92 protein-coding genes, 3 tRNA genes and 1 pseudogene (2 of these 96 cut by a window edge) are annotated in these 115,343 nt (G+C 65.8%); 44 read left to right on the top strand and 52 right to left on the bottom strand.

Features of this window, described 5'->3' with window-relative positions:
- Positions 1–7,064, bottom strand: partial view of a retention module-containing protein gene (locus N0B71_RS16875; protein WP_259759596.1) — the 5' portion only. The gene continues 2,035 nt to the left of window position 1, outside the view; 7,064 of the gene's 9,099 nt are visible here — the first part of the coding sequence; it begins with the start codon at positions 7,062–7,064; its stop codon lies beyond the left edge, outside the window.
- Positions 7,065–7,624: 560 nt separating this feature from the next.
- On the opposite strand from N0B71_RS16875, the gene N0B71_RS16870 reads away from it, so the two are divergent.
- From N0B71_RS16870 to N0B71_RS16860, 3 genes are all read left to right on the top strand, one after another.
- A complete protein-coding gene (locus N0B71_RS16870) occupies positions 7,625–8,914 on the top strand; it encodes a TolC family outer membrane protein (protein ID WP_416790353.1) in 1,290 nt (429 codons plus the stop codon).
- Positions 8,915–9,089: 175 nt separating this feature from the next.
- Positions 9,090–11,252 (top strand): type I secretion system permease/ATPase, encoded by a 2,163-nt coding sequence (locus N0B71_RS16865; RefSeq protein WP_259759594.1) that lies wholly within the window; start codon positions 9,090–9,092, stop codon positions 11,250–11,252.
- A 5-nt stretch (positions 11,253–11,257) separates the two neighbouring features.
- The gene (locus N0B71_RS16860) at positions 11,258–12,610 is read left to right on the top strand and encodes an HlyD family type I secretion periplasmic adaptor subunit (protein WP_259753788.1); all 1,353 of its coding nucleotides are present in this window, start codon (positions 11,258–11,260) and stop codon (positions 12,608–12,610) included.
- A 215-nt stretch (positions 12,611–12,825) separates the two neighbouring features.
- Here N0B71_RS16860 and soxR read toward each other — a convergent pair whose 3' ends face one another.
- Entirely contained in the window at positions 12,826–13,290 is a 465-nt protein-coding gene (gene soxR, locus N0B71_RS16855; protein WP_259753787.1) for a redox-sensitive transcriptional activator SoxR, read from the bottom strand.
- A gap of 74 nt (positions 13,291–13,364) precedes the next feature.
- Between soxR and N0B71_RS16850 the strand changes: the two genes are divergently transcribed.
- Positions 13,365–13,712: an antibiotic biosynthesis monooxygenase gene (locus tag N0B71_RS16850; protein ID WP_259753786.1), complete on the top strand. Its 348-nt coding sequence runs from the start codon at positions 13,365–13,367 to the stop codon at positions 13,710–13,712.
- A gap of 266 nt (positions 13,713–13,978) precedes the next feature.
- Here N0B71_RS16850 and N0B71_RS16845 read toward each other — a convergent pair whose 3' ends face one another.
- On the bottom strand, positions 13,979–14,422 hold the full coding sequence (locus tag N0B71_RS16845) for an acetyltransferase (protein WP_259753784.1): 444 nt from the start codon (positions 14,420–14,422) through the stop codon (positions 13,979–13,981).
- Positions 14,423–14,599: 177 nt separating this feature from the next.
- The gene (locus N0B71_RS16840; protein WP_259753783.1) at positions 14,600–16,210 is read right to left on the bottom strand and encodes an ABC-F family ATP-binding cassette domain-containing protein; all 1,611 of its coding nucleotides are present in this window, start codon (positions 16,208–16,210) and stop codon (positions 14,600–14,602) included.
- Between the two features lie 265 nt (positions 16,211–16,475).
- Here N0B71_RS16840 and N0B71_RS16835 point away from each other — a divergent pair, with 265 nt between their 5' ends.
- Positions 16,476–16,799 (top strand): hypothetical protein, encoded by a 324-nt coding sequence (locus tag N0B71_RS16835; protein WP_259753782.1) that lies wholly within the window; start codon positions 16,476–16,478, stop codon positions 16,797–16,799.
- 536 nt (positions 16,800–17,335) lie between these two features.
- Here N0B71_RS16835 and N0B71_RS16830 read toward each other — a convergent pair.
- Positions 17,336–17,935: a tRNA-uridine aminocarboxypropyltransferase gene (locus N0B71_RS16830; RefSeq protein WP_259753780.1), complete on the bottom strand. Its 600-nt coding sequence runs from the start codon at positions 17,933–17,935 to the stop codon at positions 17,336–17,338.
- Positions 17,932–18,828 (bottom strand): LysR family transcriptional regulator, encoded by an 897-nt coding sequence (locus tag N0B71_RS16825; RefSeq protein WP_259753778.1) that lies wholly within the window; start codon positions 18,826–18,828, stop codon positions 17,932–17,934. The genes N0B71_RS16830 and N0B71_RS16825 overlap by 4 nt, the downstream gene beginning before the upstream one ends.
- Positions 18,829–19,115: 287 nt before the next feature.
- Between N0B71_RS16825 and speB the strand changes: the two genes are divergently transcribed.
- The 6 genes from speB (at position 19,116) to N0B71_RS16795 (ending at position 26,418) form a co-directional block, all read left to right on the top strand.
- Positions 19,116–20,075 (top strand): agmatinase, encoded by a 960-nt coding sequence (gene speB / locus N0B71_RS16820; protein WP_259753777.1) that lies wholly within the window; start codon positions 19,116–19,118, stop codon positions 20,073–20,075.
- Between the two features lie 16 nt (positions 20,076–20,091).
- A complete protein-coding gene (locus N0B71_RS16815) occupies positions 20,092–20,502 on the top strand; it encodes a YybH family protein (RefSeq protein ID WP_259753776.1) in 411 nt (136 codons plus the stop codon).
- A gap of 25 nt (positions 20,503–20,527) precedes the next feature.
- Positions 20,528–22,042, top strand: coding sequence for a purine-cytosine permease family protein (locus N0B71_RS16810; protein ID WP_259753775.1), 1,515 nt, complete (start codon positions 20,528–20,530; stop codon positions 22,040–22,042).
- Positions 22,043–22,174: 132 nt separating this feature from the next.
- Positions 22,175–23,554: a sodium:solute symporter gene (locus N0B71_RS16805; RefSeq protein WP_259753774.1), complete on the top strand. Its 1,380-nt coding sequence runs from the start codon at positions 22,175–22,177 to the stop codon at positions 23,552–23,554.
- A 96-nt stretch (positions 23,555–23,650) separates the two neighbouring features.
- Complete coding sequence (locus N0B71_RS16800; protein ID WP_259753773.1) at positions 23,651–25,252, top strand: 5-guanidino-2-oxopentanoate decarboxylase; 1,602 nt, start codon at positions 23,651–23,653, stop codon at positions 25,250–25,252.
- Positions 25,253–25,692: 440 nt separating this feature from the next.
- Positions 25,693–26,418 (top strand): MBL fold metallo-hydrolase, encoded by a 726-nt coding sequence (locus tag N0B71_RS16795; RefSeq protein ID WP_259753772.1) that lies wholly within the window; start codon positions 25,693–25,695, stop codon positions 26,416–26,418.
- Positions 26,419–26,476: 58 nt separating this feature from the next.
- Here the strand turns inward: N0B71_RS16795 and N0B71_RS16790 are convergent, their stop codons facing one another.
- From N0B71_RS16790 to N0B71_RS16775, 4 genes are all read right to left on the bottom strand, one after another.
- A complete protein-coding gene (locus tag N0B71_RS16790; protein ID WP_259753771.1) occupies positions 26,477–26,611 on the bottom strand; it encodes a PA1414 family protein in 135 nt (44 codons plus the stop codon).
- A gap of 175 nt (positions 26,612–26,786) precedes the next feature.
- Positions 26,787–27,725, bottom strand: coding sequence for a DMT family transporter (locus N0B71_RS16785; protein WP_259753770.1), 939 nt, complete (start codon positions 27,723–27,725; stop codon positions 26,787–26,789).
- Positions 27,726–27,866: 141 nt separating this feature from the next.
- A complete protein-coding gene (locus N0B71_RS16780) occupies positions 27,867–28,964 on the bottom strand; it encodes an extracellular solute-binding protein (protein WP_259753768.1) in 1,098 nt (365 codons plus the stop codon).
- A gap of 87 nt (positions 28,965–29,051) precedes the next feature.
- Positions 29,052–30,092 (bottom strand): histone deacetylase family protein, encoded by a 1,041-nt coding sequence (locus N0B71_RS16775; RefSeq protein ID WP_259753766.1) that lies wholly within the window; start codon positions 30,090–30,092, stop codon positions 29,052–29,054.
- A gap of 251 nt (positions 30,093–30,343) precedes the next feature.
- Between N0B71_RS16775 and N0B71_RS16770 the strand changes: the two genes are divergently transcribed.
- The 3 genes from N0B71_RS16770 (at position 30,344) to N0B71_RS16760 (ending at position 34,739) form a co-directional block, all read left to right on the top strand.
- Positions 30,344–32,794 carry a DUF3772 domain-containing protein gene (locus N0B71_RS16770; RefSeq protein WP_259753764.1) on the top strand — a complete coding sequence of 817 codons (2,451 nt, stop codon included), beginning with the start codon at positions 30,344–30,346 and terminating at the stop codon, positions 32,792–32,794.
- A gap of 195 nt (positions 32,795–32,989) precedes the next feature.
- Entirely contained in the window at positions 32,990–34,036 is a 1,047-nt protein-coding gene (locus N0B71_RS16765) for a class I SAM-dependent methyltransferase (protein WP_259753762.1), read from the top strand.
- A 133-nt stretch (positions 34,037–34,169) separates the two neighbouring features.
- Positions 34,170–34,739, top strand: a complete 570-nt coding sequence (locus N0B71_RS16760) for a hypothetical protein (RefSeq protein WP_259753761.1) — start codon at positions 34,170–34,172, stop codon at positions 34,737–34,739.
- A 76-nt stretch (positions 34,740–34,815) separates the two neighbouring features.
- Here N0B71_RS16760 and N0B71_RS16755 read toward each other — a convergent pair whose 3' ends face one another.
- The 5 genes from N0B71_RS16755 to N0B71_RS16735 form a co-directional block, all read right to left on the bottom strand.
- Positions 34,816–35,031: a DUF3079 domain-containing protein gene (locus N0B71_RS16755; protein ID WP_259753759.1), complete on the bottom strand. Its 216-nt coding sequence runs from the start codon at positions 35,029–35,031 to the stop codon at positions 34,816–34,818.
- A gap of 134 nt (positions 35,032–35,165) precedes the next feature.
- Entirely contained in the window at positions 35,166–36,185 is a 1,020-nt protein-coding gene (locus N0B71_RS16750; protein ID WP_259753758.1) for an AraC family transcriptional regulator, read from the bottom strand.
- A gap of 218 nt (positions 36,186–36,403) precedes the next feature.
- Positions 36,404–37,585 (bottom strand): vWA domain-containing protein, encoded by a 1,182-nt coding sequence (locus N0B71_RS16745; protein ID WP_017518512.1) that lies wholly within the window; start codon positions 37,583–37,585, stop codon positions 36,404–36,406.
- A gap of 10 nt (positions 37,586–37,595) precedes the next feature.
- The gene (locus tag N0B71_RS16740; protein WP_259753757.1) at positions 37,596–38,036 is read right to left on the bottom strand and encodes a hypothetical protein; all 441 of its coding nucleotides are present in this window, start codon (positions 38,034–38,036) and stop codon (positions 37,596–37,598) included.
- Between the two features lie 13 nt (positions 38,037–38,049).
- On the bottom strand, positions 38,050–38,895 hold the full coding sequence (locus N0B71_RS16735) for an AAA family ATPase (protein WP_015476360.1): 846 nt from the start codon (positions 38,893–38,895) through the stop codon (positions 38,050–38,052).
- 297 nt (positions 38,896–39,192) lie between these two features.
- On the opposite strand from N0B71_RS16735, the gene cysK reads away from it, so the two are divergent.
- The 3 genes from cysK (at position 39,193) to N0B71_RS16720 (ending at position 42,938) form a co-directional block, all read left to right on the top strand.
- The gene (gene cysK / locus N0B71_RS16730; RefSeq protein WP_259753754.1) at positions 39,193–40,167 is read left to right on the top strand and encodes a cysteine synthase A; all 975 of its coding nucleotides are present in this window, start codon (positions 39,193–39,195) and stop codon (positions 40,165–40,167) included.
- 259 nt (positions 40,168–40,426) lie between these two features.
- On the top strand, positions 40,427–41,473 hold the full coding sequence (locus tag N0B71_RS16725) for a polyamine ABC transporter substrate-binding protein (RefSeq protein WP_259759593.1): 1,047 nt from the start codon (positions 40,427–40,429) through the stop codon (positions 41,471–41,473).
- A gap of 562 nt (positions 41,474–42,035) precedes the next feature.
- Positions 42,036–42,938: a DMT family transporter gene (locus N0B71_RS16720; RefSeq protein WP_259753753.1), complete on the top strand. Its 903-nt coding sequence runs from the start codon at positions 42,036–42,038 to the stop codon at positions 42,936–42,938.
- Between the two features lie 211 nt (positions 42,939–43,149).
- On the opposite strand, the gene N0B71_RS16715 is transcribed toward N0B71_RS16720, so the two are convergent.
- Together N0B71_RS16715 and N0B71_RS16710 are read right to left on the bottom strand one after the other, a co-directional pair.
- Positions 43,150–44,055 carry a DMT family transporter gene (locus tag N0B71_RS16715; protein ID WP_259753751.1) on the bottom strand — a complete coding sequence of 302 codons (906 nt, stop codon included), beginning with the start codon at positions 44,053–44,055 and terminating at the stop codon, positions 43,150–43,152.
- An 85-nt stretch (positions 44,056–44,140) separates the two neighbouring features.
- Positions 44,141–44,638 carry a GNAT family N-acetyltransferase gene (locus N0B71_RS16710; RefSeq protein ID WP_259753750.1) on the bottom strand — a complete coding sequence of 166 codons (498 nt, stop codon included), beginning with the start codon at positions 44,636–44,638 and terminating at the stop codon, positions 44,141–44,143.
- Positions 44,639–44,797: 159 nt separating this feature from the next.
- Between N0B71_RS16710 and aceK the strand changes: the two genes are divergently transcribed.
- Positions 44,798–46,534, top strand: coding sequence for a bifunctional isocitrate dehydrogenase kinase/phosphatase (aceK, locus tag N0B71_RS16705; protein ID WP_259753748.1), 1,737 nt, complete (start codon positions 44,798–44,800; stop codon positions 46,532–46,534).
- A gap of 391 nt (positions 46,535–46,925) precedes the next feature.
- Here the strand turns inward: aceK and N0B71_RS16700 are convergent, their stop codons facing one another.
- The 4 genes from N0B71_RS16700 to N0B71_RS16685 form a co-directional block, all read right to left on the bottom strand.
- On the bottom strand, positions 46,926–47,450 hold the full coding sequence (locus N0B71_RS16700) for a DUF2937 family protein (protein WP_259753746.1): 525 nt from the start codon (positions 47,448–47,450) through the stop codon (positions 46,926–46,928).
- Positions 47,451–47,540: 90 nt separating this feature from the next.
- Positions 47,541–48,314 (bottom strand): class II glutamine amidotransferase, encoded by a 774-nt coding sequence (locus N0B71_RS16695; RefSeq protein WP_259753744.1) that lies wholly within the window; start codon positions 48,312–48,314, stop codon positions 47,541–47,543.
- A 3-nt stretch (positions 48,315–48,317) separates the two neighbouring features.
- Entirely contained in the window at positions 48,318–48,764 is a 447-nt protein-coding gene (locus N0B71_RS16690) for an HIT family protein (RefSeq protein ID WP_259753742.1), read from the bottom strand.
- 65 nt (positions 48,765–48,829) lie between these two features.
- Positions 48,830–49,300, bottom strand: coding sequence for an MFS transporter (locus tag N0B71_RS16685; RefSeq protein ID WP_259753741.1), 471 nt, complete (start codon positions 49,298–49,300; stop codon positions 48,830–48,832).
- 102 nt (positions 49,301–49,402) lie between these two features.
- On the opposite strand from N0B71_RS16685, the gene N0B71_RS16680 reads away from it, so the two are divergent.
- Together N0B71_RS16680 and N0B71_RS16675 are read left to right on the top strand one after the other, a co-directional pair.
- Positions 49,403–51,463 carry a S9 family peptidase gene (locus N0B71_RS16680; RefSeq protein WP_259753739.1) on the top strand — a complete coding sequence of 687 codons (2,061 nt, stop codon included), beginning with the start codon at positions 49,403–49,405 and terminating at the stop codon, positions 51,461–51,463.
- Positions 51,463–51,798, top strand: a complete 336-nt coding sequence (locus N0B71_RS16675; RefSeq protein WP_259753737.1) for a CPCC family cysteine-rich protein — start codon at positions 51,463–51,465, stop codon at positions 51,796–51,798. The genes N0B71_RS16680 and N0B71_RS16675 overlap by 1 nt, the downstream gene beginning before the upstream one ends.
- A gap of 18 nt (positions 51,799–51,816) precedes the next feature.
- On the opposite strand, the gene N0B71_RS16670 is transcribed toward N0B71_RS16675, so the two are convergent.
- Positions 51,817–52,266: a YcgN family cysteine cluster protein gene (locus N0B71_RS16670; protein ID WP_259753735.1), complete on the bottom strand. Its 450-nt coding sequence runs from the start codon at positions 52,264–52,266 to the stop codon at positions 51,817–51,819.
- A 246-nt stretch (positions 52,267–52,512) separates the two neighbouring features.
- On the opposite strand from N0B71_RS16670, the gene N0B71_RS16665 reads away from it, so the two are divergent.
- Positions 52,513–53,106 carry a nitroreductase family protein gene (locus tag N0B71_RS16665; protein WP_259753733.1) on the top strand — a complete coding sequence of 198 codons (594 nt, stop codon included), beginning with the start codon at positions 52,513–52,515 and terminating at the stop codon, positions 53,104–53,106.
- Between the two features lie 211 nt (positions 53,107–53,317).
- Here N0B71_RS16665 and N0B71_RS16660 read toward each other — a convergent pair whose 3' ends face one another.
- The 3 genes from N0B71_RS16660 to rnd form a co-directional block, all read right to left on the bottom strand.
- The gene (locus N0B71_RS16660; RefSeq protein ID WP_259753730.1) at positions 53,318–54,250 is read right to left on the bottom strand and encodes a D-2-hydroxyacid dehydrogenase; all 933 of its coding nucleotides are present in this window, start codon (positions 54,248–54,250) and stop codon (positions 53,318–53,320) included.
- Positions 54,251–54,498: 248 nt separating this feature from the next.
- Positions 54,499–54,792 (bottom strand): YcgL domain-containing protein, encoded by a 294-nt coding sequence (locus N0B71_RS16655; RefSeq protein ID WP_259753728.1) that lies wholly within the window; start codon positions 54,790–54,792, stop codon positions 54,499–54,501.
- 16 nt (positions 54,793–54,808) lie between these two features.
- A complete protein-coding gene (rnd, locus tag N0B71_RS16650) occupies positions 54,809–55,948 on the bottom strand; it encodes a ribonuclease D (RefSeq protein ID WP_259753726.1) in 1,140 nt (379 codons plus the stop codon).
- Positions 55,949–56,082: 134 nt separating this feature from the next.
- Between rnd and N0B71_RS16645 the strand changes: the two genes are divergently transcribed.
- The gene (locus N0B71_RS16645; RefSeq protein WP_259753724.1) at positions 56,083–57,144 is read left to right on the top strand and encodes an SMP-30/gluconolactonase/LRE family protein; all 1,062 of its coding nucleotides are present in this window, start codon (positions 56,083–56,085) and stop codon (positions 57,142–57,144) included.
- A gap of 21 nt (positions 57,145–57,165) precedes the next feature.
- On the opposite strand, the gene N0B71_RS16640 is transcribed toward N0B71_RS16645, so the two are convergent.
- Positions 57,166–57,960, bottom strand: coding sequence for a lysophospholipid acyltransferase family protein (locus N0B71_RS16640; protein ID WP_259753722.1), 795 nt, complete (start codon positions 57,958–57,960; stop codon positions 57,166–57,168).
- A gap of 80 nt (positions 57,961–58,040) precedes the next feature.
- Here N0B71_RS16640 and N0B71_RS16635 point away from each other — a divergent pair, with 80 nt between their 5' ends.
- The 4 genes from N0B71_RS16635 (at position 58,041) to N0B71_RS16620 (ending at position 61,793) form a co-directional block, all read left to right on the top strand.
- Positions 58,041–58,895 (top strand): sulfurtransferase, encoded by an 855-nt coding sequence (locus N0B71_RS16635; RefSeq protein WP_259753720.1) that lies wholly within the window; start codon positions 58,041–58,043, stop codon positions 58,893–58,895.
- Between the two features lie 113 nt (positions 58,896–59,008).
- On the top strand, positions 59,009–59,662 hold the full coding sequence (locus N0B71_RS16630) for a tetratricopeptide repeat protein (RefSeq protein WP_259753718.1): 654 nt from the start codon (positions 59,009–59,011) through the stop codon (positions 59,660–59,662).
- A gap of 183 nt (positions 59,663–59,845) precedes the next feature.
- Complete coding sequence (locus N0B71_RS16625; RefSeq protein WP_259753716.1) at positions 59,846–60,325, top strand: hypothetical protein; 480 nt, start codon at positions 59,846–59,848, stop codon at positions 60,323–60,325.
- 178 nt (positions 60,326–60,503) lie between these two features.
- Positions 60,504–61,793 (top strand): outer membrane protein transport protein, encoded by a 1,290-nt coding sequence (locus tag N0B71_RS16620; protein WP_259753714.1) that lies wholly within the window; start codon positions 60,504–60,506, stop codon positions 61,791–61,793.
- 155 nt (positions 61,794–61,948) lie between these two features.
- Here the strand turns inward: N0B71_RS16620 and N0B71_RS16615 are convergent, their stop codons facing one another.
- Positions 61,949–62,524 carry a MarR family winged helix-turn-helix transcriptional regulator gene (locus N0B71_RS16615; protein WP_259753712.1) on the bottom strand — a complete coding sequence of 192 codons (576 nt, stop codon included), beginning with the start codon at positions 62,522–62,524 and terminating at the stop codon, positions 61,949–61,951.
- Positions 62,525–62,638: 114 nt separating this feature from the next.
- Here N0B71_RS16615 and N0B71_RS16610 point away from each other — a divergent pair, with 114 nt between their 5' ends.
- Together N0B71_RS16610 and N0B71_RS16605 are read left to right on the top strand one after the other, a co-directional pair.
- Positions 62,639–62,863 carry a glutaredoxin family protein gene (locus tag N0B71_RS16610; RefSeq protein WP_259753710.1) on the top strand — a complete coding sequence of 75 codons (225 nt, stop codon included), beginning with the start codon at positions 62,639–62,641 and terminating at the stop codon, positions 62,861–62,863.
- Between the two features lie 8 nt (positions 62,864–62,871).
- Positions 62,872–63,153, top strand: a complete 282-nt coding sequence (locus N0B71_RS16605) for a Rho-binding antiterminator (RefSeq protein ID WP_259753709.1) — start codon at positions 62,872–62,874, stop codon at positions 63,151–63,153.
- A 15-nt stretch (positions 63,154–63,168) separates the two neighbouring features.
- Here the strand turns inward: N0B71_RS16605 and N0B71_RS16600 are convergent, their stop codons facing one another.
- The gene (locus N0B71_RS16600; protein WP_259753707.1) at positions 63,169–63,708 is read right to left on the bottom strand and encodes a DUF2058 domain-containing protein; all 540 of its coding nucleotides are present in this window, start codon (positions 63,706–63,708) and stop codon (positions 63,169–63,171) included.
- A 162-nt stretch (positions 63,709–63,870) separates the two neighbouring features.
- On the opposite strand from N0B71_RS16600, the gene N0B71_RS16595 reads away from it, so the two are divergent.
- A complete protein-coding gene (locus tag N0B71_RS16595; protein WP_259753705.1) occupies positions 63,871–64,803 on the top strand; it encodes an aspartyl/asparaginyl beta-hydroxylase domain-containing protein in 933 nt (310 codons plus the stop codon).
- Between the two features lie 158 nt (positions 64,804–64,961).
- Here the strand turns inward: N0B71_RS16595 and mazG are convergent, their stop codons facing one another.
- The 6 genes from mazG to N0B71_RS16565 all read right to left on the bottom strand — a co-directional run bounded on the left by mazG (position 64,962) and on the right by N0B71_RS16565 (position 72,578).
- The gene (gene mazG, locus N0B71_RS16590) at positions 64,962–65,795 is read right to left on the bottom strand and encodes a nucleoside triphosphate pyrophosphohydrolase (RefSeq protein ID WP_259753703.1); all 834 of its coding nucleotides are present in this window, start codon (positions 65,793–65,795) and stop codon (positions 64,962–64,964) included.
- Entirely contained in the window at positions 65,788–68,046 is a 2,259-nt protein-coding gene (gene relA / locus N0B71_RS16585; protein WP_259753702.1) for a GTP diphosphokinase, read from the bottom strand. The genes mazG and relA overlap by 8 nt, the downstream gene beginning before the upstream one ends.
- An 89-nt stretch (positions 68,047–68,135) precedes the next feature.
- Positions 68,136–69,506 (bottom strand): 23S rRNA (uracil(1939)-C(5))-methyltransferase RlmD, encoded by a 1,371-nt coding sequence (rlmD, locus tag N0B71_RS16580; RefSeq protein ID WP_259753700.1) that lies wholly within the window; start codon positions 69,504–69,506, stop codon positions 68,136–68,138.
- Between the two features lies 1 nt (position 69,507).
- Positions 69,508–70,407 carry a cysteine synthase CysM gene (cysM, locus tag N0B71_RS16575; protein WP_259753699.1) on the bottom strand — a complete coding sequence of 300 codons (900 nt, stop codon included), beginning with the start codon at positions 70,405–70,407 and terminating at the stop codon, positions 69,508–69,510.
- A 112-nt stretch (positions 70,408–70,519) separates the two neighbouring features.
- A complete protein-coding gene (locus tag N0B71_RS16570; RefSeq protein ID WP_259753697.1) occupies positions 70,520–71,866 on the bottom strand; it encodes a HAMP domain-containing sensor histidine kinase in 1,347 nt (448 codons plus the stop codon).
- Position 71,867: 1 nt separating this feature from the next.
- Positions 71,868–72,578: a response regulator transcription factor gene (locus tag N0B71_RS16565; RefSeq protein WP_259753696.1), complete on the bottom strand. Its 711-nt coding sequence runs from the start codon at positions 72,576–72,578 to the stop codon at positions 71,868–71,870.
- A gap of 127 nt (positions 72,579–72,705) precedes the next feature.
- Between N0B71_RS16565 and N0B71_RS16560 the strand changes: the two genes are divergently transcribed.
- The 4 genes from N0B71_RS16560 to N0B71_RS16545 all read left to right on the top strand — a co-directional run bounded on the left by N0B71_RS16560 (position 72,706) and on the right by N0B71_RS16545 (position 77,381).
- Entirely contained in the window at positions 72,706–75,477 is a 2,772-nt protein-coding gene (locus N0B71_RS16560; protein WP_259753694.1) for an ATP-binding protein, read from the top strand.
- Positions 75,478–75,493: 16 nt separating this feature from the next.
- Complete coding sequence (locus N0B71_RS16555) at positions 75,494–76,483, top strand: 2-hydroxyacid dehydrogenase (protein ID WP_259753693.1); 990 nt, start codon at positions 75,494–75,496, stop codon at positions 76,481–76,483.
- A gap of 62 nt (positions 76,484–76,545) precedes the next feature.
- On the top strand, positions 76,546–76,986 hold the full coding sequence (locus N0B71_RS16550; protein ID WP_259753692.1) for a hypothetical protein: 441 nt from the start codon (positions 76,546–76,548) through the stop codon (positions 76,984–76,986).
- On the top strand, positions 76,983–77,381 hold the full coding sequence (locus N0B71_RS16545; RefSeq protein ID WP_259753691.1) for an META domain-containing protein: 399 nt from the start codon (positions 76,983–76,985) through the stop codon (positions 77,379–77,381). Before N0B71_RS16550 ends, N0B71_RS16545 begins: the two co-directional genes overlap by 4 nt.
- 15 nt (positions 77,382–77,396) lie before the next feature.
- On the opposite strand, the gene dinB is transcribed toward N0B71_RS16545, so the two are convergent.
- A complete protein-coding gene (dinB, locus tag N0B71_RS16540; RefSeq protein WP_259759592.1) occupies positions 77,397–78,395 on the bottom strand; it encodes a DNA polymerase IV in 999 nt (332 codons plus the stop codon).
- 278 nt (positions 78,396–78,673) lie between these two features.
- Here dinB and N0B71_RS16535 point away from each other — a divergent pair.
- The 6 genes from N0B71_RS16535 to N0B71_RS16510 all read left to right on the top strand — a co-directional run bounded on the left by N0B71_RS16535 (position 78,674) and on the right by N0B71_RS16510 (position 83,914).
- Positions 78,674–78,750, top strand: a tRNA-Met gene (locus N0B71_RS16535).
- Between the two features lie 115 nt (positions 78,751–78,865).
- Positions 78,866–78,942: transfer RNA gene (locus N0B71_RS16530), tRNA-Met, on the top strand.
- 117 nt (positions 78,943–79,059) lie between these two features.
- Positions 79,060–79,136: transfer RNA gene (locus N0B71_RS16525), tRNA-Met, on the top strand.
- 162 nt (positions 79,137–79,298) lie between these two features.
- A complete protein-coding gene (gene mprF / locus N0B71_RS16520) occupies positions 79,299–81,932 on the top strand; it encodes a bifunctional lysylphosphatidylglycerol flippase/synthetase MprF (RefSeq protein ID WP_259753689.1) in 2,634 nt (877 codons plus the stop codon).
- A 1-nt stretch (position 81,933) separates the two neighbouring features.
- A complete protein-coding gene (locus N0B71_RS16515) occupies positions 81,934–83,208 on the top strand; it encodes a virulence factor family protein (RefSeq protein WP_259753688.1) in 1,275 nt (424 codons plus the stop codon).
- A gap of 142 nt (positions 83,209–83,350) precedes the next feature.
- Complete coding sequence (locus N0B71_RS16510) at positions 83,351–83,914, top strand: cytochrome b (protein WP_259753686.1); 564 nt, start codon at positions 83,351–83,353, stop codon at positions 83,912–83,914.
- A gap of 112 nt (positions 83,915–84,026) precedes the next feature.
- Here N0B71_RS16510 and N0B71_RS16505 read toward each other — a convergent pair whose 3' ends face one another.
- On the bottom strand, positions 84,027–85,151 hold the full coding sequence (locus N0B71_RS16505) for a GNAT family N-acetyltransferase (RefSeq protein WP_259753684.1): 1,125 nt from the start codon (positions 85,149–85,151) through the stop codon (positions 84,027–84,029).
- 211 nt (positions 85,152–85,362) lie between these two features.
- On the opposite strand from N0B71_RS16505, the gene N0B71_RS16500 reads away from it, so the two are divergent.
- Entirely contained in the window at positions 85,363–85,611 is a 249-nt protein-coding gene (locus tag N0B71_RS16500) for a hypothetical protein (RefSeq protein ID WP_259753682.1), read from the top strand.
- Here N0B71_RS16500 and N0B71_RS16495 read toward each other — a convergent pair whose 3' ends face one another.
- Positions 85,612–86,643: a glycosyltransferase family 4 protein gene (locus tag N0B71_RS16495; RefSeq protein ID WP_259753680.1), complete on the bottom strand. Its 1,032-nt coding sequence runs from the start codon at positions 86,641–86,643 to the stop codon at positions 85,612–85,614. It lies immediately after the preceding gene.
- Positions 86,640–87,449, bottom strand: coding sequence for a UDP-2,3-diacylglucosamine diphosphatase (locus tag N0B71_RS16490; protein WP_259753678.1), 810 nt, complete (start codon positions 87,447–87,449; stop codon positions 86,640–86,642). The genes N0B71_RS16495 and N0B71_RS16490 overlap by 4 nt, the downstream gene beginning before the upstream one ends.
- Before the next feature lie 135 nt (positions 87,450–87,584).
- On the opposite strand from N0B71_RS16490, the gene N0B71_RS16485 reads away from it, so the two are divergent.
- From N0B71_RS16485 to N0B71_RS16475, 3 genes are all read left to right on the top strand, one after another.
- Positions 87,585–88,349: a helix-turn-helix transcriptional regulator gene (locus N0B71_RS16485; protein ID WP_259753677.1), complete on the top strand. Its 765-nt coding sequence runs from the start codon at positions 87,585–87,587 to the stop codon at positions 88,347–88,349.
- Positions 88,350–88,423: 74 nt separating this feature from the next.
- The gene (locus N0B71_RS16480) at positions 88,424–88,765 is read left to right on the top strand and encodes a tRNA-binding protein (protein WP_259753675.1); all 342 of its coding nucleotides are present in this window, start codon (positions 88,424–88,426) and stop codon (positions 88,763–88,765) included.
- Between the two features lie 87 nt (positions 88,766–88,852).
- Positions 88,853–89,716, top strand: coding sequence for a DMT family transporter (locus N0B71_RS16475; RefSeq protein ID WP_259753673.1), 864 nt, complete (start codon positions 88,853–88,855; stop codon positions 89,714–89,716).
- A 515-nt stretch (positions 89,717–90,231) separates the two neighbouring features.
- On the opposite strand, the gene rfaD is transcribed toward N0B71_RS16475, so the two are convergent.
- Together rfaD and N0B71_RS16465 are read right to left on the bottom strand one after the other, a co-directional pair.
- Positions 90,232–91,224, bottom strand: a complete 993-nt coding sequence (gene rfaD, locus N0B71_RS16470) for an ADP-glyceromanno-heptose 6-epimerase (protein WP_259753672.1) — start codon at positions 91,222–91,224, stop codon at positions 90,232–90,234.
- Between the two features lie 124 nt (positions 91,225–91,348).
- Entirely contained in the window at positions 91,349–91,633 is a 285-nt protein-coding gene (locus tag N0B71_RS16465) for a SelT/SelW/SelH family protein (protein WP_236171477.1), read from the bottom strand.
- Positions 91,634–91,703: 70 nt separating this feature from the next.
- Here N0B71_RS16465 and N0B71_RS16460 point away from each other — a divergent pair, with 70 nt between their 5' ends.
- Positions 91,704–93,908 (top strand): patatin-like phospholipase family protein, encoded by a 2,205-nt coding sequence (locus N0B71_RS16460; RefSeq protein WP_259753669.1) that lies wholly within the window; start codon positions 91,704–91,706, stop codon positions 93,906–93,908.
- 478 nt (positions 93,909–94,386) lie between these two features.
- Here the strand turns inward: N0B71_RS16460 and N0B71_RS16455 are convergent, their stop codons facing one another.
- The 12 genes and pseudogenes from N0B71_RS16455 to recQ all read right to left on the bottom strand — a co-directional run.
- Entirely contained in the window at positions 94,387–95,004 is a 618-nt protein-coding gene (locus N0B71_RS16455; RefSeq protein ID WP_259759591.1) for an SGNH/GDSL hydrolase family protein, read from the bottom strand.
- 77 nt (positions 95,005–95,081) lie between these two features.
- Positions 95,082–96,272, bottom strand: a complete 1,191-nt coding sequence (locus N0B71_RS16450; RefSeq protein WP_259753667.1) for a hypothetical protein — start codon at positions 96,270–96,272, stop codon at positions 95,082–95,084.
- Positions 96,269–96,919 carry an outer membrane lipoprotein-sorting protein gene (locus N0B71_RS16445; RefSeq protein ID WP_259753665.1) on the bottom strand — a complete coding sequence of 217 codons (651 nt, stop codon included), beginning with the start codon at positions 96,917–96,919 and terminating at the stop codon, positions 96,269–96,271. The genes N0B71_RS16450 and N0B71_RS16445 overlap by 4 nt, the downstream gene beginning before the upstream one ends.
- A 16-nt stretch (positions 96,920–96,935) precedes the next feature.
- Positions 96,936–97,934, bottom strand: a complete 999-nt coding sequence (locus N0B71_RS16440) for a TauD/TfdA family dioxygenase (protein WP_259753664.1) — start codon at positions 97,932–97,934, stop codon at positions 96,936–96,938.
- Positions 97,935–97,960: 26 nt separating this feature from the next.
- Complete coding sequence (locus N0B71_RS16435) at positions 97,961–98,476, bottom strand: lysine methyltransferase (RefSeq protein ID WP_259753663.1); 516 nt, start codon at positions 98,474–98,476, stop codon at positions 97,961–97,963.
- 54 nt (positions 98,477–98,530) lie between these two features.
- Complete coding sequence (locus tag N0B71_RS16430) at positions 98,531–106,237, bottom strand: type I polyketide synthase (RefSeq protein WP_259753662.1); 7,707 nt, start codon at positions 106,235–106,237, stop codon at positions 98,531–98,533.
- A 536-nt stretch (positions 106,238–106,773) separates the two neighbouring features.
- Positions 106,774–106,938: pseudogene (locus tag N0B71_RS16425) on the bottom strand (IS5/IS1182 family transposase); the annotation flags it as partial.
- A gap of 366 nt (positions 106,939–107,304) precedes the next feature.
- Complete coding sequence (locus N0B71_RS16420) at positions 107,305–109,470, bottom strand: FimV/HubP family polar landmark protein (protein WP_442964615.1); 2,166 nt, start codon at positions 109,468–109,470, stop codon at positions 107,305–107,307.
- Between the two features lie 384 nt (positions 109,471–109,854).
- A complete protein-coding gene (slyA, locus tag N0B71_RS16415) occupies positions 109,855–110,289 on the bottom strand; it encodes a transcriptional regulator SlyA (RefSeq protein WP_259753658.1) in 435 nt (144 codons plus the stop codon).
- 107 nt (positions 110,290–110,396) lie between these two features.
- Positions 110,397–111,413: a DUF2804 domain-containing protein gene (locus tag N0B71_RS16410; RefSeq protein WP_259753657.1), complete on the bottom strand. Its 1,017-nt coding sequence runs from the start codon at positions 111,411–111,413 to the stop codon at positions 110,397–110,399.
- A 486-nt stretch (positions 111,414–111,899) separates the two neighbouring features.
- Positions 111,900–113,096, bottom strand: coding sequence for a GGDEF domain-containing protein (locus N0B71_RS16405; RefSeq protein ID WP_259753656.1), 1,197 nt, complete (start codon positions 113,094–113,096; stop codon positions 111,900–111,902).
- 104 nt (positions 113,097–113,200) lie between these two features.
- Positions 113,201–115,343: the 3' portion of a DNA helicase RecQ gene (gene recQ, locus N0B71_RS16400; protein ID WP_259753655.1), read on the bottom strand. The gene runs 2 nt beyond the window's last position; the window shows 2,143 of its 2,145 coding nt (coding positions 3–2,145); the start codon is cut by the window's right edge — 1 of its three bases falls inside, at position 115,343; the stop codon is at positions 113,201–113,203.

The following is a 115,343-nucleotide window of genomic DNA, read 5'->3' as shown; positions in this document are numbered from 1 at the left end:
CTGCCCGGGCTGGTGAAGGTGGCGGTAAGGCCATCGGCATTGAGGACAATGGAGGTCTGCGGGCCGCCGGCGGAGACCTTGGTCAGGTCGTAGTCCACCGAGGTGGTCGGCCGCGAGTTCACCACCTCGAAGCTGTAGCTGCCATCGGCATTGACCTTGAGGACGAAGAACGGCTGGTTGTTGCCGTCATAGGCGGTGAGCTGCGAACCGCCACCGGTCAGTTGGGTGACTACGTAGGTCAGGCCATCCGGCGCGGTGTTGCCGCTGAGGTCGAAGGCGCCCAGGCCATCGCCGCCGAAGCTGACATCCAGGTTGCCGGTGAGGATGAAGCCCTGGGAGTCGGAGACGTCCTGGCACGGCGGTTCGCTGTGCACCACCGGCAGGTCGTCCTGCACATGGATCACCAGCGAGCCTGCGCCCAGGCTGACCGGGTCGCCGTCGCCATCGGTGGCCTTGATCACGCCGCCGAGGTTGAGCGTCAGCTGCTCGCCGTCATCGCCATTGTGCAGCGGGTGATCCAGCGGGCCGAGCAGCTTGAACTCGTAGTGCCCCGCCGCATCCACCGACAAGGTGAAGATGGTCTTGGCACCGGCCATGGCGGTCAGCAGGTTGCCCACCACGCTGTAGCTGAGCGCCACGCCGCCGGAGGTCAGGTTCTGTGCGCTGAGCGAGGCGGTGTTGCCGGTCAGCGAGAAGGCACCGGGGCCGTCCGCGCCGAAGTTCACCAGGCTGCTGAGCGAACCCGTGGCCGTGGTGGTGTCGCCGGCGCCATCGGGGTTGCCCCCCGGCAGCGCATCTTCCATGACCTGGCCCGTGACGCTGCCGCCGGCGATGAGCACGGGGCCATCGTCCTTGAACACCAGCTTGCCGCCCAGGTCGAGGCTGGCGACACTCTGGTCGCCGTCGCCATCGGTGATGGTCGCCACCAGGGCGATCTTGCTACCCAGCAGGCTGACCGAGTCGTCGGGGTTGGTGGCGTCGGCGTGCTTGAGCGCCAGTTTCTGATCGAGCGTCAGGTCACCAGTGGTGCTGTTGAGGGTCAGGCTGAACGCGACCGCGCCGCCGATATTGCCCACGCGGCCCTCGACCACCGTATCGCTGACCTTGACCAGCACGATGCTTTGCCCGCTGGTGGTCTGCAGCCCGCTAGCAGTGCCGTCGGTCGCCGACAGGCCGTAGCTGACGGTGCCGCCGTCAGCACCGCCGTTGGCGGTGAAAGCGCCGCTGAAGTTGCCGGTGGCATCGGTGGCCAGCACGGTTTCATCCACCGTGAGGACCGGCGCCTGGCCGGCGTTGGCGCTGATGCTCGGGCCGTCGTCCTTGAAGACCAGCCGGCCGCCCAGGTCGAGGTTGGCGGAAAGCGAATCGCCGTCGGCATCGGTGATGGTGGCGGCCAGGATGATCTTGTTGTTCAGCAGGCTGACCGAGTCATCGGGGTTGCTGGCGTTGGGGTGCTGCAGCGCCATCTGCTGGTCGAGGGTGACCACGCCACCGGAGATAGTGACCTTGAAGGCGATGGCGCCCTGGTCCCCACCGACGCGGCCGACGACGCTGCCGCCTTCGTTGAACAGCAGGATGGTCTGGCCGCTGGTGGTCTTCAGGCCGCTGTCCAGGCCATTGGAAACGGCACTGAGCTGGTAGGTCACGGTGCCGGCGCCGTCGGCGCCGAAGCTGCTGCTGAATTGCCCGGAGAAGTCCCCGCTGGCGTTGCCGGCCAGGTTGGTTTCGTCCACCGTCAGCACCGGAGCGCCCTGGCTGCTGGCGCTGATGCTCGGGCCGTCGTCCTTGAAGGTCAGGCGGCTGCCCAGGTCCAGTTCGGCATGGCTGGAATCGCCGTCGCCATCGGTGATGGTGGCGACCAGGTTGATCTTGCCGCCGGCGATGCTCAGCGCGTCATCGGGGTTGCTGCCGTCCGGATGCTTGAGTGCCATTTGCTGGTCGAGCGTCACTACCCCATCGGCGACCGTGACCTTGAAGGCAATCGCCCCGGCCGGGCCGCCCACGCGGCCGACCACGCTGGTGCCTTCGTTGAACAGCAGGATGGTCTGGCCCTGGCTGGTCTGCAGGCCGCTGTCGCTGCCATTGGCGACGGCTTCGACCTTGTAGCTCAGCGAGCCCTGGCCGTCCGCGCCGTAGTTGCCGTTGAACTGGCCGGAGAAGTCCGCACTGGCATTGATGGCCAGGTTGGTCTCGTCCACCACCAGGCCGGGAGCACCCTGGGCGCTCGCGCTGATGGTCGGGGCATCGTCGTAGAACACCATCTTGGTGCCGAGGTCGACATGGGCCGACGCCGTGTCGCCGTCGCCATCGGTGATGGTGGCGGTCAGGGTGATCTTGCCGTCGGGCAGGCGCAGCGGCTCATCCGGGTTGGTCGGATCCGGGTGCTTGAGCGCCAGGCGCTGGTCGAGCATCAGCGCGCCCTGGTCCTCGCTGACCACGAAGGCGATCGCCCCGCTGCCGGCAACCTTGCCGACCACGGTGCCGTTGACGTTGTACAGCAGGATGCTCTCGCCCTGGGTGGTTTTCACGCCACTGTCGGTGCCATCGACGGTGGTCACCTTGTAGGTGATGGTCCCCGGGCCGTCAGCGCCGAAGCTCGGCGTGAACAGCTGGGACACCAGGCTGACTTCGACGCGGGCGTCGTTCGACAGGTTGGACTCGTCCACCTCCAGGCTGATGTCGGCGTCCAGGCAGGGAACGATGCTCGGGCCGTCATCGAGGAAGGTCAGCTTGCTGCCCAGGTCGATCTGGGCGCTGGCGCTGTCGCCGTCCTTGTCGGTGATGGTGGCGGTCAGGGTGATCTGGCCGGGCAGGTTGAGGGCGTCGTCAGGGTTGCTGGCGTCCGGATGCGCGAGGGCGCGCAGCTGCTCCAGCGTGACCTTGCCGTCGCCGTCCACATACACGCGGAAGGCCACGGTGTCGGTGCCCTGCAGGCGGCCTTCGATGCCGTCGGCGGTGTTGTAGAGGTAGACCTTCTGGCCGGTCGCGGTGTCCTTGAGCCCGCTGTCGCTGTTGTCGGCCCCGGCCAGTGTGTAGGTGATGGTTCCGGCGCCGTCCGCGCCGAAGTGGGCGGTGAACAGGTCGGCAACCGACGCGCTGCTGGTGTCCGGCACGCCGAGGTGGGTTTCGTCGACGCTCAGCGCGATGTCGGCGCTGGTGCTGGCCGTGATGCGCGGGCCGTCATCGAGGAAGGTCAGCTTGTCGCCCAGGTCGATGGAGGCGGTGGCGCTGTCGCCATCCTTGTCGGTGATGGTGGCGGTCAACGCCAGGGTATTCGGGTTGAGGCTGACGCCCTCGTTATCGCTGCCCGGATTCGGGTGCACGATAGCGCGCACCTGGTCCAGGGTGATGGTGCCGTCCTGCCCGAGGGTCACGCGGAAGGCCACGTCGCCATTGACGCCGCCCACGCGGCCTTCCACGCCGCTGGCGGTGTTGAACAGGAAGATCTGGCTGCCCGTGGCGGTGTCTTTCAGGCCACTGTCGGTGTTGTCCTGGGTCTCGATCCGGTAGGTGATCGAACCGGCACCATCGGCGCCGAACTGCGCATTGAACAGGTCAGCCACCGAACCGGTGCTGCTGGCGTCCAGGTTCAGGTTGGTCTCGTCCACCGTCAGGTGCAGGCCCTCGGTGTTGCCGGCGGAAATGCTCGGGCCATCGTCGAGGAAGGTCAGCTTGCTGCCCAGGTCGATGGAGGTGGTGGCGCTATCGCCGTCCTTGTCGGTGATGGTGGCGCTCAGTGCCAGGGTGTTCGGGTCGAGGCTGACGCCTTCATTGGCATCGGCAGTGGGATGCACGACGGCGCGCAGCTGGTCGAGGGCGACCTTGCCGTCCTGGCCCAGGGTCACGCGGAAGGCCACGTCGCCGTTCACGCCGCCCACGCGGCCTTCCACGCCGCTGGCGGTGTTGAACAGGAAGATCTGGCTGCCCGTGGCGGTGTCTTTCAGGCCGCTGTCGGTGTTGTCCTGGGTCTCGATCCGGTAGGTGATCTGCCCCGCCCCGTCGGCGCCGAAGTTCCCGCTGAACAGGTCGGCGACGCTGGCCGTGCTGGTGGCATCCACGGCCAGGTTGCTCTCGTCCACCGTCAGCTGGATATCGTGCTCGGTGCTCGGCGCGATGCTCGGGCCATCGTCGAGGAAGCTGAGCTTGCCGCCCAGGTCGATGGAGGTGGTGGCGCTGTCGCCGTCCTTGTCGGTGATGGTCGCGCTGAGGGCGATCTTGCCGGCCAGGCTCAGCGAGTCGTTGGGGTCACTGGTATCGGAGTGCACCAGCGCGCGCAGCTGTTCCAGGGTGACCTTGCCGTCCTGCCCGATGGTCACGCGGAAGGCGGTTTCGCCGCTGGTCTCCAGGCGCCCTTCCACACCGTTGGCGGTGTTGAAGAGGAACACCCGCTGGCCGCTGGCGGTGTCGGTCAGGCCGCTGTCGGAGTTGTTGGCGGCTTCGAGCTTGTAGGTGATGGAGCCGGCACCGTCGGCGCCGAACTGGCCGCTGAACAGGTCGGCCACCGAGCCGCTGCTGGTTGCCGATTGGCCGAGGGTGGTTTCGTCCACGCTCAGCTGCAGCTCGCTGCCGTCGATAGGCGCGATGCGCGGGCCGTCATCGAGGAAGGTGAGCTTGCTGCCCAGGTCGAGGCTGGCACTCTGATGGTCGCCATCGGCGTCAGTCACGGTGGCACTCAGGCTGATCTTGCCTTCGCCCAGGCTCAGCGGATCGTTGGCATCGGCGCTGTCCGGGTGGACCAACGCACGCACCTGGTCGAGGGTGATCTTGCCGTCCTCGCCCAGCGTCACGCGGAAGGCGACGGCGCCATCGGCGCCGCCGACTCGGCCTTCGACGCCGGTGGCGGTGTTGAACAGGAAGATCTTGTCGCCGGTGGCGGTGTCTTTCAGGCCGCTGTCGGTGTTGTCGGTGGTGCTGATCTGGTAGGTGATCGAGCCGGCGCCGTCGGCGCCGAACTGGGCGTTGAACAGGTCCGCCACCGAGCCGCTGCTGCTGGCGTCCTGGCTCAGGTCAGACTCGTCCACCGTCAGGTGCAGGCCTTCGGTATTGCCCACGGAGATGCTCGGGCCGTCATCGAGGAAGGTGAGCTTGCTGCCCAGGTCGAGGCTGGCGCCCTGGTGGTCGCCATCGGCGTCGGTCACGGTGGCGCTCAGGCTGATCTTGCCTTCGCCCAGGCTCAGCGGGTCGTTGGCATCGGCGCTGTCGGGGTGGACCAGTGCACGTACCTGGTCGAGGGTGATCTTGCCGTCCTCGCCCAGCGTCACGCGGAAGGCGACGGCGCCATCGGCGCCGCCGACTCGGCCTTCGACGCCATTGGCAGTGTTGAACAGGAAGATCTTGTCGCCCGTGGCGGTGTCTTTCAGGCCGCTGTCGGTGTTGTCGGTGGTGCTGACCTGGTAGGTGATCGAGCCGGCACCATCGGCGCCGAACTGGGCATTGAACAGGCTGCTGACTGCCACGCTGCTGGTGGCGTCGGTGCCCAGGGCGGACTCATCCACGGTCAGTTGCAGGCCTTCGGTGTTGCCCACGGCAATGCTCGGGCCGTCGTCGGTGAAGCTCACCCGGCCGCCCAGGTCCAGCGAGCTGCTGGAGGTGACGCTGTCGCCATCACGGTCGGTGACCGTCAGGTTGCCCTGCAGTTGCACCAGGCCGGAATCGAGCGCAACGGCCTGGCTGGCGTAGCTGCCCTCGCTGCCCGGCAGGGCGTGGTCGATGGCGCTGAACTGGGTCAGGGTGACCACGCCGGTGCTGCCGTTCACCGACAGGCTGAAGACGGTGTTCTCACCCGTGATGCCGGCCGCGCTGGCGGCGGTGGACGCGACGATGACGCCCCCCACACTGTACAGGAAGATAGCCGCGCCGCCGCTGGTCAGCCCCGAGTCGGCACCGTTGCCGGCCACCAGGTTCAGGCTGTAGCTCAGTTGCGTGCTGCCGGCGCCGTCGCCGCCGTAGTTGGCGGTCACCTGGAAGGCCGAGCTGAAGTCGGTGGTGGCGGTGTCGAAGGCCGCACCGGCGGTGTTGGCGTCGTGGGTCTGCAGCAGCACGTCCACGCCATTGTTGGCGGACAGGCTGCCCTGTGGCGCATCGTCGACGATGCCCACGGTCACGCTGCCGTTGGCCGGCGTGCCGTTGCCATCGGTAATGACGTAGGGAAGGTTGAAGGTCAGGGTGTCTTCGGAGCCCTGTACCGGGTGGTCCACCGGCTGCAGGAGCGTCACTTCGAATGTGCCGGTGTTGATATCGGTGAGGGTGACGGTGAACACCGGCGTGCCATTGGCGCTGCCGGTGAGCACGAGGCCGTCAGGGCTGACGCTGTAGGTGATGGCCGCGCCGCCGGAGGTCAGGCTGGGCAGCCCCGCTGTGCCCCAGGCGAAGCTGCCGACGCCATCGGGGCCGAAGCTGTAGCCCAGGTTGCCGGTGAAGGTCGCCCCCTCACCCGCGCCATTGGGCAGGCCGCCGGGCAGCCCGGCTTCGAACACATTGGCAGCGCCGCCAGAGCCGGCGCTCGGCACGCCATCCGGCGGCACGACGGCTTCGACCTGAGGCTGCGGGTTACCAACGAACTCGCGCAGGGGCAAGGGACCGGAGCCGATGGGCCCGGTGGGGAAGCCGATGGTGGGGTCGATATGCCCGCCGATTTCGGTCAGCAACACGAAGGAGTGCCCGCCACCGGGCTTGCCATTGGCGGCAGCGCCCGCGGCGCTCGGGCCGGCGGCGGTGGCCTCGGCGGCCTGGGTCGGGTCGACGCCCGCGGCGATGGCGGCCTGCAGGGCCTTGACGTCGGTGACGTCCTGCTTGGTCGGTGTCGCCGGCTGTTGCTGGGCAACCGCCTGGTCACCCTGGTCCGACTGGTGCGCAGCGGCCAGCATCTGCGAGGTCAGCGGCAGCGAGCTGTCGCGCCCCAGGGTGATCTCGCCGCCCCCGGCGACTTTCAGCGCGACCGCGCCATTGGCGCCGGTGACCAGCTGTTCACCGACAAACACCTTGTCTCCCTGTGACAAAGGACGACGCGATCCATCGGCGGCTACCGCAAACACTTCGCCGATTACCTTGCTGACGACACCCATCAAAGTAGCCATGAGTCCTTCCTCCGCTGCACATCCCGCGGCCGGCTCCACCGGCGCACGATTGACCGAAACAGGCCATGGCACGCTTGTATCCGGATGCTGCGAAGAAAGTTGCGAAGGGAGCAAAGAGGACTGCTAGCGCTTTTGCATCAAAAAGCCAGCGACAATTTTTTGTCATGCTGGCCACGCGTTTTTTGTCCTTCTGCGGTGGTCCCCGCCCTTACTGCTACAAACCGTACCTGGCTTCGTTTGCAAGCGCCTCCTCCGGCCCATACCCAGGAAACACGAGGGCTTGCACGCTCAAACAATGTGCTGGTTTTCACAGGGCTCATAAGATTTTTTCCGAATAACCCTTGTGAAAAATTCTTCTGAGCTTTTCGAAAAGTTGTTCTTAGCTCTGATGTTACAGGCGTGAAACGCTTGATAAGACAAAAAAGCCAATAAATTGGCGATCAAAGAGCATCGAAGTACAGAACACCAGGAGCAAAGCCATGCGCAGTCGTAACGCGGCACTATGGAGCGGTGTATTTTTGGCGGTGTCAGGGGCTCATGGGCAGGCCATGACACTGACCGAAGCTATACAAAGCACGCTGCAATACCACCCGGAAATCAGCCAGAGCGTGAACAGTCGCCTCACTGCAGATGAGGAACTGAAGTTCGCCAGGGGCGGCTACCTGCCTACCGTCGATCTCGTGGCCGGTTACGGCCGGGAGAACACCGACAGCCCCACGACTCGCGCGCAGGGCAACCACAACGATGAAACCCTGACCCGCGGCGATGCGGAAATCCGTCTGCGGCAGATGCTGTTCGACGGCTTCGGCACGCCCAACGAGGTCAGGCGCAACGAGTCCAACGTCAACGCCAAGGCCTTCCGTATCCTCGGAACCTCGGAAACCGCCGCCCTGCGCACCGTCGAGGTCTACCTCGAAGTGCTCAAGCGCCGCGAGATGGTGGCGCTGGCGAAGAACAACCTGCAGGCCCACGAACGCATCGGCGACCAGATCCGCCTGCGCAGCGAGCGCGGCGTCGGCAGCACCGCCGACAACGACCAGGCAATCGCCCGTCTGGCCCTGGCGCAGAACAACCTCTATACGGAGGAAGTGAACCTGGCCGATGCCGAGGCGAATTTCTACAGCGCCACCGGCCGCATGCCCGACCAGCTGGAAACGCCGGCCACGGTCAAGGCGGAAGTCCCGCCGGACCTGCTGAGCGCCCGCCAGGGCATGCTCAACGACAACCCGCTGCTGAAGTCGGCACAAGCCGACGTCAACGCCGCCGAATCGCAGTACGAAGCGGCCAAGGCGCCCTTCTACCCGCGCTTCGACGCCGAGCTGGCCAAGGCCGCCAACAACAACGTCGACGGCGATGAAGGCCACTACAACAGCTGGGAAGCCCAGGTGGTGATGCGCTACAACCTGTTCAACGGGATGCGCGACAAGGCCCACCTGAACGCCACCTCGCACCAGATCGGCGAGGCCCAGGACATCCGCAACAACGCCCTGCGGCTGCTCAACGAAAACCTCTCGCTGGCCTGGGACGCGATGGAAAACTCGCGCAAGCAGACCCAGCCCGCCCGCGAATACGCCGACTACACCCGCAAGGTGCGCGAGGCGTACCAGCAGCAGTTCACCCTCGGCCAGCGCACCCTGCTCGACCTGCTGGACAGCGAGAACGAACTCTTCACCGCCAACCGCCGCTACGTCGACGTGCGCTACACCGAGGAGTACTCGATGTACCGCGTGCTCGGCAGCATGGGCAGCCTGCTGCGCTCCCAGCACGTGGTCGCCCCGCACGAGGCCGTGGCGCTGTCGGATGTGAAGAACGAGGCGCGCCTGCCTGACCTGAAATAAGAAAGTCGCACGCGCCCGTCACCGCCCCGCGCCGCCCGGTGTCGGGGCGACGGCCGTGAGGCGATACGACAGGGCACGGAAGAACCCGCGACCGGCGGGCCCGGCGAGCAGCTGCAACTGCTCGGCGTGGCCTGCCCGCGCGGGTCGGCGCGGCCCGGGAGGAAGTAGCGTGACCATGATCATCCAGGAGCGCGGCACACCTGCGCCGGGCGATCCGCGCCTGAGCCATGACGATCCCCTGCTCGACGGACTGCTGATCCTGTGCCGCCTGCACGGCTGCGCCGTGAGCCGCAACAGCCTGTCCGCCGGCCTGCCGCTACGCGACCAGCGGCTCTCCGCCGCCCTGCTGCCGCGCGCGGCAGCCCGCGCCGGCCTGCAGGGCCGGCTGCTGCGCCGCGAGCTGAAGAGCATCTCCAACCTCAACCTGCCGGTGCTGCTGCTGCTCAACGATGGCCGCAGCGCCGTGCTGCGCCAATGGCGCGACGACGGCCAGGCGCTGATCCTGCCCTGCGAGACCGACGGCGGCGAACAGGCCGTAGGCGCCGACGAGCTGGCCGCCCAGTACAGCGGCCAGGCGCTCTTCGCCCGCCCACGCCACGAACTCGAAGCCGCGCGCAAGCCGCTGGTGCCGCGCGTCGACGCCTGGTTCCGCGACACCCTGCGGCTGTCGCGCTGGCTCTACACCGACGCCCTGGTCGCCAGCCTGCTGATCAACCTGCTAGGCATGCTGGTACCGCTGTTCGTCATGCAGACGTATGACCGCGTGGTGCCCAACCAGGCGCTGTCGACCCTCTGGGTGCTCGCCGCCGGCCTGCTGATCGGCACGCTGTTCGAACTGCTGCTGCGGGTGCTGCGCTCCAACCTGCTGGACATGGCCGGCAAGAAGACCGACGTGGTGCTCTCCGCCACCCTGTTCGAACGCATCACCGGCATGTCGCTGGTGGCCAAGCCGGAGACCGTCGGCGGCTTTGCCCAGAGCATCCACGACTTCCAGGGCCTGCGCGAATTCCTCACCGCGCTGACCCTGACCAGCCTGATCGACCTGCCCTTCTCGCTGCTGATGATCCTGGTCATCGGCCTGCTCGGCGGCTGGCTGGTGGCCGTGCCGCTGCTGGCCTTCCCCATCACCATCGTGTTCGCCCTGATCATCCAGAGCCGCCTGCGCGACACCGTGCAGAAGAGCCTGACCCTGGGCGCCGAACGCCAGGCCCTGCTGATCGAAACCCTCGGCGGGCTGGAAACCCTCAAGGCCTGCGGCGCCGAGAGCGAGCGCCAGTACCGCTGGGAATCCACCCACGGCGCCCTGGCGCGGCTGGACAACCATGCGCGCTTCCTCAGCGCCCTGGCCACCAACGGCACGCTGTTCCTCCAGCAGTTCGCCGGCCTGGCAATGATCTGCGCCGGGGTCTACAGCATCCTCGACGGCAACCTCAGCGTCGGCGCACTGGTCGCCAGCTACATGCTCAACAGCCGCGTGCTGGCCCCGCTGGGGCAGATCGCCGGGCTGATCACCCGCTACCAGCAGGCACGCCTGACCATGAAGAGCACCGACGCGCTGATGGAGCTGCCGCAGGAGCGCCAGGCCCGCCAGCGCCCGCTGGAACGTACCCAGCTGCACGGCGCGCTGGAAGTGCGCCAGCTCAGCTTCAGCTACCCCGAGCAGACCACCCCGGCGCTGCACCACGTCAGCCTGCGCCTGGCCCCCGGCGAGAAGATCGGCATCATCGGCAAGAGCGGCTCGGGCAAGAGCACCTTCGGCCGCCTGCTCATGGGCTTCTACCACCCCGACGAAGGACAGATCCTGCTGGACGGCCTGGACCTGCGCCAGCTCGACGTCTCCGACCTGCGCCAGCAGATCGGCTACGTGGCCCATGACCTGCCGCTGCTGGCCGGCAGCCTGCGCGACAACCTGACTCTCGGCGCGCGCTACGTCAGCGATGCGCGGATGCTCGAAGTGGCCGAGCTGACCGGCGTCAGCGAGCTGGCCCGGCAGCACCCGGCCGGCTTCGACCGCCCGGTGGGCGAGCGTGGCCAGCTGCTGTCCGGCGGCCAGCGCCAGACCGTGCTGATGGCCCGCGCGCTGCTGCTCGACCCGCCGATCCTGCTGCTGGACGAGCCCACCAGCGCCATGGACAACAGCAGCGAGGAGATCCTGCGCAAGCGCCTGCACGAAGCCTGCCGCGACAAGACCCTGCTGCTGGTCACCCACCGCACCTCGATGCTCAGCCTGGTCGACCGCCTGCTGGTGCTCGACAGCGGCCGCATCGTCGCCGACGGCCCGAAAGACGCGGTCATCGAAGCATTGCGCAAGGGCCACGTCGGCCCGGCAGCGGGGTAATGGCCATGCACTTCTCGCAATCGATCCGTGGCTACCTGGGCGGCAACGGCGCCCGCGACACCGAATTCATGCCCGAGGTCCAGGGCACCCTGCTGGAGGACTCGCCCAACGCCACGCGCATCACCCTGTGGGCGGCGCTCGGCCTGCTGGTGGCGGCCATCACCTGGGCCTACTTCGCCGATATCGAGGAAGTGACCAAGGGCGAAGGCAAGGCCATTCCCTCCTCCAAGGTGCAGACCATCCAGAACCTGGAGGGCGGCATCGTCTCGGAAATCTTCGTCCGCGAGGGCCAGGTGGTGAACAAGGGCCAGCCGCTGCTGCGCCTGGACGACACGCGCTTCTCCTCCAACAAGGGCGAGACCGAGGCCGACCGCAACTCCCTGGAAGCCCGCGTGGAGCGTCTGAGCGCGGAAGCCGAAGGGCGCGAACCGGTGTTCACCGACGAGCTGAAAAAGGCTGCGCCGCAGGTGGTGGAAGACCAGCTGGCGCTCTACCAGACCCGCATGCAACGGCAGAACAGCGAGCTGAATATCCTCCAGGAACAGCTGCGGCAGAAGGGCCAGGAGCTGCAGGAGTTCCGCGCCAAGACCCAGCAGTACCGCTCGAGCCTCGGGCTGGTGCAGCAGGAGATCAACATGTCCGAGCCGCTGGTGAAGGCCGGCGCCGTCTCCCCGGTGGAGCTGCTGCGCCTGCGTCGCAGCGCGGTGGAAATCAGTGGCGACCTCAACGCCACCAACCTCGCCATCCCCCGCGCCGAGGCCGCGGTGAGCGAAATCCAGCGCAAGGTGGAGGAATCGAAACTGGGCTTTCGCAGCGACGCGCTGAAGGAGCTCAACGACGTGCGCACCGACCTCAACAAGCTCACCGCCACCAGTCGCGCCATCGACGACAAGGTCAACCGCACCCTGGTGGTCGCGCCCATGCGCGGCATCGTCAAGCAGCTCAAGGTCAACACCATCGGCGGCGTGGTGCAGCCGGGCAACGACATGGTGGAAATCGTCCCGCTGGAGGACAACCTCCTGGTGGAAGCGCGGGTGCGCCCCCAGGACATCGCCTTCCTCCACCCCGGCCAGACCGCCACGGTGAAGTTCACCGCCTACGACTACACCATCTACGGCGGGCTGAAGGCCAAGCTGGAAGTGATCAGCGCCGACACCATCACCGACGACAAGGGCAACAGCTTCTACCTGATCCAGGTGCGCACCGACAAGAACCACCTGGGCACCGACGCCAAGCCCCTGCTGATCATTCCCGGCATGGTGGCGACGGTGGACATCATCACCGGCGAGAAGAGCGTGCTGGACTACATCCTCAAGCCGGTGCTGAAGGCACGGTGGGAGGCGTTGCGGGAGCGGTGAGTTTCCCGGCGGGCTTCGCAGCGGGGGTTGGCACCCTCTCCCCAGCCCTCTCCCTGAAGGGAGCGGGAGCTCCGGCTGGAAGAATGACGCTGCCTGCATCCAATACGCCCGGCGAACTCAGTTGATGCACGTCACTCGGACCAGTCCCCTCTCCCTTCGGAGCGGGGCGCGCAGCCAGGGTTAGGGAGCGGGCACTCCCGCAGACTCCGAACGCCTCACTTTCCCTCCCCCCGCCAATGCGCCCCCGGCCCCTCCTCCGCCAGGCAATCCCCCGGATTGCGCAGAGGGCAGGCCTCCATCGACAGGCACCCACAGCCAATACAGCCATCGAGCTGATCGCGCAGCAGCAGCAACTTCTCGATCCGCTCGTTCAGGTCGTCCCGCCAGCGCGCCGACAGCCGCGCCCAGTCCGCTGCCGTCGGGTTGTGCCCGGTGGGCAACGAGCCCAGCGCCTCGGCGATCTCGCCCAGGGGAATGCCAACCCGTTGCGCCACCTTGATCACCGCCACCCGGCGTAGCGTGTCGCGGGCGTAACGGCGCTGGTTGCCGGCATTGCGCGAGCTGGAAATCAGCCCCTTGGCCTCGTAGAAGTGCAGCGCGGACACGGCCACGCCGGCGCGCCTGGCCAGCTCGCCGACGCTCAGCTCGCGGTGCATCGAACAGGAAGAAGATTCTTTCATGGGCTATTGACCTCAACTTAAGTTGAGGTTTTACCCTCGCCAGGCATTCGTTTCAAGCCAGGGAGCCCAGGAAGATGACGCAAGCCGCCCCGATCACCGCCCATGCCTGCGTGGACAATCCACACTTCATCCTGCAGATCGAGATCGACGTAACGCCCCAGCAACGTCCGCACATTGCCGCACGCCTGGGCGATTACCTGTCGCACCTGCAGGCACTGCTCTACCGGCGCCCCGGCTACCTCGCCAGCGAACTCCATGTGGAAGCCCCCTCGCAACGCCTGGTCGGCCGCCTGCACTGGCGGCACCGGGAAGACTGGGAAGCCGCCTGGGACTGCCGCCAGACCGCCAGCGACCTGTTCGCCGACAGCCTGCTCAAGCTCGGCGCGCGGAGCATCCGCTTCGGCAGTGGCGAGACGGCGTAGGGCATGCACGGTTATTCCACCGGTGGGGGCCGCTGTCTTTCCCTGCGTGATTCCGTTTTTGCGCTTTGCCCTCACCCCAGCCCTCTCCCTCAGGAGAGGGGGCGGATGGTGCCGGCTGACACGGTGGCTTCATCCTGCATCGAACGCTCCCCTCTCCCTCCGGGAGAGGGTTAGGGTGAGGGCGTGGCCGAGCGCTGAACTATCACGCAGGAGCGGGCCATGCCCGCAATCGCGACCGTGGCTCGCTCCTACCAGTAGGCCATGCCTTATTCAGGGGTCGGAAGGCTCATGTGCAGCAGCGGGAAGGGTCGCCCCTCGCCATCGGTGGGCGAGCGCCCGGTCTGGACGAAGCCGTAGTGCCGATAGAACCCCACCGCCTGCGGGTTCTGCTCGTTGACGTCGACACTCAGCGTGCCGCGCAACTCACGCGCGAAATCCAGCAGCGCACGGCCCAGGCCACGCCCCCGGCACTCCGGATCGATGAAGAGCATCTCCACATGGCACTCGTTCAGGCCGATGAAGCCCAGCGGGCGGTCTTCGGCATCCACCGCCACCCAGACCGCGACGGCCGGCAGGTAGAGGTCGCGGACCTGAGGCAACAGGTCGTCGATGTCCGACGCCTGGAGGAAGTGGTGGGTCGCGCGCACGGCGCCCAGCCAGATATCGAGCAGCCGCGGATTGTCCGCAGCGATGCGTTGGCGAATAAGCATGAAATCATCCTGATTCAGCGATTACGAAAGGGATAGCGCGCCACACACGGTGACGGCCGATGGAGCGTCGGCAGCATGAATGCCCGCTTCGCGATTCAACGCCTGGGCGGAGCACGGCAGAGGCAGCCGGAAAGAGAGGAAAGCCGATCCTACCCAGCCCTTCGCCGCGGGTAAAGCTCACCCGGCCGACCAGCGCCAGCCGTCAGCCGTGCATTCCAGTCGTGCCTCCAGCGCCAGCCGGTCGAGAAACGCCGCGTCATGGGACACCACCAGCAGCGCGCCGCGGTACTGTCGCAGCAGGTTTTCCAGCGCCTCGCGCGACGGCAGGTCGAGGTGGTTGTCCGGCTCGTCGAGCAGCAGCAGTTGCGCCGGGTGCTCGGCATACAGCTCGCAGGCCAGCGCCGCCTTCACACGCTCACCGCCGCTTAGCAGCGCGCTGGGCAGTTCGACCCGCGCCGCCGGCAACCCCATCTGCGCCAGGCGGGTGCGAAGGATCGACAGGTCAGCCACGGGATTGCGCTCGCGCAGCAGCTCCAGCACCGAGCGTTCGGGCAGCAACGCGGCGAGGTGCTGGTCCAGATAGGCGCTGCGCACCATCGCATCGCACGTGCCAGCCGCCGGGCCGAGCACGCCGGCGATCACCTTGAGCAGGGTCGACTTGCCGCTGCCATTGCCCCCCGTGATCGCCACGCGGCGCGGGCCGCTCAGTTGCCAGTCCAGCGCCGCGGTATTGCCGAGCGGCAGGCGCAGGCCTTCCAGCCGCAACACCCCGCGGGACTCGGGTAACGCGCAGTCGGGCGCGTTGAGCACCACCGGCGCATCGTCGGGCAATTGGCTGTAAGCCTCACGCACCTCCCGCGCCAGGCGCTCGCGACGCTCCTCATGCTGCGTGGCCAGACGGGCGATGCTGGTCTGGCTGCGCTCCTTCTGCCGGTCGATAAGGATCTTCGCCTGGTTGGCCTCCTTCGCGTCCTTGCGTCCCTTGGCCTGCCGATGCGCCTGGCGCTCGCGCTGCTCCTGCATGGCGTGCTGCTGGCGATCACGCTCCAGCTTGCGCCGCTGCAACTCGCGCTCGGCGGTGGCCTGCTCCTGCTGGCGCATCTCGCGGTAGACGGCGTAGCCGCCGGAATAACTGCGCAGGCCCGCAGAGGACAGCTCGACGATGCGCTGCATGTCGTCCAGCAGCAGGCGGTCATGGCTGATCAGGATCAGGCCGCCGCGCCAGCGCTGCACCTGCTCGCGCAGGGCCTCACGGCCGGCGCGGTCGAGGTGGTTGCTGGGCTCGTCGAGGATCAGCCAGTCCGCGTCGCTGAGCCAGGCGCCGAGCAGTGCCACCCGCGTGCATTCGCCGCCGCTCAGGCGTGAGGCGGGCGTGTCGGGCGTGAGATGGGCGAGCCCGGCGGCAGCCAGTTCGGCGTCCAGGCGGGCGCGGATATCCCAATGACCGTCGAGGCGCTCGAAGTCCGCGGGATCGACGCCGCCATTCTCGACCCGTGACAGCGCGTCCAGCAGCGGCTGCACGCCGGCCAGCTCAGCCACACTGCGGAATGCCTGCGGTTCGACGCGCTGCGGCAGGTAATGCACCGGCCCGGATGCCAGGCAACGGCCGGCACTGGGTGCCAGCTCGCCGGCCATGATCCGCGCCAGCACGGACTTGCCCACGCCATTGCGCCCGACCAACGCGGTGCGCCGCTCGTCGAAGGTTTCGTGGAGGTCGCTCAGCAGCGGCTCGCCGCTGGGCAATGGATAGGAGACGCCTTGCAGCGCCAGGGTGAACGGGCTCGTCATGCGCACTACCAGATTGATGCCGGAATTCCCCCGGAACGGGCCAGGGAAGGAAACGGGCCGTGAAACCACGGCGGCATCAATTGCGCATCGGACGAACACCTCGCGAAGGGGAATCAGGGGCGCAGTATAACGGCAGCCGCCGCGCCGGTGTGGCCGCCGGGCAGAAATCGGCGCGCGGGCAACCTTTCCAGATGCCCCGCCAGCGGCGACACTGCCCTCCCCGCGCATGCGCGGCAGCCCGAACACCTTACAAGGAAGTCCGTCCATGTCAGGCCCCACCTGCGTCGCCGAACTGTTCCGCGAAGAGCCTCTGTATTGGGGGCTGCGGGGCGATCCCTACCTGTGGCGGGAGATGGCCGAGCATCTCGCCGACACGCCGTGGCCCGCCAGCGAGGCCGCACTGGCGCAACTGCTCGCGCGGCTCTTCCAGGAGCTTGCCGGCATCGGCCTGGACCATCCCACCCACGTCCACCTGGCGCGCCATGCCCACGGCGGTATGTCCAGCGGGATGATCAGCACCCAGTTCTGGCGCGAACGGGCCATCCCGCTGCTGCTGGAGCGCTATCGTGCGACCTCCGCATCAACCTGAGCGCAATGCATGGAGTCAGCACAGGAGACTTAAAATCTCCTGGCCCACAATCGGAACAGACAGGATCGCCGGGGCGTGTAGGAGCGAGCTTGCTCGCGAACGGGTTCCGGCAACTTCGGAGCTGGGCGGTTCGCGAGCAAGCTCGCTCCTACGAAAAGCACCGCGTGGCGGATCATGCCCAAGGGGCATCCGGCCTAATGACTGATTCGGTTCAAATCGCGGGGCGCATGACGTGCCCCACGGTCCGGCCACGCGCCGGCCCCGCCGGCGGATCGCGGGCATGGCCCGCTCCTACACGGGCAGCGCAGCGCCGGACTGTAGGAGCGTGCCACGCACGCGACGGCGGACAAAGTCCGCCGCCATCAGGATCGTCGAGTGCATAACGCGCCAGCGTTATCCGCCGCGGGGCTATCGACACCTTGGCACACGCCGGCCCCGCCGGCGGATCGCGGGCATGGCCCGCTCCTACACAGGCAGCACGGCGCAGGACTGTAGGAGCGTGCCATGCACGCGACGGCGGACAAGGTCCGCCGCCATCAGCTGGAAGAACGCGGCCCGTGATTGCGCCGGAAGGTCTCCTCCCCCATCGCCGCAATCTGCCCCTCGATCAGCGCATCGAACGGGCGCAACAGGTCGGCGTGGGAGCGCGGCGCATCCAGCGCGTCCAGCGCATGCGCCACCGCCTCGATGGTCGACAGCGCGCCTTCGGCCGGCGCCTTGCGCAGGCGGTAGCGCGAGGTCAGCCCTGCCGGCAGTACCACCCGCGGCAGCGCCGCCAGCCGCGGGTTGAGGTGCAGCAGCTTGCGCGCCTTGCGCCAGGTGCCGTCGGGCACCACCAGCAGGCGCGGTTTATCCACAGGCCGCGCCGCCAAGTCGGCCAGCGCCACGGCGGACTCGCCGGGGAATAACAGCCAGGCATCCCACGCCGACAGGTCGAGATCGCTGAAGTCCTCGCCAACCCTCAGCTCCGCATTGCCCAGGCCAAGCACCGCCAGCCGCGCGGTGTTCAGCGCATGGCCCACCTCGCTGGGGTGCTGCAGCAAAAGCACACGGGTGCGGTTGTCCAGGCGCGGGATCAGCGCGCACAGGCAATGGTCCAGCGGCCGCTCGCAGCGGGGGCAACGGGCGCGGCTCATGTCTGGCTCGGCTGGGTGCGCAGCAGGTCGCGGAAGTTCTGGATCAGGGGCTCGCGGGAACGACCACGGCGCAGGATCAGCGAGAACGGCGCCTGGTAGCCGAAGGTCGCCGGCAACAGGGCGCGCAGGCGGCCCTGCTCCACCCAGGGGTGCGCGTAGTGCTCGGGCAGGTAGCCGATGTAGCCGCCGGAGAGGATCAAAATCAGCTGCGCCTCCATACTCTCGACGGTGCCGGCGCTGTGCTTGAAGCCGTGCCGCGCCAGTTCCGCCTGGCTCCAGTAGCCCCGCCCGACCATGCGCTGCTGGGTGATCAGCTCGGCGGGGATGCGCCGGCCGTCGAACAGCGGGTGGCGGTCGCTGCAGTAGAGCCAGTGCTGCTCTCTATAGAGAGGCTGGTAGACCAGGCCGTTCATGCGGCTGAAGAACGAGCCGATGGCCAGGTCCAGGCGGTTGTCCAGCACCGCCAGCTGCAGCTCGTAGGGGCTCTGCACCTGCAGGTGCAGGTGCACCGCCGGGTGCAGGCCGCTGAAGGAGCCGATGACGTCGGCCAGCGGCAGAGCCGGGTCGCTCACGGTGGAATCCAGCACGCCCAGGTTCAGGGTGCCGCGCAATTCGCCCTTCAAGGTCGCCGCATAGCGCTCGAAGCCTTCCAGTTCGCCGAGGATGCGCAGGGTTTCCTGGTGGAACAGCTCACCCTTGCTGGTCAGCCCGAAACCGCCCCGGCCGCGGTGGCAGAGCACGATGCCCAGTTGGTTCTCCAACTGGCTCATGTAGGTGCTGATCGCCGAGGTCGACAGGTTGAGTTCCTGCTGCGCGGCGGCGAACCCCTGGCTGCGCACCACGCAGGCGAAAATCCGCAGCAGTTTGACGTCGGGCAGTGCGCTCGCGCTCATGATGACTCCGCAAAACCGCGGCTGGGCCGCTCTAGTTCAGTAGTTTCTGCACCTGAAAACGGAGGATAGAAAGCCAGCTATCTATCCAGGAACCGCAGGCCACAAGCCCGGCGAGCCGTCCGCTGCGGCAAGGTGGCGCAGTCTAGCCGCCCTGATTAGTTTAGAAAACTCTGAAGTGATTATTTGTAGCCAGCGATTTTTTCTACTACCCCGCCTGATGAGAATCCGGTCTCAGTATTCAACAAGCCTGTTTCCACGAAGACAGCGATCAGCCTGAGGCCCTTCCCATGGACAAGAAACTTCACCAGCCCCTGGGCGGCAACGAAATGCCGCGTTTCGGCGGCATCGCCACCATGATGCGCCTGCCGCATATCCAGTCCCCCGAAGAGCTCAACGAGCTGGACGCCGCCTTCGTCGGCGTGCCCCTGGACATCGGCACCTCCCTGCGCTCCGGCACCCGCTTCGGCCCGCGCGAGATCCGCGCCGAGTCGGTGATGATCCGTCCGTACAACATGGCCACCGGCGCCGCGCCGTTCGACTCGCTGAACATTGCCGACATCGGTGACGTGGCGATCAACACCTTCAACCTGATGGAAGCGGTGCGCATCATCGAGGAGGCCTACGACAAGATCCTCGACCACGGCATCCTCCCGCTGACCCTGGGCGGCGACCACACCATCACCCTGCCGATCCTGCGTGCCATCCACAAGAAGCACGGCAAGGTCGGCCTGGTGCACATCGACGCCCACGCCGATGTGAACGACCACATGTTCGGCGAGAAGATCGCCCACGGCACCACCTTCCGCCGCGCGGTGGAAGAAGGCCTGCTGGACTGCGACCGCGTGGTGCAGATCGGCCTGCGGGCGCAGGGCTACACCGCCGAAGACTTCAACTGGAGCCGCAAGCAGGGCTTCCGCGTGGTGCAGGCCGAAGAGTGCTGGCACAAGTCGCTGGAACCGCTGATGGCCGAAGTCCGCGAGAAAGTCGGCGGCGGCCCGGTGTACCTGTCCTTCGACATCGACGGTATCGACCCGGCCTGGGCGCCCGGCACCGGCACCCCGGAAATCGGCGGCCTGACCACCATCCAGGCGATGGAAATCGTCCGCGGCTGCCAAGGCCTGGACATCATCGGCTGCGACCTGGTCGAGGTCTCCCCGCCCTACGACACCACCGGCAACACCTCGCTGCTCGGCGCCAACCTGCTGTACGAAATGCTCTGCATCCTCCCGGGCGTGGAGCGCCGCTGAGCGCACGAGCACACCGATGAATAACGACGCCTGCGTAGCACAGGTGCTGGAGGCTGCCCGCGATCTCGTGGCAGCCTTCGCGCGCACCGACACCGAAGCCTACTTCGCCGCCTTCAGCGAAGACGCCAGCTTCATCTTCCACACCTGGCCACAGCCGCTGCTCTCGCGCGCGGCGTACCGCGAGGTGTGGGAAGGCTGGCTGCGTGAGGATGGTTTCGAGGTCCTTGACTGCCTTTCGAGCAACACCTTTGTGAGCCTGCAGGGGGAGGACGTGGCGGTGTTCTGCCACGACGTCGCCACGCGGCTGCGCATCCAGGGAGAGGAAAGCCTGAACCACGAGCGGGAGACCATCGTCTTCCGCCGTGATCCGAAACTGGGCCGCTGGCTGGCCACACACGAGCACCTGTCACCGTCGCCGACGCCATAAAGACAGGGCTCCCCGGGAGGAAGTCATGGATAACAAGAACAACGCACACGCAATCACCACCATCGAGACATTCGGGGTCGAACAGATCCCGGACAACGAACGCAACGCCACGCCCACCGACCTGTTCCGCATGATCTTCGGCGGCGCCAACACCTTCGCCACCGCCGTGCTGGGCAGCTTCCCGGTGCTGTTCGGGCTGTCGTTCCAGGCCGGCGTCTGGGCCATCGTGCTCGGCGTGCTGGTGGGCTCGATCATCCTTGCGCCCATGGGCCTGTTCGGCCCGCTCAACGGCACCAACAACGCGGTCTCCTCGGGCGCCCACTTCGGCGTGCACGGGCGGATCGTCGGCTCGTTCCTGTCGCTGCTCACCGCCGTCGCCTTCTTCTCCCTCTCCGTGTGGAGTTCGGGCGATGCCCTGATCGGCGGCGCCAAGCGCCTGTTCGACCTGCCGGAAACCGACCTGACCCTGGGCCTGGCCTACGGCCTGTTCGCCGTGCTGGTGCTGATCGTCTGCATCTACGGCTTCCGCTTCATGCTGATGGTCAACAAGATCGCCGTCTGGGCCGCCAGCCTGCTGTTCCTGCTCGGCCTGTTCGCCTTCGCCGGCCCCTTCGACGCCGGCTACGCCGGCACCGTGCAGATGGGCAGCGAAGGCTTCTGGGCCGCCTTCATCGGCGCCGCCCTGCTGGCCATGAGCAACCCGGTGTCGTTCGGCGCCTTCCTCGGTGACTGGGCGCGCTACATCCCGCGCGAGACCTCGCAGAAGCGCATCATGCTGGCGGTGATCCTCGCCCAGCTGGCAACCCTGATCCCGTTCCTGTTCGGCCTGGCCACCGCCACCATCGTCGCGGTCAACGCGCCGGACTACATCGCGCAGAACAACTACGTCGGCGGCCTGCTGGCGGTATCGCCGAGCTGGTTCTTCCTGCCGGTGTGCCTGATCGCGGTGATCGGCGGCATGTCCACCGGCACCACCTCGCTGTACGGCACGGGCCTGGACATGTCCAGCGTGTTCCCGCGCCTGCTCAACCGCGTGCAGGCCACCCTGCTGATCGGCCTGCTGTCCATCGCCTTCATCTTCATCGGTCGCTTCGCCGCGAACCTGGTGCAGAGCGTGTCCACCTTCGCCGTGATGATCATCACCTGCACCAGCCCGTGGATGGTGATCATGATCCTCGGCCTGATCATCCGCCGTGGCTTCTACCACGCCGACGACCTGCAGGTATTCACCCGTGGCCAGGAAGGCGGCGCCTACTGGTTCCACAACGGCTGGAACTGGCGCGGCATGGGGGCGTGGATCCCGAGCGCGGCGCTGGGCCTGTGCTTCGTCAACCTGCCGGGCCAGTTCGTCGGCCCGCTGGGCAACCTGGCCGGCGGCATCGACATCAGCCTGCCGGTCACCCTCGGCATGGCCGCCCTGCTCTACCTGGCCCTGCTGCGCTCCTTCCCGGAACCGGCCGGCGTCTACGGCCCCAAGGGCCCGCGCTGGGTGGCCAGCCATGACCGCCCGGTGCGCAGCATCAGCGAACCGACGGCCTGATCCAGGCTTCGCTGCCTGGCGAAGCGCATGACCCGAAAGACCCCATCGGACCGGTTGCCGCCGGTCCGGTGCCCTACCGCACGCCACGAGCGAGCGGCAACAATGACAATGCAAGTGTGAGGAAAGCGACCCATGGCGTTAGATCTGATCGTCGTACTGATATATGCCGCCGGCATGTTGTGGCTGGGCTGGTACGGCATGCGCCGCGCCAAGACCCATGAAGACTACCTCGTCGCCGGCCGCAATCTCGGCCCGTCGTTCTACATGGGCACCATGGCTGCGACCGTCCTGGGCGGCGCTTCCACCGTGGGCACCGTGCGCCTGGGCTACGTCCATGGCATCTCCGGCTTCTGGCTGTGCGCCGCGCTGGGCGCCGGCATCATCGCGCTGAACCTGTTCCTCGCCAAACCGCTGCTCAAGCTGCGCATCTTCACCGTGACGCAAGTCCTGGAGCGCCGCTACAACCCCATGGCCCGCCAGGCCTCGGCGGTGATCATGTTCGCCTACGCGCTGATGATCGGCGTGGTCTCCACCCTGGCCATCGGCACCGTCATGCAGGTCCTGTTCGGCCTGCCGTTCTGGGTGTCCGTGCTGCTGGGCGGCGGCGTCGTGGTGGTCTACTCCACCATCGGCGGCATGTGGTCGCTGACCCTGACCGACATCGTGCAGTTCATCATCAAGACCGTCGGCCTGATGTTCATCCTGCTGCCGATCTGCCTGTACCGCGTGGGCGGCTGGGACGAACTGGTGGCCAAGCTGCCGGCGACCGCCTTCAGCTTCCACACCATCGGCTACGACACCATCATCACCTACTTCCTGATCTACTTCTTCGGCATCCTGATCGGCCAGGACATCTGGCAGCGCGTGTTCACCGCCCGCGACGAGAAGGTCACCAAGTACGCCGGCACCGCCGCGGGCGTGTACTGCGTGATCTACGGCCTGGTCGGCGCGCTGATCGGCATGTGCGCCAAGGTCCTGCTGCCTGACCTGGACAACGTCAACAACGCCTTCGCCGCCATCGTCAGCGCCGCCCTGCCGGACGGCATCCGTGGCCTGGTGATCGCCGCCGCGCTGGCCGCGATGATGTCCACCGCCAGCGCCGGCCTGCTCGCCGCGTCCACCACCATCACCGAAGACCTGCTGCCGATCGTCACCGGCCAGCGCTCCACCCGCCTGAGCCTGAACCGCATCTGCACCCTGGTCACCGGTGTCGTGGTCCTGGCCATCGCCCTGGTGGTGAACGACGTGCTCAGCGCCCTGACCCTGGCCTACAACCTGCTGGTGGGCGGCATGCTGATCCCGCTGATCGGCGCCATCTACTGGAAGCGCGCCACCACCGCCGGCGCGATCACCAGCATGGCCCTGGGCTTCGTCACCGCGCTGGTGTTCATGCTCAAGGACGGCTTCGATGCCAACACCCCGATCTACTACAGCCTGGCCATCGGCCTGGTCAGCTTCATCGTCGTCAGCCTGCTGTCGCCCCGCCCCGCGGCGGTAGCCGAAGCGGCCTGATAAGAAACCACGCTGGGCAAAAGGGCGCGGCGAGCTGATCTCCGCGCCCTTTTGCATGATGATCACGACTTACCTGCGAATCTTTAAGGAACTGCCATGACCACCTGCGGCGAATTCCTCGTCAAGCAACTCGAAGCCTGGGGCGTCGATACCGTCTTCGGCATCCCCGGCGTACACACCGTCGAGCTGTACCGCGGCCTGCCCCACAGCGGCATCCGCCACATCACCCCGCGCCACGAACAGGGCGCCGGCTTCATGGCCGACGGCTACGCGCGTGTCACCGGCAAGCCGGGCACCTGCTTCATCATCACCGGCCCGGGCATGACCAACATCCTCACCGCCATGGGCCAGGCCTACGCCGACTCCATCCCCATGCTGGTGATCTCCAGCGTCAACGAGCGCTCGCGCCTGGCCCACGGCAACGGCTACCTGCACGAGCTGCCCAACCAGCGCGCCATGGTCGCCGGCGTCAGCGCCTTCAGCCACACCCTGATGAGCGTCGAGGAACTGCCGGCCGTGCTGGCCCGCGCCTTCGCCGTGTTCGACAGCGAGCGCCCGCGCCCCGTGCACATCGAGCTGCCGCTGGACATCATCACCGCCCCGGCCGACCACCTGCAGGTGCTGCCGCGCGTACAGCTGGCCCGCCCTGCCCCGGCCCGCTCGCCGCTGCACGAAGCCGCCGCCAAGCTGGCCAAGGCACAGAAGCCGCTGCTGCTGCTCGGTGGCGGCTGCGTCGCCGCCCAGGCCGAAGCCCGCGCGCTGGCCATTGCCCTGGACGCGCCGACCGCGCAGACCATCAACGCCAAGGGCCTCCTGCAACCGGACCATCCGCTGCTGGTCGGCAGCAACCAGTCGCTGGTTCCGGTCCGTGAACTGGCGCTGGAAGCCGACGTGGTACTGGCCATCGGCACCGAGCTGGGCGAAACCGACTACGACGTGGTGTTCGACGGCAACTTCAAGATCGGCGGCGAGCTGATCCGCATCGACATCGACCCGCAGCAGCTGATGCGCAATTTCGCCCCGAGCATCGCCATCCAGGCCGACGCCCGCACCGCCATGCGCGCCCTGCTGGAACTGCTGCCGGCCCGCGAGGCCGACGCCGCCAGCCCCGGCGCCCAGCGCGCGGCCAAGGTGCGTGCGCAGCTGGCCGAGGACTTCAGCGGCTGGGCGCACTACCGCACCCTGTTCGACACCATCCTCGACGTGCTGCCCGATGCCCGCTTCGTCGGCGACTCGACCCAGACCGTCTACAGCGGCAACCACCTGGTAGAGCTGGACGGCGGCCGCCGCTGGTTCAACGCCTCCACCGGCTACGGCACCCTGGGCTACGGCCTGCCGGCGGCCATCGGCGCCAAGCTCGGCGAGCCGGGCCGCCCGGTGATCAGCCTGATGGGCGATGGCGGCCTGCAGTTCACCATGACCGAACTGGCCAGCGCCGTGGAAGCCAAGGTCGGCATCATCGTCCTGCTGTGGAACAACTACGGCTACGGCGAGATCAAGCGCTACATGGAACGCCGCGACATCACCCCGCTGGGCGTGGATATCTACACCCCGGACTTCCTCGCCATCGCCCGCGGCTTCGGCTGCGCCGCCGAACGCGCCCGCGATCACGCTCACCTGCAGGAACTGCTGCGCACCGCGCCGAGCGACCGCCCGCTGATCGTGGAAGTGATGGAAGCGGCGCCGTTCGCGCCGTAACACCCTCCCTGTAGGAGCGAGCTTGCTCGCGAACGGCCCAGTTCGGGCTTATTCAGTCGGAGATAACGGAGCAAGTGCTCGGCACCCTCTCCCCCGCCCTCTCCCTGAAGAGAGAGGGAGCTTGCCCGTGCCATTCGGAAGAACGGTGCTCACCGGCTGGCTCCGGATTATCCGAGCGCTCCGGTCGATCCCCTCTCCCTTCAGGGAGAGGGTTAGGGAGAGGGAGCAAAGCCCCCGCAGCACAGCCATAAACCCGTCAGCCTGTAGGAGCGAGCTTGCTCGCGAACCGCCCAGCTCGGGATTGTTCGCGAGCAAGCTCGCTCCTACGAAGAGCTCCGATACTCCGGGCTTGGCCCTGGCGCCAATGAATGGCAGGTTGTACCGGGGTACAACCGCTACCCGTTGCACACCCTACGCTCAGCACGACAAGGCGCGAATAAATGAAGATCGTCACCCGCGACCGCTGGTTCGAAGTCCGACACTGCTACGACGGCGTCAGCCTGATCCACGAGCCCTACGTCCGCCCCTTCTACCGCTGCAACATGTGGCACATCCAGGGCCGCGAGCGCGACGTGCTGGTGGACAGCGGCTCGGGGCTGGTCAGCCTGCGCGAACAGTTGCCCTGGCTCACCGACCGCCCGCTGCTGGCGGTGGCCAGCCACACCCACTTCGACCACATCGCCGGCCACCACGAGTTCGACGAGCGCCTGGTGCACCCGGCCGAAGCCGACATCCTCGCCCGCCCCGACGGCGAGCGCACCCTGGCCACGGCCTTCGTCGGCGACGAGATGTTCGACGCCCATCCGGACTGCCCGCTGTGCTACGCCGAATACCGCGTCAAGGCCGCGCCGGCGACCCGCACCATCGAGGAAGGCGACGTGCTCGACCTGGGCGACCGCACCCTGCAGGTGCTGCACACCCCCGGCCATTCGCCGGGCGGCATCAGCCTGTGGGAAGAGAAGACGCAGACGCTGTTCTCCGGCGACATCATCTACGACGGCCCGCTGATCGAGGATGCCTACCACTCCAATCTCGACGACTACGCCACCAGCCTGGCGCGCCTGCGCGCGCTGCCGGTGCGTACCGTGCACGGCGGGCATTTCCCGAGCTTTTCCGGGGAGCGGCTGAAAACCATGATCGACGACTGGTTCAAGGCCCACGAATGACAGGCAAGAAAAAACCCGCCAGCTGGCGGGTTTTCCTTTTGCGGTAACGCGGGCGTCATCAGTAGCGCCGGCGTTGCTCCATCAGGCGACGCTGTTCGTCGCTGCGGATGGGGATGGGTTGCAGACGTGGAGGCTCGATCAGGCCGAGCGCGACACCGAGTTTCCACGCAACGCTTTGCAGCCAGACTTTCATGGAATGCCTCCTCGTTCGAATTCAGGTCGGGCGGCCCGTTACCACCATGGGCCGCCCTAGGAAGAATAGCCCGGCGTCCCACTCTCCGCCCGTGCCACTCACTCCTTGAAACAAAGACTATCGCCTTCCCTCGCCGCAGCGCCTGACCTGAATCAAGAGCGCGGCACATCCGCACTCAGCGGCGAAGCATCCGCCGGATCCACTGTTCGCTGCTCACCAGGGTGATGCCCGCCAGCACCAGCACGGCGCCGGCGACGAAGTTCAGGGTCAGCGGCTCGCCGAGAATCAGCACGCCGAAGGCGATGCCGAACATCGGCGTCATGAAGGAAAACACCGCGAGGTTCGATGCCAGGTAGCGGCGCAGCAGCCAGAACCAGGTGAAGTAGCTGAAGAACGACACCACCAGCCCCTGGAACAGCACGCTGCCCACGCCGATGGCGGTGAAGCTCACGTCGCCTGTCTTGCCCAGCGCCAGGGCGGCGAAGGGCAACAGCAGCGCGGCGATCAGCAGCTGGTAGAACAGCGTCAGGATCGGTTTCGCCTCGGACAGCCGGGTGGTGCGCACCGCGACCGTAGTCATGCCCCAGGAGAACCCGGCCAGCACGCCGAAGGCATCGCCCAGCAGCATGCGGCTGTCCATGCTGGCGAGGTCGAAGCCACCGCCGAAGCACAGGGCGATCCCCGCGAAGCACACGCCGATGCCAAGCCACTGCAGCGGCCGCAGGCGCTCGCTGGGCAGCAGGAAGTGCAACGCCAGCGCGGAGAAGATCGGCGCCGTGTAGATGAACACGGCCATGTGCGAGGCCGAGGTGTAGACCAGCCCCTGGGCGATGAAGAAGAACTCGGCGGCGAACAGCACGCCCGCCAGCAGCCCGCCCTTGAGCGTGCCCTGGCGCAGGAAGCCTTCCCAGCCGCCGCGCCAGCACATCAGCAGCCCCACCACCACGGCGGCCACCAGGTTGCGACCGAAGGCCTGCATGATCGGCGCGATGTCCGGCGCGGCCAGCTTCACCACCACTTGCTGGATGCCCCAGATGACGCACAGGCCGGTCATGACCTGGATGGCGAAGGCGTCGGCGCCCTTGCGCTCGACGATGTTGCTGTGGGAGTTCATGGCAAAGCTCGGCAGTTGAAAAAAAAGCGGGAAGTCGAAAGGACAATCGGCGGACTTCCTCGAAGAAAGTCCGCCGATCATGCCAGTTCACGCCAGCCGGCCGCCAACGGAAATCCGCTGCTCAGCCAGTTGCCAGCGACATCACTTCCCGGATTTCACCTGGGTCCAGGTGCGGGTGCGGATGCGCTCCAGCTTCGGCGGCAGCATCTCCACCGAGTACAGCTTGGCCTGCACGTCCGCCGGCGGGTAGACGTTGGGGTTGTCGTGCAGGTCCTTGGAGATCAGCACGTCCGCCGCCTGGTTGGGGTTGGCGTAGGCAACGTAGTCGGAGATCGGCGCGACCACTTCCGGGCGCAGCAGGTAGTTGAGGAAGGCGTGGGCCTGCTCGACGTTCTTCGAGTCCTTCGGAATCGCCAGCACGTCGAACCAGGCGGCGGCGCCTTCCTTGGGAATGCGGTATTCGATGTGGATGCCGTTGCCCGCTTCCTTGGCGCGGTTGGCCGCCTGCATGGCGCCGCCGGACCAGGCCAGGGCCACGCAGACGTCGCCATTGGCCAGGTCGGTGACGAACTTCGAGGAGCTGAAGTAGGTGATGTTCGGGCGCAGCCTGGCCAGCAGTTCCTCGGCCTTCTTGTAGTCGTCCGGGTTGCGGCTGTTGGGCGACAGGCCCAGGTAATGCAGGACCTGCGGGATCACCTCGGTGGGCGAGTCGAGGAAGGCCACGCCACAGGATTTGAGCTTGGCGAGGTTCTCCGGCTTGAACACCAGGTCCCAGGAGTCCACCGGCGCGTTGTCGCCGAGCACCGCCTTGACCTTGTCGACGTTGTAGGCGATGCCGTTGGTGCCCCACATGTAGGGCATCACGTACTGGTTGCCCGGGTCCTTGCTCTCCAGCACCTTGAGCAGCGCCGGGTTGAGGTTCTTCCAGTTCGGCAGCTTGCTCTTGTCCAGGGGCTGGAACACGCCGGCCTTGAGGTAGTTGGGGAGGAAGCTGTCGCTGGGCACGACCACGTCATAGCCCGAATGGCCGGACAGCAGCTTGGCTTCCAGCACTTCGTTGCTGTCGTAGACGTCGTATTGCGGCTTGATGCCGGTCTCGCCCTGGAAGCCCTTGAGGGTGTCCGGGCCGATGTAGTCGAACCAGTTGTAGATGCGCACTTGCGGCTCGGCGCTGGCAACGCTGGCCGTGACGAGAGTGGCGGCGGCGAGCAGGCCGCGCAGCGCGGTTTTCTTGTTCATGTCCTTCCCCAGCTGGATGCGCTCGCGCAAAAGGTTGCGAGCAATGAAAAGCAAACGGGCGGATTCTCATCCGCCCGATTCGTCTTATCAGCGTGCAGCGCCTTCGTAGCCCTGCAGCACGTTCACCGCGTTGACACCGATGGCCTCCACCGCGTAACCGCCCTCCATGATGAACAGGGTCGGAATGCCCATGGCGGCGATGCGCGCGCCCATCTTCAGGTAGTCCGGGCTGTCCAGCTTGAACTGCGAAATCGGGTCGTCCTTATACGTATCCACACCCAGGGAGACAACCACCGCGTCCGGCGCGTAGGCGGAAATCTTCCGGCAGGCATCTTCCAGCGCGGCGGACCAGCCATCCCAGCCGGTGCCGTGGGCCAGCGGGTAGTTGTGGTTGTAGCCTTCGCCGGCGCCTTCGCCATGTTCGTCGGCGTGGCCGAGGAAGTACGGGTACTCCACCAGCGGGTCGCCGTGGATCGAGGCGAACAGCACGTCGTTGCGGCGGTAGAAGATATCCTGGGTGCCGTTGCCGTGGTGGTAGTCCACGTCGAGGATGGCCACGCGCTTGGCGCCCTGGTCGAGGAAGGCCTGGCTGACGATGGCGGCGTTGTTCAGGAAGCAGTAGCCGCCCATGAAGTCGCTGCCGGCGTGGTGGCCCGGCGGACGGCACAGGCCGAAGGCCATGTTGGCGCCCTGGCGCATGTGGTCCTGGGCAGTCAGCGCGACCTGGGCCGAGCTGTACACGGCCTGCCAGGTGCCGGCGGTGATCGGCGCCTCGGTGTCGAAGCTGTAATGGCCCAGCTCACCCATCAGGGCGGTCGGGATGGGGCCGTCACGGCGCAGGCGGCGACCCGGGAACGTGGTGGAAACCAGGTCGCCGGTGTGGCCTTCGGCCGCCCAGCGGGCCCAGGCGCCCTTGAGGAATTCGACGTAGCGGGTGTTGTGCGTGCGCAGGATCGGATCGAGGCCGAAGTCCTTCGGGGCGATGATCTCGCCCAGGTTCTGCGACTTCACGCGGGCCAGCACGGTGTCCGCGCGGCTGGGCATTTCGAAGCAGGGCTGGAGTTTGCCATCGACCAGTTCGGACTGGCCGAAATGCAGGCGGTGATCATCGCTGTACACGGTAAGCATGGGAGTACCCTCTGAAGGATTCTTGTTGTCCGGTGATGGAATTCTGCCCAGCGAACACGCGCGGCAAAACAGCGGAAGCGGCCAAAAGGGGATCGATATGGCCAGAATTTGTGACCCTTAACCATCTGCATGCTGTGATTGGCCGCACGGCGTCACCAGGGCCGAACGACGCGGCGCTATGCTCCAGGGAATTGTCCCGGCCAACGGCCGGTCGAACACCGACACGCGTTTTGACCACAGGATGGGGGAACATGCGGGAAACCTTCGTACGCGCCTGCAGCCGCGTGCTGCTGATGCTGACCTTGTCGCTGGCCGGCGCCGGCGCCGTGCTGGCGGACGAGCCGACCGACGTCCAGGCCGGCGATACCATCCAGTTGCCGGAGCTGCCCGAGGACGCCGGCGTCGACCAACTCAGCGCCCGCCTGGAGCTGATCCGCCAGCGCGTCTCCGCCGACAGCGACGATGGCCTGCTCTCCAACCTGCGGCAGTCGGCGCTGGCCGTGCAGGCCCGCGCGGAGCAGAACGCCACCGACATCGGCGCGGCGCTGTCGCGCACCGAAGACCAGCTCAAGGTGCTCGGCCCGGCGACGCCCAACGAGGCACAGAGCCTGAGCAAGCAGCGCAACGACCTGACGGATGCGCAAAAGGACCTGCAGAAACAGTTGGCGCGCGCCAACCAGCTGGACAAGGACGCCCAGGACCTCGCCGCACAGATCGTCAACCTGCGCCGCAGCCAGTTCAACTCGCAGATCGCCACGCGCTACCCGCCGCCGCTGAGCCCGCGCTTCTGGTCGACCCTGATCCGCCCCACCGACGATGACCTGACGCGCCTGCAGTCCATGCGCGCGCAGATCGGCAGCGCCTTCGCCACCACCTGGCAACCGGAGCACCGCTGGCCCTTCGTTGCCAGCCTGCTGGTCGCGGTGATGCTGTGGATTCCCGGCCGGCGCCTGCTCGAACAACTGCTGACCAAGGCGATGATCCGCTGGATTCCGGTCGGCCGCCTGCGCCGCAGCGCCCTGGCGGTGGCGGTCAGCCTGGCCACCATCCTCACCCTCGGCGGCGGCGCCACGGTGATCCACGAGGGCATGAACTGGCACGAGCAGCTCAGCGGCAACATGGCCAACCTGGGCGACCAGATGCTCTCGCTGGTGATCTTCTGCACCTTCACCGCCGGCCTTGGCCGCGCACTGCTCGCCGTGCAGCGCCCGTCCTGGCGCCTGCCCGACCTGCCCGACCCGGTGGCCACCGCCCTGTCCCCCTTCCCCTGGCTGATGGCCTGGCTGCTGCTGGTGCTGGGCACCCTCGACCGCATCAACAGCGCCAGCGGCGCCAGCCTCGCGCTGACCGTGGCGGTCAACGGCATCACCGCCCTGGCGACCGCCGTGCTGTACGGCATCGCGCTGTATCGCTACCGCCGCGCCCGCCGTGAAGCCGAAGGGCATGAGACGTCCGCGCTGGCGGGCATCCTCGTGCTGGCGATGCTGGTGACCGTGCTGCTGATCGTCCTGGCGCTGGTCACCGGCTACCTGTCGCTGGCCTACTTCTTCGCCGGCAAGCTGCTCTGGGCCAGCGTGGTGTGCGCCACCGGCTACCTGCTGACGACGCTGTTCGTCGACCTCTGCGAAGTGCTGCTGTCGCCGCGCCAACCCATCGGCGAACGGCTGGCGCAGAACCTCGGCGTCGACCCGCGCCACCAGGCACAGTTCGCCACCCTGCTGACCGGCGCCGGGCGCACGCTGCTGGTGTTGTCGACCCTGCTGATCGCCTTCTCCACCTCCGGCACCAGCCCCGGCGAGTTGCTCCAGGGGCTGGTGCAACTGGTGGAGAGCGGCCAATCCCTGGGCCGCCTGAACATCGTCCCGCAGGACATCCTGCTGGCCCTGGGCACCCTCGCCGCCGGGCTGTTCGGCCTGCGCCTGCTCAAGCGCTGGCTGGCCGACGAGCTGCTGCCGGAAACCAACATGGACGCCGGCATGCGCGCCTCGCTGGTGACCCTGGTGGGTTACATCGGCATGGTCATCCTGGTGTTGCTGGTGCTCTCGGCGCTGCGCATCAACCTCACCAGCCTGACCTGGGTGGTCAGCGCCCTGTCGGTGGGCATCGGTTTCGGCCTGCAGGCCATCGTGCAGAACTTCATCTCCGGCCTGATCCTGCTCACCGAACGCCCGGTGAAGGTCGGCGACTGGGTCAGCCTGACCGGCGGCGTGGAGGGCGACATCCGGCGGATCAACGTGCGCGCCACGGAAATCCAGATGTCCGACCAGTCCACGGTGATCGTGCCCAACTCGCAGTTCATCTCGCAGAACGTGCGCAACGTGACCATGGGCAGCGCTCTGGGCGTGGTCGGCATCAACCTCACGCTGCCGCTGGACACCGACGTGCAGAGGGTCCGCGAGCTGATGCTCAAGGCCTATACCGAACACGAGAACATCGTCGAGACGCCCGCCCCGTCGGTGACCTTCAAGGACCTGAGCGCCACCGGGCTGACCCTGGCGGCTTCGGGCAACGTCAGCAGCCCGCGCGCGGTGTATTCGACCAAGAGCGACCTGCTGTTCACCATCTTCAGCGGCCTGCGCGAGGCCGGCATCAGCCTGAGCACGCCGCAGAACCTCATCCTGCAGCGGCCGCAGGTGGCGCGCACCGAGGACACGGCAGCACCGCAAGTCGGCGATGACGCCGGGGCGAATCCAGCGCCGTAGAATGGAAAGGTTACGCCGGCAGCCCCACCTGCCGGCCTTCGCGCAACAGTCCCGCATGGGAGCCGCCGTTGCGCCTGCAGCGTCCTGTGCCCGCCGTTGGCCGGCGCCCGTCGCGGCAGCCGGCACTGCCGCCTGCCGCCTTCCTTCCTCGATTGCCGCGGGGCTCGCCTGCGGCTGCGTACGGGAGCTCGCGCGATGGACGAAGCCAGACTCAACGAGTTCATGGGCAAGCTGGTCACCGACATGGGTGGCGCGGCAATGCTCGCCAACATCATCCTGGGCGAGGAACTGGGCCTCTACAAAGCCATGGCCGATGGCCACTGGCTCAGCCCGGCGCAACTGGCCGAGCGCAGCGGCTGCAACGCCCGCCTGCTGCGCGAATGGCTCAGCGCCCACGCCGCCTCCGGCTACATGGAGCACCAGGACGGCACCTTCCGCCTGCCCGAAGAACAGGCCATGGCGCTGGCCATCGAGGACTCGCCGGTCTACGTCGCCGGCGGCGCCTCGGTCGTCGCCGCGCTCTACCACGACAAGGACAAGCTGGTCGCCGCCATGCGTGGTGACGGCGGCCTGGCCTGGGGCGACCACCACCCCTGCATGTTCTCCGGCACCGAGAAATTCTTCCGCCCCGGCTACCGTGCCCACCTGGTGGCCGAGTGGCTGCCGGCGCTGGACGAGGTGGTCGGCAAGCTCGAACGCGGCGCCCAGGTGGCGGACGTCGGGTGCGGCCACGGCGCCTCCACCATCGTCATGGCGCAGTCCTTCCCGGCCTCGAATTTCGTCGGCTTCGACTACCACCAACCGTCCATCGATGTGGCTAACCAGCGCGCCGACCAGGCCGAGGTCGCCACGCGCGCCCGCTTCCAGCGCGCCAGCGCCAAGGACTACCCCGGCAACGCGTACGATCTGATCTGCTTCTTCGACTGCCTGCACGACATGGGCGACCCGGTAGGCGCCGCGCAGCACGCGCGCCAGGCGCTGAAACCGGACGGCACGGTGCTGCTGGTGGAACCCTTCGCCAACGACCACCTGGAGGACAACCAGAACCCGGTCGGCCGGCTGTTCTACGCCGCCTCCACCTTCATCTGCACGCCCAACTCGCTGTCCCAGGAAGTGGGCCTGGGGCTCGGCGCGCAGGCCGGCGAGGCCCGTCTGCGCCAGGTGTTCGAGGAGGCCGGTTTCAGCCGCTTCCGCCGCGCGGCGCAAACGCCGTTCAACCTGATCCTCGAAGCCCGCCCCTGAATCCTCCGAGGATCGTCCGCAGCGCCCGCGTTCCGGGCGCTGCGGCGGCGAAACAATTCGTCATTTGCCCGTCATCAATCCGTTATCTGGCCCGGTGAAACTCGCAGGCTTTCAACCCTGGGAAGCCCCCGCGATGTTCAATAAAAAGACTGCCCACAAAGCTGCATCCCTCGCCCTGCTCGTCGCCGCCCTCACCGGCTGCGCCCTCCAGGCTCCGGTCGCCAGCAAGGAAGCCACGCCCAACAATGACGATTGGTACCTGGTGCGTACCGACGACACCCTCTACCTGTTCGACGACGCCACCGTCTACCGGGACTACCTGGTGACCGGCAAGACCACCTACACCAAGGAAGTCGGCGAGAAGGACAAGTTCGGCCAGAACGTCGTGCTGGTCGTGCGCGCCGAGGATCAGGGCAAGGACGCGAAGAAGATCGCCGCCTACCAGTTCTACAAGCAGAGCCTGCCGCCGGCCGCCGGCTTCTACGGCGAAATTCGCCAGGGCGGCGTGATCTACGTGGCCCAGCGCTACGGCGACATGGTCGACATGAACGGCCTGGGCGAGCCAATCTTCCGCCACACCGAAATCGCCAGCGGCCCCAACGGCGAGCGCGTGGTGTACCTGATGCAGAAGGAAGAGAAGAAGCCGGACGCCCTGATCGCCCGCTTCCAGAAGATCTACGGCATCACACCGGCCAAGGGCTGATGACGAAAAAAGCGCGCACTCCGGGGAGGGAGTGCGCGCTTTTTCATGCCCGGCGCCGCAACGGCGCGGGTGTGCCTCAGCTGGACGGCTCCAGCTGCGCGGCAGCAATCGTACTGGGCGGCTCGATGCCCCAGTCACCAAACTGGTACCAGTCATCCCCGAGCATTTCGGCCGGGTGCATGGTGCGGTCCGCGCCGTTGCCACACGCCAGGTTGGTCGCCGGACAGTAGCGGTCGCAGCCCCAGCAGATGCGCTCGGGGTGCGGCGGATTGAGGGGGAATTTCTTGGCCATGGTGAGGCCCTCGAGCGTCCTTGTGGGATCGCTCAAGGCTAGGCCCAGCAGCGTCGGGGGTATCTTGATCCACGACAAGCCCGACAGAAATTTCAGGCGAAGATCTTCATGTACGGAGCCCTATTTACGGGTCTTTACGCACGGAAGTGGCTCGGCGGCTGGCCGCTCCAGCGCTGGAAGGCGTGGCGCAGGCTGGCGGTTTCGCTGAAGCCCAGTTCCTCGGCGATGCGGTAGATGGGCATGTCGCCGTCCTGCAGCAATTCCTTGGCGCGGGCGAAGCGCAGTTCGTCGAGCAGTTGCTGGTAGCTGGTCTGCTGTTGCTGCAGGTGGCGGCGCAGGCTGCGCGAGGAGCAGTTCAGGCGCCGTGCCAGCTCCTCCAGGCCCGGTGGTTCCTGCAGGCGTTCGCCGAGGATGGCGCGGACCTTGTCGAGCCAGGCACGGCGCGCGGCCAGGTCGATGTTCTGGCGGCGGCACTGTTCGAGCATCTCGCGGTGGGTCACGGCGTCGGCCAGTGGCAGGCGCATGTCCAGCCAACTGGCGGGGAAGCCGATGGCGCTGCGCGGACAATCGAAGCTCAGCTGGCAGCCGAACAGCGTGGCGTAGGCGGCGCGGCGTTCCGCCGGGCCTTCGTAGTCGAATTCGGCACGCACCAGCGGCAGCGGCTGGCCGAGCAGGTCGGCGCAGGCCACCTTCAGCGAGCCCAGGCACAACTCGGTGTTGAACGGGCGCATGGCCTCTTCCTCGCCATAGCCAGTGGCGACCAGCCAGGCCATGTCGCCATCCACTTCCAGCGAGAGGTGGAAGTAGGTGCCCAGCAGCACCGGGTAACTCAGGCCGATGCGCAGCGCCTCGCCCAGCGTCGGCGCGGAGATCAGCGCGTAGCCCAGCAGCCCGTAGGCGGTGATCCGTGTGCGCACGCCCAGGCGCAGGCCGAGGGCGGGTTCCCCGGCGAGGTTCTGCACGTTGGCGAAGACCTGCTGCTCCTGCCAGGGGCTGACCAGCCGGCGCAGGTCGAGCAGGTCGTCGCCGGTGATGCCGCTGCCTTCGAGGATGGCCTCGCGGCTGTGCCCTTCCGATTCCATCAGCGCGACGGTCAGGGAGGTCATGTGCAGGGAGTTGAGCCAGGTGGAGCGGGAGAAGGTCAGTGGATTCATGTCGTGCCCATCGTAGACGCTACGGCGCGCCGGCGGGTGTTACCGGCTCAAGCGCAGCTCAGGGGCAGGCAAGTTGCGTGCCGGCCACCCAGCGTGGCCGGATCGATCCCCATGGGACGGGGCCTGGGACGCGCCGCGGGCCTTCATCGGCCCGCGCGCGGGGTTACCTTTGGGGACACCGGACGGTGCAGATGCACCGTCCTGGGGCCCGCAAGCGGTCAACCGCGAGAGAGGAAGCGCATGCCTTCTTCCAGGCCGCTCAAGGTCAGCGGGTACATCTGCTCCTTCACCAGCTCGCGCACGAGGCCCGTGGAGGCGGTGTAGTTCCAGGTGTCCTTCGGGTACGGGTTGATCCAGATGAGCTTCTTGTACTTCTCCATGAAGCGCTGCATCCACACGTAGCCGGCTTCCTCGTTCCAGTGCTCGACGCTGCCGCCGGCCTGGGTGATCTCGTAGGGCGCCATGGCGGCGTCGCCAACGAACACCACCTTGTAGTCCGGCCCATACTTGTGCAGCAGGTCGAAGGTGGCGGTGCGCTCGCTGGAGCGGCGCAGGTTGTTCTTCCACACCGACTCGTAGATGAAGTTGTGGAAGTAGAAGTACTCCAGGTGCTTGAACTCGGTCTTGCAGGCCGAGAACAGTTCCTCGCAGACCTTCACGTGGGCGTCCATGGAGCCGCCGATATCCAGCAGCAGCAGGAGCTTCACGGTGTTGCGGCGTTCGGGGCGCATCTGGATGTTGAGCAGGCCGGCATCCTTGGCGGTGTGGTCGATGGTGCCGTCGATGTCCAGCTCTTCCGCCGCGCCTTCGCGGGCGAACTTGCGCAGGCGGCGCAGGGCGATCTTGATGTTGCGCGTGCCCAGCTCGACCTGGTCGTCGAGGTTCTTGTACTCGCGCTGGTCCCACACCTTGGCGGCCTTGCCCTGGCGCTTGCCGGCATCGCCGACGCGGATGCCCTCGGGGTTGAAGCCGCCGGAACCGAACGGGCTGGTGCCGCCGGTGCCGATCCACTTGTTGCCGCCGGCGTGGCGTTCCTTCTGCTCTTCCAGGCGTTTCTTGAACTCCTCGATGAGCTTGTCCAGGCCGCCCAGGGACTGAATCTGCGCGCGCTCCTCGTCGGTCAGCAGGCGCTCGAATTCCTTGCGCAGCCACTCTTCGGGGATCAGCGCCTTGAGGTGGTCGTCGAGCTTTTCCAGGCCCTTGAAGTAGGCGCCGAAGGCCCGGTCGAACTTATCGAAATGGCGCTCGTCCTTCACCATGATGGTGCGGGCGAGGTAGTAGAACTCGTCCATGTCGGCGAACACGACGCGGTGCTTGAGCGCATCGATCAGGTCGAGCAGCTCGCGCACCGACACCGGCACCTTGGCCGCGCGCATTTCGTTGAACAGGTTGAGCAGCATGATCAGATTCTCACTCTTCGCTGACAGGCAGCAGGCCCTGAGGCCGATTCAGATCGGCTTGCACCGCAAGCGCCAAGGCTCCATAGCCCACGCCAATACCGCGATTGTGTTGGGAGCAATTCTGCTCTGCCGAAACGTCCTTCCAGACGTACAGCTCCACCAGGGAGCTCAAATCATCCGTCGCATCCAGCTCAAACTCGATAAAGCGTCCGGACTGATCAAGCAACAGCCCCATCAGAGACGAACAGCCCGGCTCACAAACACCGAGGTTCAGAAGGATAGCCTTGGACCAGTCGACATTTCTCTCACGCGCCACGTCGATCAGCACCGGCGGAATATGTCCGGGCGCCTCGCGGAAATACGCGGCGCACTTGCGAATGGATTCCCGCAGAAGAGCGTTTTGATCCTGAACGCTCTTCTGGCGCTTACGCGCAATCCTGAATAGGTCCATCCGTAGCTGCGAATCAGCGGCTGGCGCGGCGGCTCATGAACGCCAGGCGTTCGAGCAGTTGCACGTCCTGCTCGTTCTTAACCAGCGCACCGGCCAGCGGCGGGATGGCCTTGGTGGGGTCGCGCTCGCGCAGCACGGCTTCGCCGATGTTGTCGGCCATCAGCAGCTTCAGCCAGTCCACCAGCTCGGAGGTGGAAGGCTTCTTCTTCAGACCCGGCACCTTGCGCACGTCGAAGAAGATGTCCAGCGCCTCGCTGACCAGCGTGCCGCTGATCTTGGGGTAGTGCACGTCGACGATCTTCTGCAGGGTCTCGCGGTCGGGGAAGGCGATGTAGTGGAAGAAGCAGCGGCGCAGGAAGGCGTCCGGCAGCTCCTTCTCGTTGTTGGAGGTGATGATGATGATCGGGCGCTGCTTGGCCTTGATGGTCTCGTTGGTCTCGTAAACGAAGAACTCCATCTTGTCGAGTTCCTGCAACAGGTCGTTGGGGAACTCGATGTCGGCCTTGTCGATCTCGTCGATCAGCAGGATCACGCGCTCCTCGGCCTCGAAGGCCTCCCAGAGCTTGCCCTTCTTGATGTAGTTGCGCACGTCGTGGACCTTGTCCACGCCCAACTGCGAGTCCCGCAGGCGGCTGACCGCGTCGTACTCGTAGAGGCCCTGGTGGGCCTTGGTGGTGGACTTGATGTGCCAGGTGATCAGCTTGGCGCCGAAGGACTCCGCCAGCTGCTCGGCCAGCATGGTCTTGCCGGTGCCCGGCTCGCCTTTCACCAGCAACGGCCGCTGCAGGGTGATGGCGGCGTTGACCGCCAGCTTGAGGTCGTCGGTGGCGACGTAGGACTGGGTGCCTTCGAACTTCATCGGTGAATCCTCGAACGGTAGCGGCCGGGGGGTAGGCCCGGGCGGAAATGTGCGTGTGGGAGACTGCGACTATAACGCGCATGGCGCTCGACTGTGAACGCAGGACGGGCATTCAGTCACTGAATGCCCGGTCACGCCCGGCCCAGCCACGCGCGATATCCGGCGGCGCTTTGCAGTTTCCAGTGAAGCCCGGCGCCTGCGAGGCCGCGCCCATCTTTGCGCCGGTTCTGCGTCTGGACTGGAGGACGGGCTGGGCATAGGCTTTCGGATCACCTTCGAGCGACAAGGACTCTCATCATGAGCCGCATTTACGCAGACAACGCGCAGTCCATCGGCAACACGCCGCTGGTACAGATCAACCGCATCGCCCCGCGCGGCGTCACCATCCTGGCCAAGATCGAAGGGCGCAACCCGGGCTACTCGGTGAAGTGCCGGATCGGCGCCAACATGATCTGGGATGCCGAGTCCAACGGCCGCCTGAAACCGGGCATGACCCTGGTCGAGCCGACCTCGGGCAATACAGGCATCGGCCTGGCTTTCGTCGCCGCCGCCCGCGGCTACAAGCTGATCCTCACCATGCCCTCCTCCATGAGCCTGGAGCGGCGCAAGGTGCTCAAGGCCCTGGGCGCCGAACTGGTGCTCACCGAGCCGGCCAAGGGCATGAAGGGCGCCATCGCCAAGGCCGAGGAAATCCTCGCCAGCGACCCGGCGAAGTACTTCATGCCGGCGCAGTTCGACAACCCGGCCAACCCGGCGATCCACGAGAAGACCACCGGCCCGGAAATCTGGAACGACACCGATGGCGCGGTGGACGTGCTGGTGGCGGGCGTTGGCACCGGCGGCACCATCACCGGGGTGTCGCGCTTCATCAAGAACACCAAGGGCAAGCCGATCCTGTCGGTGGCCGTGGAGCCGGTCGGCTCGCCGGTGATCAGCCAGACCCTGGCCGGCGAAGAGGTCAAGCCCAGCCCGCACAAGATCCAGGGCATCGGCGCCGGCTTCGTGCCGAAGAACCTCGACCTGTCGCTGGTCGACCGCGTCGCCACCATCGCCGACGAGGACGCCAAGAACATGGCCCTGCGCCTGATGCAGGAGGAAGGCATCCTCTGCGGCATCTCCAGCGGCGCCGCCATGGCCGCCGCGGTGAAGCTCGCCGAAGAGCCGACCATGCAGGGCAAGACCATCGTCGTGGTGCTGCCGGATTCGGGCGAGCGCTACCTCTCCACCATGCTCTTCGACGGCCTGTTCGAGGATCAGGAACTGGTCCAGTAAGCTCTATTCCGCCCCTTTGCGGGGCGGATTCCCACCTGCCGTTCCGAATCGGTGCGATTGCGGTCACGTGCGCTGTCTGCGGACCCGCAGGCAGCCATGGCCCCTCGCCATGTTCCGACAAAATGGTTAATTCTTGCCCAGCCCGCGACGCAGCGTCGCTCATCTTTCGCAGATGGCCTGGGCATTCCGCACCGTTGTCAGGAACACAAGAATGAAAATTTCCGCCCCGTTGCTCTCCACCCTTGCACTCTCGCTCACGATGGCCGCCGGCGCCGCCCAGGCCGACAGCGTGAAGATCTACAACTGGTCCGACTACATCGCCCCGGACACCGTGCCGACCTTCACCAAGGAAACCGGCATCCAGGCGACCTACGACGTCTATGACAGCAACGAGACCCTCGATGGCAAGCTGATGACCGGCAAATCCGGTTACGACATCGTGGTGCCGTCGAACCACTTCATGGCCAAGCAGATCCAGGCCGGCGCGCTGAAGAAGCTGGACAAGAGCCAGCTGCCGAACTGGAAGAACCTCAACCCGGTGCTGATGAAGGCGCTGGAAGTGAACGATCCGGGCAACGAGCACGGCTTCCCCTACCTGTGGGGCACCACCGGCATCGGCTACAACCCGGCGAAGGTCAAGGAAGTGCTGGGCGACAACGCGCCGATCGACTCCTGGGACCTCTTCTTCAAGCCCGAGAACATGGAGAAGCTGGCCAAGTGCGGCGTGGCGGTGCTGGACAACGGCCCGGAGCTGCTGCCGATCACCTTGAACTACCTGGGCCTGCCGCATCACAGCCAGAAGCTGGATGACTACAAGAAGGCCGAGGAAGCGCTGCTCAAGGTGCGTCCGTACATCCGCTACTTCCACTCCTCCAAGTACGTCAGCGATCTGGCCAACGGCGAGATCTGCGTAGCCGTCGGCTTCTCCGGCGACATCCTGCAGGCCGCCACCCGCGCCAAGGAAGCCAAGAACGGTGTGGAAATCCAGTACTCCACCCCGAAGGAAGGCTCGCCTCTGTGGTTCGACATGGTCGCCATGCCCAACGACGCACCGGACGAGAAGGCCGCCTACGCCTTCATGAACTACCTGCTGCGCCCGGACGTGATGGCCGGCGTGAGCAACTACGTGCACTACGCCAACGGCAACCTGGCCGCCGACCCGCTGGTGGACAAGGCGATCAAGGCTGACCCGGCGATCTACCCGCCGCAGGACAAGATGGCCAAGCTGTTCGCCCTCGAATCCATGCCGATGAAGATCGACCGCGTGCGCACCCGCACCTGGAACACCATCAAGACCGGCAAGTAAGCGTCACCCTTGCCTGACAACGCGCGGCCCTGGCCGCGCGTTGTCGTTTCTGTCGATGGCACCGGGCCGGATTTCGCGGGACCGCCCTGCAGGAGCGAGCTGGCTCGCGAACGAAGCCCGCGACGAAAATCGGTTCGCGAGCAAGCTCGCTCCTACGAAAAGCGTCAGCGCTGGAGCATTCTGCCTGCGCGATCGTTTCTGTCGCAGAAGTCGCGAATTGCCGCGCGACTCGCACACCGCTCGCGGCGGGCCCGCCGCACCGTTATAGTCAGCCTACGCAGCACGCTGGCTGCGCCACTGCACAGGTCTGCCCGCCATGTCCCGATACCCATTGCCCGATCCGGCAAACACCGCTGCAGCCTCCCCGGCCCGCGGCGCGGGTATGGGCAGCACCTGCCCTCCTCCTGTCGTCGCTGTTGCGCCGCCTCCGCCACCCGGCGTGAGTCGCTGACGCCCCACGCGTTTTCCACCGCCCGGTCCTGCGCGCCAACGGACGCGGCTCCCGGCCTGTGGCCGGCCATCGACGGCCGGTCGTGATCTGCCTGACGACAGGTGCAATGCCATGATTTCGCTCAACCGCTCGTCCCTGGCCGGCCTGGCCAGCACCTCCCTGTTCGTGCTGCTGTGGAGCAGCGCCGCCATCATCAGCAAATGGGGCCTGGCCCAGGCCTCGCCGATGGCCTTCCTCATCGCCCGCTTCGGCGCTGCCCTGGTGGCGTTGCTGATCCTCTCGCCGCTGCTCGGCCTGCGCTGGCCGCGCGGACGCAAGCCGGTGCGCCAGGCCGTGCTCACCGGCCTGGTCATGCTGGGCATCTACCCGATCTTCTACCTGATGGCGCTGGACCTGCACGTTACGCCCGGCGTCATCGCCACGGTGCTGGGCGTGCAGCCGATGCTGACCAGCTTCCTGCTCGAACGCCGGCATTCGCCAGCGCGGCTGGGCGGTCTCGCGCTGGGGCTGATCGGGCTGGTGATGGTGGTCTACCAGAGCATCGGACTGGCCGGGCTGAGCTTCGCCGGGTTGGCGTGCAGCCTGCTCGCCCTGCTGTCGATCACCGGCGGCTCGATCCTGCAGAAGAACATCCGTGAGAACCCCTTGGGCACCCTGCCCCTGCAGTACATCGCCGGGCTCCTGTTGTGCCTCGGCGTCGCGCCGTTCCAGCCGCTGCACGTGGAGTGGAATGCGGCGTTCATCCTCAGCGCGCTATGGATGGGGCTGATGGTCTCGGTGCTGGCCACCGTGCTGCTCTATCGGATGATCGCAGCGGGCAACCTGGTCAATGTCACCAGCTTGTTCTACCTGGTGCCGGCGGTCACGGCGCTGATGGATTACGCGGTGTTCGGCAATCGCCTGTCCGCCCTCGGCCTGCTGGGCATGGGGCTGATCGTGGTGGGGTTGATGCTGGTGTTTCGCCAGGCGGCTCCGGTGCGCAATACCGGGGCGGTGCGGGTTGTGGATAACTGATAGCCCTGAGGGGGGCCTGCCCTCTCCCTAACCCTCTCCCTGAAGGGAGAGGGGACTGTCCGGCACAGCCTGGAAGTTTCGAAGCTCCTTGTTCTCACCGGGAGAACACAGATCTCGAATCTCGCCGAGGACGGCTCCCTCTCCCTTCAGGGAGAGGGCTGGGGAGAGGGCGCCCCTTAGGTAAGCGCTATCAGAGAACGCCTGTTGAGCCTCACCCCGCCGCCTCCACCTTCGGCAACGGCGCCGGGCACAGCACCAGCCACAGCGCCAGGGCGATCAGCACGCCGCCCTGCAGGTGCGCCCAGGACAGCGACTCGTCCAGCAGCAGCACGCCCCAGAACACGCCGAACGGCGGGATCAGGAAGGTCACCGTCATGGTCTTCAGCGGGCCGATGCTGGCCAGCAGGCGGAAGTACAGGACGTAGGCGAACGAGGTGCAGAGCAAGCCCAACCCCGCCAGCGCCAGCAGGATCTTCGGCTCGGCCAGCGGCGCCAGCGGCATGTCCAGGCTGGTGCCGAGGAAGAACGGCAGCAGGCACAGGGTCGCGCCGGTCTGGCTGCCCAGGGCCGAGACGGCGAAATCCAGCCCGCCCTGGTCGTTGATCCAGCGCTTGGTGATGAAGCCGGCGAAGCCATAGCAGGTGGTTGCCACCAGGCACGCGGCAGCGCCCCAGAGCAGCCCAGCGTCAAACGGCACGGGGCCGGCGCGGGTGAGCACCGCCACACCGGCCAGCCCCAGCAGCACGCCGCCGGCCTTGGCGCCGGTGAGCGCCTCGCCGAAGAACAGCGAGCCGATCAGCACGCCCATCAGCGGCGTGGTGGCGTTGAAGATCGCCGAGTAACCGGCCGGCAGCGTCTGCGCCGCCAGGCTGTACATCAGCACCGGGACGCCCGAACTGATCACGCCGATGAGCAGGATGCGCCACAGCTTGCCGCGAAAGTCCCAGCGGGTACGCATCGCCAACAGGATGACCACCAGGCCGATGGCCGACAGGAAGACCCGGAAGAACGCCGTCGGCATCACGCCGATAGCCGGCACCAACTGGCGCATGAAGAGGAAGCTGGCGCCCCAGATGGCGGCCAGGGCGAGCAGGTTGAACAAGGCAGCGATGTTCATCGCGGAAGACTCCAGAGCGGGCAGACCACCAGCCTACGCCAGTGGTGAAGACCATCCATCCACAGCTGACTTTCAAAGTCCACTCTCAGGCGCGGCGCAGCCGCGCCATGCTCAGCACGTCGGCGTACACACCATCGCGCAGGGCGAATTCGCGCAGCGTGCCTTCGACCTCGAAGCCGAACTTGCGGTACAGCGCAATCGCCGGCGCGTTGTCGGTGTAGACGGTCAGCTCGACGCGGCGCAGGCCCATCCAGTTGTCGGCCACCTCCATCAGCTCGGCCAGCAGCCGCGTGCCCAGCCCGCGCCCCTGCCAGGCCACCGCCACGCCCATGCCGATGCTGCCGCAGTGGCTGCGGCGCACACGGGGAAACTGCTCCAGGCTGGCACTGCCGATCACCTGGTCCTGGTGCATCGCCATCAGCGTCACCCGGCGCTCGTCGTCCAGCACCAGTCGCTTGCGCCACAGCTCCGGGGCCTGGTACGGCATCTGCAGCACCTGGCGGGCCACGGCCGGGTCGTTGTAGAGGACCGCAAGGCCTGGGATGTGCTGCTCGGTGCAGCGTTCGATGCGGATGTCGTCCATTACGCGGCGGCTCCTTGCCGGGGTTTTCCAGGAGAAAGGCTGACCAGCATACGCGCGAAACTTGCCGGAAAGTTGCACCAGAACCTGGCGAATCCACCCTTTCCCTCACCGCCCCCCGTGGCTAAGCTCGCTGCACAAGAACCCAGCAGAGGCGCTCCCATGGCTCAGCACTGGCCGGCGACCGAGATCGCGACCCTGATCCTCGAAGGCTTCGACGACTATCGTGCGAAGTTCCACCAGATCACCGCCGGAGCGCCCGCGCGTTTCGAGCAGGCACAGTGGCAGGAGGCCCAGCGCGCCTCTGCCGAGCGCATCGAGCTGTACGAGGAAATGGTCGCCGAGACCGTCGGCCGCCTCACCCGCACCATGGCCGGCATCGACCTGGTGGACGTCGAGCGCTGGCCCATCGTCAAGAGCGCCTACATCACCCTCATCGACCCGCGGCTGGACGACGAACTGGCCGAGACCTGGTTCAACTCGATCTTCTGCGGCCTGTTCAGCCACGACAACATCAGCGACGGCACGATGTTCGTGCACACCACCCGGCCCTCGCTGCGCGCCCACTCGCGCGACCCGCACACACGCATCTACCGCCCCGGCGGCCAGCTGCGCCAGGCGCTGGAGAGCATCTTCGACGACTACCGCTTCGCCGTGGACTATGACGACCGCGAGCGCGACCTGCAGCGCATGGACAGCCTGCTGCACGCCAACCTGCCGGACTGGGTGTGCAAGGATCCGACCCTGACCATCGAGCTGATCGGCTCGGTGTTCTACCGCAACAAGGGCGCCTATGTCGTGGGCCGCCTGTTCACCCCGGACGAGCAGTGGCCGCTGGTGTTCCCGCTGGTCCACCACGAGGGGCGCGGCATCCAGTTCGACACGGTGATCACCGACGAGGCGGAAGTTTCGATCATCTTCTCCTTCACCCGCTCCTACTTCATGGTCGACGCGCCGGTGCCGGCGGAGATGGTCGCCTTCCTCAAGCGCCTGCTGCCGGGCAAGCACATCGCCGAGCTGTACACCTCCATCGGCTTCTACAAGCAGGGCAAGAGCGAGTTCTACCGCGCGCTGATCAACCACCTGGCCACCACCGACGACCGCTTCGTCATGGCCCCCGGCGTGCGCGGCATGGTGATGAGCGTGTTCACCCTGCCGGGCTTCAACACGGTGTTCAAGATCATCAAGGACAACTTCAACCCGGCCAAGACCGTGGACCACGCCACGGTGATCCAGAAGTACCAGCTGGTGAAGAACCACGACCGCGTCGGGCGCCTGGCCGACACCCAGCAATTCGCCGACTTCCGCTTCCCGGTGCGCAAGTTCGACCCGGACTGCCTCGCCGAACTGCTGGAGGTCGCGCCCTCCACCGTGGTGCTGGAGGGCGACGTGGTGCTGATCCGCCACTGCTGGACCGAGCGCCGCATGACCCCGCTGAACATCTACCTGGAACACGCCACGCCCGCGCAGGTGGAAGAGGCGCTGAAGGACTACGGCCTGGCGATCAAGCAACTGGCGGCGGCGAACATCTTCCCCGGCGACATGCTGCTGAAGAATTTCGGCGTCACCCGCCATGGCCGCGTGGTGTTCTACGACTACGACGAGATCAGCTACCTCACCGAGGTGAACTTCCGCCACATCCCGCCGGCCCGTTACGAGGAAGACGAGATGTCATCCGAGCCCTGGTACTCGGTGGGGCCGATGGACGTGTTCCCCGAGGAATTCCCGCGCTTCCTGTTCGTCGACCTGAAGCTGCGCCGGCAGTTCGCCAAGCTGCACGGCAACCTGTTCGACGCCGATTACTGGAAGAGCCTGCAGGAGCAGATTCGCGCGGGGAAGGTGATCGACGTGTTTCCCTACCGCCGACATGAGTCGCCGGAGCAAGCGCTGGCGCGGTGAAGCAGGCCGGGCATGACCTGCAGGAGTGAGCTGGCTCATGAATTCTGGCGCGTCGCCTGAGACCATTTCGTCCGGCAGACAGAGGTTCGCGAGCAAGCTCGCTCCTACGAAGAGCCGCCGAAGCGCGGCAACGGACTCCGGGCTCTGCCTGTAGGAGCGAGCTTGCTCGCGAACCCTGGCGCTTTGCCTGATGCCACTTCCTCCGGCAGACGGAGCTTCGCGAGCAAGCTCGCTCCTACGAAGAGCCGCCGAGGCGCGGCAATGGCGAAATGCTCTCGTAGGAGCGGACTTCGTCCGCGATTGGCCCCCATCGCGCCGGATGTCATCGCGGACAAAGTCCGCTCCTACGCTGGCGGGTGTCAGTGCAGTGACCCTGCAGAAACCTCAGCGATCAGTTCCAATGCCGCCGCGACGCCCGGCGGTTATCCCCAAGCCCCACCAGCGCGGCCACCGAGGCCATCAGCACTTCGGCGATCCACGTCAGCAGCAGGCCGCCGGCCAGCGCCCAGCCGATGGCCTCGGGCTCCAGCACCACCTGGTAACGGTAGTTGGCGTAGGTTTCCTGCAGCAGCTCGTGGTTCGGCGCGGTCACCATGTGCAGGGCGCGCTGGTACCAGTTGCCCTGCAGGGCCTGCCATTCATTCTCGAACAACTGGGCGCGGCGGATCAGCCGCTCGATGTTGTCGGCGTCGCGCTGGAACACCGGGTCGGCGCTGCCACGGTAATGCGCCACCAGGGCATTCAGATCGCCCTTGAAGAATTGCCCGGACGTATCCTTGAACCCCTGCAATGCCTGGGTCGCCTCGATACGGTGGGCATCGACGCGTTGCGCGTAGTCCTTGATGAAGCCCGGAATCTGGACCGCGACCATCAACCCCAGTGCGAACAGCACCATGCGTACGTAGCTGCGCAGCATTGTTTCCCCCTTTCGTTCTTATGATGTGCAAGGCGCCCCGGCATTCTCCCGATTGCCGCCCCGGCGCACCGGGCATGCTTCACGTCCCGCTCAGATACGCCCCTGGGTGACGATCTCGCCCCGCCACCAGAGCATCCACTCGCCGCCTTGCATCAGGGTCCAGTTTTCATTGTCGGTCAGCGGCTCGGTGGCGATCACCGTGACCACGTCGTTGGGCGTGGTTTCCGACTGGAAGTCCACCGTCAGATCGGCATCGCGCAAGCGTGCCGGGCCGAACGGCGCACGGCGGGTGATCCAGGCCAGCTTGGTGCTGCAAAAGGTGAACAACCAGTCGCCATCGCTGAGCAGGCAGTTGAACACGCCCTTCTCGCGGTAGGAGGCGCACGCGGTGACCAGCGTTGGCAGCAGCACTTCCACCGGCACCGGCTCGGGGAAGGCGCGGCGCACGCGGTTGAGCAGGTCGCAGAAGGCCGCCTCGCTGTCGGTGTCGCCCACCGCGCGGTACAGGCCGGGCTCGGGGTGGAAGTCGGCGAGCTGGCCGTTGTGGGCGAAGGTCCAGTAGCGCCCGCCCATCTCGCGCACGAACGGGTGCGTGTTGGACAGGCAGACCTTGCCGACGTTGGCCTGGCGAATGTGGCCGATCACCGCCTCGCTCTTGATCGGATAGCGCTGCACGAGCCGCGCGACTTCCGAGTCGACGCTCGCCGAGGGGTCCTGGAACAGCCGCACGCCGCGCCCCTCATAGAAGGCGATGCCCCAGCCATCGCGGTGCGGGCCGGTGCCGCCGCCGCGTTGCATCAGCCCGGTGAAGCTGAAGACGATGTCCGTCGGGACGTTGGCGCTCATGCCGAGCAACTCGCACATGAATCAGTTCTCCTCCATCAGTGCTTCGCGCAGCTGATGCAGCTCGCGATCCAGGCGATTGTGCATCCTTTTGCGCCCCAGCGGCAGGAACCGCGTGACCGCGCGCAGCAGCAAGGCGGGCAGGTCGCTCAGCTCGCGGGGGATGAGGTGCAGGTGAAAATGGGCGACGTGCTGGTTGGCCGCAGGGCCATCATTGACCAGCAGGTTGATGCCGACCCGGCCGTAGCCGGCACGCCGCAGCACGCGCTGCATGCGTTCGGCCAGCGGGATCAGCCCCTGTTGCGCGTCCGGCGAAAGCTGGTGCAGGAAGGTCGCATGCTCGCGTGCCACCAGCAGCAGGTGCGCGGGGCGCAGCGGGTAGATGTCCAGCAGCACGATGAAATGATCGTCTTCGTAGAGGATACGGGCCGGCACGCGGCCGGCCGCGATGGCGCAGAACACGCAGTCCATGGGAACTCCTCGAGAGGCCGTTCAGTTCATGCTGGACGCGTGAGCAGCAGGACGCAAGGCCGGCGTCAGAGGCGCGGCTCGATCCGGGCGCGGTTGTCGCGCCGCTCGCTGGGGTGGGCATCCACGCCTTCCACCAGCTCCGGCTGCATCAGCTGGCGCAGGGTGGGTTCGTCTTCCGCTGCCTTGTCCTGGCGGCGCTTCTTCAACGAACGCTCCAGCGGCCAGCGCACCGCCACGAACAATAGGTACAGGCCGAACGCCGCCAGCAGCACCAGGGCCAGGTCGGAAACGGCGCGCCAGGCGTTGTTGCCCACCTTGAACACCACGTCCAGCGCGGTGATGGCGATGGCCGGGGCGTACAGGTTGTTCGCCGGGTCCACCGGGGTCGGGGTGAACAGCAGGACGATGACGATCACCCGCAGCGGCTCGCGCAGCCAGCGCCACATCCAGCCGGTCATCAGGAACCAGACCAGGGTCAGGCCAAGGCCGGCGGCGACATAGGCGCCCCAGGCAAACAGGTAATCGTGTTCGTTCATGCGCGTGCGTACGTGCGGTGTCGACAGAGGGGTGCGTATGATAGCTGCTTTTCCCCATGGGTGCGCAGCCAGGCGTCATCCATGCCGCCACCAGGAGCCGCCATGACCGACCGTCAGCCCCCCATCGCCCGCCGCGAAGCCGCCGCCGATCCGTATGCCTGGCTGGAAAACCGCGATTCAGAGGACGTCCTTGACTACCTGAAAGCAGAAAATGCCTACCTGGAAGATCGGCTTCTTCCTCAGACAGCGCTGCGCGAAACGCTCTTCCAGGAGATCAAGGGGCGTATCCGCGAGACCGACCTGTCGTTGCCCACGCCCTGGGGCCCCTGGCTCTACTACCAGCGCACCACCGCCGGCGACGAATACCCGCGCCACTACCGCAGCCCGCGCCCGGCCGATGGCTCGCTGACCGTCGAGGCAAGCGCCGAACAACTGCTGCTGGACCCGAACGAACTGGCGGGCGACGGCTTTCTGTCAGTTGGCGCCTTCAGCATCAGCCCCGATCATTCGAAGCTGGCCTACAGCCTGGATACCAGCGGCGACGAGATCTACACCCTCTATGTGAAGGAGCTGGCTGACGGCAGCGTCACCACCCTGCCCTTCGAGGACTGCGACGGCAGCCTGACCTGGGCCAACGACAACCGCACGTTGTTCTTCGGCGAGCTGGACGACACCCACCGCCCGCACAAGCTGTATCGCTACTGCCTGGGCGACAGTGATGCCCAACTGATCTTCGAGGAGCCGGACGGTCGTTTCTTTCTCAACTGCTACCGCGCCAGCTCCGAGCACCAACTGGTGCTGCTGCTCAACAGCAAGACCACCAGCGAGGCCTGGGTGCTGGACGCCAATACGCCCGAGGGCGAATTCGTCTGCCTGGCGTCGCGCGAGGAAGGCCATGAGTACTACCCGGACCACGGCCGTCTGAACGGCGACTGGGCCTGGCTGATCCGCAGCAACCAGACCGGCATCAACTTCGCGCTCTACCACGCCAGCGAAGCGCAGCCGACCCGCGAGCACTGGCACGAGCTGGTGGCGCACCGCGACGAGGTGATGCTCGAAGGCCTGACCCTGAGCGCCAGTGCCCTGACCCTGAGCCTGCGCGAAGGCGGCCTGCCGATCGTCGAGGTGCACCCGCACGGCCAACCGGCGCACCGCGTGGATTTGCCCGATGCTGCCTACAACCTCTACGTGCAGGACAGCCTGGAGTTCGACAGCCCGGTCATCCGCCTGCGCTACGAGGCGCTCAACCGACCGGCGCAGATTCGCCAGCTGGACCTTGCCAGCGGTGAGCAGAAGGTGCTCAAGCAGACGCCGGTGGAAGGCCCGTTCGACGCCGACGCCTACGAAAGCCGCCGCCTCTGGGCCGACGCTGCCGATGGCGTGCAGGTGCCGATCAGCCTGGTTGGCCGCCGCGACGTGCTCGAAGGCGTCGCCCGCGGCACGCCGGCGCCGCTCTATCTCTACGGCTATGGCGCGTACGGCGAGAGCCTCGACCCGTGGTTCTCCCACGCCCGCCTGAGCCTGCTGGAGCGCGGTTTCGTCTTCGCCATCGCCCACGTGCGCGGCGGCGGCGAGCTGGGCGAAGCCTGGTACCGCGCCGGCAAGCTGGAGCACAAGCAGAACACCTTCAGCGACTTCATCGCCTGCGCCGAGCACCTGCTCAAGCATGGCTACAGCACCCCGGCGCAGTTGGCCATCAGCGGCGGCAGCGCCGGCGGCCTGCTGATCGGCGCGGTACTCAACCAGCGCCCGCAGCTGTTCGCCGCGGCCATCGCCGAGGTGCCCTTCGTCGACGTGCTCAACAGCATGCTCAACCCCGACCTGCCGCTCACCGTCACCGAGTACGACGAGTGGGGCAACCCGCAGGAGCCGGAGGTCTACGAGCGCATCCGCGCCTACGCGCCCTACGAGAACGTCAGCGCCCAGGACTACCCCGCCCTGCTGGTGGTCGCCGGGTACAACGACAGCCGCGTGCAGTACTGGGAAGCGGCCAAGTGGGTAGCCAAGCTGCGGGTGAGCAAGACCGACAGCAACCTGCTGCTGCTCAAGACCGACCTGGGCGCCGGCCACGGCGGCATGAGCGGCCGCTACCAGGGCCTGAAGGACGTGGCGCTGGAGTACGCCTTCCTGCTCAAGGTACTGGGCATCGACGGCAACGCCTGATGCTCTATACCTGCCCCTGCTGCGGCTACTTCAGCTTCGGCGACCCTCCGGGGTCGTACGAAACCTGTGAAATATGCTTCTGGGAAGACGACCACCTGCAGCTCTGCTTCCCCGACGCGCGCGGCGGCGCCAACGCCGTGAGCCTGATCGAGGCGCAGGTCAACTTCGTGCAATGGGGCGCGTGCGAGCGACGCTTCCGCGCCCAGGTGCGCCCGGCGACCATCGATGACGAGAAGGACGAGCGCTGGTTCCCGCTGTGGGAAAAGCGCGTGGCGCTGCCGGACGCGGAGAAACCACTGTCCGGCGAAGAGGCCTGCTACTGGCTGCGCGACTGACGAATTCCGCCGGCAGGATCAGCCGGCGCGGAAGATCAGGTGCTCTTCCCAGTCGTCCTCGGGCACCGAGCCCTCGGCGAGCATGCGTCCGGACTGGGAAATCCGCTCGTGGTGCACCGCGTCCGGATCGCCGCAGACCAGGTGGTGCCACAGCGGCAGGTCCTTGCCTTCGGACACCAGACGGTAGCCGCAGGTCGGCGGCAGCCAGCGGAACTCGTCGGCCTGCGCCGGGGTGAGCTGGATGCAGTCGGGCACGCTGGCGCGGCGGTTGGCGTAGTCGGTGCAGCGGCAGGTCTTCAGGTCCAGCAGCTTGCAGGCGATGCGCGTGTAGTAGACGGTGCCGTCGTCCTCGTCTTCCAGCTTCTGCAGGCAGCACAGGCCGCAGCCGTCGCACAGCGACTCCCACTCGTCCTGATCGAGCTGGTCGAGGGTCTTGCGTTTCCAGAAGGGTTCGACTTTGGCGGCCATTTTTGCGTCAGGGGCGATTTCACGGGGCGCAAAGTCTAAGCCCGCCGCGCGCCCAGGCCAAGCGCAGGCGACCATTGACCGTGCCGCGCTTGCCAGAGCGAGCGGCGCTGGGTAGTTTGATCGGCCCACGGGTGCGGTCCGCCTGCCTTTTCCACAGTGCCGCGCGACCCGCCTTGCACCCGATCCCACCGCGATGCCCGGCCGACCACGGCACCATCGGCAGATTCCCCCCTTCAAGGAGCCACCATGAGCGCCAATCCTCGCGTTTCCGAGCACCCGATCGACCCGCAGTTCATCAATCGCTGGTCGCCCCGCGCCTTCAACGGCGAAGCCATTCCCCAGGAGACCCTGCTGAGCTTCATCGAGGCCGCGCGCTGGGCGCCGTCTTCGTTCAACTCGCAGCCCTGGCGCTTCCTCTTCGCCCTGCGCGACACGCCGAACTGGCAGCGTTACCTGAACCTGCTCGGCGAATTCAACCGCAGCTGGGCGCAGCATGCGTCGGCGCTGGTCGTCGTGCTGTCGAAGACCACCTTCGCCCCGCCCGGCTCCAGCGAAGAGAAGCCCGCCCTGTGGCACAGCTTCGACACCGGTTCCGCCTGGGGCTTCCTCGCCCTGCAGGCGAGCCTGGCCGGCTGGCACACCCACGGCATGGCCGGCTTCGACCGCGAACTGGCGCGCACCGAGCTGAAGGTCCCGGCGGACCATGAAATCCACGCGGTGATTGCCATCGGCAAGCTGGGCGACAAGGCGATCCTCTCCGAGAGCCTGCAGGCCCGCGAAATCCCCAACACCCGCCGCCCGCTGGCGGAGATCGTCGCCGAGGGCGATTTCTCGCTCTGACTGAACACGACTCCCTGTAGGAGCGGGCCATGCCCGCGATCGCGCGCATGGCGCGCTCCTGCAGGGCTACAGTGAGGCCGACCTAGAGGAGCGAGCTTGCTCGCGAACCGCTTGGCACCGTGCCGTGCAGGGTCGCGAGCAAGCTCGCTCCTACGAAAAGCGCTTCAACGAAAAAGGCCCCTTGCGGGGCCTTTTTCACGTCGGCGAGCGGTCAGTAGCCGCGGGCGAAATCCACTTCGCCGCGCATGGCCTGCCCCGCCCAGAAGCGCGTGAGGTTGTCGCGGAACAGGTCGATCAGCAGGCTCGGCAGCGTCGGCGCGGCGGTGTGCCCGGTGAGCAGCAGGCGCGGCGTATGCCAGAACGGGTGCGAAGCCGGCAGCGGCTCCTGGCGGCAGACGTCGATCACCGCGCCGGCCAGCTGGTTGGCTTCCAGCGCGGCGACCAGGTCCTCATCCACCACCGACGTGCCACGCCCGGCGTTGAGGAACAGCGCGGTGGGCTTCATCCGCTGGAACAGCGCGAGGTTGTAGATATCGGCAGTTTCCGGGGTATCAGGCAGCAGATTGATCACGTAGTCGGCCGTCTCGGCCAGGCGCGGCAGGTCATCCAGCCCACCCATGCGGCCGAAGGGCACCAGGGTGCGCGGGTTCTTCGCCACGCCGACGAGCTCCACGCCAAAGGGCGCCAGCATATGCGCCACCGCCTGGCCGATCTCGCCGGTGCCGACGATGAGGACATGCCGACCACTCAGGCTGCCCGGTGCGCGGTCGTCCCACTGCACGCCGACCTGGCTGGCGAGCCGGCCGAGGAACTGCCGCTCGTGGGCGAGCATGTAGGTGAGCAGGTATTCGGTCATGACCTGGCCGAAGATGCCGACGGCGCGGGTCAGGGCATAGTCCTTGGGCAGGTCGTCCGCCAGCAGCGGGGTGATGCCGGCCCAGCTGGACTGGATCCACACCGGGTGCACGCCCTGGCGCAGCAGTTGCGCGGCGAGGGTCGGCTCGCCGAGCCACACGGGGCACTCCGCGGCCGCTTCCAGCAGCTTGTCCGGATCGCTGCCGGAGATCACCGTCAGACGGGGTTCGGCCGCCATCAGCAGGGCGGCATACAGGGAATGTTCACGATCGAGTACGAGCAGGCGCATGGTCAGGCCTTTCGCTTCGAACGGTGGTGGGTATCCGGCTGGCGCATCTGGACTCGCTTCAAGGGAGCTTCCCTGGGGAAATCGTCATCAGTTCTAGGGAAGTCAGGCGGCTATAGACACAGCCAGAGACCAAGCGTTCCGCTCCGTTGAACCCTTTTTACCCCTGCATAATGCGCTCAGGCCGCGTATTTGCACAGTGCCAGCACTGGGCGATACGCGGCCTGAGGGGAATGACCAGGCAGTCCCGGTCAGACCGGGTCGTTGCGCCGCAGCAATTCCTCGGGCAGGTGCTGGATGTACTCCTCTTCCGCCGGCGGCATCTGCAGGTGGAAACCCTGCTTCTCGATGTTCTCCAGCACCACGTTGATGTCCTCGCGGGCCAGCTGGCGTTCCGGGCTCAGCACCAGGTCGAAGGTGTGTTGCGGCGCGCCGAACGCGGCGAGCAGCGCCTCGGGCACGCGGCTCAGGGCTTCGCGCTTGTCGACGTACAGGTACATCTCGTTCTTGCGCGGACTCTTGTAGATGGAGCAGATGCGTTTCATGGTCTGATTTTCCGCGTTATTCGGCAGTGGGGGCAGCCAGGCTGTCCAGCAGGGCCTGCCCCATCAGCTCGCGGCGCCAGCCTTGCAGCGAATCGGGCAGGTGGTAGGGGCCGTTGGGCCAGCCGGTCTTGAGCAGGGCTTCGAGAATCTTCTTGCGCAACATCAGTTCGGGCGCCATTTCCAGGCGCTCGGCCTGCTTCTGGCCGACTTCGCGCAGCTTCTTCAGCACCGGCGTGACTTCGCGCGGCAGCGGCTCGGGCAGGGTCTGCGGCCAGGCGGACTCGGGCAGTTTCGCCGCGTGGGCGATCAGCGCGATCAGGGTATCGCCGTCCTGGCGCACGGTGCGCGGGTGCATGTCATCGATGCGGGCCAGGGCGACCTTGTCGCTGGGCTGGAAGCGCGCCAGCGGCCACAGGGTGTGCTCGCGCAGAATGTGGTTGCGCGGCTTGTTGCGCAGGCGCGCCTGTTCCTCGCGCCAGACGCACAACTCCCGCAGCACGGCCAGTTGCTGGCGGTCCAGCTTCCACGCCAGCTTGACGTCGAGGTAGGCCTCCTGCGGGTCGCTGACGCGGTTCTGGTTAAGGGTCAGGTCGGTGCCGTCGGCCAGCAGCCACTGCAGCTTCTCGTCGCTCAGGCGCGGTGCTAGCTTCACGTAGACCTCGGCCAGGTGCTGCACGTCCTCGGCGGCGTAGCGCACCTGCATGTCGGTCAGCGGGCGCTGCAGCCAGTCGGAGCGGGTTTCGTCCTTGGGCAGGTCGAGGCCGAGGATTTCCAGCACCAGCCGGGAGTACCCCATGGAATGCGGCATGCCCAGGTAGGCGGCGGCCAGCTGGGTGTCGAACAGCGGCTGCGGCAGGCTGCCGGTCAGGCGCTGGAAGACTTCCAGGTCCTCGCCGCAGGCGTGGAACACCTTCACCACCAGCGGCGATTCCAGCACCGCGGCGAACGGCGACCAGTCGCGGATCAGCAGCGGGTCGATCAGCCACACGCCACTGCCGTCGCCCACCTGCACCAGCCCGGCGGCCGGATAGAAGGTATCGACACGCATGAACTCGGTATCGAGCGCGAGGTACGGCAGTTCTTTCCAATCCTGGCACTTGCGCTCCAGGGTGGCATCGTCGCGAATCCACTGTATGTCGAGGACGGTCACGAACATCTCCTTCGTTTCGGTGCGCGCATTATATAGAGATGCTGGATGTGCGAGCATTCCACTCGGCCATCGGTCTGTGATGACTGCATGGCAACTTCTACGCTTTGCCCCGCCCACAACGACAAGAAGGCAGCTTGCGCATGAAAAAACTCCTCGGACTGGTCGTCCTGCTGGTCGTAGCCCTCGCGGTCTACCTGGCGCTCACGCCCAGCCCCATCGACCCGCTGGCCTGGACGCCGCCCAAGGCGCCGGCGATGACCGGCGTACTGGAACCCAACGACACGCTGATGAAGGCCGAACTGCTCGCCCAGGGCCAGATCGTCGGCCCCGAAGACACCGCCGTGGACAGCCAGGGCCGCGTGTTCGCCGGGCTGGATGACGGGCGCATCGTGCGCATCGGCGCCGAGGGCAAGGCCGAAACCTTCGCCCAGACCGGCGGCCGCCCGCTGGGGCTGGCGTTCGACAAGAGCGGTAATCTCATCGTCGCCGACGCCTGGAAGGGGCTGCTGGAGATCAACCCGCAAGGCAAGATTCGCGTGCTGACCGATTCGGCTGACGGAATCCCCTTCGCCTTCACCGATGACCTGGACATTGCCAGCGACGGCCGCATCTATTTCAGCGACGCTTCCAGCCGTTTCCACCAGCCGGACTACATCCTCGATCTGCTCGAGGCCCGTCCCCATGGCCGCCTGCTGCGTTACGACCCGGCCACCGGCAAGACCGAGACGCTGCTCAAGGATTTGTATTTCGCCAATGGCGTGGCGCTGTCGCAGCACGAGGACTTCGTGCTGGTCAACGAGACCTACCGCTACCGCATCACCCGCTACTGGCTCACCGGCGACAAGGCCGGGCAACATGACGTGTTCGTCGACAACCTGCCGGGCCTGCCGGACAACCTCGCCGGCGATCGCAGCGGTACGTTCTGGGTCGCCCTGCCCTCACCGCGCAAGGCGGATGCCGATGTGATCCAGCAGATGCCCTGGCTGAAGCGCCAGCTCACCAAGCTGCCGCGCGCCGTGCTGCCCAAGCCGGTGCCCTACGGGCTGGTGATCCAGGTGAACGAGCACGGCGAGATCGTGCGCAGCCTGCACGACACCAGCGGCCAGCACCTGCGCATGGTGACGTCGGCCAAGCCGGTGAACGGCGTGCTGTACCTGGGCAGTCTGGAGAACGACCGCATCGGCCGGCTAAACATCCGCTGAAGGCTCCCACTGCACTGACGCTCAGGCCGGCGCCTGCTCCTTCAGGGCGGGTGCCGGCGCGGGCGCGGCGGAGGGCTCCAGCAGTTCCTGCATGCGCTGGCGTACCTCGCTCATCAGCGCATCGATGCCCCGCTCGGTGAATGCGGTGGAGTCGATCGGCGCGCCGACATGCACTTCCACCGGCGTGCCGATGTTCAGCTTCAGGCCCCCGGCCGGCAGCAGCTGCTGGATGCCGCGGATCGCCACCGGCACGATGATCGCGTCGGTCTGCTGGGCCAGGCGGAAGCAGCCCTTCTTGAACGGCTGCAGCTTGCCATCCCGCGAGCGCGTGCCCTCGGGCGCCGCCCACAGCACGATGCCGCTTTCCATCATCTCGCGCGCCTTAGCCAGGTCGGCCATAGCCTGGTGGCGGTTGTGCCGGTCGATGGAGGGAAACTCCGCCGCGCGCATCGCCGCGCCCCACACCGGCACGGCGAACAACTCGCGCTTGGCCAGCATGCGGATCGAACCGGGCAGGGTCACGAAGATCGCCGGGATGTCGTAGAAGCTCGAATGGGTGCACAGGATCATGTAGCGGCGGCCATCGCCGAAGTCGGGCACCTCGCCATGACGGCTCAGGCGCGCGCCGGTCAGGCGCAGCAGGCTGCCGGACCAGTCGCGGGTGAAGCCGTCGACCTTGCTGCGGCGCAGTCGGCCGACAGCGCCCAGCGCGAGGACCCGCACGCTGTAGCCCAGGGTGATCAGAACGGTCGCCAGGCCCACCAGGGCGACGCGCAGCGGGCCGGCCTTGCGCGGCACCGATTGCTGGTTGTGCATGTTCGCCAACTCCCCACCAACTTTTCATCGTACAAGCCTTATGATGCGCCAAAGCCTTGTCACGACACAGGAACGCGCCCATGACCCACGCCCGCCTGCTCACCCCCGAGCAACTGGCCGCCCGCCTCGATGACCCGAACCTGGTTCTGCTCGACTGCCGCTTCGCCCTCGAAGATCCGGCCTATGGCGCGCGCAGTTACCAGGAAAACCATATCCCCGGCGCGCATTTCGCCGACCTCAACCGCGACCTTTCCTCGTCCGTCATCCCCGGCGTCACCGGCCGCCACCCGCTGCCCGATCCGCAGCATCTGCAGGAACACCTGCGCGCCTGGGGGCTCAACGCCGACAGCGAAGTGGTGCTGTACGACGACGGCCCCGGCGCCTTCGCCGCCCGCGCCTGGTGGCTGCTGCTGTGGCTGGGCAAGCGCGAGGGCGTCTACCTGCTCGATGGCGGCCTGACCGCCTGGCGCAACGCCGGCCTGCGCCTGACCACCGCCGAATCGCCACTGCGCCCCGGCGATTTCACCGGCGAGCCGGACAACAGCCTGCTGATCAGCGCCAACGAACTGGCCGCGAAACTGGGCGACGCCGGGCTCCCGCTGATCGACGCCCGCGGCCTGCCGCGCTTTCGTGGCGAGATCGAACCCATCGACCCGGTCGCCGGGCACATCCCTGGCGCCCAGTGCGCAGCCTTCACCGACAACCTCGGCAGCGACGGCCGCTTCCTGCGCCCGGAACACCTGCACCAGCGCTTTGCCGCCCTGCTGCGCGGCCGCCCCGCCGAGGACCTGGTGGCCTACTGCGGCTCCGGCGTCACCGCCTGCCACAACCTGTTCGCCCTGAGCCTGGCCGGTTACCCGCTGGGCCGCCTGTATGCCGGCTCCTGGAGCGAATGGATCACCGACGCCCGGCGTCCGGTGGCCAAGGGCGACTGATCGCCGCCTCGTACGTCAAAACGCAAGGCGCTTCACACCGGCGCCTTGCGTTCCTATGGATAGGTGTTCGGGCATCGGTCAGACTCATGCCCATTTTTCAAAGGAGTGATCCCATGCCCTCGCGCATCCGCCAAACCCTGCTCGCCAGCCTGCTGCTGGGCCTGTGCAGCACCCTCACCGCCCACGCGACCGAACTGGAAGCGACCCCCTGCGCCATCCAGGACGAGTGGTCCGACCTCTATGGCGAAGACCTGGTGAAGGCCGCCAAGGCCGGCCACGCCAGCGCCCAGTACACGCTCGGCCTGGAATACGACTCGGGCAGCGACGAGTACGACCAGGACTACGAGAAAGCCGCCTACTGGTACGAGAAGGCCGCCCAGCAGGGCCACGCCTGCGCCCAGTACAACCTCGGCAATGCCTACGACAACGGCGACGGCGTCGAGCAGGACTCGGCCAAGGCGGTGTACTGGTACCAGAAGGCAGTCGATCAGGGCGACAAGGACGCGCAGTTCAACCTGGCGATCATGTACGAGAACGGCACCGGCGTGACCCGCAGCTACAAGAAGGCCTTCGCCCTGTACCTGCTGTCGGCCCAGCAGGGCGATGTGGACGCCGAGTTCGAAGTCGCCGAGAGCTACGCCAAGGGCCGCGGCGTGGCGAAGAACCCGGCGCAAGCCCGGGCGTGGTACCAGAAGGCCGCTGACCAGGGCCACGAGGAAGCCGCGGAAAAGCTCGCTGCGATGCCGGAGTTAGCCCCAAGCATCTAATCGCCAGAAGGAATATGAAGGGTTTCTGCACCGACGAAACAATTTAAAAACAGTCCTTTACATCATCTTCATCGCACTACACTTCAAATCGAGCGGCTAAGTCCGCTTCCGGCGGGGCCGAGGATAATCATCAGAAGCTGCCAAGACGCCCAGCCCCGCCGGTCATTGATGACGAGGGATGTCATGGGAATCGCCGCGAATGATCTCTGCCAGTATGTGATCCGCCCCACCCTGCATTACCTGGGGCGTCACAGCATCGCGGCCGAATCGCTGCTGCTGGGGGCAGCGGCCTGTCAGTCGGCGCTGGGGAGCGCCCTCGATGACAGCCATGGCCACGGGCTGTATCGCATTGGCGAACAACGCCACCAGATGCTCTGGGATGGATTCCTGGCACTGGACCCGGAGCTGGCCAGCCGTGTGCGTGGGCTGGCCAGCCAGCATGCGTTTCTCGATGCGCCGCACCTGGAGCTGACCGTCAACCTGCGCTACAGCACCGCCATCGCCTGGATGCTGGTGGAGGCGGAGCGCCTTCCCCTGCCCCTGGCCGATGACCCCATGGAGCTGGCCCGCGTCTGGCGCCAGGTCTTCCATCCCCATGGCCGGCTTCACGATTTCGTCGACGCCTGGCACAGCTACGTCGGAAATTTCAGTCGAGTCGCGTAGGACTTTTTAACGTGACCAGTCGGTCAGAAATTATTTACATACAGCGACGAACGGCCATCATTCAGATGGAACGCTTGTTTGAGCCCGAAAGCCCAAGGTAGAGCGCCTGCCCACCACTACCCAAGACCCGGGAATCTTGGTAGCTTGCGCGCCGATAAACACAGGAGTTGCTCTTACAATGAAAACAACATGGCTCAAGACTACCCTCGCACTGACCATCAGCGCTGCCTCCGCTCAGGTGCTTGCCAACGGCATCGCCATCAACGAGCAGAGCGCCAGCGGCGCCGGTACCGCCTACGCGGGCCGCGCTTCTTCGGCATTGGACGCCAGCACCATCTACGGCAACCCTGCCGGCATTTCCAAGCTCAAGCGAACTGAAGTCAGCGGCGGTCTGGCCGTGGTCTCCGCCAAGGATGACATCAGCGACGCCCACAGCACTGCCACGGGCTCCAACAAGGGCGACTCCGTCCCGGTAGCCGCCGTTCCGTTCGGCTACTTCGCCACCCCGCTGGACGACAAGGTCAGCGTCGGCCTGGGCGTGTACGTGCCCTACGGCATCATCAACGACTACGAAAGTGGCTTCCAGGGCCGTTCCCACGGTTCCTACAGCAAGGTCCAGGTGATCACCGTCCAGCCGACCATCAGCTACAAGTTCAACGACGTGGTGGCTGTCGGCTTCGGTCCGACCATCAACCGCATCGACGGCAAGCTGGAAAACTACCTGGCCACCGGCGCGCTGAACGGCGCCCTGGGCGGCAACGGCGACGACACCAAGATCAGCATCAAGGGCGACGACACTGCCGCCGGCTTCAACGTCGGCGTGCTGGTCACCCCGACCGAGAGCACCTCCATCGGCGCCACCTACCACTCCAAGGTGAAGTACGAGCTCAAGGGCCACACCACCGTGTCCAACTCGCCGGCCGGCCTGTTCGACTCGCGCATGGATGCCAGCCTGGACATCACCCTGCCGGAGTCGCTGGACCTCTCCATCACCCAGAAGCTGGATGACCGCTGGACCGTCTACGGTGGCACCACCTGGACGCGCTGGAGCCGCTTGAAGAGCATTGAAGTGCAGAACACCGGCGCCCCGCTGGCCGCCTTCGACACCATCGGCGAAGACCTGAGCTGGCATGACACCTGGTCCGCCGCCATCGGTACTTCCTACCAGCTGGACCAGCAGTGGGTCCTGCGTACCGGCTTCGCCTACGATCCGTCGCCGACCACCAACGAGCACCGCAACGTGCGCATCCCGGTGGGCGATCGCAAGATCTTCACCCTGGGCGCCGGCTACTCGCCCAACGCCGACATGACCTTCGACTTCGCCTACGCCTACCTGTGGGAGTCCACTGCCGGCGTCAACCAGCCTGACGGCGAGCGTCTGGCCGGTGTCAACCTGCAGCCGGCCTACAGCGCCAAGTACGACAACAGCGCCCATGGCCTGACCGCGCAGATGACCTATCGCTTCTGATAGCGTCTGCGTCACGAAAAAGCCGGGCTGACGCCCGGCTTTTTCTTGCCCGCGATTCGGGGCCCCCCCTGTAGGAGCGAGCTTGCTCGCGAACCGCTTGGCGATGACATCGCCGGTGAACTCCATTCGCGCGCAAGCTCGCTCCTACACTGCCGTCAGGTCACCGGCTCCGGCTCCGGCTCGGCATGCTCACGGCAGATCAGCTCACCGTCGCCGCTTTCCAGGCGCTCGCCGGTCAACCTGCAAAGCGCCCCGTCGTCCAGTTGCTGGTGAAACCGGCAGGTCCGGCACAAGCCAAAACCCGGCACGTTCTCCTGGCGCTGCACCGTCGCCAGTAACTCCCGCAACAGATCGACCAACGCCGCGCTGCGCTCCCCCAATGCCTCCTCGGCCTTGCGCAGGAAGGCCGGCGGCACCAGGGCATCGATCAGCTCCCTGCCCTCCTCGGTCAGCTCCAAATGCACGCTGCGGCGGTCCTGGACGTCCGGGCGCTTCTCGATCAACCCCTTGGCCTCCAGCGCCTTGAGCGACTGCGACACCGTGCCCTTGGTCAGCCCGAGGAAATCCGTCACCCCCAGCGGCGTATTCGAATAGCGGTTGCAGCGTGCCAGGTAGTTCAGCGCGCTCAGCTGGATCGGCTGCAGATCGGCCATCAGCGGCTGCTCGCGCGCCCAGGCGCGCATCAGGCTGGCGATGCGTTCGAGATAGTCGTACAGGGTTGTATCGGTCATGGGCTGATCCCTCCGATAGATAGTATCGATCAAAAACCAGTTTGACAGAAGGCCGATTTCGCTCGCAGACTGAAATGGTATCGATTCGATACCTATTCAATCAGGAGAAGCAACATGAGCAACGCCATTTACTACCATGCCGGCTGCCCCGTCTGTGTCGAAGCCGAGCGCGCCCTGCTGCCACTGTTGAACCGAGAAGTGGAGGTGGTGCACCTGGGCGAGCAGGCGCCGCGCGTCGCCGAAGCCGAGGCGGCGGGTGTGAAATCGGTGCCCGCCCTGTTGATCGACGGGCAGGTGCTGCACCTGAACTTCGGCGCCGCCCTGGCGGACCTGAAATAGGTGTGGGCATGAACGATTACCAGCCGCTGCACTGCGATCTGCACGACTACCTGGAGATCGCCTGTCTGCACCGCTACTGGCTGCGTATCGAGTTGCGTGACGGCCTGGCGTTCGACGCCCAGGCCTTCACCACCCACACGCGACGACGCCCGGATGGCGCGCTGGAGGAAACGCTGGAGGTGCGGGTCGACGACGCCAGCCGGGAGCTCCGGCTGGACCGTCTGCACGCCATCACGCCACTGTCGGCGCCGGCGCTGTTCGGCAGGGTGGTACTGAATGCGGCCGGCTGAGCGGCCGCGGCAACCTCACCACATGAGGTCGTCGGGCACCACGTAATCCTTGTACGGATCGTCCTCGTCCGGCTCGCCGCTGGGTTCGCTGAGCAGCACGATACGGCGCTCGTCACGCTCCTGGATGCGCAGCGCGGCATCGCGCGGAACGATCTCGTAGCGGCCGTCGTAGCTGACGATGGCCAGGCTGCCGCGGCTGAGCTTGTCGCGGATCAGGTCGTTGACCGCGATGCGCTTGACCTTCTTGTTGTCGACGAAGTTGTAGTAATCGTCCGACTCCAGCTTCGGCAGGCGCGTGCCTTCGATCAGTTGCTTGATCTGCGCGGCCTTGGCCTTCTTCTCGGCCTTCTCCTGCTGCTGGCGGTTCAGCTCGGCGTCGCGGGCCTGCTTCTCGGCCTGGGCCTGCAGGGCCGCCTGGCGCTGGCTGTCATCCTTGGCCACCTGGTTCTTGTGCTCCAGGCGCTGCTGTTTCTGCTTCTGCTTGCCGGCCTGCTTGGCCTGCTTCTCGTTGACCAGCCCGGCTTTCAGCAACTGATCACGCAATGACATGCTCATGAATCGAGGCTCTCCAACAGCCCATATTGATGCAGGACAACTCCCAGACCAACGCATAGGTGCGGCGGGAGCATCCTCAGGGGGTATAATCCTCGGGCCTGTGCCGGCGCAGTGCAAGTGCCTGGCTTGAAATCACTCATCTGGAGCGGACTCGTAACCTCCATGCTGAAGCTCATCGTTCTCGCGATACTGGCCATCTTCCTCGTCGCCATCCTCTACGTGCACCTGCGCGGCAAGGTGCGGCTCCCCTTCCTGCGGCAGGTGGTGAACCACTCCGCCTGGTTCGCGCCCTACAACTCGCTGATGTACCTGAACTCCAGCGTGCCGTCCAAGCCCTACCTGGACCGCGAGCGCTTCCCTGAACTCGACACGCTGCGCGACAACTGGCAGACGATCCGCGAGGAAGCCGAGAAGCTGTTCGACGAGGGCTACATCCGCGACGCCCTGAACAACAACGAGGCCGGTTTCGGCTCGTTCTTCAAGAAGGGCTGGACGCGCTTCTACCTCACCTGGTACGACGGCCCCCTGCCCTCCGCGCAGCAGCTGTGCCCCAAGACCGTGGAACTGGTCAGCAGCATCCCCAACGTCAAGGGCGCGATGTTCACCCGCCTGCCGCCGCGCAGCCACCTGAACAAGCACCGCGACCCCTACGGCGGCTCGCTGCGCTATCACCTGGGCCTGGCGACGCCGAACTCCGACGAATGCCGCATCTTCGTCGACGGCCAGCCCTACGCCTGGCGCGATGGCGAGGACGTGATGTTCGACGAGACCTTCGTCCACTGGGTGAAGAACGAGACGGACGAGTCGCGCCTGATTCTCTTCTGCGACATCGAACGCCCGCTCAAGTCGCCGCTGCTGACCCGCATCAACCGCCGCGTCAGCGCCTTCCTCGGGCGTGCCACCGCGCCGCAGAACGTCGAAGGCGAGCGCGTGGGCGGGATCAACCAGGCCTATTCGGTGTTGATCCGCTTCGGCAATGCCATCGGCAGCAAGGTGAAGGTGTTCAAACGTGCCTATCCCAAGGCCTACCGCATCGGCCGGCCGATCCTCGCGGTGGCGCTGCTGGTGGTGATCCTGCGCTGGTTGTTCGGCTGAGCCCCGGCAACTGTAGGAGCGCGCCATGCGCGCGATCGCGGGCATGGCCCGCTCCTACAAATCAGCTCCGGCGCAGGGCTCGCTCCTACTGAAAAGCCAACAAAAAAGCCCCGCGATTGCGGGGCTTTTTCATGGGTGCCGTTCAGGCACGACAGCACTTATCCACAGCTGAGCGGGTTCTTCTCGTCGCGTTTGGCAGCGGCCCACAGTTCGTCCATCTCTTCCAGGTTGCTGTCTTCCAGGGTGCGCCCCTGGTCGCGCAAGGCCGTTTCGATGTAGCGGAAGCGCCGTTCGAACTTGACGTTGGCGGCGCGCAGGGCGGTTTCCGGGTCGACCTTGAGCTTGCGCGCCAGGTTGACCACCACGAACAGCAGGTCGCCCACCTCCTCGGCCTGGGCCTCGGTGTCGCCGCCAGCCATGGCTTCGAGCACTTCGTCCAGCTCTTCACGCACCTTGTCCACCACCGGCAGCGCGTCGGCCCAGTCGAAGCCGACCTGGGACGCACGCTTCTGCAGCTTGGCGGCGCGGCTCAAGGCCGGCAGGGCGTTGGGTACGTCGTCCAGCAGGGACAGCTGCACCGGCTCGGCGGCCTTGGCGGCGCGCTCCTCGGCCTTCAGCTCTTCCCAGCGCTGCTTGACCGCCGCTTCCGCCAGCTTCGCCGGGTCCGACTCGCCGTACAGGTCGCCGTCGGGAAACACATGCGGATGGCGGCGAATCAGCTTGCTGGTGATGCCATCGACCACCGCATCGAACTCGAAACGTCCCTCTTCCCGCGCCAGCTGCGCGTAGTAGACGACCTGGAAGAGCAGGTCGCCCAGCTCCTCGCGCAGGTGGTCGAGGTCGCCGCGCTCGATGGCATCGGCCACCTCGTAGGCTTCCTCGAGGGTGTACGGGACGATGGTCGCGTAGCTCTGCTTCAGGTCCCACGGGCAACCGTGCTGCGGGTCGCGCAGCCGGGCCATGAGGTAAAGCAGGTCGTCGAGCTTATGCATCCTTGGCACCCGCGCGGTCACGCCGCGCCTCGATGATGTTGGGCAGCTGCGAGATGCGCGCCAACAGGCGGCCCAGCGAATCGAGACCGGGGATCTCGATGGTCAGGCGCATGATCGCGGTGTTGTCTTCCTTATCCGAGCGGGTGTTCACCGCCAGCACGTTGATGCGCTCGTTGAGCAGCATCTGCGAGACGTCGCGCAGCAGGCCGGAACGGTCGTAGGCGCGGATGACGATGTCCACCGGATAGGTACTGACCGGTACCGGGCCCCAGCTGACCTGGATGATCCGCTCCGGCTCGCGCCCGGCCAGTTGCAGCGCGGTGGCGCAATCCTGGCGGTGAATGGTCACGCCGCGGCCGAGGGTGATGTAGCCGACGATCGGGTCGCCCGGCAGCGGCTGGCAGCAGCCGGCCATCTGCGTGAGCAGGTTGCCGACGCCCTGGATCTGGATGTCGCCGCGCTTGCCGTGGCCGATCTTGCTCGGCTTGCGCGGGATGAGTTCGAGCTGTTCGCTGCCGCGCTCGGGCTCCACCAGTTGCTGCGCGTAGTTGACCACGTGGGCCAGGCGCAGGTCGCCGGCGCCCAGGGCGGCGAAGAGGTCTTCGCCGGTCTTGTAGTTGGCCTTCTCGGCGAGCTTCTCGAAGTCCACCGGCGGCAGCGCCAGGCGGCTCAGCTCGCGCTCGAGCATGGCCTTGCCGGCGGCGACGTTCTGGTCGCGCGCCTGCAGCTTGAACCAGTGGACGATCTTCGCCCGCGCCCGCGAGGTAGTGACGTAGCCCAGGTTCTGGTTCAGCCAGTCACGGCTCGGCCCGCTCTGCTTGCCGGTGATGATTTCCACCTGCTCGCCGGTCTGCAGGCTGTAGTTCAGCGGCACGATGCGGCCGTTGATCTTGGCGCCGCGGCAGTTGTGGCCGACCTCTGTGTGGACGCGGTAGGCGAAGTCCAGCGGCGTCGAACCCTTGGGCAGGTCGATGGCGTGGCCGTCGGGGGTGAAGACGTAGACCCGGTCAGGCTCGATATCCACCCGCAGTTGCTCGGCCAGGCCGCCGATGTCGCCCAGTTCCTCGTGCCACTCGAGCACCTGGCGCAGCCAGGAAATCTTCTCTTCGTAGTGGTTGGAGCTGGCCTTGACGTCGGTGCCCTTGTAGCGCCAGTGCGCGCAGACGCCCAGTTCGGCTTCCTCGTGCATGGCGTGGGTGCGGATCTGCACCTCCAGCACCTTGCCCTCGGGGCCGATCACCGCGGTGTGCAGCGAGCGGTAGCCGTTTTCCTTGGGGTTGGCGATGTAGTCGTCGAATTCCTTGGGGATGTGCCGCCAGAGGGTGTGCACGATGCCCAGCGCGGTGTAGCAGTCGCGCATTTCCGGCACCAGCACGCGCACGGCGCGCACGTCGTATATCTGGCTGAAGTCCAGGCCCTTGCGCTGCATTTTCCGCCAGATGGAATAGATGTGCTTGGCGCGGCCGGACAGGTCCGCCTTGATGCCGGTGGCGGCCAGGGCGTCCTTGAGCTGCCCCATGACGGTGGCGATGTACTGCTCGCGGTCCAGCCGGCGCTCGTGCAGCAGCTTGGCGATCTGCTTGTACTGGTCGGGTTCGAGGTAGCGGAAGGACAGGTCCTCCAGCTCCCACTTGATGTGGCCGATGCCCAGGCGGTGGGCCAGCGGCGCGTAGATGTCGAACACCTCGCGGGCGACGCGCATGCGCTTTTCTTCGTCGGCATTCTTCACCGCGCGGATCGCGCAGGTGCGCTCGGCCAGCTTGATCAGGGCGACGCGTACGTCGTCGACCATGGCCACCAGCATCTTGCGCAGGTTCTCGATCTGCGCCTGGGTGCCGAGCACCAGGGATTGCCGCGGGTTGAGGCTGGTGCTGATCGCCGCCATGCGCAGCACGCCCTCGATCAGCTTGGCGACTACCGGGCCGAAGCGCTGTGCCACGTCCTCCAGCTTGACCTTGCCCTCGCGCACGCCACGGTAGATCACCGCGGCGACCAGCGACTCCTGGTCGAGCTTGAGGTCCGCCAGGATCTCGGCGATCTCCAGGCCCGTCTGGAAGCTGGAGGTGCCGTCCGCCCAGGAGTTGTCAGCCGTGCTGACAGCCCTGTCTTCCACCTCGCGAGCGAACTCGCAGGCTTCCAGCAGGACCTTGCGATCCAGTACCGGGACCAGGGTCTGGACATGGTCCAGCCAGGCCTCGAGGTTGATGCTGCCGTCGGTATTGACCGGCTGGTGCGCTCTCACCTGTACCATCGTGTCTACCCTTCCCCACGGTGCGCCACAACACACCGCTCACTGCGCCGGCCTTTCTTGCGTGAGCCGGTCGGATTGCGCGAGCCTTCCTAGCTCGCCTCGAACAAAGCCATGGCCTCGACATGGGCCGTCTGCGGGAACATGTCGAGGATGCCGGCGCGTTTGCAGCGATAGCCCTGTCGGGCCAGTTCGCCAGCGTCGCGCGCCAGGGTCGCCGGGTTGCAGGACACATAGAGTACCCGCTGGGCGCCCAATGAACGCATCTGCCGCGCCGGTTCGAAGGCTCCGTCACGCGGAGGATCGAGCAGCACGGCGGTGAAATCCTCCGCCGCCCAGGGGGCGTCGGCAAGCGGTTTCGTCAGGTCTGCCTGATGGAACCGGGTATTCGCCAAGCCATTGGCGCGGGCATTGGCGGCGGCGCGCTCGACCATGGTCTGCACACCTTCCACGCCGACGACCTCGCGCACCTGGCGCGCCAGCGGCAGGGCAAAGTTGCCCAGGCCGCAGAACAGGTCCAGCACGCGCTCGTCGCGGGCCGGCTGCAGCCAGTCCAGCGCCTGGGCGACCATCGCCTGGTTCACCGGCTCGTTGACCTGGACGAAATCGCCGGGCCGGTAGGCCAGCGTCAGATTCCAGGCTTCGAGCCGGAAGCCAAGCTCGCGGTTCCCGTTGTTTTGCGTGCCGTCGGTGCAGAGCGTCGGTTCGCCGTCACCCTGCAACCACAGCTGCACATCCCGTGCCGAACAGAATTCCAGCAGTCGCGCACGATCGCTATCGGACAAAGGTTCGATATGCCGCAGCAGCAGCGCGCTGGACGTGCCGTGGAACAGCTCGACATGGCCCAGCGCCTGCGGCTTGGCGAAGCCGCGCAGCACGTCCGGCAGCTCGCGGGCCAGCCCCTGCAACTCGGGCACCAGCACCAGGCAGTCGTCGAAGGCGACGATGGCCTGGCTGGCGGCGGCGCGGAAACCGACGTCCAGGCGCTTGGCCTTCACGTCCCAGCGCACGGCCAGGCGGGCGCGGCGGCGGTAACCGAATTCCGGCCCGACCAGCGGCGCGGCCCATTCCTCCGGGACCAGGCCGGAGAATCGCTCCAGCTGCTCGGCCAGGGTGCGCTGCTTGAGTGCCAGCTGATCGGCGTGGGACAGGTGCTGCAGGCTGCAGCCGCCACAGGTGCCGGCCACCGGGCACGGCTCGCTGCGGCGGTTGGCGGCGGTGGTGAAGAGGCGTTCGCTGCGTGCGTCGACGATCTGCGCGCGCGCCGAGAGCACGCGGGCTTCCACCGACTCGCCGGGCAGGGCGTTGGCGACGAACCAGGTGCGGCCGTCGAGGTGGGCGATGCCACGGCCGTCATGGGCCAGGCGCTCGATGTTCAGGCGCTGCTTCTTGCCCACCGGTACCGCAGGGCTGCGCGCTCCGCCACTGGGCTGGAAGCGCAGGCCGGATCTCTGCTTGGCCATGTCAGTGGGCGTCGAACACGCCCGACGACAGGTAACGGTCGCCACGGTCGCAGATGATCGCCACCAGGGTCGCGTTTTCCAGCTCGCGCGACAGGCGCAGCATGGCCGCCACCGCACCGCCCGAGGAGACGCCGCAGAAGATGCCTTCTTCGCGGGCCAGACGACGCATCACGTCCTCGGCCTCGCTCTGCTGCATGTCGACGACGCGGTCGACGCGGGTGGCGTCGAAGATCTTCGGCAGGTATTCCTGCGGCCAGCGACGGATGCCGGGGATGGCCGAGCCTTCCATCGGCTGCAGGCCGACGATCTGCACGTTGGGGTTCTGCTCCTTGAGGTAGCGCGACACGCCCATGATGGTGCCGGTGGTGCCCATGGAACTGACGAAATGGGTGATCTCACCGCCGGTCTGCTGCCAGATTTCCGGGCCGGTGGAATGGTAGTGGGCAATCGGGTTGTCGCCGTTGGCGAACTGGTCCAGCACCTTGCCCTGGCCTTCACGGGCCATCTGGTCGGCGAGGTCGCGGGCGCCTTCCATGCCCTGTTCCTTGCTCACCAGGATCAGCTCGGCGCCGTAGGCGGTCATGGCGGCCTTGCGCTCGGCGGTGGAGTTGTCGGGCATGATCAGGATCATGCGGTAGCCCTTGATCGCCGCCGCCATCGCCAGGGCGATACCGGTGTTGCCGGAGGTGGCTTCGATCAGCGTGTCGCCGGGCTTGATGTCGCCGCGCAGTTCGGCACGGGTGATCATCGACAGCGCCGGACGATCCTTCACCGAACCCGCGGGGTTGTTGCCCTCGAGCTTCACCAGCAGGGTGTTGGAGGTTTCCCCGGCCAGGCGCTGCAAGCGCACCAGCGGGGTATTGCCGACGCAATCGGCGATAGTCGGGTACTGCACGGTCATGGAGGCACTCGGTTCCGAATCGCGAGAGGGGATGACTCCCTATGATACCGGCAAAAGCCGCCCCGCCATACGAAACTTCCTAACAAGCCATGTTCAGGCGCCGGCGGCCAACTCAGGCGGCCGCTGCATCCGGCAGGCGCAGGTGCACGCGCAGGCCCGCACCGGCGCAATCCGCCCAGAGCTCGCCGCCCTGCATGCGCAGGGAGCTGCGGGCGATGCTCAGGCCCAGGCCGAAGCCTTCGCCGGTGCGCGCATCGGAGAGCCGGGTGAAGGGCAGGAAGATGCGTTCCAGGTCAGTTTCTGGCACACCGGGGCCGTCGTCCTCCAGCCACAGGTGCCAGCCCCCGGCCTCGCGCCGGCCGCTCAGGCGGATGCGGCCGTTTTCCGGGGAATGACGGATGGCGTTGCGCAGCAGGTTTTCCAGGGCCTGGGCCAGGCCGTTGAGATGGCCGCGCACGCGGCAATCCGCCGGCACCTGGTAAAGGAAGCGCTCGATGGCCCAGCCCGCCTCGAAGCGCGCATCGTCCACCAGCAGGTCCCACAGCGAGCGCAGGTCGATCTCCTCCAGCTCCACGCGCGGGCGTTCGGTGTCCAGCCAGGCCAGTTCCAGGGTGTCGGCGACCAGGCGCTGCATCACCTCCACCTCGCGCTCCACACGCTGGCGCAGGGCCGCTTCGCTGATGGGGCTGTCGCCCGCCACGCGCAGGCGGCTGAGTGGCGTGCGCAATTCGTGGGACAGGTCGCGCAGCAACTGACGCTGCAGGCCGACCTGGCCGCGCAGGCGTTCGGCCATGTGGTCCAGCGCACGGCCCAGTTCGCCGAGTTCGTCGCGGCGGGCGATCAGCTGCGGCCCGGCGACCGAGCCCAGGTTATCCGCTTGCAGGGCATTGGCGTGTTCGCGCAGGCGCTTGAGCGGGCGCACCAGGCGGCGATAGATCAACCCGCAGAGCAGCAGCGCGAGGATGGCCGGCACCAGCGCATGGCTGATGGATTGGCGCAGGAAGCTCAGGCCGCCCGGGAGGAAGCGTGGCGGCAGTTGCAGCACCAGCCGGCCGGCGCCCGGCTCGTCGGGAAAGGGAATGCCGATGTACGGCAAGGTCACCGAGCGCGAGCTCACCGGCCAGTCCAGCCCGCGCTGGAAGGTCAGGTGCGCCACGTCGTCCAACGGCAGCGGCTGGCTGCCCAGGGACTGTAGCCGGCCATCCACCACCGCCATCCATACCGGCTCGCGCTGCCGCATCTGCGCCAGCCAGGCATCGACGCCTGCCGCACCGCCCTGGCGCCACGCCTGCTGGGCCTCGTCCGCGTACCCCGCCAGCACCTGCCGCGCGGCATCGGAGAGGAAGTAGCTGTCGCGTTCCATCTGCTTGCCCCAGTTCCAGGACAGCCAGATCACCGACAGGCACAGCACCACGAGGGCAACGGCGAGCTTCCAGAACAGCGAGTGGCGGCCGGGCATGTCAGTCCTCGGCCTCGGCGAAGACGTACCCCTTGCCCCACACGGTGTGCAACTGGTGGCGCAGGTAGCCGATGGCCTGCAACTTGCGGCGCAGGTGGCTGACGTGCATGTCCAGGCTGCGGTCGTGGGCGGTGAAGGGGCGATGCAGCACATGCTGATAAAGGAAGGGTTTGCTCAGGGTCTCGCCCTGGCTGCCGAGAAAGGTCTCCAGCAGGCGGTACTCGGTGCCGGTCAGCCCGGCCCACTGGCCGTCGAGGCCGACGTCGTCCTTCTGCGGGTCCATCTGCAGCTCGGTGGGCGTGCTGCCCAGCGTCTGGCTGCCGCGCTCCAGCGCCACCCGGCGCAGCACCGCCTCCACCCGCACGCTCAGCTCGGCGAGGCTGAACGGCTTGGGCAGGTAGTCGTCGGCACCCTGGGAGAAACCGGCGATGCGGTCCTGCTCGGCGCCCAGGGCGGACATCAGGATCACCGGCACCGCCCGCTCGCGGCGCAGGCTGCGGAGGATCTCCAGGCCGCCGATGCCGGGCAGCATGATGTCCATCAGCACCAGGTCGTAGTCGCCGCCGCGCGCCTGGGCCAGGCCCTCGCCGCCGTCCTGGCACCAGGTGACGTCGAAGCCGCGCTCGCTCAGATGGGACGACACATGGGCGCCCAGGGTCGGGTCGTCCTCGATGGTCAGCAGGCGTAGCCCGGACGAAGCAATGGCATTCATATCAAATAAGAGTGATTAGCAATTGCGTGAAGTATTCACGATTCCGCGCACTCCCGGCAAGGCAAAGGGCTTCCGAGCGGGGGCCGAACCGCTACACTGCCGGGGATAAACGCATCGGAGGAAGCGCGTGTTCAAGGATCTCGGCATCAAGGGACGGGTACTGCTGCTCACCCTGCTGCCCACCAGCCTGCTGGCGCTGGTGCTGGGCGGTTATTTCACCTGGGTGCAGCTGTCGGACATGCATGCCCAGTTGATCGAGCGCGGGCAACTGATCGCCGAACAGCTGGCGCCGCTGTCCGCCCCGGCCATGGCCAACCACAACAACGAGCTGCTCGAGCGCATCGCCAACGAAGCGCTGGACCAGCCCGACGTGCGCGCCGTGACCTTCCTCAACCCGGACCGGGAAAAACTCGTCCACGCCGGCCCCAGCATCCTCACTCCCATGCCCGCCGGCGACGGTTCGCGCCTGAGCATGGCGAGCAGCCTCGATACCACGCACTTCCTGCTGCCGGTACTGGGCAAGCACCGCAGCCTGTCCGGCGACCCCGACGAGGACGCCGAGAAGCTGCTCGGCTGGGTCGAGCTGGAGCTCTCGCACCACGGCACCCTGCTGCGCGGCTACCGCAGCCTGTTCACCAGCCTGCTGCTGATCGGCGCGGGCCTGGCGGTCACCGCCCTCCTCGCCCTGCGCATGAGTCGCGCGATCAACGCGCCGCTGGGGCAGATCGCCCAGGGCGTCGCCCAGCTCAAGGAGGGCCGCCTGGAAACCCGCCTGCCGGCCCTGGGCAGCCACGAGCTGGACGAACTGGCCGGCGGCATCAACCGCATGGCCGAGGCGCTGCAGAGCGCCCAGGAAGAGATGCAGCACAACATCGACCAGGCCACCGAGGACGTGCGGCAGAACCTGGAGACCATCGAGATCCAGAACATCGAGCTGGACCTGGCGCGCAAGGAGGCCCTGGAGGCGAGCCGGATCAAGTCCGAGTTCCTCGCCAACATGAGCCACGAGATCCGCACGCCGCTCAACGGCATCCTCGGCTTCACCAACCTGCTGCAGAAGAGCGAGATGACCAGCCGCCAGCAGGACTACCTCTCCACCATCCACAAGTCCGCCGAAAGCCTGCTGGGAATCATCAACGAGATCCTCGACTTCTCGAAGATCGAGGCCGGCAAGCTGGTGCTGGAGAACATCCCGTTCAACCTGCGCGAGCTGATCCAGGACACCCTGACCATCCTCGCCCCCGCTGCCCACGAGAAGCACCTGGAGCTGGTCAGCCTGATCTACCGCGACACCCCGCTGCAGCTGGTGGGCGACCCGCAACGCCTGAAGCAGGTGCTGACCAACCTGGTGAGCAACGCCATCAAGTTCACCCACGACGGCAGCATCGCCGTGCGCGCCATGCTCGAAGACGAGAGCGACGACCGCGCGCAACTGCGCATCAGCGTGCAGGACACCGGCGTCGGGCTGACCGACGCCGACCTGCGCGCGCTGTTCCAGGCCTTCAGCCAGGCCGACAATTCGCTCTCCCGCCAGGCCGGCGGCACCGGCCTGGGGCTGGTGATCTCCAAGCGCCTGATCGAGCAGATGGGCGGCGAGATCGGCGTGGAAAGCAGCGCCGGCGATGGCTCGGAATTCTGGATCAGCCTCAACCTGCCCAAGGCCCGCGACGACGGCGACGACCTGCCGCCCGCCCTCGCCGGCGGCCTGCGCGTGGCGCTCTACGAGCCCCACGAACTGACCCGCACCGCCCTGCACCACCAACTGGAAGACTGCGGCCTGGAAGTCACCGAATTCCCCGACCTCGCCACGCTGGAAAAGACCCTGCTGGCCGGGCCCTCGGACCAGCCGCCGATCACCCTCGCGCTGCTGGGCGTGACCGCCGCGCAGCATCCGCCCGAGGCGCTGCGCCAGTCCATCCGCGAACTCGAGCAGCACGGCTGCAAGAGCCTGGTGCTGTGCCCGACCATCGAGCAGGCGCATTACAACGACGTGCTGCCAGACGCCCAGGTGCAGAGCAAGCCGGCCTGCACCCGCAAGCTGCAGCAGGCGATGAACGAACTGCTGCACCTGCGCCCCGCGCGCAAGGACAAATCCGCCAATGGCAAGCTGGAGCGCACGCCGCGCCTGCTCTGCGTCGACGACAACCCGGCCAACCTGCTGCTGGTGAAGACCCTGCTCAGCGACATGGGCGCCGAAGTCGTCGCCGTGGACAGCGGCCTGGCCGCCGTCGAAGCGGTGCAGCGCGAGCGCTTCGACCTGGTCTTCATGGACGTGCAGATGCCGATCATGGACGGCCGCCAGGCCACCGAGGCGATCCGCCACTGGGAAGCCGACCGCGAGGTCAGCCCGGTGCCGATCATCGCCCTCACCGCCCATGCCCTCGCCAATGAGAAGCGCGCCCTGCTGCAGGGCGGCATGGACGACTACCTGACCAAGCCGATCGACGAACGCCAACTGGTCCAGGTAATCCTCAAGTGGACCGGCCTGGCCCTGGGCGAGCCGCGCGACGAACGCCCGCGTCACCCCGAACACACCCTCGACGGCCTCGCCGTGCTGGACCCGGAAGAAGGCCTGCGCCTGGCCGCCGGCAAGCCGGAACTGGCGGCGGACATGCTCGGCATGCTGCTGGCGTCGCTGTCCGCCGACCGCCAGGTGATCCGCCAGGCCCGCGAGCGCAATGACCGCAACACCCTGCTCGAACGCATCCACCGCCTGCATGGCGCCACCCGCTACTGCGGCGTGCCGATGCTGCGCGCCGCCTGCCAGCGCGCCGAGACGCTGCTCAAGCAGAACGACCCGGACGCCCCCGCCGCGCTGGATGAACTGGACAAGGCCATGGCCGAGCTGGCGCAGGCCACCGAAGGCCGCGTGGAAGCCGAAGCCGGCCAGCCGCACTGAAGACGGAAATCACCCGATGCGCATCATCCTGTTCAGCAACCAGACCTACGACCGCGACAGCTTCCTTGCCGCCAACCATGGCCACGGCTTCGAGCTGCATTTCCAGCAGACCCAGCTGCGCCTGGACACCGTGGCCCTGGCCATGGGTTTCGAAGTGGTCTGCCCGTTCGTCAACGACGACCTCTCGCGCCCGGTGCTGGAGCACCTGGCGGCCGGCGGCACGAAGCTGATCGCCCTGCGCTCGGCCGGCTACAACCACGTCGACCTGGCTGCCGCCCACGCATTGGGGCTGGCGGTGGTGCGGGTACCGGCCTATTCGCCCCACGCCGTAGCTGAACATGGCGTAGGACTGGTCCTGGCGCTCTGTCGGCATCTGCACCGCGCCTACAACCGCACCCGCGAAGGCGACTTCTCCCTGCACGGGCTGACCGGCTTCGACCTGCACGGGCGCACCGTCGGCGTGATCGGCAGCGGGCAGATCGGCGAAGTCTTCGCCCGGATCATGAGCGGCTTCGGCTGCCACATCCTGGCCTACGACCCCTACCCCAACCGCGCCATCGAGGCGCTGGGCGGGCGTTTCGTCGAACTGGACGAGTTGCTCGCGCAGTCCGACATCATCAGCCTGCACTGCCCGCTCAACGAGGCCACCCGACACCTGATCAACGCCCGGAGCCTGGCGCGCATGAAGCGCGGCGCCATGCTGATCAACACCGGGCGCGGCGCACTGGTGGACACCCCGGCACTGATCGAGGCGCTGAAAAGCGGCCAGCTCGGCTACCTCGGCCTGGACGTCTATGAAGAGGAAGCCGACATCTTCTTCGCCGACCGCTCCGACCAGCCGCTGCAGGACGACGTGCTGGCGCGCCTGCTGACCTTCCCCAACGTGATCATCACCGCGCACCAGGCCTTCCTCACCCGCGAGGCGCTGGCCGGGATCGCCCAGACCACCCTCGCCAACATCGCCGCCTGGCAGGGCGGCAACCCGGTCAACCTGGTGGAGGGCTGAGCGGATGGCGCTCGCATCCGCGCGCCGCGCGCCCTAGAATGCCGCGCTTTCCCGGAGGATCCATGGCTCAGCACGATTTCCGCTACACCCTGCTCAACCCGCAATTCACCCTCAACGAGTGCCGCGCGCTGACTCCGGGCCGCTACCAGGTCACCGGCATCGGCGGCTCGATCAAGGCCGGCGACACCCTGCTGGTCAGCCTCAAGGGCAGCAAAAGCCTGAGCATGACGCTGGACGTGGAAAAGGTGCGCCACCTGATCAACCCGCCGGGGCAGTGGATGGCCGTGGCCAAGGGCCCGGTATTCCGTGAACTGGCCATCCACGAGTGGAAGGTCAATTGCGACGGCTGCGCGGCTACACTGGATTTCGAATTCGCCGTCGACGCGACCCTCGGCAAGGCCGCCCAGCAGCCGGCCGCGGAGGCGCGCATCGGCGAACTCGGATGGGCGAAGGTCGGCAATCGCCACCTCTGCCCGGATTGCCAGAGCAAGGAGACCGCATGAAAACCCTGATCGCCAGCGCCTGCGCCGCGCTGGCCCTGGCCGGCTGCGCGAGCAAGCCGGTACCCGAAGTCGAGCAGACCTACAGCGTCAGCTGGATCGGCGTCCACCCGCTGATCGACTACACGCACATCAGCCTGACCCTGGACGGCAACGGCCGTGCCTACGGCAGCGCCGGCTGCAACCACTGGTTCGCCAGCTACAAGCTCGAAGGCGACCAGCTGACCTTCGGCCAGCCCGGCGCCACCCGCAAGCTCTGCGCGGACCTGGTGATGGAGCAGGAACAGCAGTTCCTCAAGATGCTCGGCGACGTGCAACGCTGGGACATCACCGAGGACGGCGAACTGCGCCTGTGGCCCGCCAGCGGCCGCGCCATGCGCATGAAGCCGGAAAGCTGATCGCCGCTTGCCCCGCTAGAACAGACTGAGCTGCTCGTGGGCGCCGCGCAGGTCCACCAGGCGCACGCCCACGCCGATCAGCCGCACCGCCTTGTTGCCGCGCGCAAAGGCCTGCCCCAGCAGCAGCCGATAGCTCTCCAGATCCCGCGCGGCCCCCGCCTGCTCCAGGGTGGTCTGGGTGAAGTCATGGAACTTCAGCTTGATGAACGGCTTGCCCGGCCGGTAGCTGGCATCCAGGCGCGTCATGCGCCGCTCCAGTTCGCCCAGCAGTGAGGGCAACTCCTCCTGGCAGGCGGCCAGGTCCGGCAGGTCCTGGTCGAAGGTGTTTTCCACACTGATCGACTGGCGCCGGCTGTCCACCTGCACCGGGCGCTCGTCGATCCCTCGCGACAACCCCCAGAGCCGCTCGCCGAAACTGCCGAACTCCTTGGCCAGCTGGATGCGCGACCAGTCGCGCAGGTCGGCGCAGGTGCGAATCCCCAGGCGCGCCAGCTTTTCGGCGGTCACCTTGCCCACACCGTGCAGCTTCTTCACCGGCAGTTCGGCGACGAAGCCGTCCACTTCGTCCGGGGTCACCACGAACAGGCCGTTGGGCTTGCGCCAGTCACTGGCGATCTTGGCGATGAACTTGTTCGGCGCCACCCCGGCGGACACGGTGATATGCAGGGTTTCCCAGACGCGCTGGCGAATTTCGCGCGCGATGCGCGTGGCGCTGCCGCCGCATCGCTCGCTGCCCGTCACGTCGAGGTAGGCCTCGTCCAGGGACAGCGGTTCGATCTGGTCGGTGTAGTCGCGGAAGATCGCGTGGATTTCCCGTGACGTCTCGCGGTAGACGTCCATGCGGGGGCGCACGATGGTGAGGTCCGGGCACAGCTTCACCGCGGTGCGCATGGCCATGGCCGAGTGCAGGCCATAGGCGCGGGCCTCGTAGTTGCAGGTCGCGACCACGCCACGCTTGTCCGGCGAGCCACCCACGGCCAGCGGCTTGCCGGCGAGGCTGGGGTCGTCGCGCATCTCGATGGCGGCATAGAAGCAGTCGCAATCGATGTGGATGATCTTTCTCTGCAACGTCACGAAGAAGGCGCCTGCATCACCATCGGTCGCCGCCCAACGAGGCGGCGGGAAACCCGTCCATGATAATGCAAGCGGACGTCGTTTCGGTTATCCACAGGCATGAAATCCCGCCTGGGAAGCGATCCCCCGTCCCCGCCTTCACATGCTAAATAGTTGATAGAAAATCACTTTTTTCCGATTTCCGTTGACAGGAAGCCCCACGGGCGTAGAATGGCTGCCGCGGGATGGAGCAGTCTGGTAGCTCGTCGGGCTCATAACCCGAAGGTCGTAGGTTCAAATCCTGCTCCCGCAACCAGACACAGGAAAAGGCCACTCTTCGGAGTGGCCTTTTTCGTTTGCGCGCGATTTAAATTATTGATCGAACGGCAAATATCGATTGACAAGACCTTTCACCCGCGTAGAATGGCCGACGCGGGATGGAGCAGTCTGGTAGCTCGTCGGGCTCATAACCCGAAGGTCGTAGGTTCAAATCCTGCTCCCGCAACCAGACACCGTGAAAAGGCCACTCTTCGGAGTGGCCTTTTTCGTTTGCGCGCGAGTTAAATTGTTGATCGAAAACGAAAATACCGTTTGACACAGGCCGTCATCTGCGTAGAATTGCCGCCGCGGGATGGAGCAGTCTGGTAGCTCGTCGGGCTCATAACCCGAAGGTCGTAGGTTCAAATCCTGCTCCCGCAACCAGACACCAAGAAAAAAGCCACTCTTAGGAGTGGCTTTTTTCGTTGCGGCCAAAAAATCTCGCCCACGGGTGGCGTCTCACGGATCAGGAAAATACTCTTCCGGGGACTTGGGAATTCGCGTCAGTGCCCCTACTCTGTCGCGCTAAATCGTTTGAGGTGCCCGATGAGCGCCAACCCTGCCACACCCGATACCCCTGCCCTAGACGACGCGCAGCCCCGAGCGGCCTGGCTCGAATGGGTCCATGCCAACCGCCAGGCACTCGGCCTGGGCGTGACCCTGGTCCTGTTCAGCCTGGCGCTGATCGCCTGCTATCACCTGCTGCGCGACATCGACGCCTACTCCCTGCACGACGCCCTGCTCGACGTTCCCAGTAGTTCGTTGTTCGGCGCCTTCGCCGCCACGGTGGTGGGTTTCCTGTTCCTGTTGGGCTATGAATGGTCGGCCAGCCGCTTCGCCGGCGTGAAGCTGCCCACCCCGGCGCTGCTGACCGGTGGTTTCTCCGCCTTCGCCATCGGCAATGCCGTCGGCCTGTCGATGCTGTCCGGCGGTTCGGTGCGCTATCGCCTGTATGCCCGCCAGGGACTGGGCGCCGGCGACGTCGCCCTGATGACATTGTTCGCCAGCCTTTCGCTGGGCTGCGCCTTGCCGGTGCTGGCAGCGCTGGCGGCGCTGAGCGATCTGTCCGACGCTTCCCTGGCCCTGCACCTGCCCGAATGGCTGGTGGCCGTGCTGGCGTTGGGGATCATCGCCTTCTGCCTGCTGCTGGTGGTCGCCGTCGAACGCCGCCGCCTGCCGGAACAACCCTCCCCCGACAGCCACCTGGTCCGCTTCGGCAAACGCACGCTGCGCCTGCCGGGCCTGCGCCTGTCGCTGCTGCAACTGCTGATCACCGCGCTGGACGTGGCCGCTGCCGCCACCGTGCTCTACCTGTTGCTGCCCGAAGCACCGCCCTTCGGCGCCTTCCTGCTGGTCTACCTGATCGCCCTGGCTGCCGGCGTGCTCAGCCATGTGCCGGGCGGCGTCGGCGTGTTCGAAGCGGTGCTCCTGGCGGCCTTCGCCGGCCAACTGGGCGCCGCGCCGCTGGCCGCCGCGCTGCTGCTGTACCGCCTGATCTACGTGGTGCTGCCGCTGATCGTCGCGTGCCTGTTGCTGCTGTTCCTGGAGGCGCGCCGCATCCTGGTGGCCAAGCAGGCCGTGCGCATCACCTCCGGCTTCGCCGCCCAGATCCTCTCGCTGTTGGTGTTCATCTCCGGCATCGTCCTGCTGTTCTCCGGCGCTACGCCGTCCATCGATACCCGCCTGGACGAAGTCGGCTTCCTGGTGCCGCACCGCCTGATCGATGCCTCGCACCTGGCCGCCAGCCTGATCGGCGTGCTCTGCCTGCTGCTCGCCTACGGCCTGCGGCGCCGTCTTTCCGCCGCGTGGGCGCTGACCCTCGGCCTGTTGATCGCCGGCGCCGGGCTGTCGCTGCTCAAGGGCTTCGACTGGGAAGAAGCGCTGATCCTGAGCTTCACCGCCGCCCTGCTGGTGATCTTCCGCAGCGCCTTCTACCGCCGCAGCCGCCTGATGGACCTGCCCTTCTCGCCGCTCTACCTGGGCGCCGCCGCCTGCGTCATCGCCGCGTCCATCTGGCTGCTGCTGTTCGCCTACCAGGACGTGCCCTACAGCCAGGAGCTCTGGTGGCAGTTCGCCCTCGACGCCGACGCCCCGCGCGGCCTGCGCGCCGCCCTGGGCAGCTGCCTGCTGCTGGCCGCGCTGGCGCTGTACTGGCTGCTGCGCACCGCGCCGCCGGCGATCCATGCGCCGACCCGCGAGGAGCTGGATATCGCCGCCGGCATCCTGGCCAATTCCGCGCAGCCTGACGGCGGCCTGGCCCTGTCCGGCGACAAGGCCCTGCTGTTCCACGAAGGCAACGATGCCTTCCTGATGTATGCGCGCCGCGGCCGCAGCCTGGTGGCACTGTTCGACCCGGTCGGCCCGGCCCAGGCGCGCGCCGAGCTGATCTGGCAGTTCCGCGACCTCTGCGACCTGCACCACGCGCGCCCGGTGTTCTACCAGGTGCGCGCGGAGAACCTGCCGCTGTACATGGACATCGGCCTGACCGCGCTCAAGCTCGGCGAGGAGGCGCGGGTCGATCTGCGCCGCTTCGACCTGGAGAGCAAGGGCAAGGAGATGAAGGACCTGCGCTACACCTGGAACCGGGGCCAGCGCGACGGCCTGAGCCTGGAGTTCCACGATGCCGGCCAGGCGCCGATGGACGAGTTGCGCGCCATCTCCGATGCCTGGCTGGGCGGCAAGAATGTCCGCGAAAAGGGCTTCTCCCTCGGCCGCTTCACCCCCGAGTACCTGCACTATTTCCGCGTCGTCGTGGTCCGTTTCCAGGGCCGCGCCGTGGCCTTCGCCAACCTGCTGGAAACCTCCGGCAAGGAGCTGGCGAGCATCGACCTGATGCGCGTGGCCCCCGACGCGCCCAAGCTGACCATGGAGTTCCTCATGCTCGGCCTGATCCTGCATTACAAGGAGAGCGGGCATACCCGCTTCAGCCTCGGCATGGTGCCCCTGGCCGGCTTGCAGCCGCGCCGCGGCGCCCCGCTGACCCAACGTCTCGGCGCGCTGGTTTTTCGCCGGGGTGAGCAGTTCTACAATTTCCAGGGGCTGCGACGCTTCAAGGACAAGTTCCAGCCCGACTGGGAACCCCGTTACCTGGCCGTGCCCGCCGGACTGGATCCGCTGGTGGCCCTGGCCGATACGGCCGCCCTCATCGCAGGCGGCCTGAGTGGATTGGTAAAACGCTGATATGTTGAAACGACGCTGGCGACACCTGCTCGCCCTCCTCCTGCTGATCATCCTCGCCGTCGGCCTGCTGCTGTGGAGCCGTCCGGCGTCCCAGGCCTCGCTGGAACACCGCCAGCTCGCCGATGGCAGCGCCGTCGCCCTGGCCATCCCCGGCAAGCAGCCGAACGCCCGTGTTCTGCTTGCGGTAAAGGCTGACCAGAAACTCGACGACGGCCAACTGCTGGCCCTGGCCCACGACAGCGGCGCCCGCGTGGTGCAGTTCGTCTTCCCGGAAAACGACTGCGCCGCCCAGCAGGCGCGCATCAAGGCTGCCAGCGAACTGCTCGACGGCCAGCCGACCCTGGTCGCCGGCATCGGCCCGGGCAGCGCCTGGGCGCTGCGCTGGCTCGCCGGGCAGTCCGACGACAAGGCCAAGGCGCTGTCGGTCGATTTCTCCATGGAAAAACCCGACTGCGCCGCCACGCCGCTGCCGACCGCGACGCCCCATGGCCATTGGCTGGCCGCCTGGAACGACAACCCGGACGACGCCAGCGCGCGCTTCGCCCGTGGCCTGAAGAACGCCGAGACGGTGATCACCGACTACGACACGCCGCTGCCCAAGGTGCTCGCCGACCAGCTGCGCCAGCTGCTGCAAGGCGGCGGCGACAGCGTGCCGGTGGTGGAAGTCCCGGCCGCCAAGCCGTCGGAAACCGTCACCCTGTTCTACTCCGGCGATGGCGGCTGGCGTGACCTGGACCGCGACGTCGCCGCGCAGATGGCCGAGCTCGGCTATCCGGTGGTGGGCGTCGATGCGCTGCGCTACTTCTGGGAGCACAAGACCCCGGAACAGAGCGCCGCCGACCTTGCCCTGCTGATGCAGCACTACCGCGAGAAATGGGGCGCCAAGCACTTCGTGCTGGCCGGCTACTCCTTCGGCGCCGACGTGCTGCCGGCGATCTACAACCGTCTGCCGGCGGACGCCAAGAAGGACGTCAGCTCGGTGATCCTGCTGGCCTTCGCCCGCAGCGGCAGCTTCGAGATCGAGGTGCAGGGCTGGCTCGGCAAGGCCGGCCAGGAAGCCGCCACCGGCCCGGAAATGGCCCGTCTGCCGGCGCCGAAAGTGCTCTGCGTGTACGGCATCGACGAGAAGGACGAAAGCGGTTGCACCCAGCCGCAGGCCGTGGGCGAGAACCTGCAACTGCCCGGCGGCCACCACTTCGACGAGGACTACCCGGCCCTGGCCAAGCGCCTGGTGAATGCCATCCGCTCACGGCAGCCCACCGCCGACGAGGGTTGACCGACATCAAAAGGGCCGCACATCGCGGCCCTTTCACTTTGCCTTCACGGTGCCTGAGGCAGGCTGAAGGCTCTATGCTGACACCGATAGCTCCGTCGCCAGAACGGGGCGTCACGCTCCCCGAGTCACACAAGGAACCGTCATGAGCCTGTCCAAGACCCCGTCCCGTTATGGCAGCCTGTCCATCGCCATGCACTGGATCATGCTAGTGCTGATCGCCGCCACGTACTTCTGCATGGAGTACCGCACCAACTTCCCCAAAGGCAGCGACACCCGCGCGCTGTTCTCCCAATGGCACTTCATGCTGGGCCTCTCCGTGTTCGTGCTGGTCTGGCTGCGCATCATCGGCCGCTTCATCTACCCCGCCCCGCCGATCGTTCCGGCGCCGCCGGCCTGGCAGATGGCCCTGGCGCACCTGGCGCACCTGGCGCTCTATGGCCTGATGATCGGCCTGCCGCTGGCCGGCTGGATCATCCTCAGCGCCGCCGACAAGCCCGTGCCGTTCTGGGGCCTGGAGCTGCCGCACCTGGTGGGCAAGAATCCGGACCTGGCCAAGCAGGTGAAGTACTGGCACGAGACCATCGCCGTGCTCGGCTACTGGCTGATCGGCATCCACGCCCTGGCGGCGCTGTTCCACCACTACATCAGCCGCGACAACACCCTGGTGCGCATGCTGCCGGGCAAGGGCGAGGCAAAGCCGGAGTAACCCCTCCGCCCGCAAGGCGGGAATCTGTAGGAGCGAGCTTGCTCGCGAACAGCCTGACCGAAAGCTCCTGTGCTGCGCGGGTTCGCGAGCAAGCTCGCTCCTACGAAATGCGTTACTCCTGGCGATACGGCAGCGCCGCGCGGGCTTCTTCGGCGTAGGCCAGGATGCCCGCCCGCTCCCCCACCAGGAATTCTTCCACCGCCTCCCGCAGGCCCGGATGCCCCAGGCGATGCCAGGAGCGCGTGATCACCGGCTCGAAGCCGCGGATCAGCTTGTGCTCGCCCTGCGCGCCGGCGTCGAAGCGCTTGAGGCCGTGGCCGATGGCGAAGTCCAGGCCCTGGTAGAAACAGGTTTCGAAGTGCAGGCGGTCGAACTCCGCCAGGCAGCCCCAGTAGCGGCCATACAGCGTGTCGCCGCCCAGCAGGCTGAAGGCCATGGCAACGGGCCGGCCGCGCTGGTGGGCGAAGACCACGCGGATCGCCTCCGGCATGCGTTCGCCGATCAGGCTGAAGAATGCGCGGCTCAGGTAGGGCGCCTGCCCGCGCACCTCGTAGGTGCTGCTGTAGCAGGCATAGACGAAGTCCCAGTGCGTCTCTGACAGCTCACGCCCTTCCATCCAGACGAAATCCAGCCCGAGCCCGGCGACCTGCTCGCGCTCCTTGCGCAGTTGCTTGCGCTTGCGCGAACTGAGCGCGTCGAGGAAATCCTGGAAGTCACGGTAGCCCCGGTTGTTCCAGTGGTATTGGCAGCCCAGGCGCGGCAGCCAACCTTCCGCGCAGCCGAGCAGCGCATCAGCGGCCGCATCGGTGAAGTTCACGTGCACGCCCGAGCAATGCCCCTCGTCCACCTCCCCCGCCAGCGCGCCGACCAGGCTCAGCGCCGCCTCCGGGCTGCCCAGCAGGCGGGCGCCGCCCACCGGTGTAAAGGGAATGCCCACCAGCAGCTTGGGGTAGTAGGGGATACCCGCACGCAGGCAGGCATCGGCCCAGCTCCAGTCGAACACGTACTCGCCGTAGGAGTGGCTCTTCAGGTAGGCCGGCGCGGCGGCGAGCAGGCGCCCGTCGTCGTTCAGCAATACGCGATGTGACGGCTGCCAGCCGGTGCGACCGCCGACGCTTCCGCTGTCCTCCAGGGCGCAGAGGAAGGCATGGCGCAGGAACGGCTGATCGTCCGGCAGCAGGGCGTCCCACTGGCGGGCGTCGAGGTCGGCAAGGCGGGAAAGGGTCTGGATTGGCATGGCAGACAGTCTGGCGCGCGGCGTCGGCATTGGGAAGATCGCGAACGAAATCTGCAGCGCAGCGGGATTCGCGTTCGTCGGTATCCGGCAAAAAAGCCTGTCGGGTGTTCTATGTTGGGACCTGAGAAGGCTTGCCGGCGCGCGACGCCGACATCGTTCCGCCCGCCACCGCCCTTCCGGGGCCGTTGGCGAATCGCCAGGAGGATGCCCCATGAGCCTGATGCAATGCCAATACCGCCGCTACACCATCACCGCCGATGTGGTCGAACACCCCGGCCTGCCGACCCCGTGGGCCGCCGGTTGCCACATCACCAGCCCGGACGGGCACACCACCCGACGCAAGACGCTGCCGCTGGAATTTGCCTTCCTGTCGGATCTGCAGAAGGCCCAGCATGCGTCCATCGCCCACGGCAAGTGGCTGGTGGACCAGAGCCTGGACCACGATCGCCAGCTGTTCTGATCAGCCGCCGAGGTAGCCCGGCTCCTCGCTGACCGGCACCTCCGTCAGGCGCACCTGACGGCTCAGGAACTCCTGCGCCGACGCCCGCCAGGTCTGCGTGCTCGCCCAGTCCGCACAGGCCCGCCGGTCCAGTGCCAACGCCCGCAGACAGGCGCTGCGCAGGTTCGCGTCCATGGCCCCGGTGACGCCTTCCTTTAGCACGTCGAGCGGCCCCGCCACCGGGAAGGCCGCCACCGGCGTGCCGCAGGCCAGTGCCTCGACCATGACCAGGCCAAGGGTGTCGGTCAGCGAAGGGAAGGCCAGCACGCTGGCAGTGCGATAGATCTCGGCCAGTGCATCGCCGTGGCGATAGCCGAGGAATTCCACCTGTGGATAAGCCGCCTCCAGCTCTGCACGCTGCGGGCCGTCGCCCACGACGCGCTTGTGCCCCGGCAGGTCGAGGCAGAGGAAGGCTTCGAGGTTCTTTTCCCGCGCCAGGCGGCCGACATACAGGAACACCGGCTCATCCGGCGGTGTGCCCGCGCCAGGCTGGAAGCGCTGGATATCCACCCCCTTGCGCCACAGCGCCAGACGGGCGAAGCCCTGCGCGGCGAAGGTGGCGCGCATGCGTTCGCTGCTCACCAGCACGGCCGCGCTGGGCCGATGAAAGCGGCGCAGAAAGGCATACCCCCACGCCAGCGGCAACCAGGGCCAGCGGGTGTTCACGTATTCGGGAAAGCGGGTGTGAATGGCGCTGCTGAACCTCATTCCCCGGCGTACCAGCCAACGCCGGGCGGCCCAGCCCAGCGGGCCTTCGGTGGCGAGGTGGACGCAGTCGGGGGCGAAGGCGCGGATCTTTTCGCCGACCTTCCACACGTCCCAGGCCAGGGGAATCTCCGGGTAGCTGGGGCACGGACGATGACGGAAGTCCTGCGGGGTGATCAGGCCAACCGCATGGCCCTGCCCTTCCAGTTCGGCCACCAGCGCCCGCAGGCTGGTGACCACGCCGTTGACCTGCGGCAGCCAGGCATCGGTGACGATCAGCAGCCTCATGCCGCCGACTCGACCACCGCCGGCGCGGCACTGCGTGCCTGCTCCTCGGCCAGTCGATAGAGCTGGATGCTGCCGTCCCAGTGTTCGATGAGCGCCGAACAGGACTCCACCCAGTCACCGCAGTTGAGGTATTCCACCTCGCCGATCCGGCGGATCTCCGCGTGGTGGATGTGCCCGCAGACCACGCCGTTGAGGCCGCGCTTGTGCACCTCGTGGGCGATGGCTTCCTCGAAGTCGCTGATGAAGTTCACCGCTGTCTTCACCTTGTGCTTGAGGTACGCCGACAGCGACCAGTAACCGTAGCCATAGCGGCTGCGCCAGTGGTTGAGCCAGCGGTTGAGGGTCAGGGTGAATTCGTAGGCCGAATCGCCGAGGAACGCCAGCCACTTGTGGTAGCGGGTGATCACGTCGAACTGGTCGCCGTGGATGACCAGCAAGCGGCGGCCGTCGGCGGTGGTGTGGACGATCTCGTCCACCAGGCGGATGTTGCCCAGCAGCAGCGAGGAGTATCGGCGCAGGAACTCGTCGTGGTTGCCGGTGACGTAGATCACCTCGGTGCCGCGCTTGCTCATCGTCAGCAGGCGGCGGATCACGTTGGTGTGCGCCTGCGGCCAGTAGATGCCGCCGCGCAGCTTCCAGCCGTCGATGATGTCGCCCACCAGGTAGATGCGGTCGGCGTGGTAGCGCTTGAGGAAACCGGCCAGGTGCTCGGCCTGGCAGTCGCGGGTGCCCAGGTGGACATCGGATATCCACAGGGTACGTACCCGTTGTTTCTTCGTCGGCGTCATGCGTTGCGCGCTGCTCATCGTCGGCGGCCTCCGGTAGGTTTCCGCGAGTGTCGGCGAGCGCGGTGAAGTGCACATGACCGACTGGCGACAGTCCCGTTACAGCCGCCGGCGCGCTAGACTGACGGCCAGCCCGCCAGCCCGGAACACGCTTGCATGAGCCAGATCCTCTCCCTGCGCCACTACAGCCACGACCACCTCGCCCATAGCCACAGCCATGCGCAGCTGGTACTGGGGCTGTCCGGCAGCCTGGATTTCGAGGTGGGCGGACGCGGCAGCCTGGTGACCCGGCAGACCTTCGCCGTGGTGCCGCGTGACGAACACCACGCCTGCGCCAGCCCCGACGGCAGCCGCTGCCTGGTGGTGGACCTGGAGGACGAAGAGGGCCTGCTCGAAGGCCTGGGCCAGCACAGCGACGCCGGCCGCCGTCTGCTGGAAACCCCCGGCCAGCGCCTGCTCAGCAACGACCAGGCGCAGCTGGTGCAGTGGCTGGCCGGCAGCTCGCTGCATGACCCGGTGCTGGCACGCCAGGGCGCGATCCTCCTGCTCGCCAGCCTCGCCGCCGGGCAACAGCGCATCGAAGAGCCGTCTCAACTGCCGCTGGCCAGCCTCGACAGCTACATCGACCGCCACGCCGCGCACCCGTTGCAGGTGGCCGACCTGGCGCGGCTCGCCGGGCTGTCCGCCGCACGCTTTCATGCCCGCTTCCTCGCCGAAACCGGGCAGACGCCCATGGACTACGTGCGCCAGCGTCGCCTGCAACTGGGCCGGGACCTGCTGCGCGGCTCGCACCTGTCGGTGGGCGAGATCGCCGCGCAGGTCGGCTACGCCTCGCAGAGCGCCTTCACCGCCGCCCTGGTGCGCCAGTTCGGCATCACGCCGCGTCAACTGCGCCAGCAGGCGCGCGACAATTCCCGCTAGCCGCGCGACAGACAGCCGCGCGCCCAGGGCCTAGACTGCCGGCCATCGAACCGAGCAATGACCAGGGAACAGCGATGTCGGCAGACACCATCGAGTGGCAGGATTTCGAACGCGTCGAACTGCGCGTGGGTACCATCGTCCAGGCCGAACCCAACGTGAAGGCACGCAAGCCCGCCTACATCCTGCAGGTGGACCTCGGCCCGCTGGGGATCAAGACCTCCAGCGCGCAGATCACCGCGCACTATGACGCAAGCGAGCTGATCGGCCGCCAGGTCCTGTGCGTGTGCAACTTCGCGCCCAAATCCATCGCCGGCGTGCGCTCGGAAGTGCTGGTCACCGGTGCCTACGACAGCGACGACAAGGTGGTGCTGGCCGGCTTCGACAAGCCGCTGCCCAATGGCGCGCGTCTCGCCTGATTTCCCTTCCAGTGCGCGCCGGCCGGGCCGGTGCGCTTTCCTCTTTCCAGACAAGGCCCCGCCACAGCCGTCGGCGGGGGCTACGGCATGAAGCGCGTTACCCAGCTCACTCCCCGCGGCGCCCTGATCGGCCTGCACATCGGCGCCCTGATGTTCGGGCTGTCCGGCATCTTCGGCAAACTCATCCTCGCCGGCCCGTTGATCATCGTCTTCGGCCGCGCCCTGTTCGGCTCGCTGTCGCTGGCGGCGGTGTTCGCCGGGCATCTGCGCGCGCAGAAGCGCCCCACGCCGAAACAGGCCGCCATGCTGGTAGGCGGTGGCGTGCTGCTGTGTACGCACTGGCTGACCTTCTTCCTCGCGGTGAAGGTCGGCAACGTCGCCGTCGCCACCCTCGGCTTCGCCAGCTTCCCGGCCTTCACGGTGCTGCTGGAAGGGCTGCTGTTCCGCGAGCGCATCCGCAAGGGCGAGTACCTGGTGGTGGTGCTGGTGTGCATCGGCCTGGTGATGGTCACGCCCACCCTGGACCTGCGCGACGGCGCCACCGCGGGGCTGCTCTGGGGCACGCTCTCCGGCCTGCTGTTCGCCCTGCTGTCGCTGGCCAACCGGGTGAGCGTGCGCGGCATCGATCCGATCCAGGCGGCGCTGTGCCAGAACCTGACGATCATCGCCTGCCTGCTGCCGCTGGTGCTGCTCGACCTGCCTTCGGTGAGTGGAATGGACTGGTTGTGGCTGGTGGCCCTGGGCGTGCTCTGCACCGGCGTCGCCCACAGCCTGTTCGTCGCCAGCCTGCGGCTGATCAAGGCGCGCACGGCGGCGGTGATCTTCGCACTGGAACCGGTGTACGGCATCGCCTTCGCCGCCGTGCTGTTCGGCGAACAGCCGAGCCTGCGGATGCTGGCGGGCGGCGTGCTGATCATCGTCGCCACCTTCCTCAGCGCGCGCGGGCACTAGCCGCGGCCTGCGGGGCCGGCTCTTGCTGGAGGGGAGCTTGGCGATCCGGCCGGGGCCGCCGCGTTGCCGACACCCAGGGTCCCGGCTGCGCCGGGATATCGCGGAGAAGCTTTGCTCCTACCGTGATACTCCAGCGCTCGGGTCTGCCCTCACCCTGACCCTCTCCCCGCGGGAGAGGGGACTGTTCGGAGCAGGATGAAACCACAGCGTCAGTCGGCACAATCTGCCCCCTCTCCCTCTGGGAGGGTTGGGGTGAGGGGAAGCCCGCGCTCGCGCCCCCTCTGGCAGCGGCGCGAGATCGGTTCGCGAGCAAGCTCGCTCCTACAGGCGCGGTGCACAGAAAAAAGAAGGCCGCCCCGCAGCGCACGAAACTCGAACCTTGCCCGGGGGAGGGAATGCCAAGGATTCATCGCACGACAGCCTGCGTGGCGGCCTGGGGTGATTGTCTCGCGCGCTGCCCCTGCGCAGTGTCAGCACGGGGTAAAGACTGGGTAAAAAACCCGTTACACGCGGTATCAGCCCTGTTGCAGCAACCCGTGGCAGTAGCGCCGTACGCCCTCCTCCACCCCCATCATCGGCGCGCGGTAGCCCGCTTCGCGGAGGAAGGCGATGTCGGCGCAGGTGTAGCACTGATACTTGCCGCGCAGCTCATCGGGGAACTCGGTGTATTCCAGCAACCCGGCGCGGATCGCCGCGTCCAGGGTCAGCGGTTGCAGATCCTGCTGTTCGCGCAGGGTGTTGATCACCGCCAGGGCCACGTCATTGAACGGCTGGGCACGGCCACTGCCGAGGTTGAAGATGCCACTGCGCTCCGGGTGGTCGAGGAAATGCAGATTGACCCTGGCCACGTCCTCCACCGAGACGAAATCGCGCAGGTGGCCGCCGGCTGGGTAGTCGCCGTATTCGCCGAACAGCCTGACCTTGCCGGTTTCGCGGAACTGGTTGAAGCAATGGAAGGCCACCGAGGCCATGCGCCCCTTGTGCTGCTCGCGCGGGCCGTAGACGTTGAAGTAGCGGAAGCCCGCCACCTGGGTGCGCGCGGTGGGCAACAGCTTGCGCACGCGCTGGTCGAAGAGGAACTTCGAATAACCGTAGACGTTCAGCGGCCGTTCGCAGGCGCGCAACTCGCGGAATTCATGGCCGCCGCCATACACCGCTGCCGACGAGGCGTAGAGGAACGGCACGCCCAGGGACAGGCTGGCGTCCAGCAGCTCGCAGCTGTAGCGATAGTTGTTGTCCATCATATAGCGCCCGTCGCGCTCCATCGTACTGGAGCAGGCGCCCTGGTGCAGCAGCGCGCGCACCACGCCGAAATCGCCACGGGCGTAGCGCTCGATGAAATCGCGCTTGTCGAGGTAGTCGCTGATATCGCAGTCGGCGAGGTTGACGAACTTGTCGCCCTCGGTCAGATCGTCGACCGCGATGATGTCGGTCTCGCCGCGCTGGTTCAGCGCCTTGACGAGGTTGCTGCCGATGAAGCCGGCGGCGCCTGTAACGATGATGCTCATGGCGGGCATCCTTTGCGGAGAATGGATGCCACCAGACTAAAAGTGTGACCGACATCTCCCTTTGACATACAGCAAGGAAGTTAGCCAGCTATCGAATTGTTCCATCCGAGGGTACAGCGCCGGTTCAGGAACGGTCGTTGTGGCCCAGGTCGCGCTGCGGATCGATGCGGTCGCGGACCCGCTGCTTGAGCACCTTGGCTTCCGGGAAGCCGCCGTCGGCCTTGCGTTCCCAGATCTGCTCGCCATCGCAACTGATGTGGAACACGCCGCCGGTGCCGGGCACCAGGCTGACCTTGCCCAGGTCGTCGCCAAAGGTGCTCAGCAATTCCTGGGCGAGCCAGGCGGCGCGCAGCAGCCACTGGCACTGGGTGCAATAGGTGATGACGATTTCGGCTTTGGCTTCGGACATGAATCAGACTCTGCTGTAGGACGCGAACCTATAATACCGGTCCGAAACGCCCTACCGGATTCTTCTCTTCATGCGCCGACTGCTGTTCGCCCTCCTCCTGCTTCTCCCCCTCGGCACCCTGGCGGCGAACACGGCGCCGAAGATCGGCCTGGTCCTGTCCGGTGGTGCGGCGCGTGGGCTGGCGCACATCGGTGTGCTCAAGGCGCTGGACGAACAGGGCATCCATGTCGACGCCATCGCCGGCACCAGCATGGGCGCGGTGATCGGCGGCCTCTACGCGGCCGGCTATACCCCCAGGGAGCTGGAAAAACTGGCCCTGGGGCTGGACTGGAAGCAGGCGCTGTCCGACTCGCCGCCGCGGGTCGACGTGCCCTTCCGCCGCAAGCAGGACGACCGCGACTTCCTGGTGAAGCAGAAGCTCAGCTTCCGTGACGACGGCACCCTCGGCCTGCCGCTGGGCGCGATCCAGGGGCAGAACCTGTCGATGCTGCTGGAAAGCCTGCTGGTGCACACCAGCGACACCCGCGACTTCGATCAGTTGGCGATCCCCTTCCGGGCGGTAGCCACCGATATTTCCACCGGCGAGAAAGTGGTGTTCAGCAAGGGCCACCTGCCCCAGGCGATCCGCGCCAGCATGTCGATCCCGGCGGTCTTCGCGCCGGTGGAGGTCAACGGCAAGCTGCTGGTGGACGGCGGCATGGTCGACAACATCCCGGTGGACGTGGCGCGGCAGATGGGCGTCGACGTGGTCATCGTGGTCGACATCGGCAACCCGCTGGCGGACCGCAAGCAACTGCTGACCGTGGTGGACATGCTCAACCAGTCCGTCACCTTGATGACCCGCAAGAACTCCGAGGCGCAGCTGGCCACGCTGAAATCCAGCGACATCCTCGTGCAACCGCCCCTGAGCGGCTACAGCTCCACCGACTTCGGCCGCGTGCCGCAGCTGATCGACGCCGGCTATCGCGCCACCCGCATCCTCACCCCGCGCCTGGCCGCGCTGCGCAAGCCCGCCGATGCCGAGGCGGTGGCGCTCAACGAGGCCCGCGAGCCCGGCGAACGGCAGCCGGTGATCGACCGCATCGAGGTGGAGAACAACTCCAAGGTCAGCGACGACGTCATCCGCCACTACATCCGTCAGCCCCTGGGCGCCCACCTGGACCTGGAGCGCCTGCAGCGCGACATGAGCACCCTCTACGGGCTGGACTACTTCGACCAGGTGCAATACCGCGTCGTGCGCAACAAACCGGACAAGGACGGCAAGGCGGGCAACGTGCTGGTGATCCATGCCTACGGCAAGCGCAGCGGCACGGACTACCTGCGCCTGGGCCTGAGCCTGTCCGACGACCTGCGCGGCGACAGCACCTTCAACGTCGGCGGCAGCTACCGCATGAATGGCATCAACCGCCTCGGCGCGGAATGGCTGACCCGCCTGCAGATCGGCGACCGCCAGGAGCTCTACAGCGAGTTCTACCAGCCGCTGGACGTGGGTTCTCGCTACTTCGTCGCGCCCTACCTGTTCAACGAGGCGCAGAACGTGGAGGCCACCGATGACGATGACCCGATTGCCGAGTACCGCCTGGAGCGCTACGGCTACGGCCTCAACCTCGGCCGGCAGATCGCCAACAACGGCGAGTTCCGCTTCGGCGTCGCCCAGGCCTTCGGCAAGGCCGATGTGCGGGTGGGCGAGCAGGACCTGCCCAACTACCACTTCAACGAAGGTTATGCCCAGTTGCAGTATTCCTTCGACACCGTGGACAACGTCGACTTCCCCCGCGAAGGCGAGAACATCCAGACCTCGTTCCGCGAACACACGCCCTCGCTGGGCGACGACGACCGCTACCGCCAGTGGGAATTCCGCCTGGACAAGGCGCTGAGCAGCGGCCCGAACACCTGGGTGCTGGGCGGCGGCTACGGGCGCACCCTCGACGATGCCAATGTGGTGGTGTCGAGCTTCCTGCTCGGCGGCGCGCGACAGCTCTCCGGCTTCCGCCAGGACGCCATCGCCGGGCAGAACTACAGCCTGGGCCGGGTCATCTACTACCGGCGCATGACCGAGCGCTCCTTCCTGCCGCTGGACTTCCCCTTCTACCTGGGCGGCAGCCTGGAGCGCGGGCGGGTGTGGAACAACGACAACAGCTACGACACCGGCTACATCAACGCCGGCAGCATCCTCATGGGCTTCGAGACGCCGCTGGGGCCGCTGTCGTTCAGCTACGGGCTGAACGATGCCAGCGAGCAGGCGGTGTACATCAACCTGGGGCGCAATTTCTGAAGTGCTCGCTCGCTGGCACAGTGCACAACCGTTTGCGCTTGAATGCCCTGCAACTGGCCTTCCCCTGTGGGAGAGGGAGCTGGGCAGACTGACGCTACCGAGCCAAGCCTGCGCCGATCGCTCTCCCTCAGGGAAACTCCGAACGAGCCAATGCCGATTCGGCAATCGCCTGTTCAATGCGTTCTCAGCACTGCCACAGAGAACCGATTCGTCCCGTAGCCCGTGGATTGCCCTGGGGCAGCGACAGGACTCGGCTCAGCGGGGCGCCATTGCAGCAGATCCGCAGGGACTTTTCCGGAGTTCCCCTAATGAAATATCCAATACGAACGTATGCATTCCACAAGTCCTCTCGTTGCCCAACACAATCTGTTCGACGCATGCTGTTTAGATGACGTTCGGAGAATGTCTCTCAGCTCAGAAAGAGATCAAGAACCGGTTGCCTGTTTCACTTAGCGACAAGGTGGGGAAGGAGTGGTGCTCAGGCATGAGCATCGATCCGCTCTGCCCGCAGCCGGGTTGCCAGGAATGTGGCGATGGCCTGCCCCAACACTCGGTGGGCAGGCTCGTCGAGGTGTACCCCGTCGATATCGCTGACCTGTACCCACCGGCCTGCATCCAGGAACGCGCATTGCCGAGCGTTGGCCAGTTCATGGTAACGCGCGGAAAGCTCTCGGCTATGAACAGAGCGCTCATCGAACTTGGTCGCCATGAGCCCCTTGAGGGCACCGATGGCCGGGGGAGCGATCAAGAGGATGTCTGGCCGTGGCATTCCGGGCTCGATTGGCGCCCGTTCGATGAGGGCCATGAGCCTCTCGATGCCCGCGACGGAGTCTTGTGGATCGCAGCGATGCACGCTCTGAAAATCATTGGTGCCGAGCATCAGCAATACCCAGGAGAGCGGTGATTGTGCTTCGATGCATTCGGCCAATCCGTCCCGACCATCCCGGCCGTTCTTGTCGGGATCCGGCATGGCCGTACGCCGACCATTGAGGCAGTTTTCGACGACACGAACGGCATGTCCCTGTTGCGCCAGACAGCCTTCCAGAACACCGGGCCAACGCCGGGGGAAATCCAGCCTCTGCCGTGTGCCCGGCACAATTCCCCAGCTGAGGGAATCCGAGTAAACCAATATCTGATGCACATCGCCTCCGTGGGCTCGCCCTTGGTCTTAAGTCAATAGAAGTGTCTCAACTCCGTCAGCAGAGACTTGTCCGGACTGAGATTTCCGGCGAGCGAGTCCAGGCTTCCATGAGCAGCCTGGCCCTGCAGGGTCCAACGCCAACCATCGCGAAAGCCCCAGCCGTAACGCAGGAAGCTCACTCGCTCGCCCGCCGTGCCCTGCAAATGCCCCCACTCGGCGTCGTGCTTGGCGTCGAACTGCTGACGTAAGTTGACCGTGATCCAGCTTTGCGCGTCTCTGAAGTTTTGCGACAAGCGCTGGTTATACGCTTCCAGAAGGGGCTCGCCCTCCGCCGGTAGGACCGCCCGGTGATGCAATAGCTGAAGGCTCAGTGTGCCGTCGCTCCAGACGCCCTTGTCCAGGCCGAGCGACAGCCACGACTCTTTACCGGGGACTCCAGGGAACGCCGAGGCGTCATTGATGACGTAGGCGACATCCCAGCGCAGGATGTCGCCGTCAAGATTCACGCTGCCGTCAGCGGCGAGCCGCCGTTGATCATAGATGGAGACTTCACCATTGCGCTTGAGCACGGGGTATAACGCCGCACCGTCCAGGTAGCTGGCACCTAGTTCCCAGGCGCCACGTCGCCACTCCGCACGGGCTAGAGCGGCATCTTTGGGGGACCGCTGCAAGGGACGGTCCTCCGGCAGTGGGGCAACCATGGCCGATGGCAACAGATCGCCGCGATCCTGCCGAAGCCCGGCGAGGATCAGCGTGGCCGTATCGGTCGCATACCAATCCAGGCGCAATGCTGGAAGCCCGATGCGTTGTTCAGCAGCCACGGCGGTCAACTGCGTGTAGTCACGCGGTGCGAACTGCCCCTGGGGGCGGAGCCAGTCGCTGCGGCCTTCCGGCAGAAACTGGCGACCCGCGGTCAAATCGAGTCGCTCACCGCTTTGCCTGAGCCAGAGCTCTCGGACCGCGGTGGTCCGTGTGTTGTCCCCGAGGTTGTCGTTACTGGGCAACTCGATGCGCACCATCGCCCGACGGTTATTGACCGACAGCTGCGCATCCAAATGCCCGCGCGCCCCCAGCACAGAGCGTCGATCACTGAACTGCTGGTTGGCGGTGGCGCCGTCCAACGCCACCCAGCCGGAGACTTTCTTGTAAAAAACAAGCGGCTCGGCGCTTGCTGGTGCCGCCATGCAAGCCATGCAAGCCATCACTCCGACCAGGGCTCTCATTGCCCCCTCTCAAGGTTGCGCACGGAGAACAACTGTGGATTCAAGCCCTGGTCTATTTTGCGGTCGCGGTAGTCGATGGTCGTGCGGTGGGATATCCGCATATCCAGCATTTCCACGTGGTTCAGCCGCCAGCGACCTTGAATCAACTGCGGCGAGCTGGCGGTGAATCGCTTGACCAGCACTCCGCTCTTGTCGCTGAAGTCGATTCTGAGCGTCAGTAGACGCTCGGGATCGATCCACAGCCGTTTTTTACCGTAGAAGCTCTCTTTCTTGAGCGTTTCATCAATTGGAACCTGCTCGATCACCAAGCAATGGCGGCCGTCCTGCTGTTCAGAGCCTGCGAGCGTGAATTCGAACTGATCCACTTTGTCATCGCTGACATCCTCATAGAAAAAGTCGGTCCCCATGTAACGATCAGAGCGGTTGCTGGAGGGAATCTTTCGGCTGGTATGGTAGGCCGGCAAGTACAACCACTGGTCATCCGGCCGGTCGCTGTTTTCCAACGTCAATACCGCACTTCCGTCCATTTCCGCCGGGCTGGAGAAGCGGATCAGGCGCATGTCCTGATCGATTCCCGGCGCGCGTTGCCGTTGATACAGCGTGGCTTCGCGCGTGTTTCTGGTGCCCTCCTTATCCTGCAGGGTCATGTCGATGCCCACCTGCTCATCGGGGGGAGAAGCCAATGCGGCCGTGCTGGATCACCAGGTTGTCCAGAGCCAGTACGTCACCGCGCTTCATCTTCACCGCCAGCGCTGGCTCCCAGAGCACCGCGCGCAGGAAGGTGATCAGCGACTCAGGGATCGGCGTGCCATCCCCATAGGCCGTCGTCGCCGGATAGGCATCTTCCGGCAGGTCCGACGGGTAAAGCGGGTGGTTGCGCCAGTAAGAGCAGTGCAACTCGGTCACTTGGTTGAACCACAGCTCCTCCCCGGTATCGCAATGCTGGACGAAGGCCGGGTTTACATAGCTGTATGACAGGCGGTCTCGATCTCCCCAGCGATAGTCGAACCCCTTGCTTTTCATAATGGATTCCACCACCCGCTTGTCTGTTGTTTCAAAGGTTTCCGGCCAGCCGATCTCGCTGCTAGTATTTTCACGGGGAAGATTCCGGTAATAACGAACACCCAGGGTGCGAAACTTATCCAATATATCTGCCGGTATTCTCATGACACTCTTACGAATATCACTGATAGGAACTTCTCCGCCTTGCAACCCTTCTTGGGCACAAAAGAAAAATATCTTTCTCGGAAATTTAGACAAATAAGCCATTTCATTATGTGGCGCCATGGTAATCCGCGAATCCTCATTACTCGCCATCAAGACCAATCCGGGTTCGTGGTTTCTAACGGCAATCCCTCCGGAATAACTGAAGGGCTTGTAGCCCAGATGCTCGACGAACGAGTTGAAGTCCTCCCTATCACACAGGCGCAGTCCCTCGAACAAAATTGCACCACGCTCGTACAAAGAGCTATTTATAATCTCTCGGCAGAACATAGCGATATCTTCCACGGCGCCTCCAGCCTGACCTCCTTCAATCATCAAAAGGTGCTCACTGCTCGCACGCGGAATAGTTTTGGGTACATCCGGACTACCGGAGCCTGCCAGATAGCTTCGATCGCGAATGGCTACTGCCCCCATGTCTGAATTGCAGGAAATGCTCATGCTAAAGCCCTCCGTGTGTGCGAAAATCAGGAACCGACTGCCGAATCACAATCGCAATTCAACTGTCCAAGAAACTTCTTCCCCTCTTCGTTTAGAGGCTCTTTTGATCCGGTAATCCAGAGCCGGCAATTGGGAGAACCGCATTGACAGGCGAACTGCCGCATCAACGTCCCTTCCGTGACGGCATAATCCATGCACAGTAAGTCACCCCGGACTATGTCTTTCAATGCCCAGAGTTCCAGGCTCGCCATGTCCAAAAAGACGTTGGGGTCGCAGGAATGAAGCAGCAACCCGGTAAAGTGCGGATCGTACATATGCACGGCTTCATTAATTTCCAGCGTATGCAAGCGTCGAGACGCCAGAAGCTGTCCGGATACTTTGCACAACAAATGCCCCCTGCGAATTTGCCTCAGGCTTTTTATTCCAACGCCACGTCCATCCCCCGTGGAGATCACCTGAAAATCCGTAGTAGAAGGGTAGCAATTTTCTAAAGACAGTTCGCCAAATGGATATATACTGAAATCCGACGAAAACAAACCCATAGGAATGGCCTCTTGATATGTATTACCAAACCACTAATAACCCGTTTTAATTTTTTATATCGACGACTCAAGGGTTCGTCGGAGTTCGCCAAGCGTCAGTGTCGCGTTAGCGAAAAGCGATAGCGGGAGCTCCGCTTGGAACGCTTTGTTAAATCCGTTTCTCAGCTGCGCGGTATCGAGCGAGTCCAATCCAAGCGAGGCTAAATCGAGAGACTCGTCCCAGCGACTGAGATAGGCTTCGAGGAACCTCCGTACAGGGTCGTCATGAACAGTGCCTTCAGGCTGCGGGACATCCTGGCCAGTGGATGGGGCCACATGTTGCGGAGCCATCCCCACCGTCTGTTGGGAAAGCTGTTGCAGCAACGGCCAATCGGCCCACGGCGATGCCTGCCACGCCACATCGCAGGCGATGTAGCGGCGAGCTGCGCCACCACTGAGTACTTGCCCCAACACGCTAGACAAGGCACTGAGGGCATCTGCCGATGAGAGCGGTGTTTCGCCAACGGCACGTGCGCGCTGCAGCACCTTCGCGTTATCGGCAGCCATGCCAGCCTCCCCCCACGAGCCCCAGGCCAGGCTGAAGACCGGAATCCCTTCCGACCATTCCGCCTTTTGGTCGAGCCATGCGTTAGCCGCCGCATAGTTGGCCTGCCCAGCTGCCCCCAGGAGCGCACTGGTGGACGAATAGCCGATGACCCATTCGCATCCCCAGCGAACTGCATGGGGCATCAGTTGTTCCAGGGCCAGTTTGGGCCTCAGGACGTTGGCCAGTCGAACGCCGTCCTGATTAGCCAACGCCGCGTCGTCCAGCACTCCCGCCAGATGGAAAATTCCATCTATCTGCGAGATGTCCTGCAGAGCCCTTTCCAGTGCCTGCGAATCACTGAGGTCACACGCAATATGGCGTACACCTCGCAGGGGGCTCTCCACGTGGGAGCGACCCAGCACGGTGATTCGAGCCGGCGAAACGGCCTGCTGATCGATCAGCCAGTCAATCAACAGACGTCCCAGCGCGCCGCTTCCCCCGGTAATCAGGTAATGGCGGGCCGTCGCGCCCATTACGCCATTCGACAGGATCGGCAGTGTGGTCGAGGCCAGGCGTGCGCCAAACAGACAACCGCCACGCCAAAGGAGATCGCGTTCTTGGGGATGCCGTGCGCTTAACATCGCCAGATGGCTGACTTCGCTCGCCAGCGCCAAGCGCAGCGTCAGATCGGGATGCTCAGTCCAGAACAGGTTCTGCACGCGAAGCATTCCAGACTCATTGGCGGCGACTCGTGCCATTCCAGCGCAGGGCCCGCTGTCGGCGGACGCGGGCAGGATCCAGGTCAGAGTCCCCCGAGCATCCAGGGCGACGAGCTGTTGAAGCAGTCTCAGGAATCCGCCGTATCGACCTTCCCTGTCCGTGTTGTTTGTAGGTCCTGACAGATAGAGCAGCGTGACCTTCGCCGCGTCATGCCGCAGGTGCCGGCCCAGGTCGTCCAGCACCTGCTCCTCCTTCCCTGCTTCGACCGTCCAGCATGCTTGAGCCGTTGCGTCCGCTTCGGCATCTGTGGGCACCGGCAATGGCTGCCAGCGCATTCCATAGAGCCGGAGTGTGGACGGCTGAGCCGCCGCCCTCCTGTGTTTCTGCAACCATTGAACCACACGCTCGAATATCAAGGTCTGGTCACGCACCATGAAGTCATGCGCACCACCGTAGGTGATGACGGATGACGAAGGCGCGGCTGACAGCTCGAACCAACCCTCCGCTTCTGCCAGCGAACAAGCCGGATCCTGCTCGCCACAGTGCACCATGACCTCACAACGAAGCGTCCGCTCCGTCCCCCTCACTTGCGACATCCTCAAACCTATACGCCTATCGCTCTCAAGGTCTGCCGTCAGAATGGGGAGATACAACTCCTGCCACAGTGGATTGGCTCGTGTCTCGGCGCTCACCATCAGGAGCGATTCCGGGGCGAGTGCGGTGGTATCCGCCGAGACGTTATGTATCGGGGCGTGGCCAACCACGATCAAACCTTTGCACTGCCCACTTCGATCTGTATCCGCCAGTTCACCAAGCAACAACTCCGTGGCAAAGGCGGCGCCATAGCTCAACCCGCAGAAGGCAAATGGCAATCCGGCCGAATCCTCACGGATCAACCGCTGCAGCTCGCTGCGAACGGCCTTGTCCATCTTGTCGTCACTGGGAAACGGCTCCTCCATCCTGGCGTTTCGACCTGGCAGCTCAATGGATACGACATCCAACCACTCCGGAGCCGATGTCGCCCAGTGGCGAAAATCCCGCGAACTGCCGCCAGCGCAGGAGAAGCAATAGAGGCGCATTTGAGCACGCTCGTGGGGCGGCGCCTGGCGGATCAGCCAAGCCGAAGTGAGCACGGGAGAAGGCTTGTGCTCCGGCGCGCGCGCGACCCCCTCCTTCACGTAGATTGACGCCTGCGGGTTGACCCAGTAACTCTGCCGATCAAAGGCATAAGTGGGCAGAGGAATGCGTCCTGCTCCGGAGTCCTGTTGATAGGCCTTCCAATCCACCACCACGCCCGCAGACCAGAGGCGGCCGAGCAGTTCGCAGAAAATGTGCTCGTCACTGACATCGCTCTGCGCCGGGCGCATCCCGGCCAGAATTGTAGGCGTCATAGCCCCGGTGTCGGCGCGCGACCTGAAGAAACGCCTGGCCAAGCCGGTCAATACCGTCGACGGCCCGATCTCCAGCAGGACATCCGGTTGCCAGTGCAACAAGGTTTGCAGATTGTCACTCCAGCGAACGGTCGCCAGGAGGTGTTGACTCCAATAATCCCGGTCGAGAACGTCCTGCCCCATCCAACCGCCACTCACGTTACTGGTCATGGGAATGCTTGGCAGTCTGGCCGAAACCCCAGTCGCGGTCGCCCGCAGGCGCTCCGCCACCGGGCTCATCAATGCGCTGTGGAAAGGATGGGAGACGGGTACGCGGCGGCACTCCAAGCCCAGTTCACGCAAAGCTCGCTCTGCCTCCAGCAGGCTCGGGAGCAGGCCGGCCAGGACCCATTGATCGGATAAGTTGCAGACGGCCAACCAAAGATCGGGGTGCTCGGCTAACCAAGCGTGAAAGACCGATTCGGCCCCGCTGACACTCAGCATGCCTCCCGTGCAAGGCTCACCCTGCTCATCGACCAGATCCAGGGCCTCCGTCGCCTGAGCCCGAGCGGCAACCAGCTTCGCCGCGTCATCCAGTTCCAGAGCGCCGGCGATCACAGCGGCCGCATACTCTCCGATGCTATGGCCCGCGACAGCAATCGGCTTAATGCCCAGCTCGATCAAGCTCATGGCAAGTGCGTATTCAACGCAGAAGAGACCGCACTGCGTGATGACCGGCCGCCGCAGAGAAGCCTCATCCGCGTGCAGAATCGCCGCTTGCGGGTTGTAGCCCAAGGCTTTGGCGAGCGCTAGGCATGCGTTCTCGAAGTACCGCCGGAACCTTCCTCCGTCGGCATTGCCGCAATACAGTTGATGCGCCATGCCCACGTGCTGAGAACCCTGCCCGGAGAAGCAAAACGCAACCGTCGCATGGTGTCCCGCTTTGACGCGGGAGGCCTGTTCCTTAGCGGCCCGAATAGTCCGAGCAGGATCCGGCTCGTGGATGTTGATGCACACCGCAGTTCTGAGCGGATGATGCTCACGGGCCAGCTGCAAGGTGAAAGCTGCATCGGCCAGGGTAGCCGGCGAGGCGTGGGCCAAGGCCACGGCAAGGTTGTCGAGATTACTCTCAAGCGCTTTGGGACTCTTGGCGCTGACACAAAGCAGATGGTGTTCTCTAGCGTTTCTCTCAGACGCTACCGTCTTCGTATTCGAGGGTGCAGGCGCCTGTTCCAAGATGACGTGAACGTTGGTGCCACCGATACCAAAACTCGAAACTCCGGCGCGGCGTGCCCCACCTCTTTCGGGCCAGGCCTGATCCTCACGACATACGCTAAAAGGACTGTCGGGATTGTCGAGGAAAGGCACCAGTTTAGCGTTGCACTCATGGTAATGAGCCGTCGGAACCCAGTGGCGGTGATAGAGGCAGAGTACCGTCTTGATCAATCCGGTGATGCCAGCGGCACAGTTAGCATGGCCGATATTGCCCTTCACGCTCCCGATCATGCAGCTGCCGGGTACGACAGCTGCCGCTTCCCTCATCTGCACGAACGCATCGCTGAGCCCCTTCAGCTCGATGGCATCACCGATGTGCGTCGCCGTGGCGTGGCACTCGACATAAGAGATTTGTTCCGCCGAAACACCGGCCATTTGCATGGCATCGACGATGCAGCGTGTTTGGGCAGCCGCATTCGGGGCGGTATAGCCGGCCTTCTGCCGCCCATCGTTGGACATGCCATAACCACTCAGCACCGCCCAGATCAGGTCGCCATCGGCAATCGCATCGTCCAGGCGTTTGAGGACCACCGCGCCGACCGAATCACCGAACAGCGTACCGCTGGCTTGCTCATCGAAAGGATGAACCCGCCCATCGACACTGCCGACCAAACCCTCTTCGTAGCAATAGCCAAAGTTGGGGAAGTTGATCGCAGAGGCCCCAGCGATCGCCATGTCGCACTCGCCACTCATCAGCGACTGCGCCGCCTGCGCAACGGCAAGAAGACCGCTGCTGCATGCCGAGGTGACGGTCACCCCCGGGCCGCCCAGATCCAGCTGATAGGATACTCGCGTGGCAATGTAATCCTTCTCGTTACTAATCTCGGTAAGGAACAGCTTGCCCGGATCGAGCGGCTCTCTCAGGCCCCCGCCTTGCAGGTGATGAATCAGATAGCCATCGATGCCGCACGCCGCGTAGACAGCGGTCCGCTTACGGTAGGGACTGTCGAAACGGGCATACCCGGCCTGCTCCATGGCCGTCCAGGCGACCTCCATGAAGAGGCGGTGCTGAGGGTCCATTAACGTCGCTTCACGTTGACCGATTCCCCAGAACAGAGGATCGAATTGATCGACACCGTCGAGTACCTGACCTGCGGATACCCAGTTCGGATGCCCGATGACCGCCTCGGGCACGCCCTTGGCACGTAGCGTCTCATGATTGAAGCGACTCAGACTGTCCCGTCCCTCTCGGAGATTCGCCCAGAACTCATCGAGCGTACCCGCGCCGGGGAAACGGCCGGCCATTCCGACAATAGCCAGTGCCCCCGGAGGCTCGCGACGCTGCAATCGGCGAGTTTCAGGCGGAGGCTGATGCCTTTGCAGACTCCATGTAACGAAATCGTCCAAGGTGCTGTGCTGGTAAATATCGATCACGCTGAGCGAGAGGCCCAAGCGGTCGGTTAGCTGAGCGATCAATTGCGCAGCAAGCAGCGAGGTGCCGCCCAGCTCAAAGAAACTGTCCGAGGACTGAAGGTGATTGATGCCCAATATTTCCCGCCAGATCGCCGCAATCTGCTTGCCTAAAGCCGGCAGATCACCGGCTGGCGACGCATCGAGCGCACTCACGTCTGGAATGGGCAGAGCCTTGCGATCAAGCTTGCGCGATTCGCCGGCGCGCATGGGCAACTCGTCCAGACCCAGGACGAACCGCGGACGGGCATATTCAGGCAAGCGCCTGCGCAAATGCTGTCGGGCCTTGGCCAGTAAAGGCTCCGAGGGCTTTCCCGCATCGCCAACCAAGTAGGCAGCCAGCGCCTTGGGCTGGCCGCTGCGCTCATCCAGCAATGGCAGGACCACTGCAGTCGCTACACCCTCAAGTTCGAGCAGTACCCGTTCTATCGAGAGGAGCGAGACCTTGAAGCCACGAATCTTGATGGTGTCGTCAATGCGCCCCATGACCAACAAGTGGCCATTGCCCAGCACTCGGGCACGATCGCCTGTGCGATACATATGTTCGGCGCCAACGGCCAACGACCGAAGCTCCGGCGTCAAGGGCAGGAAGCGCTCGGCAGTCCGTTGCAGGTCTCCAAGATACCCCGGAGCAACGCCCGGCCCCGTGAGGTACAACTCGCCAGGTACGCCCTGCGGTACACAAACGCCCTGCTCATCCAACACAACGGCGGCGCTACCTGGAATCACACGACCGGCTGTAGCCCAAAGACGCCGATTAGGGCTGTTAGAGAATAAGTCGCCGTAGCTCACGTCCAGACTTTCCCAGGTGCTATAGGCATTGACCAACCGCACCGACGAAGGCAACAGAGATTTTGCCTTCTCCACCAGCATGCCGGAAACGACTTCGCCCATCAGGAAGCACAATCTGACGGTGCTCCAATAACGTGAAAACTGGCGGTCAGCCCCTGGGCTATCCAGCATGTTTTCCAGCAGCGACGGCGTCACAACCAGTCGATTGACCCGGTGCTTTTCCAGAAAAGCCTGCAACCGCGGCGGATCGAAAATGATGCTGTCGGGAATAATGACTGCAACCTGACCGAATAAAATTGGGCGCAAGCATTCCCACGCAAAAAAGACATTCAAGCCTTCCCGCTCAGGTGAGCTCTGGTAGGGATATAGTTCGTTCCTTGCCTGGAAGCAGTAAGTGCAGCCACCTTCAGTAGTGAACACAGCCTTAGGGCGCCCGGTGGAGCCGCTGGTCATGGAGATGATGGCGATGTCTTGCGCAGAGCGCCGAACGTATGTCCAGGGGCTCGAATCCGACAGCGGCCCCGTCAAAACGACGGAGTCCAACAGAAGTCGAGCCACTCCGCTGGGCAAGCGATCCTCCAGCACCGCTTCGGATAGCAGGAAGCGCAACTCACACGATTCGATGAACTCGCCTAGCTGGCTACCTGACCAGTTGGACTCCAGTAAGCAAGCCGGGGCACCTACCTTGAAACATGCCAGCAGGCCGATCAGGTACTCCGCTCGATGTCCAATGAGTAGGCCTACCGATTCATTTGGCATGACCCCCGCAGCGAGCATCTGCGCACCGACCCGTTGGCTCGCCTGCGCCAACTGCCCATAAGTCCAACGTCGCTCGCCATCCTCCAGCGCCAGCGCTTGAGGGCGCAGGAGAGCCTGTTCCGCGAAAAGTTGGGCAACACCTTTGAACTCAGCCACCGTTTTCCAAGCAAGGGGCTCCCAGAGCACGGAACGAGGCAGTCGCTCAAGTTGTCGCGCTATATGCCGCTCAATGCTGGATGTTAATTCTTCGATTGAGTCGAAAAGGTAGAAGTGATCACCTTCATAGGATTGAATCTCTACCTCGGCCATGGGCAAGTAGCTTCTCCAGGCCTCAATTTCGCTAGGTGTAAGACTCTTATCCGCGCGCCCATACGAAACAACCACGGGACAATCCAGAGATTGCAGCGCCTCTTCGTTATACCGATAGGTTTCGTCGAGACGAATATCCGCACGCAAAGCAGGAAGAAAAGCATCCGCCAACGCCTGATCAGTAAATGCCCCGCTCCGCAGTATTCCTTTGGCCTCAAGAGTGCTGACAAACTCTGCATCGTTCAGCTCATGAGCAGCCGGAGCGACAATAGGACATCCCGGAGCTCGATGTGAGGAAAGGAATAATACGTTGGGCGTTTCGACATTCCGACGTGCTAAAGCTTGCGCCGTCTCGTAGGCCAACAACGCTCCCAAACTATGACCGAAGAAGGCAAAGGGCATATCTCCGGTGTGTTCGATAACCCGATCCGCCAAGTCTTCTATCAGAAGATCTATTTCCGTGTAATGCGCCTCTTCAGAGGACGCACCACGCCCTGGCAACTGAAACTCAACCCATTCACAGGCGGCTTCGCTGGCCATCGCCAATGGGTGATAAACGTTACCTGGCGAGCCGGCGAAGGGAAAGAGGAATAGCCGCATGGAGGCTGATGAGCACCGCTTGATGGTGGCTGAAGATACCCGATTCAAGATTCCTCCCGCGTACGACAAAGGTCATCCAGAAGAGCTTTTTCAACGTGCACTCGTTATTACTAGCGAAGAAAACTAGAACGATTGAACAAAAAATCCAGAAATTTATTCGCGCCAATCAGGCCTACCCGCCTTGATTTGGATCAATGTATTTTGGCAAGCCCTAGACAATCGCAGACTTGAGAACCACACAAGACAAACCACAACTTTAAATATGAGAAGATTCCCCTGCGCGACCAAGTAAATTTGATTGCGGAAACTTGACCAAGACATCGTAAGACATATCTTTTTTCATTAAGGAAATTATTTCATCGCAGCGGACAGAAACCGAATTATTTTATGACTTCAGAAAGTCTCTACTAATCAATAGTAAAATTAATCAGGTGTGAGCACCGCACACAGGCGGAGTGACAGCAAGCCAATAATGGCGTCCTCCTGAAACCTTGCCTTGCGACAGAATATCTGCGACCACAAGGGAGGGCCGCTAACTGGAAGTGCACCTTCACGTAGCCGAATGGCCGCTTGATCATCCGGAATGGATGTTCACCCCTGGCACGGATCTGAGCTGTGGCCTTCTCGATCCTGCGCTTGGCTTCATAAAGCACGCTGTGCTTGCCGTATTTCGTATAGGTGCTGCGGCAAGCCGCGATCTGCCTGACTCCCGGTTTCAGGTCGAACTTGCCACACGAATGATGGTGGCATCGACATGGTGCCCTGGCGCAGCGGCAGGACTCAGCGTCAGCGGGAGCTCCATATCAGGACTTTTCTTCAGGTAGAGGGGCTAACCTGGCACACTGACGCCACTGAGCGAGCCTGCGCCATTTCCGCTCCATCTCCCTTCGGAGCGAGGTGCGCAGCCAGGCTTAGGGAGGAGAAATCCCAGGCAGGGACGTTCGCAAAAAGGCAGGCGCCCCTCTAGGTTGCGCCCATTGGCGAACGAGGTGTTCCCGCGATTGAAAAGTCAGCGCTTGAATGAAAAAAGCCCGGCAGACGCCGGGCTTTTTCATTCAAGCGCGGGATCAGGCGATCAGCGCCAGCAGCTCGCGCGCTTCGGCCTTGGCCTTGGAGTCGCCGCTGGCAATCACTTGCTTGAGGATGCCGTAGGCTTCTTCCAGGTTGCCCTGGTCGATGCAGGTGCGGGCGCGGTCGAGGCTGGCCAGCAACTCGTCGTGCTCATGGCTGACATCGTCCGGCAGGTCGAAGATCAGGTCGTCTTCCACGCCCTTGGCCTTGCTGCCATGGCCGAACATCTCGCCATGTTCGCCCAGATCCAGCTCGGTGATTTCCGGCAGTTCGTGGAGGTTGCTGCGGAAGTCCGACGGAACGTCCTGGCTGACCTTGGCGGCCGGCTTGCCTGGCTTGGGCGAGTCGAAGGGGTTGTCGAGCTTGTCCCAGTCCAGGTCCAGCGACAGGTCGCTGAGGTTCATGGCGAAGTCCGGCTGGTCGTGCTCGGCCTTGGGCTGCTCCACCGGGCTCTCCGTCGACTCGCCCAACTCCAGATCGTCCCAGTCGGTCAGCGTCTCGCCAGTGGGCGGCTGCAGGGTGTCTTCGGGGCGGATCAGCATCGCCGGATAGCGCGATTTGAGCTGGTCGATCTGCTTCTGGTCGCCACCCACGGCCACCAGGGCATGCTCCTCCTCATGGAAGCCAGCCACATCGCCCAGCTCAGCCAGTACCAGCAGCAGCTTCATGCGCAGCTCGCGGCGGTTCGGCTCGGCGTTGACGGCCTTGCGCAGCATGTCGCGGGCCTGGGTGAAGCGGCCGTAGGCGATGTAGATGTCCGCGCCTTCCAGGCTGTCCGCGCTGGCGGCCGGCAGACGAACCACGCCGGCCTCCGGCGTGGCGATGACCACCGGGTGCGGCACCGGAACCGGCGCCACCACCGCGGCAGCCAGCGGAGTGGCGGCCGGAAGCGGTTTGATCGGTTCGGCGGCGGCCGCGCGCACGGGTGGCATTTCGACCGGCTTGTCCTCGCGCTTGCGGCGGGCGAACAACAGGCCGACCAGCAGCGCACCCAGGGCGCCTGCGCCCAGCCACGGCCAGAAATTGAAGCCGGAGCCCTGCGCGTCCTGCGCCGGAGTTGCCGGCTGGGCGACGCTTGGCGCGGGAGCGCTCTGGGGCGCCGGCGCCACCGCATCGGGCGCAGCGGCCACGGCATTGGTCGGGGTGTTGGCCGTCGGAGCGCTGGCTGCCGCGGCGTTGCCGGAGGCGTTCGTGCCCTGCCGGCGATCCAGCTCGGCCTGCAGCGCCTGCACCTGCTGGTCGCGGCTCTGCAGCGCCTGCTGGAGGGCCTGCAGCTGCTTCTGCAGGTCGTCCATGCGCTGGTTCATCTGGTCACGCTGGGCGTTGGCCAACAACAGGTCGGCTTCGGCCTTGGCCACGTTGGCGTCCGCGGCCGTAGCCGGCGAAGCGGCAGCCGCGCCCTGCGTGGACGTCCCGGCGCTGGCCGCCGTCGCGGGCGGTGTCTGCATCGCCCCGGCGGGTAGTTCAGCGCTGGGCGAGGACGGAGCCGCTGCCGGTTGCGTCGCCACCGCCACGTTGGCGGCGCCTGCATGCTGCTGCCCCTGCGGCAGGATCAGCGTCTGGCCGACCTTCAGCCGATGCGGATCACCGTTGACGAAAGCCTGCGGGTTCAGCGCGACGATGCTGTCCATCAGCTGCGCGCGCGAAGCGCCAGTACCGCTGAGTTGCGAGGTGATTTTCCACAGGGTGTCGTTGCGCACCGTGGTGTAGCGCCCCTCACCCGCCGGCAGCGGCGGCTGCGCCGGCGCGTGGCGCACGAGCTCCGGGCGGTAGCCGTTGGCGCGATACTCGGACGAGCGCGTAGGCGCCGCTGTGCGGGTGCCCAGATTGGCGGCGACGCTGCGATTGGCGCTGTTGTAGTCCGGCGGATCGATCAGCAGCGTGTACTCGCGCAGCATGCGGCCGTTGGGTCGCTCCACGGCGATGAGGAAATTCAGGTAGGGCTCGTGCACCGGCTGCGTGGACACCACCTTGATGTAGCCACGCCCGTTGCGGATCACCGGGGTGAACCGCAGGTTCTGCAGGAACACGAAACGGTCGACGCCGGCGTTCTCGTAGTCCGCAGGACTGGCGAGCTTGGCGATCAGTTCGTCGGAGGTCATGTCGCCGGTTTCGAGCAGGGCGATCTCGGCATCCAGCGGCTGGTTCAGCGCCGAGTGCAACGTGATATCCCCAAGACCGAGGGCGTTCGCGTGAGCGGAGACAAAAACCGAAAGTGCGGCCAGCGTCAGCGGAATTCTATTTATTCGAGCCATAACCCCATCCCATTGTCCGGGTCTGCACGCCATCCCCTGACCACTCGAAAGCGGCAGGCTGAACCTGTCCACACGTGAACCACGCCGGCTACAGACCGTCTCGCACCACTCCTCTGTACCTTGCAGGGTACAGGCCGTCTGATATCACGGATTAGGTGGTGCGCAGGGTTTGGTCAAGGAGAATCGTCGAAAAACCGGCGAATGGTTCAGGGGTGGATAGCGAATGGCCAGCGATCCCGCGAGGAACCGCCAGAAAAATGGCTACTTTAACCGAATAACGTGATGAATTGCTCAGTTTCGCTCAAGGTTGCCGAGAATCCGGCTAAGCGTTTTCTGACACAGAGCGATTTCCTCTTCGGAAATACCCGTCAACACTTCGTTGCGCACGGCGGCGGCGATGTTCTCGATGTCGGCAATCAGGACGTCTGCCTTGGGCGTCAGGGCAATGCGCTTGGCGCGACGATCCTCGGCAACCGCCTGGCGGCGGACCAAGCCCTGGGCTTCGAGGCCGTCGAGTAGACGGGCCAGCGTCGGGCCCTCGACGCCCACCGACTGCGCCAGCTCGCGCTGGGTAGGGGTGGCAGCGTGACGCGCCAGATGCAGCAGTACCAGCCAGCGTGCCTGGGACAGGCCGAGATGGCTGAGACGGCGGTCGAGTTCGGCACGCCATGCACGCGACGCCTGGGCCAGTTGGGTACCGAAATAGTGCTTATCGTTGTCTGACATTCTGCTGCGTACGGTAGGAAATGGGACGGCTAATTGATTTGACTAATTATTAGCCAGCTAATCAAGCCCGTACAATGACAGATTGTCGCAGGGTGTAAATCCCGATCTCACCATTTCGCATACTGGTCTTCGACAAATCCCCACAGGTTCTCGATCCGCACCTCGGCCTGCCCTGCCGGCCGCAACACGCCGCTGAAGCGGCCGAAGATCTGCTTGAAGTTGCTCGCCAGCACGCCCAGGTTGAGGCGCTCCTGGTGCAGGCCGTGGGCCTCGAAGCGCAGGTCGACCTGGCCGTCGTAGGAGCGGATGGTCCAGGGCTTGAGCGGATGGTCGCGGTCGAACTCGAAACGCACGCTGTCCACCTTCACCAACTGACCATCGAGCCAGTAGCAGTTCTCGGTGAAGCTGGTCTCGTTGACCCCGCACGACAGGTTCAGCCCGACGCGCCGGCCCTGCGCCTCGCCGGACAGGCACGCCCAGTTCCAGAAGGTTTCGCGGCGCATGTAGCCGGCGGACCAGTCGTGGTGCGCGTAGGCATCCAGTTCGTGCAGGTCGTAGTGGCCCAGCGCACTGCGCACCTCGCCCTGGCAGTGCACGCCGGCCACCTTGCGCGCATAGACCCAGCCGTTCACTGCTGTCGGCGTGCACAGGCTCATGGGCTCGAAGGCTGGCTGCTGTTCACTGAAGCGCGCGTCGATGCGGGTGCCGTCGTCCAGTTCCACCAGCAGGCGTTTTTCCAGTGGCGTGGCGCTGTTCTCCAGGCGCAGCAGGTTGCGCCCCTGGCGTAGTTCGCAAACGCCGTCGTTGGGGTTCTGCGAGAAGTTCGCGCCCCTGCCCAGCGGGCACTTGAACTGGCGCTCGATCATCCGCCCGCTTTCGGGGTGGTAGAGGTAGACGAAGCCGACGGTGAGCAGGCTGACATCGGCCAGTGCGCAGCCGCCGATCAGGGTCGGGCTGATCAGGCCGAAATACTGGAACTGGTGGAAGCGGCGCCACTTGCTCAGTGTGCCGAGACGACGGCCCATGGGCGAGCGGAAGTCGAAGTCGCGGTAATTGATGGTCGCCGGGGTGCCGGGAAAGATGCCGTAGTGCGGTTGGCCGTTGGGCTGGATCAGCTGCTGCATGGGCGCGGGCTCGGTGGCAAGGTCCGGCGCATGCTAGCACCGGGCCTGCGCGCGCCGCAGTCACGCACGGCGCCAGCGTGGGGGACGGAATGGGCCATGTTGACTGATGCGGCTCCCGCTGTAGGAGCGCGCCCTGCATGCGATCGCGGGCATGGCCCCCTCCTACAGATCTACCCCGGCGCAACCAGCCTGCGTAGGAGCGAGCTCTGTCCGCGAACGATGTCCGGCTGATCAGGGCTGGCCGGTTGCACATCGCGGACGAAGTCCGCTCCTACGAGGTATATCAGCGCTCGGCTTGGCCCTCACCCTACCCCTCTCCCAGCGGGAGAGGGGACCGTTCGGTGCAGGATGAAACTACAGCGCCAGCCGGCACAATCTGCGCCCTCTCCCTCCGGAGCGGGGCGCGCAGCCAGGGCTGGGGTGAGGGGGAAACGTCGGCACAAACTTGCAGAAAGAAGACAGTTGCTCCCACAGGGGCAGCGCCACTCAGGCCACCACCTGGTTGCGCCCGAACGCCTTGGCCTCGTAGAGCGCGCGGTCGGCGTGTTCGTAGATGCTGCGCAGCGGGTGCCCGGTTTCCGGCCACAGACAGGAGACGCCAATGGACAGGGTCACTTCGTCCGCCGTCAGCGATCCCTCGTGGGCGATGCCCAAGGCCTGCACCGATTCGCGCAGCACTTCGGCGCGCTCCTTGGCCTCGCGTTCGCTGGCACCATAGAGCAACACGGCGAATTCCTCGCCGCCCAGGCGCACGGCCATGTCCAGCGGCCGCCGCGCGCTGGCCGCCAGGACCTCGCCGATGCGCTGCAGCACACCGTCGCCGGCCTGATGGCCGTAGCGGTCGTTGTAGGCCTTGAAGTGGTCGACGTCGCAGAGCAGCAACGCCAGGCCGACGCTCTCGCGCTGGGCCTGGCGCCACAGGCGCTCCAGCTGGCGATTGAAGCTGCGACGATTGTGCAGGCCGGTCAGCGCGTCGTGCTCGGCCATCACTTTCAGCAGTCGGCTGATCAGGAAGTGCTGGCGGGATTTGTAGTCCAGCAGGTAGCAGCCCACCGCGCCCACCAGGTTGCCGAAGAGGAGGAACACCACGTTGCTGACCAGCTTGGGCAGCGGCAACGCTGCGTAAAGTTCGAAGCCCACGTAGGCCAGCAGGATCACCAACGCGCTGCCCACTGCCTCGGCAAAGCGCAGGCCGATCAGGAAGTAGGCCGCCATGCTGACCAGCAACAGGCCCTCGTAGGGATAGCTCGGGTCGACGGTATGGGCGATGCCGGCCACCGCCGCCGCGCCAACGCCGACACTGAGGATGCAGGCCAGGCTCAGCGGCACCAGCAAGTGGATATGACGGCGCTGCAGGATCAGCCCGCCGCACACGGTGAGCAGCACCAGCACGCCAATGCGCACGGCGAGCATGTCCCAGTGTTCGGGGGTTCGGATCAGCAGGAAATCGATGGCTGCCAGCGCCAGCCAGATCAGCACGCCGATGGTCAGGGCGGTGCGCTTGAGATCGAAGCTGTCTTCGAGCAGGTACTGGCGATACTGGGTTTCGAGGTCGGGTTCGAAACGCAGGCGGCGAAAGCCCCGGGAGAGCTGTTCGGCATAGGCATTGGAACGGACGTCGTCCAGCCAGCTTTGTTGTTGTGGCACGCTCACCTCTTCTCGTGGAGGTCTAAGTGCCACCATAGCCGTTCGGGACGGGCGTCACAAGTTTGTCGTTTTGCCCCGTCACGAATATGACGGTGCAGCTGGGCGCGGGTCGCGCCTACGAGATCAAGAGCTTCTCGCTGTCAGACTTCCAGCTCGGCCTGCAGCGCGGCGCGCACGCAGTGCAGCACCCCCAGTGGCACGCGGCCTTCGAACAGCTCGGCGATGGCGCTCACCGGCGGGAGTTCGCCGTCTTCGTCGAGGAAGGCGTCCTGGACTTCGCCGAGCAGTTCCTCGGGCAGGTCCAGCGCCTGCTCCAGGGTCAGTTGCTGGCGGCCGATGGCCTCGGCCAGCAGGCTGTAGACGTTCTTCTCGCTGCAATCGAGCTGGCGGGCGATCTGTGCGGGGGTCATGCCGGCGCGGGCCAGGGTCACCAGCTCGTGGCGCAGGTCGGTGACCGGGGCCGGGGTGTCCGGCGCCTTGTCCGACTCGGTCAGCACATCGAGGAAGGCCTGGCCGTAGCGCTCCAGCTTGCGCGCGCCAACGCCGCTGACCTGGGCCATGGCGGACAGCGTGGTGGGCTGGCTGCGCAGCATTTCCAGCAGGGTGGCGTCAGGGAAGATGACGTAGGGCGGCACCGAGTGTTCTTCGGCCAGCTTGCGCCGCAGGGTGCGCAGGGCTTCCCACATCTCGCGCTCTTCCTGGCGCACCAGCTGGCTGGCCGGGCTGGCGCCGCCGGAGGACGACGACTTGCTGCGCTGCGGCTTGGGATCACGGCGCAGGGCCAGGGTCTCTTCGCCGCGCAGCAGCGGACGGCAGGCCTCGGTCAGGCGCAGGCCGTTGAAGCCGTCGACGTCCACATCGGCGAAGCCACGGGCAACCAGCTGGCGGAACAGCGTGCGCCATTCGTCCTCGCCCCGGGCCTTGCCGATGCCGAATACGGCCAGGTGCTGGTGGCCGACGCTGCGCACCTTTTCCGTGTCCTTGCCCAGCAGCACGTCCACCAGGTGGCCGACGCCATAGCGCTGGCCGCTGCGGTAGATGGCCGACAGCGCCTGGCGCGCGGGCTCGGTGGCATCCCAGGTTTCCACGCCGTCGACGCAGATGTCGCAGTGGCCGCAGGGGTTGGGCATCACTTCGTCGAAGTAGGCCAGCAGCGCCTGGCGGCGGCAGCGGGTCTCCTCGCACAGCGCCAGCATGGCTTCGAGCTTGTGCCGCTCGACGCGCTTGTGGCGTTCGTCGCCCTCGGAGTTCTGCATCATCTGCCGCAACAGCAGCACATCCTGCAGGCCATAGGCCATCCAGGCATCGGCGGGCAGGCCGTCACGGCCGGCGCGGCCGGTTTCCTGGTAGTACGCCTCCAGGCTCTTGGGCAGGTCCAGGTGGGCAACGAAGCGCACGTTGGGCTTGTCGATGCCCATGCCGAAGGCGATGGTGGCGACCATGATCAGCCCTTCCTCGTTGAGGAAGCGCTTCTGGTGGTAGGCGCGCAGGTCGTTGGACAGCCCGGCGTGGTACGGCAGCGCCGGGAAGCCCTGGGCGGAGAGGAACTCGGCGACCTCCTCGACCTTCTTGCGCGACATGCAGTAGACGATGCCGGCATCGCCGCGCCGCTCGGCGAGGAAGCCCAGCAGCTGCTTGCGCGGCTGCTCCTTGGGCACGATGCGGTAGAAGATGTTCGGGCGGTCAAAGCTGGAGAGGAACTGCTCGGCGTTCTGCAGGTGCAGGCGCTGGATCATCTCCTCGCGGGTGCGCATGTCCGCCGTGGCGGTCAGGGCGATGCGCGGCACGTCGGGGAACAACTCGGCGAGCTGGCCCAACTGCAGGTATTCGGGACGAAAATCATGGCCCCACTGCGACACGCAGTGCGCTTCGTCGATGGCGAACAGGCCGATCTGCAGGCGCTGCAGGAAGGCCAGCATGCGCGGCTGCACCAGGCGCTCCGGGGCAAGATAAAGCAGCTTGATCTCGCCGCGCTGCAGGCGGTCGGCGATCTCGCGCTGGGCCTCGGGGCTCAGCGAGGAGTTCAGCGCCGCCACCGGCACGCCCAGTTCGTCCAGCGTGGCGACCTGGTCTTCCATCAGCGCGATCAGCGGCGAGACCACCACCGTCAGGCCGTCGCGCAGCAGCGCCGGGACCTGGAAGCACAGCGACTTGCCGCCGCCGGTGGGCATCAGCACCAGCGCATCGCCGCCGCTGGCCACGCGCTCGATGATCCGCGCCTGATTGCCGCGGAAGGCGTCGTAACCGAAAACGTCTTTGAGAATGCGCAGGGCCTGATCGAGC

The organism is Pseudomonas sp. GCEP-101, assembly GCF_025133575.1.
Classification (GTDB): Bacteria; Pseudomonadota; Gammaproteobacteria; order Pseudomonadales; family Pseudomonadaceae; genus Pseudomonas; species Pseudomonas nitroreducens_B.
This window is presented reverse-complemented; position numbering and strand designations above follow the sequence as displayed.

Coding starts and splice junctions, on each gene's coding strand:
- N0B71_RS16490 (WP_259753678.1), bottom strand. CDS start 87,449: ATGAGCAGCGCGCAACGCATGACGCCGACGAAGAAACAACGGGTACGT.
- N0B71_RS16450 (WP_259753667.1), bottom strand. CDS start 96,272: ATGAGAGCCCTGGTCGGAGTGATGGCTTGCATGGCTTGCATGGCGGCA.
- N0B71_RS16615 (WP_259753712.1), bottom strand. CDS start 62,524: ATGACCGATACAACCCTGTACGACTATCTCGAACGCATCGCCAGCCTG.
- N0B71_RS16725 (WP_259759593.1), top strand. CDS start 40,427: ATGGCCGCCGGCGCCGCCCAGGCCGACAGCGTGAAGATCTACAACTGG.
- N0B71_RS16410 (WP_259753657.1), bottom strand. CDS start 111,413: ATGCAGCAGCTGATCCAGCCCAACGGCCAACCGCACTACGGCATCTTT.
- N0B71_RS16565 (WP_259753696.1), bottom strand. CDS start 72,578: ATGAATGCCATTGCTTCGTCCGGGCTACGCCTGCTGACCATCGAGGAC.
- N0B71_RS16405 (WP_259753656.1), bottom strand. CDS start 113,096: ATGGTGGCACTTAGACCTCCACGAGAAGAGGTGAGCGTGCCACAACAA.
- N0B71_RS16550 (WP_259753692.1), top strand. CDS start 76,546: ATGGCTCAGCACGATTTCCGCTACACCCTGCTCAACCCGCAATTCACC.
- N0B71_RS16635 (WP_259753720.1), top strand. CDS start 58,041: ATGACCCACGCCCGCCTGCTCACCCCCGAGCAACTGGCCGCCCGCCTC.
- N0B71_RS16555 (WP_259753693.1), top strand. CDS start 75,494: ATGCGCATCATCCTGTTCAGCAACCAGACCTACGACCGCGACAGCTTC.
- N0B71_RS16515 (WP_259753688.1), top strand. CDS start 81,934: ATGTTGAAACGACGCTGGCGACACCTGCTCGCCCTCCTCCTGCTGATC.
- N0B71_RS16795 (WP_259753772.1), top strand. CDS start 25,693: ATGAAGATCGTCACCCGCGACCGCTGGTTCGAAGTCCGACACTGCTAC.
- relA (WP_259753702.1), bottom strand. CDS start 68,046: ATGGTACAGGTGAGAGCGCACCAGCCGGTCAATACCGACGGCAGCATC.
- aceK (WP_259753748.1), top strand. CDS start 44,798: ATGGCTCAGCACTGGCCGGCGACCGAGATCGCGACCCTGATCCTCGAA.
- mprF (WP_259753689.1), top strand. CDS start 79,299: ATGAGCGCCAACCCTGCCACACCCGATACCCCTGCCCTAGACGACGCG.
- N0B71_RS16505 (WP_259753684.1), bottom strand. CDS start 85,151: ATGCCAATCCAGACCCTTTCCCGCCTTGCCGACCTCGACGCCCGCCAG.
- N0B71_RS16660 (WP_259753730.1), bottom strand. CDS start 54,250: ATGCGCCTGCTCGTACTCGATCGTGAACATTCCCTGTATGCCGCCCTG.
- N0B71_RS16480 (WP_259753675.1), top strand. CDS start 88,424: ATGTCGGCAGACACCATCGAGTGGCAGGATTTCGAACGCGTCGAACTG.
- N0B71_RS16630 (WP_259753718.1), top strand. CDS start 59,009: ATGCCCTCGCGCATCCGCCAAACCCTGCTCGCCAGCCTGCTGCTGGGC.
- N0B71_RS16595 (WP_259753705.1), top strand. CDS start 63,871: ATGCTGAAGCTCATCGTTCTCGCGATACTGGCCATCTTCCTCGTCGCC.
- N0B71_RS16805 (WP_259753774.1), top strand. CDS start 22,175: ATGGCGTTAGATCTGATCGTCGTACTGATATATGCCGCCGGCATGTTG.
- N0B71_RS16775 (WP_259753766.1), bottom strand. CDS start 30,092: ATGCTTACCGTGTACAGCGATGATCACCGCCTGCATTTCGGCCAGTCC.
- N0B71_RS16760 (WP_259753761.1), top strand. CDS start 34,170: ATGTTCAATAAAAAGACTGCCCACAAAGCTGCATCCCTCGCCCTGCTC.
- N0B71_RS16750 (WP_259753758.1), bottom strand. CDS start 36,185: ATGAATCCACTGACCTTCTCCCGCTCCACCTGGCTCAACTCCCTGCAC.
- N0B71_RS16625 (WP_259753716.1), top strand. CDS start 59,846: ATGGGAATCGCCGCGAATGATCTCTGCCAGTATGTGATCCGCCCCACC.
- N0B71_RS16865 (WP_259759594.1), top strand. CDS start 9,090: ATGATCATCCAGGAGCGCGGCACACCTGCGCCGGGCGATCCGCGCCTG.
- N0B71_RS16715 (WP_259753751.1), bottom strand. CDS start 44,055: ATGAACATCGCTGCCTTGTTCAACCTGCTCGCCCTGGCCGCCATCTGG.
- N0B71_RS16620 (WP_259753714.1), top strand. CDS start 60,504: ATGAAAACAACATGGCTCAAGACTACCCTCGCACTGACCATCAGCGCT.
- N0B71_RS16770 (WP_259753764.1), top strand. CDS start 30,344: ATGCGGGAAACCTTCGTACGCGCCTGCAGCCGCGTGCTGCTGATGCTG.
- N0B71_RS16830 (WP_259753780.1), bottom strand. CDS start 17,935: ATGAGCCGCGCCCGTTGCCCCCGCTGCGAGCGGCCGCTGGACCATTGC.
- N0B71_RS16790 (WP_259753771.1), bottom strand. CDS start 26,611: ATGAAAGTCTGGCTGCAAAGCGTTGCGTGGAAACTCGGTGTCGCGCTC.
- N0B71_RS16720 (WP_259753753.1), top strand. CDS start 42,036: ATGATTTCGCTCAACCGCTCGTCCCTGGCCGGCCTGGCCAGCACCTCC.
- N0B71_RS16845 (WP_259753784.1), bottom strand. CDS start 14,422: ATGCTTATTCGCCAACGCATCGCTGCGGACAATCCGCGGCTGCTCGAT.
- N0B71_RS16475 (WP_259753673.1), top strand. CDS start 88,853: ATGAAGCGCGTTACCCAGCTCACTCCCCGCGGCGCCCTGATCGGCCTG.
- N0B71_RS16500 (WP_259753682.1), top strand. CDS start 85,363: ATGAGCCTGATGCAATGCCAATACCGCCGCTACACCATCACCGCCGAT.
- cysK (WP_259753754.1), top strand. CDS start 39,193: ATGAGCCGCATTTACGCAGACAACGCGCAGTCCATCGGCAACACGCCG.
- slyA (WP_259753658.1), bottom strand. CDS start 110,289: ATGTCAGACAACGATAAGCACTATTTCGGTACCCAACTGGCCCAGGCG.
- N0B71_RS16605 (WP_259753709.1), top strand. CDS start 62,872: ATGAACGATTACCAGCCGCTGCACTGCGATCTGCACGACTACCTGGAG.
- N0B71_RS16665 (WP_259753733.1), top strand. CDS start 52,513: ATGAGCGCCAATCCTCGCGTTTCCGAGCACCCGATCGACCCGCAGTTC.
- rnd (WP_259753726.1), bottom strand. CDS start 55,948: ATGTTCGTGACCGTCCTCGACATACAGTGGATTCGCGACGATGCCACC.
- N0B71_RS16440 (WP_259753664.1), bottom strand. CDS start 97,934: ATGAGCATTTCCTGCAATTCAGACATGGGGGCAGTAGCCATTCGCGAT.
- mazG (WP_259753703.1), bottom strand. CDS start 65,795: ATGCATAAGCTCGACGACCTGCTTTACCTCATGGCCCGGCTGCGCGAC.
- N0B71_RS16740 (WP_259753757.1), bottom strand. CDS start 38,036: ATGGACCTATTCAGGATTGCGCGTAAGCGCCAGAAGAGCGTTCAGGAT.
- N0B71_RS16735 (WP_015476360.1), bottom strand. CDS start 38,895: ATGAAGTTCGAAGGCACCCAGTCCTACGTCGCCACCGACGACCTCAAG.
- N0B71_RS16755 (WP_259753759.1), bottom strand. CDS start 35,031: ATGGCCAAGAAATTCCCCCTCAATCCGCCGCACCCCGAGCGCATCTGC.
- N0B71_RS16825 (WP_259753778.1), bottom strand. CDS start 18,828: ATGAGCGCGAGCGCACTGCCCGACGTCAAACTGCTGCGGATTTTCGCC.
- N0B71_RS16840 (WP_259753783.1), bottom strand. CDS start 16,210: ATGACGAGCCCGTTCACCCTGGCGCTGCAAGGCGTCTCCTATCCATTG.
- N0B71_RS16465 (WP_236171477.1), bottom strand. CDS start 91,633: ATGTCCGAAGCCAAAGCCGAAATCGTCATCACCTATTGCACCCAGTGC.
- N0B71_RS16810 (WP_259753775.1), top strand. CDS start 20,528: ATGGATAACAAGAACAACGCACACGCAATCACCACCATCGAGACATTC.
- N0B71_RS16780 (WP_259753768.1), bottom strand. CDS start 28,964: ATGAACAAGAAAACCGCGCTGCGCGGCCTGCTCGCCGCCGCCACTCTC.
- N0B71_RS16710 (WP_259753750.1), bottom strand. CDS start 44,638: ATGGACGACATCCGCATCGAACGCTGCACCGAGCAGCACATCCCAGGC.
- N0B71_RS16695 (WP_259753744.1), bottom strand. CDS start 48,314: ATGTGCGAGTTGCTCGGCATGAGCGCCAACGTCCCGACGGACATCGTC.
- N0B71_RS16765 (WP_259753762.1), top strand. CDS start 32,990: ATGGACGAAGCCAGACTCAACGAGTTCATGGGCAAGCTGGTCACCGAC.
- N0B71_RS16495 (WP_259753680.1), bottom strand. CDS start 86,643: ATGAGGCTGCTGATCGTCACCGATGCCTGGCTGCCGCAGGTCAACGGC.
- soxR (WP_259753787.1), bottom strand. CDS start 13,290: ATGAAAGAATCTTCTTCCTGTTCGATGCACCGCGAGCTGAGCGTCGGC.
- N0B71_RS16510 (WP_259753686.1), top strand. CDS start 83,351: ATGAGCCTGTCCAAGACCCCGTCCCGTTATGGCAGCCTGTCCATCGCC.
- N0B71_RS16700 (WP_259753746.1), bottom strand. CDS start 47,450: ATGCTGCGCAGCTACGTACGCATGGTGCTGTTCGCACTGGGGTTGATG.
- N0B71_RS16655 (WP_259753728.1), bottom strand. CDS start 54,792: ATGAAACGCATCTGCTCCATCTACAAGAGTCCGCGCAAGAACGAGATG.
- N0B71_RS16545 (WP_259753691.1), top strand. CDS start 76,983: ATGAAAACCCTGATCGCCAGCGCCTGCGCCGCGCTGGCCCTGGCCGGC.
- N0B71_RS16610 (WP_259753710.1), top strand. CDS start 62,639: ATGAGCAACGCCATTTACTACCATGCCGGCTGCCCCGTCTGTGTCGAA.
- N0B71_RS16815 (WP_259753776.1), top strand. CDS start 20,092: ATGAATAACGACGCCTGCGTAGCACAGGTGCTGGAGGCTGCCCGCGAT.
- N0B71_RS16685 (WP_259753741.1), bottom strand. CDS start 49,300: ATGAACGAACACGATTACCTGTTTGCCTGGGGCGCCTATGTCGCCGCC.
- N0B71_RS16570 (WP_259753697.1), bottom strand. CDS start 71,866: ATGCCCGGCCGCCACTCGCTGTTCTGGAAGCTCGCCGTTGCCCTCGTG.
- N0B71_RS16850 (WP_259753786.1), top strand. CDS start 13,365: ATGACGCAAGCCGCCCCGATCACCGCCCATGCCTGCGTGGACAATCCA.
- N0B71_RS16640 (WP_259753722.1), bottom strand. CDS start 57,960: ATGCACAACCAGCAATCGGTGCCGCGCAAGGCCGGCCCGCTGCGCGTC.
- N0B71_RS16675 (WP_259753737.1), top strand. CDS start 51,463: ATGCTCTATACCTGCCCCTGCTGCGGCTACTTCAGCTTCGGCGACCCT.
- dinB (WP_259759592.1), bottom strand. CDS start 78,395: ATGCGCGACGACCCCAGCCTCGCCGGCAAGCCGCTGGCCGTGGGTGGC.
- N0B71_RS16860 (WP_259753788.1), top strand. CDS start 11,258: ATGCACTTCTCGCAATCGATCCGTGGCTACCTGGGCGGCAACGGCGCC.
- N0B71_RS16745 (WP_017518512.1), bottom strand. CDS start 37,585: ATGCTGCTCAACCTGTTCAACGAAATGCGCGCGGCCAAGGTGCCGGTG.
- N0B71_RS16870 (WP_416790353.1), top strand. CDS start 7,625: ATGACACTGACCGAAGCTATACAAAGCACGCTGCAATACCACCCGGAA.
- N0B71_RS16785 (WP_259753770.1), bottom strand. CDS start 27,725: ATGAACTCCCACAGCAACATCGTCGAGCGCAAGGGCGCCGACGCCTTC.
- rlmD (WP_259753700.1), bottom strand. CDS start 69,506: ATGGCCAAGCAGAGATCCGGCCTGCGCTTCCAGCCCAGTGGCGGAGCG.
- N0B71_RS16430 (WP_259753662.1), bottom strand. CDS start 106,237: ATGCGGCTATTCCTCTTTCCCTTCGCCGGCTCGCCAGGTAACGTTTAT.
- N0B71_RS16435 (WP_259753663.1), bottom strand. CDS start 98,476: ATGGGTTTGTTTTCGTCGGATTTCAGTATATATCCATTTGGCGAACTG.
- N0B71_RS16645 (WP_259753724.1), top strand. CDS start 56,083: ATGAAAAAACTCCTCGGACTGGTCGTCCTGCTGGTCGTAGCCCTCGCG.
- N0B71_RS16460 (WP_259753669.1), top strand. CDS start 91,704: ATGCGCCGACTGCTGTTCGCCCTCCTCCTGCTTCTCCCCCTCGGCACC.
- N0B71_RS16485 (WP_259753677.1), top strand. CDS start 87,585: ATGAGCCAGATCCTCTCCCTGCGCCACTACAGCCACGACCACCTCGCC.
- N0B71_RS16800 (WP_259753773.1), top strand. CDS start 23,651: ATGACCACCTGCGGCGAATTCCTCGTCAAGCAACTCGAAGCCTGGGGC.
- N0B71_RS16600 (WP_259753707.1), bottom strand. CDS start 63,708: ATGAGCATGTCATTGCGTGATCAGTTGCTGAAAGCCGGGCTGGTCAAC.
- N0B71_RS16690 (WP_259753742.1), bottom strand. CDS start 48,764: ATGGACTGCGTGTTCTGCGCCATCGCGGCCGGCCGCGTGCCGGCCCGT.
- N0B71_RS16680 (WP_259753739.1), top strand. CDS start 49,403: ATGACCGACCGTCAGCCCCCCATCGCCCGCCGCGAAGCCGCCGCCGAT.
- N0B71_RS16445 (WP_259753665.1), bottom strand. CDS start 96,919: ATGACCCTGCAGGATAAGGAGGGCACCAGAAACACGCGCGAAGCCACG.
- N0B71_RS16835 (WP_259753782.1), top strand. CDS start 16,476: ATGTCAGGCCCCACCTGCGTCGCCGAACTGTTCCGCGAAGAGCCTCTG.
- speB (WP_259753777.1), top strand. CDS start 19,116: ATGGACAAGAAACTTCACCAGCCCCTGGGCGGCAACGAAATGCCGCGT.
- rfaD (WP_259753672.1), bottom strand. CDS start 91,224: ATGAGCATCATCGTTACAGGCGCCGCCGGCTTCATCGGCAGCAACCTC.
- N0B71_RS16670 (WP_259753735.1), bottom strand. CDS start 52,266: ATGGCCGCCAAAGTCGAACCCTTCTGGAAACGCAAGACCCTCGACCAG.
- cysM (WP_259753699.1), bottom strand. CDS start 70,407: ATGACCGTGCAGTACCCGACTATCGCCGATTGCGTCGGCAATACCCCG.